A 115,343-nucleotide genomic window follows, 5' to 3' on the forward strand; every position below is an offset into this window, starting at 1 on the left:
CGGTGGTGAACTACTGGGGACACGCGCTGGGCGTCGGGATTGAAACCGATATGCGCCAGCAGGCGTTCCAGCATTTGCAGAAGCTGTCGCTGGGCTATTACGACAACGTGAAAACCGGCCACATTATTACCCACGTCACCAAAGATTTGGAAGAAGTGGGGGAAATCGCCCACCACGGCCCGGAAGATCTGTTTATTGCGGTGATGACCTTTATTGGTGCCTTTATTCTGATGGCGACGGTGCATATGCCGCTGGCGCTGATGACCATTATTATCGTGCCGTCGATGACCTGGCTGGTCAGCCGACACGGCAGCCAGATGACCAATACCTGGCGCAAGCTGTTTGGCCAGATCGGCGATTTCAACGCCCGTATCGAAGAGAGCATCGGCGGCGTGCGCGTGGTGAAGGCGTTTGCCAACGAGCATCAGGAAGAGAAGCTGTTTGCCCGCGATAACGTCAACTACAAAACCACCAAGCTGCAGGCCTACCGGATCATGACCGCCAGCATGACGCTGAGCTATCTCAGCACCCGTCTGGTGCAGCTGGTGATTATGGTGGCAGGAACCTGGTACGTGCTGAAGGGCGAACTGAGCTACGGCGGCTTTATCGGCTTCCTGCTGCTGGTTGAGGTGTTCTTCCGTCCGGTGCAGAAGATTTCGTCGGTGATGGAGAGCTATCCGAAGGGGATTGCCGGTTTCCGCCGCTTCACCCAGCTGCTGGATACCGCGCCGGATATTACCGATAAGCCGGATGCTCGCGTGGTCAGCGCGCTGAAGGGCGATATCGAGTTTGATAACGTCACCTTTGGCTACAGCGCCGGTTCACCGGTATTAAAGGATCTGAATCTGACCATCCGCGCCGGTGAAACGGTGGCGTTTGTCGGGCCGAGCGGGGCGGGTAAAACCACGCTGTGTTCGCTGCTGCCGCGTTTTTATGACGTGCAGCAGGGGGCAATTCGGGTCGACGGTCTGGATATTCGCGATATGACCCAGCAGTCGCTGCGCGGTCAGATCGGGATTGTGCAGCAGGACGTGTTCCTGTTTGGCGGTTCGATTCGCGAGAATATTGCCTATGGTCGTCTGCACGCGACGGAAGAGGAGATCTGGCAGGCGGCGACCCGCGCGCGGCTGGCGGATCTGATCAACAGTCTGCCGGACGGTCTGGATACGATTGTGGGCGAGAGGGGCGTGAAGCTGTCCGGCGGTCAGAAGCAGCGTATTTCGATTGCCCGCGTGTTCCTGAAGAACCCACCGATTCTGATTCTGGATGAGGCAACGTCGGCGCTGGATACGGCCACCGAGCAGGCGATTCAGCAGTCGCTGTCCGAGCTGTCGGTGGGGCGCACGTCGCTGATTATTGCCCACCGTCTGACGACGATTCAGAATGCCGATCGGATTATTGTGGTGGACGATAGCGGGATTGTGGAGCAGGGCAGTCATAAGCAACTGCTGGAGCGCCGGGGACGTTATGCGCATTTGTATGATGCGCAGCTGACGCGGGCGTAGTCTTTTTGTCGGGCTGAATGGTGCTTGAGGTGATTGCGCGGGCGCGTCGCGGCTACGGCTGGCGGTCCTCGCGCCACGCGCTGCGTGGTGCCTTCACTGCGTTCGTCAGCCTGTCGGACCGGCTCAGACGTCACATCCCTGTGCCGACCGAGCCTTGCGCCCGCGTCCTGCGGGCTTATCCTGGCTTCCTCTCTCCGTTCAGCGCTGCGGATTGCCCGCCGGGGCCGCACCCCGTCCGCGCCTTGACTTTTAAGCTGTCTGTAGAGAAGAACATTTGCATAACGAAACCTGTAGTTGCCTCTGAGAAAAAACCTTGTTGTGAAAAGTGGGCTGCTGACTTTCGCTACATTCCCGCTCAATACTCATGTTGAGTGCTGTAGGCTGAACTGGTCATTAAGCAGCGATAACATTGCGATGAAGGTGCACAGCCTCTGCCGGGGATACCGGGCAATCCGCAGCGTGGAGGTGGGGCTGCTGGTTTGTGACGTCTGATGTGGTAGTGACTGCGCGGGCGGGTTGCGGCCCCGGCTGGCGGTCCTCGCGCCACGCGCTGCGTGGTGCCTTCACTGCGTTCGTCAGCCTGTCGGACCGGCTCAGACGTCACATCCCTGTGCCGACCGAGCCTTGCGCCCGCGTCCTGCGGGCACATCCTGGCTTCCTCTTTCCGCTCAGCGCTGCGGATTGCCCGCCGGGGCCGCACCCCGTCCGCGCCTTGACTTTTAAGCTGTCTGTAGAGAAGAACATTTGCATAACGAAACCTGTAGTTGCCTCTGAGAAAAAACCTTGTTGTGAAAAGTGGGCTGCTGACTTTCGCTACATTCCCGCTCAATACTCATGTTGAGTGCTGTAGGCTGAACTGGTCATTAAGCAGCGATAACATTGCGATGAAGGTGCACAGCCTCTGCCGGGGATGCAGGGCAATCCGCAGCGCTGAGGTGAAAGCAGCTGGCCAGGAGACGCCGACAGGACGTCGGTGTCAGGCGGAGTCGGGTCCGGGATGACACGTCTTCGCCGGTCCGCCCGGCCGGATGCGGTAACCGAAGGCACCACGCATCGCGTGGCGCGAGGACCGCCCGGAAGCCCCGGCAGAGGCTGGGAACCGGCACCGTTTTATCCACGACTGAATTTTCTGTTGACAGTAATGTGCTGGTTCGGACGATTTTTATATCATTCCCCTGGTTTTCTATCACGCCAGATGATTATTTAATGAAACTTCCCAATTCTGTATTTAATAAAAATGTGCTTTTTCATGTTTTCATTTTAATTGCCTGTCGCACAGGTCGTTGCGTAATAATAACAGGCTGAGTTACTAACAGGACGTTATTTATTTCCTGAATTCTGCTCTGCACTTATTTATTTTTCTCTGTGAAATATATCCAATAAAATATCGCCCTGTATTTTGTAAGGGCTATATTTTCGTGCATCTCTCTGCTTTGAAAGGTATCTTAAAAATTATGGTATTTATTTACCATGTCTATGGCTTTCACTTGCGGACCGGCACATTCGTGCCGGTCAGGGTGGTTCTGTTATTTTAATAATTAAAAAGGGATTCTTCGAATGTCATCTACAGGTGATTCAGGAGGGCGCGTGAATAAGTTTTTCCCGATACTGGTTCTGGTATTTGGATTACTTACCGCCGTCACCGGAGTTTATTTTCTGATTGGAGGATGGAAACTCGCCGCGCTGGGCGGGTCTCTGTACTATATTATCGCCGGCATTGCCTATCTGCTCCTGCTGGTTCTATTGGTGCTGAAAAAGCGTCCCGGGCTGACGCTGTCGATTGTTATATTCGTGGCGACGGCAGTCTGGGCCTTCATTGAGGTCGGCGGCGTAGCTTACTGGCCGCTGATGGCTCGTCTGGTGGTTCCGGCGATTATCCTGATGCTCAGCCTGTGGGTCTTCCCCGCGCTGGTGAAGGATATCCGTTCGCGCAAACGCGCCGCGCACCTGAGCGGCTGGGGCGTCTTTGTCTGCCTGCTCGGCGTGCTGGCCGGTGCGTTTGTTCCGCATGGCAAAATCTATCATCCCGACGCGGCGGCCAGTCAGCCCGCGGCCCTGGAAGGGGAATATAAGGCGCAGGCGGATCAGGACTGGGACCATCTTTCTCGCAACGCCAGCGGTACCCGCTTCGCGGCTGTTAATGGGATCACCCCGGAAAATGTGAACAAGCTAAAGGTGGCATGGACTTACCGCACCGGACGGATCCTGGAAGGCAAAGTGGCCGGCGTTGATGAAAACACCCCGCTGCAGATTGGTAACGTGCTTTATACCTGTACGCCGCAGAACGTGGTCGCCGCCGTGGATGCCGATACCGGCAAGCCTATCTGGCGGGTCGATCCAAAAGCCGCTGCCACGTCGCACGTCACCTGCCGCAGCGTCGGCTATTACGACCTCGATAAAGACGCATCGCTTTCCAGTGAGGAAAAAGCGCAGTCACCGGCCGAGTGCCGCCGCCGTATCATCGTGACCACCATTGACGCCCGCATGCTGGCGCTGGATGCAAAAACCGGCAGCGCCTGCTCAGACTTTGGCAACGCGGGCACGGTCGATCTGCGTGCCGGCATGGCACCGACGGAAAACGGTCAGGGTTACCATCCGAGCGGTACGCCGGTGATCATGGGCCACCTGACGGTGTTTGGCACCTGGATCCACGATCACTCGGACAACGACGCTTCGGGCGTGGTGCGCGCGTATGACGTGCGTAGCGGTGCGCTGGTCTGGTCGTGGAACGCCGAGGAAGATGCACCCGATGCGGTGAATCACACCGGCGGCACGCCGAACGTCTGGGCGCCGGCAACCTACGATCGCGACCTGAACACGGTTTACCTGCCGACCGGCATGGGGCCGCCTGACTACTGGGGCGGAAAGCGCACGCCGTCGGCCGAGAAGTTCTCTTCCGCCGTCGTCGCCGTCGATGCCACCACCGGTAAGACCAAATGGATCTTCCAGACCGTGCATCACGACGTCTGGGACTATGACGTACCTTCGCAGCCGGTGATGTATGAGATGAAGAACGAGGAGGGCGAACGCGTCCCCGTTCTGATTCAGACCACCAAGATGGGGCAGATCTTCGTGCTGGACCGTCGGACAGGTAAACCGGCCAGTAAGGTAGAAGAGCTGCCGGTGACCACCACGCCGACCGGGCAGAATGACCATATGTCGCCGACCCAGCCGTTCTCAACAAATATGCCAAGCCTGGGTCTGTCGACGCTGAAAGAGAGCGAAATGTGGGGGATCACGCCATTTGACCAGCTTGAGTGCCGCATCACCTTCAAGTCCGCGCGCTATAACGGCATCTATACCCCGTCGGGAGAATCCGACTATATCCAGTTCCCCGGCACGCTGGGCGGCATGAACTGGGGCGGTATCTCCATCGATGAACGTAACGGCATGATGTACGTTAACGACATCCGCATGGGCAAAGTGATGGCGCTGAAGACGGCAGAGCAGGCCAAAACCTACAAAGGTTCGCCGATCCGCTCGATGCTGGCCAAACCTTACGTCGGTCTGAAATCGGACTTCTTTATGTCTTCGCTGGGCGTTCCCTGCCAGAATCCGCCGTTCGGTACGCTGAGCGCGATTGACCTGAATACCAAAAAGCTGGTGTGGCAGGTTCCGGTCGGCACCGTTGAGGATACCGGCCCGCTGGGGATGAAAACCCACCTGCCGATGCCTATCGGTATGCCGACGCTGGGCGGGCCAACCGCCACGGCCGGTGGCGTGGTGTTCTTTGCCGGCACCCAGGATGACTATATGCGCGCCTTCAACAGCAAAACCGGGGAAGAGATCTGGAAATACCGTCTGCCGGTTGGCGCGACCGCCTCTCCGCTGGTGTACAAGTCTCCGCAGACCGGTAAACAGTACGTGGTTATTTCCGCGGGTGGCGCTGCGCACGCGGCGGAGCTGGGCGATTACCTGATTGCCTTCTCACTGCCTGACGGCGAAAAGTAAGCTGAACTGCATTAGTAAACCGATGCCGCACTCCCGTGCGGCATTTTTTTATCCTCCGCTCTACCCTGACGCGACGGGGCGACAAAATGTGATAGAGATCACTAAACCTCAGTTCTATCGATCGTAATATATATTTTTATATAACGATAGCTAACTCCTTAATGAAAAACATATTTTTCGGCGCGATTTTTGTCGCGCTGCCGGGTTTCGCCGCCCAGAATGCCGTACCGGCCACGTCCTCTGCCAGCACTGACAAGCCCAGCAAAGAACAGCAAATCCTCGTCACCGCCAGCGCGCCCCGCGATCTGACCGATGAAAGCAAGTCCGGCGCGGGCTTCACTACCGCCGAGACCGATCTGGGGCCGCTGGGCAGTAAAGACCGGCTGGAAACGCCGTATTCCACCACCACCGTTACCCACGAAATGATCGATAACCAGCAGGCGAAAAGCGTCAGCGAGCTGCTGAAGTATTCGCCCAGCACGCAGATGCAGGCGCGCGGCGGCATGGACGTCGGCCGCCCGCAAAGCCGCGGCATGCAGGGCAGCGTGGTGTCCAACAGTCGCCTGGATGGCCTGAATATCGTCTCTACCACCGCGTTTCCGGTGGAAATGCTGGAGCGGCTGGACGTGCTGAACAGCCTGACCGGTGCGCTTTACGGCCCGGCCAGCCCCGCCGGGCAGTTTAACTTCGTCGCCAAGCGCCCGACCGAGCAGACCCTGCGACGCGTTACCCTCGGCTATCAGAGCCGCAATGCGTACGGCGGGCATATCGACCTCGGTGGCCATTTTGACGATGAGAATAAATTTGGCTATCGCCTGAACCTGCTGGATGAAGAGGGGGAAGGCAACGTCGATGACAGCACCCTGCGGCGCAAGCTGGTATCGCTGGCGCTGGACTGGAATATCAGCCCCGGTACGCAATTACAACTGGATGCCAGCCACTATGAGTTCCTGCAAAAGGGCTACGTCAGCGGCTTCAGCTACGGCAAGGGTATCGACCTGCCAAAAGCACCAAACCCGAACAACAAAAATTACACGCTGCCGACCACCGGTAACGATCTGACCACCGACACCATCAGCAGCCATCTGATCCACTACTTTGATAACAGCTGGTCGATGACCGCCGGCGTGGGCTATCAGCAGGCCGACCGCGCGATGCGTACCGTGTCGAATACCCTGACCAGCAACAGCGGAACCATCAGCCGTTCGGTGACCGACTCCGCCGCCGCAGGCCGCTTCCGCGTGCTGAGCAATATGCTGACGCTGAACGGGCATGTAGATACCGGCAGCATCGGCCACGATCTTGCCTTTGCCACCAGCGGCTACGTCTGGTCGATTTACTCGGCGAAGGGCAGCAGCCAGCGCTACAGCCTGGGCACCAGCAACTATTACGATCCGTCGTCAATGCAGGAACCGGGCGACGGGCGGATCATCAACAGCGGCGCGCGCTATCGTACCAGCGTGACCAGCCAGCAGAGCGTGACCATCGGCGATACGGTGACCTTTAACCCGCGCTGGTCGGCGATGGCCTACCTCAGCCAGAGCTGGCTGGAAACCCGCAGCTACAATAACCAGGCGGCGAAAACCGACCAGGTAAACGAGGACGGCCTCAGCCCGAACCTGGCGCTGATGTACAAAATCACCCCGTCGGTGATGGCCTATATCAGCTATGCCGATTCGCTTGAGCAGGGCGGCACCGCGCCGACCGGCCAGGGCGTGAAAAACGAAGGCACCACCCTCGATCCGTACCGCAGCGAGCAGTATGAAATCGGCCTGAAGGCGGACGTGAACGGCATGAATCTGGGCGCGGCACTGTTCCGTCTGAAGCGCCCGTTTGCCTACGTCGACCCCGACGATATGGTTTACAAAGAGCAGGGCGACCAGCTGAATAAAGGGCTGGAGCTGACCGCCAGCGGCAATCTCTGGCAGGGGCTGAACGTTTACAGCGGCGTGACCTTCCTCGATCCGAAACTGAAAAACACCGTCTCCGAGGACACCAGCAACAAGCGGGTGGTGGGCGTGCCGAAGGTGCAGTCTAACCTGCTGGTGGAGTACAACCTGCCTTCCATGCCGGAACTGGTTTACAGCGCGAATCTGCACTACACCGGCAAGCGTGCGGCCAACAACACCAACAGTACCTGGGCCGGGAGCTATACCACGCTGGACCTGGGTACGCGCTACAGCACCCGCCTTGGCAATGTGCCGGCCACGCTGCGCCTGATGGTGAATAACGTCACCAATGAACGCTACTGGGCGTCGATCTTCCCTGGCGACACGGACGGCAGCGGCAGCTCCGCCAGCGCCTTTGCCGGTACCGCCCGCGAGGTTCGCGCGTCGGTGACGTTTGACTTCTGATAACCGAGGGGCGCGCCTGCGGGTGCGCCAGATAACGATGATTTCATTACTTCAACGGCGGGCGCTCAGGCTGCTGGCCATCATGCTGCTGCCTGCCGCCGTGGCCGCGGCGGAACCGGCGGGCCACACCGATATTCGTGTGGCAACGCCCTGGCCCGCGCAGACGGCGACGATTGCCATGCTCGGCTACAGCCAGAACCTGGTGGGCACGTCGGTGGTCGCGAAGCGTATCCCGCTGCTGCTGCAAAGCTATCCGGGGCTGGCAAAGGTGCCGGTGATTAGCGCCAGCAACGGCCACGAAATCAGCGCCGAACAGGTGATTGCGCTCAATGCCCAGCTGCTGATCGTGCCTGAAAGCATGCGGCTGGCGCAGCCGGAAGCGCTGACGGCGGCGGGCATTCACACGCTGATGCTGAAGGCGAACTCAATGGCCGCCCTGCGCGAACGCGTTACCCGTACCGCGCAGGCGCTGGGGCCGGACGCGGTGGCGGTGGATGCGCGCTACCAGCGGTATTTCGACCGTAACGTGGCGCTGATTCACGAACGCCTGAAGGGGTTACCGCAGAGCGAACGCGTCTCGCTGTATCACAGCATGGGCAGCCCGCTGACCAGCAGCGGTCGACCTTCGCTGAACCAGGACTGGATGGATCTGGCCGGGGCGCGCAACGTCGCCGAACCGTGGTTCGGGCAGCGGAAAAACAGCAACGGCGAAGTGTCGCTGGAGCAGGTGGTGGCCGCGAATCCGCAGGTGATTGTGGCGATGAACCACCGCGATGCGGAAGAGATTCTGCACTCCCCGGCCTGGCAGGGCGTGGCGGCGGTGCAGCAGCATCGGGTGTATACCAACCCGCAGGGGATGTTCTGGTGGTGCCGGGAAACCAGCGAAGCCGCGCTGCAGGTGCTGTGGCTGGCGAAAACGCTCTATCCTGCGCGCTTTAGCGATATTGATATGAATAAAGAAGTGGTGAGTTTTTATCACGACTTCTTCGGTATCTCGCTGACTCCTGACCAGGTGACGGCGATTCTCAATCCGGTCTGACTGCCGCTGCCGTAAAAACTTCACTTGCTTTTGAGCAGGTGCTCAAGTATTTTCCCGATCTTGAGCAACCGCTCAAAAATAGCAAATCCGATGATTGGGCGATGGCCATCATCGGTCAGAGAGGTTTTTCCGATGTACCCTAATAACCGCTGGCTGGTGCTGGCGATTGTCACCAGCACGCTGTTTTTAATCGTGATTGATATGACGGTGCTGTATACGGCGCTGCCGCGCATCATGCAGGATCTGGACGGCTCAGCTGCGGAAAAATTGTGGATTATCAACGCCTATCCGCTGGTGGTGGCCGGGCTGCTGCCGGGCGCGGGCATGCTCAGCGATCGTCTGGGCCATAAGCGGCTGTTTATCACCGGGCTGCCGCTGTTTGCGCTTGCCTCCTGGTGCGCGGCGTTTTCACCTACCGCCGGGCTGCTGATCGCTTCCCGCGTGTTTCTGGCCGTGGGCGCGGCGATGATGATGCCCGCCACGCTGGCGATTGTGCGCCAGGTCTTTATTGATGAACGCGAACGGGCGCTGGCCATTGGCATCTGGGCGGCGGTGGCATCCGGCGCGGCGGCGCTTGGCCCGGTGCTGGGCGGGCTGCTGCTGGAGTACTTCTGGTGGGGGTCGGTATTTTTGATCAACGTGCCGGTAGTGGCGGTGGTACTGCCTTTCGCCTGCTGGCTGATCCCGCACTGCGGCGGTAACCGCCAGCGTCCTTTCGATCTGGTGGGTTCCCTGCAGATTATGCTGGGGCTGGTCGGTGTGGTCTTTGCGCTCAAAGAGCTGAGCAATATCAACGCGTCACTGCTCCCCGCCGTGGCGTCTGCCGCCGTCGGCGCGCTGTTTCTGACGCTGTTTGTGCGTCGTCAGCAGCGCGCTGCGCAGCCGATGATTGATTTCACACTGTTCCGCAACGGCGGTTTTTCCGGCGGGGTGGTCATCGCCATCGTTTCCGGGATTGCGCTGACCGGCGTTGAGCTGGTGCTGACCCAGCGCCTGCAGTTGGTACTGGGCCTGTCGCCGCTGATGTCCGCGCTGATGCTGCTGCCGCTGCCGGTGGCATCGGTGCTGGCGTCTCCGCTGGCGGGCGTGCTGCTGCCCCGCTACGGTGAACGAACGGTGATTCTGTATAGTTTTACGGTTTGCGTGCTGGGTATTATCAGCCTGCTGGCGCTGTTTAACAGCGCGTTGGTCTGGCAGATGCTGGCGCTGTTTGCTGCCGGGAGCGGGCTGGGGGCGATGTTTACCGCGGCCTCAACGTCGATCATGCTCAATACGCCGGAAGAGAAAGCCGGCATGGTGGCGGCGATTGAAGACGTGTCCTGGGAGCTGGGTGGCGTGCTGGGCGTTACGCTGCTGGGCGGAATGATGACCGCCGTTTACAGCTATGGCCTGACTTTGCCGGATGGATTAGTCAACGGCGAGGCGGCTTATGATAGCATTGACGAAGCCCTGCGCATTGCCGCCGGTATGGGGGCAGAACGTGCCGAACGGTTAATTGGTCTGGCTCAGAACGCCTTCGACCGCGCCTACCTCGCCGTGCTGAGCAGCGCCGCAGTGCTGCTGTTGATCACTTTTCTGGTTCTCCGGAGGGTGCTGCGTCCGGCTCATTGCCCCGGACAGTAAATTCAGATGTGACACGGAATAAGAGATGAAAGAAACGGCGGAAGAACTACGAGCCAGGATCCTGAACGGCGCGATTGAGTTATTTATTGAGAAAGGCGTGGAAAAGGTCACCACGCGCGAGCTGACTGAGCATCTTGGCCTCTCCCGCAGCCATATTTATCACTATTTTCGTGACTGGCAGACGCTGTGCCTGGCGGCGCTGACCGGCTTTATGCAGGCCGATTTGGATAATCTGAAGGCGAAGATTGTCGGCCGCCCTGCGCGTGAACAGCTGCAGCTGCTGATGCGAACGTATCTGCCCGACGTGCAGGATGCGGTCTGGCAGCTGTACGGTTCGCTGTGGCAGCTGGCGATCCATAACGAAACTTGGGCGGCGCTGGCGCGGCAGATGGTGGAAAAATGGCAGCTGCTGCTGGACGGTATTATTACTGACGGCATCGCGGAGGGCGTTTTTCGCAGCGCCGATCCGCTGCGCACTGCCCGCCAGCTCGGGGCGATAATTAACGGTTACAGCGACCTGCTGATCGTCGAACCCTCCGCCAGTGCGCGCCAGCAGGCGACGGAAGATATCGACGCTTTCATCGCCCTTGCCCTGCTGGCACCGTCGGCTTCAGGTCGGTAGGCCCACTCCGCGGCCGCTGATATCCTGGCCCCATTGCGCCTGGTGAGGTAACGAGGCTGTATTTTGAAAGAAAAGGGGGGCCGGATCTTTTTTTATTCCGTCGTGCTCTCCGGCGCGGGCCGCCACAGCTGAACCCCGTTTCTGCCCGCGCGCTTCACGCTGTACAGGGCCAGGTCGGCATGGCTTAACCACTGCTGCAGGCTTTCCGCCTCGCTGGCGGCGGCAATGCCGATACTGATAGAGCAGTGGAAATCCGCCGAGGCCGGTAGCCGCAGCTGGGTAATTTTTTGCTGCAGGGTTTCGGCGAGGGTAAGGATCCCCACTTCATCCGCATCGTGGACTATCACCCCCAGCTCATCACCGCCAAACCGCGCCGGAATATCCTGCTCACCCGCCTCGTTACGCAGCAGGGCAGAAATTTCCGCCAGCAGAAAATCACCCGCCTCATGACCAAAGGTGTCATTCACGGTTTTGAAATTATCGACGTCAAGCAGCAGCAGCCAGGCGCGGCATTCACCGCGCCGGGTGCGTAAATATTCACTTTCCAGCCGGCGGTCAAACAGGCGACGGTTCGGGATACCCAGGCTGGGATCCATCAGCGAGATGCGTTCCAGTTCGCGATTTTTACGCCGCAGCGTCAGGGTGAGTTTATAAGAAACGGCGCTAAGCACGAACATGTAGCCCGCGGCCAGCGGCAGGGTTAACCAGACCGTGCGGGTACTAAAGCCGGTCTGCCACGGCATGCCGTTCAGCATCCACATCGGGATAAAGATCAGTAAAAACGCCCGCATCGCCGACTGCAGCTGCAGCCAGCCGCCGACGGCATAGCGATCCGAGGCCAGCACCGCGATGATAATCAGCGACGGCATCGGGCTGATGCCCATCATCGCCACCCAGAAGCCGCCGAGGGCCGCATCAATGGTCAGATTGCGCCGCTCGCTGGCGGTGGGGTCGGAGGAGGAGAGCGCCACACGGCAGGCAACCCAGGGCCAGACGAAGGCGTTGATAAACAGCAGGACGTAAAAGGCGTTGCCTTTTTGCAGCTCCAGCAGCACTGAGATAATCGGGTTAAAACAGAGAAATGTACCCAGCTGACGCATAGCAAACATGCGGCGGATAAAGCGCGTTGAGCGCACTTTCAGATGGCTGTGATCGGGTGAGTTATAGTGCATGAATAAGCAGTGTTTATCCGGTCCATGGTGCAGTGTATCGGGAAACCGATAAGGCGGATCGTTTTTTTGCTTATTGTGCTCACAAATGCCAGCCGCCGAAGCGGACTGGCATTAAAAGGCAGGGTTTTACCGCATCAGAAGCTGTAGTTAGCCGAGACGGAGAAGTTGCGCGGCGCACCGTAAACGGCGTAGGTGCCCAGGTAGTCGTAGTACTCTTTATCGAACAGGTTATTGATGTTGGCCTGCACGGAGAGCTGTTTGGTGACCTGGTAGCGGCTGAACAGATTGACCAGCGTGTAGCTGCTCTGTTCGACCTGCGTTGAACCCAGCGGCCCGGCGACGTTATCCTGCCAGGTGTGGTTCTGCCAGTTCACGCCGCCGCCGACGGTCAGGTCCTGCAGCATCGGCAGGCGATAGCTGGTGAACAGCTTGGCGGTGGTGCGCGGCAGTTCCGGTTTCACCGCCGTGCCGTCACGCTGCTCGGCGATATAGCGCGATGCGCCGAAGGTCATCTGCCAGTTGTCGGTCAGCGCGCCGTTCACTTCAAACTCGACGCCACGGCTAACGGAATCCACCGCCTGATAGGCGTACTCGGTGGTGCCGGTAATAAAGCCGTAGGTGTTCACGCCGAGGTTATTCTGCTCGGTGCGGAATACGGACAGGGTGGCGGTCAGGCGGCTGTTCGCCCAGTCACCCTTCAGGCCGGCCTCGTAGCTCTTGCCGGTTACCGGGTCGAGGTAGCTGGCGCTGGCGTCGCGCGAGCTTTGCGGCTGGAAGATGGTGGTGTAGCTGGCGTACGCCGAATAGGTGTCGTTAATGTCGTAAGTCAGACCGGCATAAGGCGCGATTTTTTTGCTGTCTTTATCGCCGGACGTGCCGCGTGCGCTCCACTGGGTGTAGCGTGCGCCCACCAGCAGCGACAGCGGATCGGCCAGCGAGAAGCGTGCGGCGGTGTAGGCGGATTTCTGGCGAATGGTGTCGTCATCTTCCACCGTCCAGTCGTTCCAGTCACCCTGTGGCGTGTTGCCGTCCCAGCTGTTGTAGTCACCGTTGTAGGTCATGCCGTCAAAGTACGTGTTCATAAAGTAGTTCTTCTGGCGACTGTAGCTGCCGCCAAGCATCAGTTCGTGGCTGCGGCCCAGCAGTTCAAACGGCCCGTTGGCATACACATCCACCGAGTCAACTTTACGCGTGCCTTTGTTCCAGCCGCTGTAGAGGTAGGCACCCTGACCGGTTTGCCGATCCGGGTAGCCGTACGGGTACATCAGCTTGCTGTCGAAGGTGGTTTTGCTGTGGCTGCCGTTAATCTGCGCCTGCCAGCCGTTATCGAACCTCTGCGTCAGGTTAGCGTAGACTTTGTTGCTCTGTTTGTCGGTGTAGGACCAGTCCGGGGCGGCGTTGAAGCTGCGGTCGTAATGGGTGCGCTCGCCGTTGCTGTACCAGGTCGGCAGCCCGCCCCAGCTCGGGTCGCGGGTTTCAGTCTGCTGGAAGTCCCAGCCGAGGGAAAGGGTAGTGGAATCGGTCAGATCGGCATCCACGATGGTGCTCAGGAAGCGCTTACGGTTGTGGTAGCGGTCCAGCCAGCTGTCGTTTTCCTGATAGCCGCCGATGGCGCGGCCGCGGACGGTGCCGGACTCGTTCAGCGGCACGGTGACATCGCCAACATAGCGCTGTTTGTCCCAGCTGCCGGTTTCCGCAGACAGGCTGCCGGTCAGCTCTTTGCTGTCGGCGTGTTTACGCACCATGTTAACGGAAGCCGACGGGTAGCCGGAGCCGGTGCTCAGGCTGTTGGCACCGCGAATCACTTCAATACGGTCGTAAATAGCGGTATCGGAGGCGTTATCGCCGAAGTCCCAGATATCATCCACCACGGTCGGGATACCGTCGAACAGGTAGTTATTAATCAGATAACCGCGTGACCAGTAGGAAGAGCGGTTGGAGTCGATATTAAATGCGGAGATACCGGTGGTGTTGGTCAGCACGTCGCCGACGCTTTGCAGCGCCTGATCCTGCATACGCTGCTTGCTGACGATGGTCGCAGACTGCGGAATGTCACGCAGCGCCAGCGGCATTTTGGTCCCGGCGGTAGTCACCGGAACGCTGTAGTCGGTGTCAGCGGTTGGCGATGCTGCACCGTCGTCAGCCTTCGCTTCTACGGTCAGGGTGTTTTCACTGCTCTCGGCGGCAAATACGGGCTGAAGTGCGGAGAGCACCAGCAGGGCGGCCAGGGTCGGTTTAAACAGGGAGCGTGCAGATGATTCTGCTGTACGGTGGTGCGGCAGGGTACGCGAAGAAGACAAAATCGAGCCTCATTTATCAGTTATTTATTGACGCTTTTCCCGCACCGCGCGCTGTTAAATCCCAATAAATGGAAGGTCATTCTGGCGTGTTAATTTGTCCCTGTATTAACCGGTGAGGCGCATTTACGGCCCAGTCCGCGCCGTCGTTCTCCTCTTTATTAAAAAAGAGAATGAGAACTATATGTATTAGCGTTGTGGCTGTAAATGATTATCAGGCGCGAATGACAATTAAAGTTTCGGTAAGTTCCGGAATGACGAAATCTTAACGACTTCCGTGGGGCTGAAATAAAAAAGCCACCTGCGGGAGGTGGCTGTCACAGGGGGGACGCTGACGGGCTTACTGCCGCAGCGTGCCTGGAGGCCGACGCTGACGCCGGGGTCAGAAGTCGGCTTTCAGCACCACGCGGAAATCGGCTTTACCGGCGCGAACGTGGTCCAGCGCGTCGTTGATTTTCGACATCGGGAAGAATTCCACTTTCGGCGCAATATCGCGGCGCGAGGCCAGCTTAAGCAGCGAACGCAGCTGACCCGGTGAACCGGTAGAGGAACCGGTAATCGCTTTGTCGCCCATAATCAGGTCGAACGCGCTGACCTGGAACGGCTTCATCACCGCACCCACCGTGTGGAACTTGCCCTGCGGTGCCAGCGCATTGAAGTAGGGCTGCCAGTCGAGGTCGACGGCAACGGTGCTGATAATCAGATCGAAACGACCGGCCAGCGCCTTCAGCGCTTCAGGATCGCGGCTGTTCACCACCTCGTCCGCGCCCATGTCGAGGATCGACTGCTTCTTGGCCGGTGTGGAGCTGAAAGCCACCACTTCGGCGCCCATCGCGCGCAGAATTTTAATCGCGATATGGCCCAGACCGCCGATGCCGATCACCCCGACCCGGCTGGTGGCGGTGATATTGCTCATCAGCAGCGGCTTAAAGACGGTGATGCCGCCGCACAGCAATGGACCGGCGCTGGCCGCATCCAGGCTCTCCGGCAGCGGGATCACCCACTGCCAGTCGGCACGCAGCTTCTCGGCAAAGCCGCCGTGATTCAGAATGGTTGGCGTGCTGCCCTGCTGGCAGTTAACCTGCTCGCCGTTAATGCAGGCATCGCAGTGCTGGCAGCTTTTGGCCGTCCAGCCAATGCCGACGCGCTGGCCGATCTTCAGGCCTTTGGTTTTTGCCGCTTCGCCGAGGGCCGCCACGCGGCCAATCACTTCATGCCCGGCGATGGTCGGGAACTGCGAGATACCCCACTCGTTATCGATCATCGACAGGTCAGAGTGGCAGACGCCGCAGTATTCCACCTCGACTTCCACTTCCTCTGCGCCCAGCGCACCGGCTTCGTACTCGTACAGTTCCAGAGCCTGTCCTGCTGCCAGTGCCGCATAGCTTTTAATTTTCATGTTAGTACCTCAGATTCAGTTTTCGGTCGAAGGGCAAGTGTAGCCGTTTAGTGAGTCAAAATGGTGTCTGCGCAGCACGTAAGGTTTATCTGAGTGACTGACTGCGGGGAAAATGGGCAAATGCGAGGTTATCTTACTCTACAGGACCAGAATGAATTTCGGTGTGGGCCATAGTGGAAAACTAAGCGGATTGGGAATACTACAGCCTGGCGCCATTATGCTGACACACTGTGATCGGTACAGATCAAAGGGGCCGGGTATGCCCGGCCCTCAGTGATTACTCGTTAATCCGCGGATGCTGATTGATCAAGTGGGTACGCTTCGCTTCCAGCTCGGCAATCTGATCGTTGATGTCTTCGATCTTCTGCTCGATGTTGTCGTGATGCTCCTGCAGGATCTCTTTCGCCTCGGTGATATCCGACGCCGCCGGCGTCGCACCGCGCAGCGGCATATTCGCCGTTTCCTTCATCGTCAGACCGGTTATCAGACCAATCACCGCCACCACCATCAGGTAGTAGGCCGGCATATACAGATTGCTGGTGGTCTCAACCAGCCAGGCGGCGAGCGTTGGCGTCAGGCCCGCAACCAGCACTGAAATGTTAAAGGCGCTGGCTAAGGCACTGTAACGAATATGGGTCGGGAACATGGCTGGCAGGGTGGAAGCCATCACGCCGGTGAAGCTGTTCAGGATCACCGCCAGCAGCAGCAGGCCGGCAAAAATCAGGCCCATCACGCCGCTGTTAATCAGCATAAAGCAGGGAACGGCCAGCACCAGCAGGGCGATACTGCCGAGGATCACAAACGGACGGCGGCCAAACTTATCGCTCATCAGCCCCATCACCGGCTGCACAAACAGCATCCCCAGCATGATGGCGATGATAATCATCACCCCATGATCTTCCGAGTAGTGCAGGTTATGCGACAGGTAGCTCGGCATGTAGGTCAGCAGCATGTAGTAGGTCACGTTGGTGGCAATCACCAGCCCGACGCAGGACAACAGGCTGCGCCAGTGTTTGGTGGCAATCTCTTTGAAGGAGATTTTCGGGCCATCGGCCAGGCCTTCGCGGTCGCCCTGCTCCAGTTTTTCAACGTGCTGCTGGAATGCCGGGGTCTCTTCCAGCGCGTGACGCAGATACAGGCCAATAATGCCCAGCGGCAGCGCGACGAAGAACGGGATACGCCAGCCCCAGTCGAGGAATTTCGCCTCACCGACCACGGTGGAAATCAGTACCACCAGGCCCGCACCCAGCACGAATCCGGCGATGGAGCCGAAGTCCAGCCAGCTGCCCATAAAGCCGCGTTTGCGGTCCGGGGAGTATTCAGCAACAAAGATCGATGCACCGGTATATTCGCCGCCCACCGAGAAGCCCTGCGCCATCTTACACAGCAGCAGCAGAATCGGTGCCCAGATGCCGATGGAGGCATGGGAAGGGATCAGGCCAATACAGAAGGTACTGACCGACATAATGATAATGGTGATGGAAAGGATTTTCTGGCGACCGTATTTATCGCCCAGTGCACCAAAGAACAAGCCGCCAAGCGGGCGGATTAAGAACGGTACTGAGAAGGTGGCTAACGCGGCGATCATCTGAACGCCAGGATCGGCACCGGGGAAGAATACCTGGCCGAGGGCATAGGCCACGAAGCCATAAACGCCGAAGTCGAACCATTCCATGGCGTTACCCAGTGAGGCTGCGGTAATCGCTTTGCGTAACCGACTATCATCAATGATAGTAACGTCTTTTAAACCAATTGGTTTGACACGCTTCCTACGTGAAATCATATAAAGCACCCTGTAATTTTCTGTTTTTAGTCCCAAAATTCCCACGTTACGGCGCTGGTCTGACGAACTGACGGACGGTAATGAGGGAAAAATCCTGCGGCAAAATGCGTCGGCGGCGGGCTTCAATGGCGCACTCACACGGCCCAATCACGCACTTCGCCACCGCTAAGTATATATCTTCTGCGCGATGTCGCATTTTTTCGGTAAAAAATATGAGGAATTATTGAGGCAGGACGATCGCCCTGCGCTATGGGGTATCGTGGTCGACCGAGCGCCGGTATCGGCACCCGATCGGCTAAATATCAGAAACGCGGGGGCTCACCGGCGGGGATTTCTTCCGGCTGCGGATTGTTGCGTTGGCCCAGCCAGTCGGACAACACCGCGCTCTCCATTGGGCGGGCGAAGTAGTAACCCTGGATAAGCGATACGCCGTGGTTTTCCAGGTAGCGCAGCTGCATTTCGTTCTCCACCCCTTCCGCCACCACCTTTAACGCCAGCTTGTCCGCCAGGGCGATAATGGCATCCAGCACCGGGGTTTCACCGTCGATGGATTCAATGGTGTTCACAAAGCCGCGATCGATCTTCAGGTAATCCAGCGGGAAGGTTTGCAGATAGGACAGCGCGCAGTGCCCGGTACCAAAATCATCAATGGCAATAATGATCCCTTCGCGACGAAGATCGGCCAGTCGCTGGGAGACCAGGCGATCTTCGCCGATCAGGCTGCGCTCGGTCAGTTCAAGGGTGATGGTCGGTTTTAAATGCGCCATGGCGGCGGCAAAGGCCCGAATATCTGATAAGAAGTCATCATGCTGCAGATGTTCTGCGGCCAGATTCACGCTGATATGAAAACCCGGATCCAGCTGCCACTGCGCGCTGTCCTGAACCACCCTCTGCAGCAGGTAGCGGGTCAGCGGAACGATCATGCCTTCGGATTCGGCGGCGGAAATAAACACATCCGGCCGCACCCAGTGACCATCCGCACGCTGCCAGCGCATCAGTGCCTCCACGCCGCTGAATTTTTTGGTTTGCAGGTTGTAGACCGGCTGATAGTGAACGGAGAATTCGTTGTGGGCAATGCCGCGGCGTATTTCGTCACGAAACGAGCTTTTGCGTTTCAGCCAGTTGCTGGTCAGCGCAACGAACAGCAGGGACAGGATCAGTGCCATCGGCATCAGGCTGAGCAGCACCTGTCGCCAGTTGTACAGCAGTTCGCTGCGCGATGAGGTGACGTTCAGGGTAATGGCATAGCGTTCGGAATGCGTGTTGAGCGTGTAGTTTCCCCATCGCGTATCACGCTGTCGGGTGGCCGGAACGCCGCTGAAGATGGCAAATCCATCGCCAAATTTTAGTGAGATATCGTAATCATGCCGCATGCCGGCCGCCCAGATAAAATCAATCAAATACTGGCCGTCTACCAGCGCGTAACTGGCAAATCCGTGGCCGTCTTCATGCATGAACAGCACCGCAGGGCGATTATTTACCCCGCTGGTACCGGCGACGGAAAGGCTCCACACGTTTTTGTGATCGGGCGGTAGCGGGCGGCGAATAATGTCCTCTATCGAATCCCGGCGTGCGCCAAAGGTGGACGAGCAGATAACGTTACCCTCCCGGACCAGGCCCACCGATCGAAAGTAGGGATGCATCGAGCCATACTCCTGCAGCTCATCTTTAATGTCCGCACAGCGATGATTTTTGTATTCCTGCAGGGAGGCGGTCATCACCCGCGCTCTGTCGCTGATATTCTCCGCCTGAGACATCAGCATTGAGCTGGTCACCGCCAGCTGCCTTTTCACCATTTGTCCGGCTTCCAGCAGCGTGAATATCAGGCAAAGCAGGATCGGTATTAGCCCGGCAGCAATCAGCCAGCGAAGAACCTGTCTGGGTTTTTCAGTAGAGCGCAAAGTGTTCCCCTGTTGATTCGGGCAGCGGTCAACAACAGCAGCGAAGATGAATAAGGAAAGTGAGTATTATGGCAGCAACCTTATGTTGGTGCGCAGCGGCAGCGACTGATTTAAGGAGAAAAATTCGCCTTAAACATCTTGTCAATGCCAGGTTTTCTTATCGGGCATTTTAGCGATCGCAGACGTGCCGGTTATTGTTGAAATCGACCTTTCGCGCTGAAAATCCCCTGCGATCGGATTTTTACGGCTGAAATTGATGTGAATAACTGAGAAGAACGGGTAATTTCAATGTTTAACCATGTGGGGTCTGGCAATGAAATTAAGCGATATTCCTTTCGGCATCACGGACTGGGCGACGATTGAGGCAACGGAGCATCCTGGGGAAACCGGCAGCGCATCGTGGCGCACGCAGCAGTTTGGTGACGTGCGGGTGCGTCGGGTGGACTACACCCCGGGCTATCTGGCCGATCACTGGTGCAGTAAAGGACATATTCTGCTGTGCCTGTCCGGGGAGCTGCACACCGAGCTGGACGATGGCCGGGTGTTTACCCTGCGCGCGGGGATGAGCTATCAGGTTGCTGATCAGGCGGAAGCGCACCGTTCCTGGACCGAAAGCGGCGCGCAGCTGTTTATTGTCGACTGATTATTTTGCCGGGCGGCCATTACCCAACAGTATCGCCAGCTTGCTGCCGCCCGGTGTGGTTTCCATTAAAATCTTGCAGACGCTGGTCAGCGGGACCGACAGCAGCATACCCACCGGCCCGAGCAGCCAGCCCCAGAAAATCAGTGATAAAAAGACCACCAGGCTCGACAGCCCCAGACCCCGCCCCATCAGCCGCGGCTCCAGCATATTGCCGCACAGCATATGAATGGCGATAAACAGCGCGGCCACCAGTCCGGCATCCAGCGGCGTATTCAGCAGTAGCGCCTGTAAAACCGGCGGGATACCGGCAATCACCGGTCCGATGTTGGGAATATAGTTAAGCAGGAACGCCACCGCCCCCCACAGCAGGGCAAACTTCACCCCCAGCGCCAGCAGCACCAGCCAGACGGCGAAACCGGTAATCAGGCCAATCAGCGTTTTTAGCGCCAGGTAATGCGTCACGCCCTTCAGCGCCCGGTGAAGGCCGGCAATGCGGATCTGCGGATTCACCAGCGCGTTACGCAGCTTGTAGGGCAGGTGATGGACCTCAAACAGCATAAACACCACCGTCATGACCACCAGCACCAGCTGAGTCATCGCACCGGAAATTTGCGTAAACATGCTGGTTGCCACGTTGACCATCGCGCCCGGATCGAGCCGCTGCATCAGTGATTCGCTGGAAAGCCGGATATGAAAACGCGCGGCGGCGTGCTGCACTACCGCCAGCTTCTGTTCCGCCTGAGACTGGAGCTGCGGATAGATCGCGCTGAACTCATCCGCCGAGCTGGCGATCATGCCCACCAGCATGGCGATGAAGAGCAGGATCACCACCACCACCAGGCTGATAGCCATACTGCGTCGCAGCCCCCGGCGCATCAGCGCGGTGACCAGCGGGTTCAGCACAATGGCGAGGAACAGCGACAGCAGGAAGGGCACCACGATCTCAGCCGAGAGCTTCAGCCCGGCCAGGATCACCACCAGGGTTGCCAGTTTTAGCAGGATGTTCTGCCCGATTTTCTCCTGTGGCAGTGGACTCATGGCGCCTCCGTTGTTAACCGCTCTGGAGCAAGTGTAGCGGCTGCGGCGATAAGTCCACGGCTTTTAGGAATGATCGGGTCGCTAACTGCGTTCCCGGCGCTGCATCAGCGCCAGCGCGGTGAGCATCAGTACCAGCCCGGTGGTAATCGCAATGGTCGCCATCGCCATGCCCTGGCCGACGGAGCCCTGTTCAAACTGCCGCCAGATAAAGACCGACACCGTCTGCATGCCCGCCGGGGCCAGCAGCAGGGAGGTCACCAGCTCGCGTGAGCCGATGGCAAAAACCATCAGCATCGCCGCCAGCAGGCTGGGGAAGACCAGCGGCAGCACGATGTAGCGCAGCGCCTGGAACTGGCTGGCGCCGTGTACCCGTGCGGCCGGTTCCAGATTTCCGCCCAGCTGCTTCAGCGCGCTGCCCACGTAGCGCACCGGCCACGGCAGCAGCAGGCAGCAGTAGGAGAGCAGCAGGATCGGCCAGCTGTTATACGGCGTTACCGGCCAGAACGGCTGATTCCACAGCAGGATCAGCCCGACGCCGACCACCACGCCGGGCAGCACGGCGGGCAGCAGCGACAGTCCGTCAATCCAGGCCGCACCGCGAATTTTGCGCACCACCACCAGCCAGGCGGCGAGAAAACCCAGCACCCCGGTAATCAGCGCGGCGGCAAAGGCCAGCCCCAGGCTGGTGGAGAGCGCATCCAGCGCGTCGCCGTGCTGGGCAAACAGCGCGCTGAAGTGGCGCAGGGTGAAGTTTTCCAGCCGGATGCCGCCCGAAAGCGTGGAAAGCAGGGCGCTGAGCAGCATGGATGACATCGGCATCACCACCACCACAAAGGCCACCAGGCTGAACAGCAGCAGCGCGGGCCAGCGCCAGCAGCCTAACTGCGCGCCTTTATTCAACGCCGGTTTGCCGGTAATGCTGGTGACTTCTTTATTACCTACCAGCTTTCGCTGCAGCGTCCAGGCGGCCAGCGCCACCACTACCAGCAGCATCGACAGCAGCGAGGATCCGGGCAGGTCGATCGGCCAGTCGGCCAGCCGTTCTTCAATGCCGACCGTCAGCATCACCACGCCAGCGCGGGAACCCAGCGCCGCCGGAACGCCGTACTCCTCGATAGCCAGAGTAAATGAAAGCAGCACCCCGGCCGCCAGTGCGGGCAGCATCATCGGCAGAGTGACGTGCCAGAATGCCCGCAGCGCGCTGGCCCCATGGACGCGGGCCACTATCGCCAGGTGCTGGCCGCTGGCCAGCAGGCTGCGCGACACGGCAAAATAGACCACCGGGAAGATATTCAGGGTCATCACCAGCGCAATGCCGTTCTGGCTGAACAGCAGATCGTTAAGATCGAAGCCGATCAGCTGATACAGATAGCCATTATGCTGTAGCGCCAGCATCCAGCTGAGGGCCGCAATATAAGGCGGCGTCAGGAACGGGATCAGCATCACCAGATCCCACAGGCGCGCCAGCGGCAGATTAAACATCCCGCGCAGGGTGCCGAGGGGAATGCCGACCAGAGCGCTGAGCAGCGCGACCGTCAGGCCAATTTTTAGCGTACCGCTGAGCAGGGCGGGCAGCTGCGGGTCGCGCAGCAGTGCCGGAATGGGGCTGAATGCGCCGGCCAGTGAGCCCTGGGCCAGATGCGGAAACAGCGCCTGTAACAGAATAAACAGCAGCGGCAGTGCAACCAGCACCACCAGCAGCGCCACCGTAAGCAGCGGCATCAGACGAGAGTTCATGGGCGATCCTGAAGGATGGCGCCGCGAAGGGCGCCACCGGGGAGGGATTAAGGTTGTTTAAACAGATCGGCGAAACGCTTCAACACGCTGCCGCGATCGGCACTGCCGCTGGCCTGCGCCGGAAGGATTTTCAGATCGCTCAGCAGCGGGCGTTTGGCACCCACGTCGGAGCGCGCAGGCATCAGCCAGGCATCGGCCACTTTCTGCTGGCCTTCTGCCGACAGCACGTAGTCAACAAAGGCTTTGGCATCGGCCGCATGCTGGCTGCTTTTCAGGATCATCATCGGGCGTGGAGCGACCACTGTCCCGCTGGCCGGGAAGATCACTTTGATCGCTTCGCCGTCCTGAATGCTGCCGTAGGAAACGTAGTCCACGGCGCCAAACACGGCGGCTTTCGCGCCCTGCAGCACCGGCGTCAGCGCCTGGGCGTTAGGACCGGCAATCACCATGCCGTTATCTTTCAGCTTGCTGAACAGCTGCCAGGCGCGATCGCCCATGCTGTTCTGCAGGCCAATCAGCAGGTCGAGGGAGGCACCGGAGAGGGACGGGTCGGGCGTGGTTACCTTACCCTTAAAGGCTTCTGCGGTCAGGTCCTGCCACTCTTTTGGCTCCGGGGTGCCGCTTTTGGTGTTCCAGACGATCCCCAGCGCGGAGATCCCCTGCGCCACGTAGTCGGCGGTTTTAAACTGCGCCGGGACTTTTTCCGCGTTCGGGCTTTGATACGGCAGCAGCCAGCCGCGCTGCTGAAGTTCTTCGGCGGTATCCCAGGAGGCGGAGATCAGCACGTCTGCCTGCGGGTTAGCCTGTTCGGCTTCCAGTCTTGCCATCACTTTGCCGGTGGTGGCCTGGAAAATATTCACCTTTACGCCGGTCTGCTTTTCAAAACCCGCAGCGAGTCCCTTGGCCAGCGAACCCGGCCCGGCGGTATAAACGGTCAGTGCCTGCGCGTCGGCGATCATCATGCCAGAAGTCAACAACATGGCGAAAATAGCTCCTGTCTTCATCGGTTTAAACAATGTCATGCGGGTTCCCCAGAGAGTGAAGTAACGGTTTGAATGGCAGAAACGGATCCCGCGGCCAGCCAGACGATGCGATCCGCCAGGATCTCCGCCTCGCGCCGGTCGTGGGTGACGTACACCGCGGTGGTGCCGAGCTGGCGCAGCAGCGTGGCCATCTCCAGGCACAGCGACTCACGCAGATCGGTATCCAGATTGGATAGCGGTTCATCGAACAGCAGGATTTTCGGTTCAGCGATGATGGCGCGGGCCAGCGCTACGCGCTGCTGCTGGCCGCCCGACAGATCGGACGGTTTGCGTGCGGCAAACGCCGCCAGGCCTACGCGATCTAACGCCCGCATTACCCGCTGCTGGCGTTCATGGGCGGATACCCGCCGCATCAGCAGAGGAAACGCCACGTTCTGCGCGACCGTCATATGCGGCCACAGGGCGTAATCCTGGAAAACCATGCCGATATCGCGCTGTTCGGGCGGCGTGCTTTTTGCCGAGTCGGCAATCAGCCGTTCGCCAAACTGCAGCGTGCCCTGCTGCGGCTCCAGCAGGCCGGCAAGGATTTTCAGCAGCGTGCTTTTGCCGCAGCCGGAAGGGCCAAGCAGCGCAACGATAGAGCCGGCTTCGATATCCAGATCGATGTGATTGAGTACGCGGTGTTCGCCAAAGGCATAACCAATACCTTTCAGCGTGACGGCGACAGGAGAGCGGGTCATAGCGACACTCCGTGATGACGCGGGCGTGCCTGACCAGCTGCCGGCCAGGGCCGGTAGCGTGTGCTCACCTGAAGGAAGTTCAGGGGAGTAAAGACCATATTGTTATCCTCTTTGGGACTCTGTGGGGCGGAGTATAAAGAGGCTTTGTGACGAAAATATGGCGGTTTTCGCCCCCGCTGCGGCGAATAAAAATCCGTAGGACGCTAACGGTTCAGGTATAGTTGGGCTTCGACTTTTCTGCTTTGCGAGCCGTAATTTCCATGTCAGACCCGTCAGCAGGGGACGCCGCGCAATCCGGCCTGCGCTTAAATCTGCGCATTATCTCCGTCGTTATCTTCAACTTTGCCAGCTACCTGACCATCGGGCTGCCGCTGGCGGTGCTGCCCGGCTACGTCCATGACGTGATGGGGTACAGCGCCTTCTGGGCGGGGCTGGTGATCAGCCTGCAGTACTTTGCCACGCTGCTCAGCCGCCCTCATGCCGGGCGTTTCGCCGATCTCTGGGGGCCGAAAAAAGTGGTCATTTTCGGCCTGTTCGGCGCGCTGATCTGCGGTATCTGCTATGCGCTCGCGGCGCTGTCCAGTGCGATCCCGCTGCTCAGCCTGCTGCTGCTGTGCCTTGGACGCATGGTGCTGGGCGTGGGGCAGAGCTTTGCCGGAACGGGGGCCACGCTGTGGGGCGTGGGCGTGGTCGGCTCGCTGCATATCGGCCGGGTGATCTCGTGGAACGGGATTTTCACCTACGGGGCGATGGCGATTGGTGCGCCGCTGGGCGTGGCGATCTATCTGTGGGGCGGATTGCTGCTGCTGGCGGCGATTGTGATTGCGATTGCGCTGGTGGCCATCGTGCTGGCGCTCCCCCGGCCCACGGTGAAAACCAGCAAGGGAAAACCGCTGCCGTTCCGCGCGGTGCTGGGGCGTATCTGGGGCTATGGCCTGATCCTGGCGATGGGGTCGGTCGGCTTCGGCGTCATCGCCACCTTCATCACCCTGTTTTATCAGGATAAAGGCTGGCAGGGCGCGGCCTTTGCCCTGACGCTGTTCAGCGTGGCGTTTGTCGGCACGCGCATGCTGTTCCCCAACGCCATCAACCGCTTCGGCGGGCTGAACGTGGCGCTGGTTTGTTTTGCCGTTGAAGCGATCGGGCTGCTGATGGTCTGGGGGTCGTGGGAACCCTGGATGGCGAAAGTGGGTGCGTTGCTGACTGGGGCCGGATTCTCGCTGGTGTTCCCGGCGATTGGGGTGGTGGCGGTGAAGGTGGTGCCGCCGCAGAATCAGGGCAGTGCGCTGGCGACCTATACGGCCTTTATGGACCTGGCGCTGGGAATCACCGGGCCGCTGGCCGGATTCATTATGAGCTATGCCGGTGTCCCGGTGATTTATCTGCTCAGCAGCGTGCTGGTGTGCCTGGCGATACTGGCGACCCTCAGGCTGAAACGGGTGACGAGTGCATAAAAAAAATGCGGCCCTGGAAGGCCGCGAAGTGACACAGATAAGACGTGAAATCCGGCCCCGGTGGCCGGATTTTCCGTTACAGCCGGGCAATGACCCGGCCACGGGATGTTTAGCCCTGCAGCAGCGCGATGCTCTGACGGATTTCGCGTTCGATGTCTGCCGCCGTCCAGCTGTCCATGCTGGAAGCAAACGGCTCGAAGGCGTAGATGCCTTTGTAGCCCAGCTTCTCCAGGCGCTGAACCTGCGATACGCTCTTCAGGCGGTCGCCTTCGCTCAGCATGATGCGTTCTTCGTCGGTCAGCCTGCTGACTTCACGATCGTCTTCCACGCCGGACAGGTGAACCAGCCCGATGCGATTCACATCCAGCCCGGCGGCGAAATCCTGCTCTGCGCCTTCATACAGATGGTGGTGGAAGGTATCCAGCACCAGCGTAAACGGCACGTCCGCCTGGTCGATCAGCGCCAGCGCCTGGCCTGCGGAGCGCAGTGAGCTGACCGGGAAGCCCAGCGGCTCGACCAGTCCTTTAATGCCGTAGCGCTCAAACAGCGGTGCCAGCGTGCGCAGCGCGTTGACGGTCTCTTCGGCAGAAACCGGGGTGCCGTCGTTCAGCGGGCACATCACCAGCGCTTTCGCCCCAATCCCCTGCGCATCCTTCAGCAGGCCTTCCGCGCGCGCCAGCAGATCGTCGCTAATCTGATTGAACGGATAGACGGCGTTAATCGTCACAATTTCCATGCCGTATTTTTCCGCCAGGTCTTTCACCTGCCGGTGACTGAGATTGTCAGTCACGCTGCCGCCCTTCATATCATTACGCAGCTCAACCTTGTTCAGACCCAGCTTTTGTACCAGCTGGAAAAAGGCTTCAATGCTGAGCGCCGGGGCGATTTTACGGTTAATGCAGATGCGGGTTGGATCGATAGCCATGTGATGGCTCCTGTTTCAGTAGGGTAATAAAAAAAACTCCACCACAGGGCCGGACATACCCGATCCGCATGGTGCAGTAAAAGTACGCATAAGAAAACATTTATTTCATAGTTAGTGAATAATGAAATTTAAATTTTTAGATCCGCCTCTCAAAATTTCACCGCGCGGAAAAAAACACCAGCAAAAACACAGAGAAATCCCATGCGAAAGCGCGAAGAATTCCGGGGGCGTTATCGTCACGTGGTAAAACCACTGTTCCGCATGGGGCCTGCGCTGAGGGCTTTCTGGCGGTGCCAGCGTGTGGGACTATTTACCCGACATAGCCTGACCGTGAAAAATGCGATCCATGCCGCTAAAACTGAATTTTCTAAAGTGAATTATTTGAAAAATTTATTCCAATATTATACTGTCATCCCACGCATTAGAGTTTTGCCCGGCCAGGTAGCGTTGTGATTCAGACTGCCTGCATGGGAACTATCACATCAAAGAGGCCAGAACATGACTATCGTAGGAAACTTTATTGGCGGTAAAACTTCTCTGAGCGCCAGCAGCGAAACCATCCCGGTTTACGATCCGGCGACCGGCAAAGTCATCCGTGAACTGACGCAGAGCACCAGCGACGAAGTGGCACACGCCATTGAAGTAGCCCACAACGCGTTCGATAGCTGGTCACGCACTTCTCCACTGCGCCGCGCCCGTATCCTGTTCAACTTTAAGGCCCTGATGGAACAGCATCGCGACGAGCTGGCCGAGCTGATTGTGAGCGAGCACGGTAAAGTCTGGTCAGATGCGCTGGGTGAACTGACCCGTGGCCTGGAAGTGGTTGAATTCGCCTGCGGTATTCCACACCTGATTAAAGGCGAGAACTCCGCGGACGTCGGAACCGGCGTTGACAGCTACTCGCTGATGCAGCCGCTGGGCGTGGTGGCGGGTATCACCCCGTTCAACTTCCCGGCGATGGTGCCACTGTGGATGTTCCCTATCGCGCTGGCCTGCGGTAACACCTTCGTTCTGAAGCCACCGGCTCTGGACCCGTCAGCCTCTGTCCGTATGGCTGAGCTGCTGACCGAAGCGGGCCTGCCGGACGGCGTGTTCAACGTTATCCACAGCTCTAACGAAAATGCCGAGCAGCTGTATAAAGATCCGCGCGTTCAGGCGGTCAGCTTCGTCGGTTCTTCCGGCGTTGCCGAGCACATCTACACTACCGCCAGCGCACACGGTAAGCGCGTGCAGGCGTTCGGCGCGGCGAAAAACCACGCTATCGTGATGCCGGATGCCGATCTGGATGCCACCGTGAACGCCATCATGGGCGGCGCGTTTGGTTCTGCCGGCGAGCGTTGCATGGCGCTGCCAGTGGTGGTTGCCGTGGGCGACGACACCGCTGACAAACTGATTGCCGCACTGACCCCGCTGGTGAAAGCCCTGCGCGTGGGTCCTGGCATTCACAAAGGCAAAGACGAAAACGAAATGGGGCCGGTGGTTTCCGCCGCGCACCAGAAGAAAGTGCTGGGCTACATCGACAAAGGTGAAGCGGAAGGCGCGAAACTGGTGGTTGACGGTCGCGGTATTCAGGTTGAAGGCAACCCGGAAGGCTACTACGTTGGCGGCACCCTGTTCGATAACGTCACCACCGACATGGTGATCTGGCGCGAAGAGATCTTCGGACCGGTGCTGAGCATCGTGCGTGCGCCTGACTACAAAACCGCGCTGGATCTGGTTAACAGCCACGAATTCGGTAACGGCAGCGCTATCTTCACCAGCAATGGCCACACCGGTCGTGACTTCGTGCGTGAAGTGCAGGCGGGCATGGTTGGCGTTAACGTACCGGTTCCGGTTCCGATGGCCTTCCACAGCTTCGGCGGCTGGAAGCGTTCCGTCTTTGGCGCACTGAACGTGCACGGGCCGGACGGCGTGCGTTTCTACACCCGCATGAAGACGGCCACCGTTCGCTGGCCGAGCGGTCAGAAAACCGTGTCTGAGTTCAGCATGCCAACGCTGGGCTAATCCTTTTCACCAACAATCCGCGCCGCCGTGATGTCTGCGGCGGCGCGGGCAAAGGAAAAAGCAGCATGTCATTATTAAATAAAGCAAAACAGCCCGATGCACAGGGCCGTATTCAGAACGTCACCCCGGAAAGTGCCGGCTGGCGTTATGTTGGCTTCGATGCCTATCTGCTGAAGAAAGGGCAGACCCTCACGCTTGAAAGCGGCGATAAAGAGCTGTGTCTGGTGCTGGTTGCGGGCCTGGCCTCGGTGAAAACCCGTCAGGCCGAGTTCCCGAATATCGGTAAGCGTATGTCGCCGTTTGAGCGCACGCCGCCGTATTCCGTTTACGTGCCGCACAACGAACAAATTGAAGTGGTGGCAGAATCCGATCTGGAGCTGGCGGTGTGTAATTCGCCGAGCCAGGGCAATCTGCCGGCACGACTGATCGCGCCTGAAGATGTCGGCGTGGAGCAGCGCGGTAAGGGCCACAACAAGCGTCTGGTGCACAATATTCTGCCGGACAACAAGCCTGCCGACAGCCTGCTGGTGGTGGAAGTGTACACCAACGAAGGTGATACCAGCTCCTACCCGAGCCACAAGCACGACCAGGAAGATTCAGAAGACGAAACCTATCTGGAAGAGACGTACTATCACCGTTTCGACCCTGAGCGTGGCTTCGCCCTGCAGCGCGTCTATACCGACGATCGCTCGCTGGATGAGTGCATGGCGGTGTATAACCGCGATGTCGTTACCGTGCCGCGTGGCTACCATCCGGTAGCGACCATCGCCGGTTACGATAATTACTATTTGAACGTTATGGCCGGGCCAGTACGTTTATGGAAATTTACCTGGGAGAAAGATCACGCCTGGGTGAACAGCGATGAGTATCCGCGCAAGAAGTAAGTTGGTTTAGTTGTAGTGATGTAACCCGGAAGGCTCCAGTCGCCGTCAGGCAGCCTGAAGCCGGAAGGAAAAGGTTGATGTTGAAAACAAGCTAATAAACGGGCGGCCACCTACGGGCTGCCCGTTTTTTTTATGGCTGGCGTTTGCCGCTGACCGAGGACGGAGGGCGGCCATAAAAGCGCTGAAAGGCCGCGCTGAAGCTGGACAGGTGCTGATAACCCACCTTCCACGCCACGGTGGACACGTGCAGGCCGCTTTCCAGCAATTCCCATGCATGATCCATGCGGATCGCCGTCAGCATGCGGTACGGTGTGGTATTAAACAGCGCGCGAAACCCCTGCTTTAGCGCAAATTCATTGGTCCCTACCTGCATGCAGAGCCAGCCTGCGGTCAGCGGTTGGTCGTAGTGCTGCTGGATTAATTCCCGCGCTTTAAGCAGCTTATCCTGAGCCGTTCCGCTCAGCGCCCGTGGAGTGCTGCGCTGCGATGAGAGCAGCCTGGCCTGTTCAGCCAGCAGCGTCAGCGTGGCGATCTGGAGTTCAAGGGCGCTGGCCGTTTGACCGTGTAGCGAAGCCAGCCGCTCCGCCAGCCGTTGGATCCCCGGGGTGTGCTGCCCGGAGAAGAGAGAATGTACCCGGTGGTCATCCTTACGATCGTCGAGAAGCCCGGTCAGCGCGTACTGCTCCATCAGGGGTTCATCAACGATCAGCCGCAGCTGGCGTACCTGCTGCCCCGCGGGTAAAAAACGTTCGCCCCGGGCGTGGGAAAACAGCGCCACCGTACTGTGCCCGGCGCGCAGGGGGTACTGGCTGCCGTCGCTGGCGCAGGTCACGCTGTTGCCCTCAAGCGCGATGGCGATAGTCAGGCTGCGAACGTCCCGCTCAATGATGCTGTGTTCACGTAAGTCACGCTGCGGATGATAATGGCAGTATGCCAGCGTCAGGCCGTCATCCAGCTGCAGGCGATCGACAAATCCCCCGCAGAAATCCTGTGGCATCGGCTGCCTTTGCCAGTTAAAACGCTGCGCTGAATTCATTGTGCCCCCTGCCTTTCACATCACGTCGGCTCCGCAATGCCTAAACAAAGCTCCGTTATGCCTAAGAAGCGAATGATACACAATCTCATTAAAAACTTATAGTGACCCACGGCTTCGCGCGGCCCGATTAACCGATGACTAACGCAGATGAGGTGATGGTAACGATCACCCTACGGAGTAAGACATGAACGAAGTATCCGGTAGTAATACCCGAACGGCCGCCGCCACGCAGGCCCGTTCCGGGCAGCTCTGGCCGCTGTGGCTGGGGTTTATTCTGGTTTCACTGAATATGCGGCTGATTTTTACCACGGTGGGCCCGCTGCTGGCGGAGTTCCATCTCAGCTTCAGCTCCACGCTGATGGTGACGACGCTGCCGCTGGTATTGCTCAGCGTCTTCTCGATTACCGGCGTGAAGCTGCGCCAGCGGTTTGGTGAAGAGCGCGCGCTATTTCTTGCGCTGGCGCTGCTTTGCCTGGGCTGTGCGGTACGGGGCATGGGGGAGATGATGCTGCTGGTGGGAACGGCGATAGGCAGTATCGGCATTGCGATTATGAATGTGATTATGCCCGCCCTGGCGCGTAAGCGTTTTCAGCCCCGGCAGATGGGGTCGGTAATGGGGATCTATGCCCTCATGCTGGGCGTGGGGGCGGTGATTGGCGCCAGCGGCGCTTTTCCTCTCTACCTCGCTTTGGGGGCGAATGAACCGGCGGCTTATCAGTCGCTGGCGCTGTGGGCGCTTCCGGCGCTGCTGGCAATGCTGATCTGGCTGCCGCAGCTGCGCTATGCCGCCGCCGCAGGCCTGGCCCCCGGCGCTCAGGCCGGTGAACGGGTTAATCTCTATCGGCAGCCGGTGGCCTGGTCGGTGACGCTGTTTTTCGGCCTGCAGGTACTGAATCTCTACGTCTTTCTGGCCTGGATGCCGACGATATTTATCAGCCGCGGCTCCACGCCTGAAGCGGCAGCGCTGCTGTTTTCGGCCTCGCAGTTCAGCCTGATGATCGGCGGTTTTCTGGTGCCGTTTTTTGCCGCCCGGGCGGCCGATCAGCGCGGATTTATGGTTCTCACCATTCTGCTGTGCCTGTTCGGGACGCTGGGGATCCTGTATGCCCCGGCGAATACGGCGCTTGTCTGGGTGCTGCTGCTGGGGTTCGGGCAGGGGGCCGGGCCGGGGCTGGGTACCTATCTGTTTGTGGTGCGCAGCGCCAGCGGGGAGAGCGCGGCACGGCTGTCGGCCATGGCGCAGAGCGCAGGCTATCTGATTGCCGGGCTGGGCCCGCTGCTGGTGGGCTATCTGTGGACGTTTTCCGGCAGCTGGGATCTGCCGCTGCTGCTGGTGGCCGGGCTGCTGGTGGTGGAACTGCTGGTTTGCCTGCCTGCCGGGAAGAATCAGCGGATTTGACGGGCAACCGGCGCAGCAGGGAGCGAGCGCCGGTTGTTTGCCGCTTAGTTGGCGTTATTCAGCGCCAGCGACACCGCCAGGGTCTGTGCCAGGCACAGGGAAGCTACCTGCGAGCGGAAACCGTCAACCTGCGCTTCACGCACCACGAAGCAGACGTCGCTGAAGGCGGCCAGCGGGCTGACCTGGCTGTCGGTAATGGCGATCTGATGGGCTCCGCGTTTAGCGCCCAGCTCGACCAGCTCGACCGCTTCACGCGCGTAAGGCGAGTAGCTGATGGCAATCACCACGTCTTTCGGGTTTACCATGCTCAGCTGTTCGGCGAACATGCCGCCCAGGCCGTCGATCAGAAACGCGCGGCGCTCCAGATGGCGCAGGGCATAGGTCAGGTAGGAGGCCACGCTGAACGAGCGACGCAGACCAATCACGTAGATGTTATCGGCCTCATCGAGCATTTTCACCGCTTTTTCCAGCTGCTCAGGATTAATCTGCATCGCCAGCTGCTGCAGCGCCTGCGAATTCACCATGGTGAACACATTGAGGATTTCCGCCGGGTTTTCCGGGGCGGTTGGCGTTTCATCGGTGGCGGTCTGGCGGAACAAACGTGCACGTTCGGTATAGTTGACCGTTTCTTCCATCAGGTGCTGACGAAACACCTGCTTCATTTCGTTAAACCCGCTGAAGCCAAACGCGTTTGAGAAGCGAATTAAGGTAGACGGCGGTACGTCTGCCTGCTGCGCAATGGAGGCGACGGTGTCGAAGGCGATACTGTTACTGTTATCCAGAATATAGCGAGCCACCTGCTTGAGGCGTTTGCTTAAGGTGTCATAACGGCGACGGATGTCGTCCTGTAGCAGTGAAAGCTGTGTTGGATTGTTGGTCATTAAGCGGCTCGCTAATCTTCAAATGTTGTTCTTCTGAACGCCATTCTACCAGATGAACAAAAAATTTCACTTGATGAAGAAAGCAGCGGCGTCTATTTCATCAGGGTTGGGAATTGGTTCACAAAATTGCAACTTTTAACCCACTTCTGTGGGGGGGCGGATGAGTTATGCCATTTTTATAGCAAAACGAATGATTCAGGCGTGATTGAGGTCAAAACTGGTATTGATTAGCCCCATAGTAAAACCTATGCAGTTCACTACAAGTTACCGAATCTTTCATTCATCTAAACCAGGGGCTCTGCAGGTTTTTTTCACCGAATATGCAGACGAGATCGCACTAAAATAGCGATTTATCAGATTGAAAATATATGATCTCGATGAGTGCTATAACATGCATGTCAAATTATGACCCTCAAAATTAATAGTTAAAGTATTTAGCCGGGGCGGTGATGTTGATTATTGTACTAAGATGTGTGAATTTTTTTAAAAGAAAATTTCATACAGATATAATCTCTTGAGTGTTTTGCAGTTATAAAATTAGAGTGATAATTTATTTTTCCCGTTAAGAATAGAATGAAAAATCGTGATTGCACAATCTTCGTTTTGATAAAATGAAATCTCTATTTCCTGAGGGGGAAATAGAGACTTGATGGTTACTTTAAGCAGCAGAGGTCGAAGTAACAGGGCGAGAATCGTTTGGTTTTGTTACCATGCTTTACAGAGGCGTCAGCGCATGAACCTTAGCATCATTTGAAAGATAAACATGGTAAATGGTTGATCTTATTAGTAGCGGATATTTTTTCGATATTTTTGACTACATTTTTTATGTTAACAACCATTTAATCTTTAGAAGTTATTTGCGTGCTACACTAAAAGAACAGGTTGTCGAAATTCAAGGAGGTGTGAACTAATTGTTTATACTGAAAAGTTATAATGATAATATTTAATTATCAGCATTCTATTTTGAAAAAAATAACACAAAACGGCATATTATAATTGCTACTTCGGTTGAGATTCATCAGGAGCAAGCAAAATGGTTAAATAGATAAGGTTAACCCAACATAGTTCAGGTAATCATGTCATCATAATCAACACAAAAAATGGAGAGTATATGTTCATATGGAGGATCCCTGCAGCAGTGTTGCTAATTGGTGCTTGTCTGCACTGCTATGCGATTGATAAAGGCGCGACTATGGTTCAATTTAGTGGTCAGGTTGTGGATCAGAACCCTTGTAAAATTAACAATGACGAACAAGTTTTAGTACCATTTGGTAATATTTTACAAAAAAATGCAGATGGTAAACAAATTCAAAAAAAGCTGAACATTAATGTAAAATGTACAGGCGTGAATAATGATGCATTAAAAATGCAAATCGTCGGTACAACATCTTTTTCTGATAATGTGCTTGAAACCGATATGGATGACTTAGGTATTGTATTTTATCAGAATGGAAGTCCCGTCAAATTGCATACATGGTTTGATTTACCTCAACCTGCAGAGAGTTTGCTGTTGACTGCATCTCCGATAATTCAGAATGGAAAAAGTATGGGTGGTGGTGAATTTAAGGCTACGGCTACGCTACTGGTCAATATTCAATAGAACAGGTGTTGAAATAGTCGACATGTTTTTTATAAACAGATAGCAATACGTCGATCGAAAACTGCTTATAATTAATTTAATCAGTAAATGTAAATGAGTATATTATGTTTTTAACAGTAAGATGCATTTTAATTTTTTTTGTTTTTACATTTTCGCTTGTGACGAATGCGGCCATTTCTCTGCAACAATCGCGCGTCGTTTTTAATGGTGATAAATCATCATACAGCCTGTTAGTCATTAATCAGAATAATCACGCCCCTTACCTTGCTCAGGGTTGGATAGAAGATGAAAAGGGTAATCGTGAACAGGGACCACTGCTGGTACTTCCTCCTATTCAACGTATCGAGCCTGGAGAAAGCTCGCAGGTTAAAATTCAGGCATTGCCTGCAGTAAAATTGTTGCGGCAGGACAGAGAAACGTTATTTTATCTAAACTTGCGAGAAATCCCCCCCAAAATTTCAGAGGGAAACACCCTGCAAATCGCACTGCAAAATCGCATCAAGGTCTTTTACAGGCCGGTAGCACTGAAAAACCACGAACTTGCCTCCCCCTGGCACTCTAAGCTGATGTTAACAAAGCGGGATACTCACTGGCAGATAACCAACCCCAGTGAGTATTACATCACGCTGGTTGATGCTCAGGTCAGTCAGAATGGTGCTCATATTGCGAAATTCACGCCATTTATGCTGGCTCCCGGAGCCAGCGAAATGTTGCCGGGTAATATAAATGATTACGGCAAGGCACCGGTATTTACCTACCTGAATGATTATGGTGGTCGCCCTGAAATTACTTTTAATTGTGGTTCGGAACATTGTAACGTTATCAATAATAAGATTCCGCGTGGCTGATACTGTAAAAATATTTTATTGACAACCTTTATCTTAAATTAATAAATAAACTATGGCAATCATGAATATAATTAAATCGTCTTGCAATAACAGATTTTCGGGAAAGTTATTTACTCTTCTTATGTTGGCCAGTTCAACGGTGTGCGCTGTCCCCTCCCGCCCGGCGGGAATGCCGAATGGCGGATGTTGGGCGGATCCAATGAATGATTTGTCCGTTGTGTTAACTCTTGATTCATTTTCTTCTAATAAGGAGGGTGAAAGAGCAAGTAGCTCGTTTGTCACAATGCCAGAATACTACCCGGGGTGGTGTTATAGCGAATCAGGAGCTAATAGTGCATCTTGGTTTACAGGGACGTTGAGTATAAATACACCGGGAAAGACAGCGGGATACTATAAACTTTCCGATGATGTTGATTTCCGCATATCCGTTTTTTTTCAAGGCGCCGGGGTAATATTGCCACCATTTTATGATAAGGATTTTGGGGCCAACATGGGACCTACGGGTAATGGTGTTACCGCGTTGCAGCTGGCTGCTGTTGGCAACCGCGGGTCGATTGATTTCAAACTCCGCCGAACGTTGATTGGCGGTGCATTTTTTATTCCTGGCGGAACCGAGTTGTTCAGGCTGTATCGTTACGTCATCCCGGGAAACAACCGGCCGACAATTCCTGTATATCGTCTTATTACTCAACAAGTCGTAGTCCCTGTTCCTGTAGAGTGCCGTATTAATAACGGGAAAACGATCGATGTTAACTTTAAACTGATCCAAAGCTCTGCGTTAACGACGTCGGCCCTTTCATCCTCTTATCAGGAAAAACGTCAGCTTGATTACAAATGCAATACCGGTCTGACACAGGATATTAATGTTACTCTTGTCGCTGATAGCGCACCTTTCGGTGAAGCCATTAAAACCTCAAATCCAGACATTGGAGTTGTCATGCTATATAACGATAGAGCCGTAAAACCGGATAACAGCTTCAGGACTAAGATAGTGAATGGCGCGGGCAGCGACAATGTCACCTTTGCCGTGATCGGAAGCGGTAATAAACCTGCCGCCGGAAACTTTACCGGTTCGGCTGTACTTATCATTTCAAGTTTATAGTTGACTGGTGGATGAAAATTCCACCTTTTGTCTTCCTGGCTACTTTAACGATTGAATTCCATGGTGGGCGTAATGATGGTCGGCCGACGCTGGCTGCTTTTCAGCACAGAGTGGGAGGTGGTGGGGGAAAAAACTGCCCCCGTAGGATACCAGAATGTGTTTCAGCATCCCCCGGGAACAGCTTTAGCGTTTCACTGTTGCTTATTTAGTCGGGCGCGCTTCGCGCCAGTAGCCAATCAGCGTCAGGTAGTTACTTTTCACTTTGGCAATCAGCGAGGCATCGTCCAGCTCGCCCTGCAGCCACTGGCGTGACGGCTGGCCGAAGATGGTACGGCCGACCGCGAAGCCTTTGACCCACGGGCTTTTCGCCGCGGCGGCAAAGCCCGCTTTCAGCTCGGCTTCCGGCGCGTCCAGGCCCAGCAGCAGGATCCCACGGCAGTGCGGATCGTTCTTCTCGATCAGCGCGCTGATCGCTTCCCAGGTAGCGTGGGACAGCGGTGGGAGTTTCCACCAGTCAGGCTGAATGCCCATGCTGTAGAAGTGGGTCAGGATTTCCAGATAGTACTTCTCGTCTTTATCCGGGTTGCTCTCCGGCAGAATAACTTCCAGCAGCAGCTCGTGGCCGGATTTATTACAGCCGTTCCACACGTCGAGGATCAGATCGTCCTGCTCTTTACGCATTTCCGCGCTGTCGTGCGGATGGTAGAAGGTCAGGCATTTGACCACGTGCTCCTGCGGCCAGTCCACCAGCTGAGAGCCGATGTTGCCGTGCTCGAGGCGCAGCGGGCGGGAGCTTGGCAGCTCGATAGGGCGACCAATCCACCAGCCTTTCCCGGTGATGGCGTTCAGCGCGGGCTGGCCGTAGGTGGTGTCCGCAAGGATGCCGCAGCGGCCATCGTCCAGACCGGCCTCACGTGCCGCTTCCTGCGCACCCTGCAGCAGCAGCGTTTTCAGCTCGGGAATGCGTGAATCGTCAAAGCCCGCTTCGGCAGCCATATCGGCCAGCTGTTTGCGGTGGTCGAAGGCGAAGATGTTCAGCTCGGTCCACTGCTGCTTGCGCGTGGTAACGCGGTGCAGGTGGTTCAGGCGCTTGTCGAGATCCGGGCGTTTAACCTCTTTATCACGGCTGAGGAAGTCATCCAGCTCTTCTTTGGTTGGCATGGCTGGCGCACAGCCGTGGCGGGAAACCACCAGCGCACCGCAGGCGTTGGCGTAACGGCATGCCTGTTCCCAGCTTTCATCGTTCAGCCAGCCGCGCAGCAGGCCGGACATAAAGGCATCGCCCGCGCCGAGTACGTTCAGCACTTCCACGCGCACGCCGCTTTGCAGCTTCGTCTCTTCCCAGCTGTCCGGGATATCGCCTTCAAAGACCACGCAGCCCAGCGGGCCACGTTTGCAGACCAGCGTCGCTTTCGTCGCTTTACGCACGTTTTTCAGCGCGGTCAGGCTGTCGGTGCTGCCACCGGCAATATGGAACTCTTCTTCCGTTCCCACCACCAGATCGAAATAGTGCAGAACTTCCTGCAGCTGCTGGGTGACGCGCTCGGACTCCACGAAACGCGTTTCGCCGTCGCCCAGCGAGGTCAGACCCCACAGCACCGGACGGTAGTCGATATCCAGCGCGGTACGCAGGCCGTGGCGGCGGGCGATCTCCAGCGCTTTCAGCACGGCGGCACGGGTATCCGGGTGGGAGAGGTGCGTACCGGTCACGGCAACGGCACGGGATGAGGCGATGTAGTCTTCCTGAATATCGTCCGGCACCAGGCCCATATCGGCGCAGTTGTCACGGTAGAACACCAGCGGGAAGGTTTCCTGATCTTTAATACCGAGGATAACCAGGCCGGTCAGACGTTTTTTATCGGTGATCAGGCTCTGAGTGTCGCAACCTACGCGCTGAAGCTCTTCCCGCAGGAAGCGGCCCATATGTTCATCACCCACGCGCGCCAGCATGGCGGATTTCAGCCCCTGGATCGCGGTGCCGTATGCCACGTTACCGGAAGAGCCACCCAGATACTTGGCAAAGGTGGTTTCATCTTCAAGGCGTGCACCGATCTGCTGGCCATAAAGGTCGACGGCGATGCGCCCGATACAAATCACATCAAGCCGCTTCTGTTGTGTACTCATACCTGTTGTTTCCTTCTGTGATGTACCCTGGTCATCGGCGTATTTTGCGGTTGAGTCGCCGCCGGTGGCTTCGGGTAAAGCCGACTCTGTTTGCGCTTCTCCAGCAGATCGGTGGCACGCCAGCCCGATCGAATCCGGATCTAACATGCCAACGAGTATGAGGAATAAAAATTCCAATTTCAATATGAAATGAAATTATTGCCCCAAAAGTGTGAGGTGGTTAAAACTCTTGCGCAGCGGCATTACGGCACGACAGAGGCAACGCCGTTTCAGGCGGCTCAGGAGTTGTGAGCGATATCTCAACTTTCTTAGATAACAGGTGTAAACATATTGAAGTGAAAGGGTTTTTATCATTTTATGTCTGGATGGCACCTGGCGTTTCATTTCCCCCCTTACGATCCCCCTATTCATCCCCGTTTCACCACAGAATTTGATCTCACTCGCAAAATGAAATGTTTCTTCTGTAATTCTGTTTAGTGAAAAAAATATTTGTTTATAATCGGCTCACGTTTCACTTATAGCTGTCGCCGTTTTCTCACCAGGGCGACCAAAAATGCGAATACCGGTGGACCTGAGTGGCGTCCCCGACAAATAAAGGAAGAGCAAATGGGCAAGATTAGATTAACTACAGCACAGGCTCTGGTCAGATTCCTGGACAACCAGTATCTGTCGGTAGACGGCGTTGAAACCAAATTCGTTAAGGGCATTTTCGCCATCTTCGGCCACGGTAACGTGCTGGGTCTGGGCCAGGCTCTGGAACATAATAACGGCGATCTGGTGGTGTATCAGGGCCGTAACGAGCAGGGTATGGCGCATGCGGCAATGGGCTATGCCAAACAGAAGCTGCGTCGCGAGATTATCGCCTGTACTTCTTCCGTCGGCCCGGGCGCGGCCAACATGATTACCGCAGCGGCCACCGCTACCGCTAACCGTATTCCTCTCTTACTGCTGCCGGGCGATGTGTTTGCCACCCGCCAGCCGGACCCGGTTCTGCAGCAGATTGAGCAGAGCCACGATCTGAGCATCAGCACCAACGATGCGTTCCGCGCCGTCAGCAAATACTGGGACCGCGTAAACCGCCCCGAGCAGCTGATGACCGCCTGTATTAACGCCTTCCGCGTGCTGACCGACCCGGCTGAAACCGGCGCGGTGACCATTTCTCTGCCGCAGGATGTGCAGGGTGAAGCCTATGACTTCCCGGAATATTTCTTCCAGAAGCGCGTGCACCGCATTGAGCGCCGCCTGCCAACCGAAGGCCAGCTGGCCGATGCGCTGAAGCTGATTGCCGCGAAACACAAGCCGATGATTATCTGCGGCGGCGGCGTGAAGTATTCCGGCGCAGGCGCAGCGCTGCTGGCCTTTGCCGAACGCCACGGCATTCCTTTTGCAGAAACCCAGGCGGGCAAAGGCACTATCGTTTCTGACCATCCGCTGAACGTCGGCGGCGTGGGTGAAACCGGCTGCCTGGCCGCTAACCTGCTGGCGAAAGAGGCCGATCTGGTGATTGGTATCGGTACGCGCTATACCGACTTCACCACCGCCTCAAAATGGATTTTCCAGAACCCGGACGTGAACTACATCAACATTAACGTCAGCAACTTTGACGCCTACAAGCTGGATGCGGTGCAGGTTGTGGCCGATGCCCAGGAAGCGCTGAACGCCCTGAACAGCCGCGTGGAAATGATTCACAACGGCTGGGGTGAGCAGGTGACCCAGGCACAGAGCAAGCTGCTGAAAGAAACCCAGCGCGTTTACTCGGCGGTGTACAGCGAAGAGAACTTCGTGCCGGAGATCGCTGACCATATCGACCGCGACGCGCTGTTTGCCGAGTTCAATCGTCTGACCGGCTCCTTCCTGACGCAGAGCAGCGTGCTGGGAACGCTTAATGAGCACCTCCCAAAGGATTCGGTCATTGTGGCCGCCGCGGGCAGCCTGCCGGGCGATCTGCAGCGCATGTGGCGCACCAAAGATTACAACAGCTATCACGTCGAGTATGGCTACTCCTGCATGGGCTACGAGGTCAACGCCTCTCTCGGCGTTAAGCTGGCCGAGCCGCACCGTGAGGTTTACACCATGGTGGGCGACGGTTCATTCCAGATGCTGCACTCCGAGCTGGTGACCTCGATTCAGGAAGGCGCGAAGATCAACGTAGTGCTGCTGGATAACATGACCAACGGCTGCATTAACAACCTGCAGATGGAACACGGTATGGACAGCTTCACCACCGAGTTCCGCTTCCGTAACGCGGAAACCGGCAAGCTGAACGGTGGCTTTGTACCGATTGATTTTGCCGCGATTGCGGCGGGTTACGGCTGCAAAACCTACCGTATTACCACGCTGGAAGAGCTGCAGGCCGCGCTGATCGATGCGCAGAAGCAGACCGTTTCCACGCTGTTCGATATCAAAGTTCTGCCGAAGACCATGATCCACAAGTATTTCAGCTGGTGGCGCGTGGGCGGGGCACAGGTTTCTGACTCTGAGCGAGTGGATGCCGTCGCCCGCAAGCTGAACGAGCATATCGACCAGGCTCGCGAATATTAATAACGCATTTTTTCTTTTCCTTTTTGCTGTTCTTTTTTGCCTTTAAAGCGCGGGCTGTTTAGCCCGCTTTTACCCCCTACTCAAGTAAGGATCGATCATGACGTTAAAGTTAGGTGTTATTGGTGCTGGTGCCATCGGTCAGGAACATATCCGTCGCTGCAGCAAAGTGCTGCAGGGTGCAGAGGTTGTGGCCGTCTCTGATATCAACGTGGAAGGCGCGAAAGCGGCCGTTGCCCGTCTGGGCCTGAACGCTGAAGTCTACGCGGACGGCCACGACGTGGTGAACTCTTCCAACGTGGATGCCGTGCTGGTGACCTCCTGGGACCCAACGCACGAAGAGTACACGCTGGCTGCAATCGCTGCCGGTAAGCCCGTGTTCTGTGAAAAGCCGCTGGCGATGACCGCTGAAGGCTGCCGCCGCGTGGTGGATGCAGAGATCAAATTCGGCAAGCGTCTGGTGCAGGTTGGCTTTATGCGCCCTTACGATGCCGGCTACCGCGCGCTGAAAAAAGTGATTACCGATGGTGAAATCGGCGAGCCGCTGATGCTGCACTGCGCGCACCGTAACCCGACCGTACCGGAGAACTACACCACCGATATGGCGATTACTAACACGCTGATCCACGAGCTGGATGTGCTGCGCTGGCTGACCGAAGATGACTACAAATCTGTACAGGTTGTCTTCCCACGCGTAACCTCCAAAACCCATGCCAGACTGAAAGATCCTCAGATCGTGCTGTTTGAAACCCGTAAAGGCATCCGCATTGACGTTGAAATCTTCGTTAACTGCGCCTACGGCTACGACATTCAGTGTGAAGTGGTCGGTGAAGAAGGCATTGCCAAGCTGCCAGAGCCATCTGCCGTGCAGATGCGCAAGAACGCGCAGCTTTCTACCGCCATTCTGACCGACTGGAAAGACCGCTTTATCGATGCCTATGACGTTGAGTTGCAGGCATTTATTAATGATGCCACCGCAGGCAAGCTGACCGGGCCATCCGCCTGGGACGGTTATGCCGCTTCCGTTGCCGCTGACGCCTGCCATAAGGCACAGAACAGCGGTGCGATTGAGCCGGTGGAACTGCCAGAGCGCCCGGCGTTCTACAACTAATCGCCGCGCTGCTACCGCACATTCCCCTGCCGTCGGGCAGGGGATACCGTAAAACAGCGTACTGATTTAATCACGGAGAGTCTGATGAAAATTGCCTTTGATGTGGATGTCATTCGAGATTTGGGCATCACAAAAATGGTTCACCAGGTGGCTGACTGGGGCTACAAATATATTGAGCAGTCCCCGCATCCGCAGATCAACCCGTTCTACAAGCATCCAAAAGCCAGCCGCGAAATTATCACCGAGTACAAAAACGCGCTGCGTGCTACTGGGGTTGAGATCTCCTCTTATATCGTGGTTTATCGCTGGTCCGGTCCCGACGAGGCACGCCGCCAGGCTGCCGTTCGCAACTGGAAACGTATGATTGAGATCGCGGTAGAAACCGGCGTGCAGGTGATAAATACCGAACTTTCCGGTAACCCGAACGAGCCAGAGATCTGTGAAGAGATGTTCTATCGCTCGATGGAAGAGCTGCTGCCTATCGTTGAACGCGAGGGCATCCGCATTGAAATCCAGTCACACCCGTGGGATTTCTGCGAAAACAGCAATGAAACGGCCGATATTGTGAAATCGTTCCGCAGTGAGAACGTGAAGTACCTGTACAGCGCACCGCACACCTTCTTCTACGACAAAGGCAAGGGCGATGTGAAACCCATGCTGGAGTACGCCGGTGCGGATCTGTCCCACGTGCTGATTGCCGATACCATGAACCACACCAAGCACTGCCGCTATATCGTGAACCCACCGGGCGTGGATGCCACGATCCACCAGCATGTTGCCGTGGGTAAAGGTGAGGTTGATTTCCCAACGCTGTTCCAGACTCTGCGCGATATGAAGTTTGCCGAGCAAACCTTCAAAGTGGGCGGCGATCCGATTATCGCCGCGGCGCTGTTCGGCTATCCGGAAGAAATGAACGTTGAAGCGGTTGCGACGCGCGAACTGATCGAGCGTGAACTGCTGCGGAAATAACAGCGGGCGGCCGTGGCCGCCCGGTGCACACCAGAGGTAGGATCATGAACAAAGATAACGTCAAACTGGCTATTGCCCCGATCGGCTGGACTAACGATGACATGCCGGAGCTGGGCAAAGAAAACACCTTCCAGCAGATCGTCAGTGAAATGGCGCTGGCCGGTTTTGTGGGCAGCGAAGTGGGCAGCAAATATCCGCGCGATCCGGCAGTCCTGAAGCCGATGCTGGATATCCGTGGCATTCAGATCGTTAACGCCTGGTTCAGCACCTTCTTCGCCAACGGCGACAAAGCGAAGACCATTGATGAATTCATCAACCATCGCGATTTCCTGCATGCGATGGGGGCGAAAGTCATTGGCTGCTCCGAGCAGAGCCTGAGCATCCAGGGCACCACCAAAGCGGTGCTGGAAGAGAAGCCTGTCTTTACCGACGAGCAGTGGCGTCTGACCACCGAAGGCTACAACGAGCTGGCGAAACTGGCCGCCGAGAAAGGCATGACGGTTGGCCTGCATCACCATATGGGTACCGGCATCCAGACCACGGAAGAAGTGGATCGCTTTATGGCGGAAACCAATGACGACGTTTATCTGCTGTTCGATACCGGCCATGCCTACTACTCGGAAGGCAGCCAGGAGAAAATGCTGGCGATCCTGACCAGATACCTGCCGCGCATTAACCACGTTCACCTGAAAGACGTGCGTGATGAGATCGTCGACCAGGTCAGAAGCCAGAAGCTGTCATTCCTGGACGGCGTGAAGAAAGGCACCTTTACCGTTCCGGGCGACGGCGTGATCGATTTCAAACCGGTGTTCAAAATCCTCGACGATTTCGGCTACAAAGGCTGGATGGTGGTGGAAGCTGAGCAGGATCCGGCACTGGCTAACCCGTTTGAATATGCGGTAAAAGCCCGTAAATACATTCGCGAAACGGCCGGCCTGTAAGCGCCTGACGTAAAAAAACCTCCCACTTCTGAAACGGGCCGTAAAAGCCCGATGACGAAGATGGGAGGTTTTTTTGTGGGCGCAGTATTACTTCAGCTGCAGCGTTTTCAGGATATTCGCGGCTTCAGTCTGCGCTGCCTGCTGGTCATCACCCGGCAGGGAGATTTGCAGCGTCAGCAGTTTGCCATCCACCTTGCCCATCACTAACGAAGACCAGGCGGTCTGATTGTTGGCAGAAATCACCGTGTCCAGCTGCTGTAACTGCTGGCCGTTGACGGTAATCTCTTTATTGGTCACTACCTGAAGCTGTGGTGCACGGCTGCGCTGCTGCTCGATCATGCGTTTTGCCAGATCGTCCAGCGTGTCGTTGCTGCTGTCGCCTTCGATGACGATGATCGCCTTCTGGCCTGATTCGTCAGCGTAAACGTGCATGTTATTGGCCTGAGTACCCAGTTTGCCGCTTTTGTCACTCATGCCGGAAGGCAGAGCGAAACTCAGTTTGCCATCCATCAGGGATACAGTCTGGCTGCTCTGACTTGTCTGGCTGCCGGCATTTTTATCCGCAGCGGCGGTATCGCTTTTGCCGTCGCAGGCGGCGAGGCCAACAACCAGTAAACTTACTCCGGCATATTTCAGTAGGTTACGCATCAGGGTCCCTTTTTTAGTCATCGCTCAACATATCAGTCACTTATACAATAACATTCAGCACGCAAAAGCAACTTATCTTGCATGACATTGTGTGTAACCAGCTTACCCAAAATTAACCTGTGGGCCATTGGACTTTTCTGCTAATCGTTTCAGCATGGCGTTCAGCAACAGGCCGTAGGCGGGCAGGAAGAAAATCATGCAGATCATCACTTTAAAGCTGTAATCCACCATCGCGATCTCGACCCAGTGGGTGGCCATAAACGGATCGGTACTCTGGTAGAAGGCGATAAAGAAGAAGGCCGCCGTATCGCTGATATTCCCAAGGAACATCGCCGCAGCCGGTGCCATCCACCAGGCGGCTTTCTGCCGCAGGCGGTTAAAGACATAAATATCGAGGATCTGCCCGAGTGCATAGGCCATAAAGCTGGCACAGGCGATGCGGGCCACAAAGATATTCATCTCTTTCAGCGAGGCAACACCCTGCCATTCCCCCTGAAAATAGAGCGCGGAAATCAGGTAGGAGATAAACAGTGCCGGGATCATCACCGCCAGGATAATACGACGCGCCAGCGGGGCACCGAAAATCCGCACCGTCAGATCGGTCGCAAGGAAAATAAACGGGAAGCTGAACGCACCCCAGGTGGTGTGCAGACCGAAAATGGAGACCGGTAGCTGGACCAGATAGTTGCTGGAGGTGATCACCAGCAGATGAAACAGACAGAGCCAGATCAGCGCGTGGGTACGCTGACGCGAAGTAAATGCGATCATATTGAGCCTTTTTAAGATCAATGGGGTGAGGGAACCCAGTTCAAATGTGTGACGCACCGGCCTTTTTAACCCTGGTGCATCGGTCGCTTGCGCGATTTTGCGGCATATTACCCGGTTGGGCTGCTAATGCAATGGTTAATTTTAGCGCAAACGTTATCGTCCAATAGCGCTGTTGCACCCCGGCCGTCCGGCGGTAGAATAGCGGCTGTTTGTTATTATCACTGTTGAGAATTCTATGAGCGACCTTTTCGCTAACCCCGATAAGACCCTTGATGCGCTGGGCCTGCGCTGCCCGGAGCCGGTTATGATGGTGCGGAAAACCGTGCGTCATATGCAGGAAGGCGAAACGCTGCTGATTATCGCTGACGACCCGGCCACCACGCGGGATATCCCCGGTTTCTGCCGGTTTATGGAGCATACGCTGCTGGCGCAGAACACCGATGCGCTGCCGTATCGTTATCTACTGAAGAAAGGCGTATAGGGGAGCCTCAGCGGCTCCCCGGGTTTGCTATCGCCTGCGCAGCAGCCGCAGGGCGTTAGCGGTGACTAACGCCGTTGCGCCTGAATCCGCCAGCACCGCCAGCCACAGCCCGGTGATCCCCAGCAGCGTAGTCAGCAGGAATACCACCTTCAGCCCCAGCGCAATGGTAATGTTCTGGCGAATGTTGGCGTGAGTGGCGCGCGACAGCCCGATCATGGCTGCCAGCCCGGTGAGCCGGTTATGGGTCAGCGCCGCGTCAGCCGTTTCCAGCGCCACGTCGCTGCCGCTGCCCATCGCAATACCTATCGTTGCCGCCTTCATCGCCGGCGCATCGTTGATGCCGTCGCCGACCATCGCCACCGGCTGCTGCTGATTAAGCGCACTGACCGCCGCAACCTTATCTTCCGGCAGCAGGCTGGCGCGGTAGTCAATGCCCAGCTCACCGGCAATGGCCGCCGCCGCCCGTGGATTATCGCCGGTCAGCATCACGCCCTGAATGCCCATCGCCTTCAGTTCTGCCAGCGCGGTTCTGGCATCCTCGCGCAGGGTATCGCGCAGGGCAATCAGGCCGTACAGCTGCCGGGCATCGTGCACAATCACCACCGTATTACCCGCGCTTTCCAGCACTTCAACGGCGGAGCGATGCGGAGCCAGCCATTCTGCATTCACCTTTGACGGTGCGCTGATTGAAAGTAAGCGATCGCCCACTATCGCTTCCACACCGCTCCCGGCCAGCGCCCGCTGTGCCGATGCGGCGGGCAGTGCCAGCTGGCGCTCTGCGGCGGCGGCAACAATGGCCTGTGCCAGCGGGTGCGAGGAGCCCTGCTCAATCGCCGCTGCCGTTGCCAGCAGCCACGCTTCATCCTGCTGTGCAAACGGCTGGATGGCGGTGACCCGGGGTTTGCCCTCGGTCAGCGTGCCGGTTTTATCAAAGGCTATCGTGCGAACACTGCCCAGACTTTCCAGCGCCGCGCCGCCTTTAATTAACGCACCGCGGCGGGTCGCCGCCGCCAGCCCGGAAGTGATGGCGGCAGGGGTGGAGATCACCAGCGCGCACGGGCAGCCGATCAGCAGCAGGGTTAAACCCTTATAGATCCACGGCTGCCATTCCGCGCCCATCAGCAGCGGCGGTATGACGGCAACGGCCAGTGCCAGCGCCATAATCGCCGGGGTATAGATACGGCTGAAGCGGTCGAGGAAGCGTTCAATCGGTGCACGGCGCTCTTCCGCTTCTTCAATCAGATGCAGAATGCGGTCGATGGCGCTTTCACCCGGTTCTGAGGTGACTTCCAGCTGCACCAGGCGATCCACGCTCAGGCAGCCGGCGGCAATCGACTCGCCCTGCTGGCGTTCAACCGGGATCGATTCTCCGGTGAGTGCGCTTTCATCAAAGCTGGCAAACGGGCTGATCAATCGGGCATCCGCAGGCAGGCGTGCGCCGGCGGCGACCTCGATTTGATCACCCGGGCGCAGTGCGCTGACCTGCACGCTCTCACGACGGGTTCCGTTAATGCGCACCGCCTGGTCTGGTTTGAGCGCCATCAGCGCAGTGACGCCTTTGCGCGCCCGGCTGGCGGCAAAGGATTCCAGCCTTTCACCCAGCATAAACAGCAGCAGCACCATGGCGGCTTCGGCCGTTGCGCCAATAAACAGTGCGCCAACGGCGGCCACGGTCATTAAGGTTTCAATACTGAAGGGGGAGCCGCTGCGCATCAGGCGCAGTGCGCTGAGCGCAATCGGCCAGACGCCAATCAGCGTGGTGGCAATAAAGGCAAGCTGACCGGCGGCCGGGTTGACGCTATCAAGCAGCCAGCTGGCGGCCATCAGCACGGCCAGCAGGATCAGGCTACGGTTCTCCAGCCAGAATCCGGGAGCGGGCTGGGCGGTTTTCGCGGCGTCTGTTGCATCGCTGCGCTGAAGCTGGAAACCGGCACGGGCCACGGCTTTCTCAACGTCATTGCGCACGTCACCGTTGGCATCCACCACCAGTTTTTCGCTGGAAAAGACCACGCGGGCGTTATCCACGCTGCTTAACTGCCGCACGGCCGTTTCCACTTTTCGCGCGCAGCTCGGGCAGTCCATCCCCTGAATCAGCCAGCTGTAGCGGGCGAGTCCCGTTTGCCTGTCGTCCTCGTCGTCGGCGGTGTCACCTGAACTGCAGGCGGCATCGCTGCAGCAGGGCGCTTCTACGCCGGCTGCGCCGATCGCGGTGATTTTGCGGATAACGGGACGTGTGGCTGAACTGCTGCAGCCGTGCTGATGGGGGGCGTGGTCGTGACCACAGCTGCAAGAAGAATGCGAGTGCATAGCGCCTCCTGAATGAGAGCGGCGGGCGTCAGTGCCCGCCATCACGCTATCTTACACTCTGGAGTCCACTCCAGAGTCAAGCCCTACAGCCACAGCGAGCGCACAATCATAAAGTGGCCGGCAAAATAGCAGGCGGCGATAATCGCCCGATCGGCATTAAAGCGATGGCGATAGTGGCTCACCAGCCAGACGATATTGGCCAGCAGCAGCAGGGAGGCACCCACCATCAGCGTAAAGCTGTAGTCGGTTGGGCGGAATACATACAGCTCGGCGCTCAGCCAGACCATCAGCAGCGTGATGCCAATAAAGGTACACACCGGCCAGCGCAGCTCCTCCAGCCGGCTCCAGACCGTGGCAATCAGCAGGCCGCCAATAATCAGCAGCGCCAGCGGCAGCGGCCAGAAAAAGCTCAGCGTCATCTGGCTGGCGAAGAACAGGGTGTACAGCAGATGAGAAAGGAAAAAGGCGCCAATGGCATACAGCATGCGCCGTTCGGGCAGCAGGGTCAGGGCATCGCCAAGCAGCGTTGCCAGCAGGCCAAGCAGGATCAGATAGTCGGTGGTTTTCAGTACGGGGGCCTGCCAGGCCCAGGCCAACAACAGTAATAACGTGACGGGCTTAAACACCCAGCGCTGCCACTGCGGGCCGCGATAAGAGGCATCAACATATAACCAGCCGGAAAACAGGACTGCGAGAAATGACCAAATCATAAATTTTTCCCTGTATTGACGAAAAACTCCACAACTCAGCTCAGTTTAGGTTACCTGACAGCGGTGTGACAATCATCCTGGTCCGGTTGTATGCTTATCCCGTGCTGTTCACGCTACCTCCCCGGAGAAACCCGTTCTATGAAGCCGCCGTTGATTTTTCTTATTGTGATTGCGCTGATCGCCGTGCTGGCAACGCGGCAGTTTATCAAGCAGCGGCGGGAAAATGCCGCCAACGACGCCTCGCCCGTGCGCAGCCTGATGGTGGAAGTGAAAACCAAGCGGGAGTATCTGGCCCCGGATCGGCGCTCACGCCAGCGCGACCAGATCCCGGTGGAGGACTGGCGCTATGAAGCGTGGTTTCATCCGCTGAATGGCGCAGAGGTGATTAAGCTGGCGCTGAGCGCCGGTGATTACCATCGGCTCGACAAAGGCAGCCGTGGTGAACTGCAGGTACAGGGAACGCGCTTTATCCGTTTCACTCCCTGTACGGCTTCCGACTGTTAACAGCATGGTGAAGCGCTGCCAGCAGCCTGCGGTTGCTTTTGCCGCCGGGTGACTACTGTTTCGGGAAGTTTTTCTTCTGCCAGGCGAGCAGCTCAAACACGCCGAAGAAGAAAATTTTCGCCTGAGTGAAACCGCTCAGCTTCGGTGACTCTTTCGGCTGCGTTGAGCGCATCAGCACCAGCTGTAAGCCGTGCATGATAACCATAAAGAACAGCGCAACGTTAACGAAGTGGGTCAGCGGTTTAGGGAACGGGTGCACCACATTCAGCAGTAAAAAACCCCAGACAAAGACCATCAGCAGGCGGCCTGCATTAATTAACATGTTGATTCTCCGTGCCTGTGTTGCAGGCAATAGTATTAATTACGCCTCTGCGGGCGAAAGCTCAGCAACGGCGTGTCGGATATACAGGCGGTAAGCGACCTGACCGGCAACTTTCTCGCGATGCAGCTGCCAGTTCACCGGCACCGGCGGCAGGCCATGCTCAACTTCATTCTCGACGTAGATCAGGGCTTCATCGCTCAGCCAGCCGTTGTTTTCCAGCAGGGTGACGGTGTCTTCCAGCAGCCCTTTGCGGAAAGGGGGATCGATAAACACCAGGTGATGCGCCTCGCCTTTCTGCGCGAGAAACTGCAGCGTGTTGGTGTTGACGACCCGACCGTTTTTCGCCCCCAGGGTGGCGAGGTTCTTTTCCAGCTGTTGTGCAACCGGGCGCTCCAGCTCCAGTAGCGTGGCACTGGCGGCATGGCGCGAAAGCGCCTCCAGGCCCAGCGCGCCGCTTCCGGCATAACAGTCGAGGCATCTGGCTTCCTGGATATCGGAGGCCAGCCAGTTAAACAGCGTCTCACGGACGCGATCCGTCGTGGGGCGCAGGCCCGCGCTGTCGGGAACCGGCAGCTTACGGCCTCGCCAGATGCCCCCAATAATACGTATTTGCCCGGCTGCGCCGCTGCGGGTTTTCTTCATCATCGTACTGAACTCTTAATAATTTGTTGCACAGTTTAACGGGCTAACCGGGCTGAGGAAACGTAAAAAGGGAACTGTAATGCACTCAACAGAAAGTGTTAGACTAAGGGATTGATTAGGCTGTCTCCCGCAACCGCACTGTGGCGCCCGTGTGCGGTTGCGAGAGACAGTTTTCGCTTATTTTTGGACCGGAACGGTTTTTCCCGCGAGGAGTGTGGTTGCACCATGGCAAAGAATAAAAAACGTGGCTTTTTTTCCTGGCTTGGTCTGGGGCGTGAAGACAAGGCACAGCAGGAAGAAGTAAAAGAAACGTTAGACCCGCAACCTTCAGCTGATTCTGCGGCCGAAGCGAAAGCCGCTGCCCGTGCTGAAGCCGAAGCCGCCGCCCGTGCCGAAGCGGAAGCCGCTGCCCGTGCTGAATCTGAAGCCGCCGCCCGTGCTGAAGTGGAAGCCGCTGCCCGTGCAGAAGCCGAAGCTGTCGCCCGTGCCGAAGCGGAAGCTGCCGCCCGTGCTGAAGCCGAAGCCGCCGCTCGTGCTGAAGCGGAAGCCGCCGCTCGTGCTGAAGCGGAAGCCGCCGCTCGTGCTGAAGCGGAAGCCGCTGCCCGCGCTGAAGCCGAAGCCGCTGCCCGCGCTGAAGCGGAAGCCGCTGCCCGTGCTGAATCTGAAGCCGCTGTCCGCGCTGAAGCCGAAGCTGCCGCCCGTGCAGAAGCGGAAGCCGCCGCTCGTGCTGAAGCCGAAGCCGCCGTTCGTGCTGAAGCGGAAGCCGCCGCTCGTGCTGAAGCGGAAGCCGCCGCTCGTGCTGAAGCGGAAGCCGCTGCCCGTGCTGAATCTGAAGCCGCTGCCCGCGCCGAAGCGGAAGCCGCTGTCCGCGCTGAAGCCGAAGCCGCTGCCCGTGCCGAAGCGGAAGCTGCTGCCCGTACTGAATCTGAAGCCGCAGCCCGCGCCGAAGCGGAAGCTGCTGCCCGCGCTGAAGCGGAAGCTGCCGCTCGTGCTGAATCTGAAGCTGCTGCCCGTGCGGAAGCCGAAGCTGCCGCCCGCGCTGAAGCCGAAGCTGCCGCCCGTGCCGAAGCGGAAGCTGCCGCTCGTGCTGAATCTGAAGCCGCTGCCCGCGCCGAAGCGGAAGCCGCTACCGTCGAGCAGGCTCGCCCGACGAAGGAAGGCTTCTTTGCCCGCCTGAAGCGCAGCCTGGTGAAAACCCGTCAGAACCTCGGTTCCGGCTTTATCGGCCTGTTCCGCGGCAAAAAAATTGATGACGATCTGTTTGAAGAGCTGGAAGAGCAGCTGCTGATCGCCGATGTTGGGGTGGAAACCACCCGCCGAATTATCGCTAACCTGACCGCTCAGGCCAGCCGTAAAGAACTGCGCGATGCTGAAGCGCTGTACGGTCTGCTGAAAACCGAAATGGCAGGTATTCTGTCAACCGTTGAGTCGCCGCTGGACGTCAGTGGCAAAACGCCGTTTGTGATCCTGATGGTTGGGGTTAACGGCGTGGGTAAAACCACGACGATTGGTAAACTGGCGCGCCAGTTCCAGGCCGAGGGCAAATCGGTGATGCTGGCGGCGGGCGATACCTTCCGCGCGGCGGCGGTGGAACAGCTGCAGGTGTGGGGCCAGCGCAATAATATTCCGGTCGTGGCTCAGCATACCGGTGCGGATTCCGCCTCGGTGATCTTTGACGCCATTCAGGCGGCGAAAGCGCGCGGTGTGGACGTGCTGATTGCCGATACGGCCGGTCGTCTGCAGAATAAATCGCATCTGATGGAAGAGCTGAAGAAAATCACCCGCGTGATGAAGAAGCTGGATGAAGATGCACCGCATGAGGTTATGCTGACAATTGATGCCAGCACCGGACAGAATGCGATCAGCCAGACTAAACTGTTCCATGAAGCCGTTGGCCTGACCGGCATTACGCTGACCAAGCTGGACGGCACGGCGAAGGGGGGCGTGATCTTCTCGGTGGCCGACCAGTTTAACATTCCTATTCGCTATATTGGCGTAGGTGAAAGTATTGAAGACTTGCGATCGTTTAAAGCTGACGATTTTATAGAGGCACTATTTGCCCGAGAGGATTAATTTAGGATGATTCGCTTTGAAGAAGTCAGTAAGGCTTATCTCGGCGGTCGGCAAGCGCTGCAGGGGGTTGATTTTCATCTTCGCCCCGGCGAAATGGCGTTTCTGACCGGACATTCCGGGGCAGGGAAAAGCACCTTGCTGAAGCTGATTTGTGGCATTGAGCGCCCGAGTGCCGGGCATATCTGGTTCAGCGGCCACGATATCAGCCGTCTGAAAAGCCGCGAAGTGCCGTTTCTGCGCCGTCAGATCGGCATGATATTCCAGGATCACCATCTGCTGATGGATCGGTCAGTCTATGACAACGTGGCGATCCCGCTAATTATTGCCGGAGCCAGCGGTGAGGATATTCGCCGCCGCGTCTCGGCCGCGCTGGATAAGGTCGGCCTGCTCGACAAAGCGAAGAGTTTCCCCATTCAGCTTTCCGGGGGCGAACAGCAGCGCGTGGGCATCGCCCGTGCGGTGGTGAATAAACCCGCGGTGCTGCTGGCGGATGAACCCACCGGTAACCTTGATGAAGCGCTGTCGGAAGACATCCTGCGGCTGTTTGAAGAGTTCAACCGCGTGGGCGTCACCGTGTTAATGGCCACCCATGACATGGGGCTGATTGCTCGCCGCAACTACCGCCTGATGACGCTGAACCAGGGACGTCTGCACGGAGGTTATCGTGGTGAATAAACGTAACGCCCGCCCGGCATCGGCGAAGGCCGCTAAGCCTAAAATGCCGTCAAAAAGCAAAGCGCTAAAGGGCGGCTGGCAGGAGCAGTGGCGCTATGCGATGCGCGGCTCGCTGTCTGAAATGTGGCGTCAGCCGCTGGCTACGCTGCTGACGGTGATGGTGATCGCCATCTCCCTGACCCTGCCGAGCGTGTGCTATATGGTGTGGAAAAACGTCAGCACCGCGGCAGACCAGTGGTATCCGGCTCCGCAGCTCACCGTGTATTTCAGCAAAACGCTGGATGACGATGCGGCTGAAGGGGTGGTGGCGAAGCTGAAGGCCGAGGACGGCGTGGATAAAGTGAATTATCTGTCGCGGGAAGAGGCGCTGGGCGAGTTCCGTAACTGGTCCGGCTTCGGTGGTGCGATGGATATGCTGGAGCAAAATCCGCTGCCGGCGGTGGCGATTATCACCCCGAAGCTGAACTTCCAGAGCTCCAACACTATGGACAGCCTGCGCGATCGGGTGTCGAAAGTGGAAGGCGTGGATGAAGTGAAAATGGATGACAGCTGGTTTGCGCGGCTGGCTGCGCTGACCGGGCTGGTCGGGCAGGTGGCGGCGATGATCGGCGTTCTAATGATCGTGGCGGTCTTCCTGGTGATCGGCAACAGCGTGCGCCTGAGCATCTTTGCCCGCCGCGATACGATCAACGTGCAGAAGCTGATCGGCGCGACCGATGGCTTTGTGCTGCGCCCGTTCCTGTACGGTGGCGCGCTGCTGGGGTTCTGCGGGGCGCTGCTCTCGCTGGTGCTGTCCGGCGTGCTGGTACTGCGGCTGGAGTCCGTTGTGGCGCAGGTGGCAACGGTGTTCGGGACCACCTTCGTGCTGCACGGCATGACGTGGGATGAAAGCCTGCTGCTGCTGCTGATTGCCGCAATGATCGGCTGGATTGCCGCCTGGCTGGCGACCGTACAACATTTACGCCGATTTACGCCGCAGTAACCCCTCTACACGTTTTTTTGATATAATCTTCCTCTGCTGCGTGAGCATTTGCCGCAGAGGAAGTTAAAACGCATCACTTCCCACTGCTTTCAGGCACTCGCCAACGGCTTTAAGAACGTGTATAAATTATCCCTGATTAAAATTGAACTTGTGGATAACTTCGGCGTCTTATACCTGTAGAGATTGATGTTCGCACGGATTGCTTTCGATTTATCGTTGCACTTCGCGTAGGGTATCAGTCGCGTCAGGCTCTGACGCAGTCACGATGCTAAACACTGAGAGGGTTTGAATGACCAAAGAAATGCAAACTTTAGCTATTGCTCCTTTAGGCAACCTGGATTCCTATATCCGGGCGGCTAATGCCTGGCCTATGCTGACGGCAGAAGAGGAAAAAGCGTTGGCTGAACGGCTGCATTACCAGGGCGATCTGGAAGCAGCTAAGACGCTGATCCTGTCTCACCTGCGCTTTGTTGTTCATGTTGCTCGTAACTACTCCGGTTACGGCCTGCCGCAGGCAGACCTGATTCAGGAAGGTAATATCGGCCTGATGAAAGCCGTGCGCCGTTTTAACCCGGAAGTGGGTGTGCGCCTGGTTTCCTTTGCCGTTCACTGGATTAAAGCCGAGATTCACGAGTACGTTCTGCGCAACTGGCGTATCGTGAAAGTGGCCACCACTAAAGCTCAGCGTAAGCTGTTCTTTAATCTGCGTAAAACCAAGCAGCGTCTGGGCTGGTTTAACCAGGATGAAGTGGAAATGGTCGCACGCGAGCTGGGCGTGAGCAGTAAAGACGTTCGCGAAATGGAATCGCGCATGGCCGCGCAGGACATGACCTTTGACCCAACGCCGGATGATGAAGGCGAAGGTCGTTCCATGGCCCCGATGCTCTATCTGCAGGATAAATCCTCTGACTTTGCCAACGGCATTGAGGAAGATAACTGGGAAGATCACGCTGCCGATAAGCTGTCCGACGCAATGCAGGGGCTGGACGAACGCAGCCAGCACATCATTCGCGCGCGCTGGCTGGACGACGACAATAAAACCACGCTGCAGGAACTGGCCGATCGCTACGGTGTTTCCGCAGAGCGCGTTCGTCAGCTGGAAAAGAACGCCATGAAGAAACTGCGTATGGCTATCGAAGCCTGAGCTTAGCGCTCAGACCGCCAGCGATGCCCAAACAAAAAAACCGCCTCCAGGGGCGGTTTTTTGTTGTCAGCGCGAAACCACCAGCACAGCAATTTTATTCTAAAGCGGGAGAGGGAAAATGGAGACGCTGAATACGCCGCAGGAGCGCGCCACGCTGTTCTGCGTGGAGGAATTCAACGGCATGAATATGCTGGATGCCAGCTATCGGCATCGCCGTTTTCCCCGCCACGTGCATGACACCTTCTGCGTGGGGGTGATTGAAACCGGCGCGCAGCGCTTCTGGCGTTCGGGGGGCGATCACGTGGCGCCGAGCGGCGATATCATTCTGGTTAACGCCGACGAAGTGCATACCGGCTGTTCGGAAGTGGCGGGCGGCTGGTCCTACCGCGCTATCTATCCCCATCCCGATCTTTTCGCCCGGCTGTCAGCGAGCAGTGAACCCGGCCCGGTGCCGTGGTTTCCCGATGCGGTACTGCACGATCCGCTATTGTCCGCCCAGCTGCGGCTGGTGTTCTCGCTGCTGCCAGAGCAGGGCAACAGCCTGCTGAAAGAGTCGCTGCTGCTGACCGCTTTCTCCTGGCTGGTGATGCGCTACAGCCGCACGCGCGTCATGCCGCCCGATCTGGCCGACGCCTGCCGCGCGGTGCTGCCGGTACAGGAACTGATGGCCAGCTGTCCGGAAAAGAACTGGTCGCTGCAGCAGCTTGCGGACGTCGCGCATCTCAGCCCGTGGCACTTCCTGCGTCAGTTCAAGAAAAGCATCGGGATGACGCCGCATGCCTGGCTGGTACAGGCCCGGTTGCAGAAGGCGCAGGCGCGGCTGAAACAGGGTGAAACCCTCTCTCAGGTGTCCAGCCTGTGCGGCTTCTCCGACCAGAGTCATTTCACCCGCCATTTCAAAAACTCGATGGGCGTGACGCCCGGTGAATACGTGCAGGCGCTGAAACGAGGCCGCCGGGGATAAGCAGAAGCGCAGCCTCTTCAGTTGTATTGCCTGATGATGGCAGGAATGAGCGGACCGAATCTCTGGTGACGGCGGAGTCAAAAGCGCGTGAACTCGCCCTGGCTTAGTCGAGCAATTTTATTCAATATTCTACCGGCGTCGCTTGCCACACTGCTGCTGAATTTACTCAGGAGCCGTCAGATGAATCATCCCGTTACTTCCCTCTCTTCCCCTCAGCCGCCGCCGTGGTCCGGTTTCTGGCGCGGTGCCAGCGGCATGCTGCCGCTCTGTCTGTCGGTGGTGCCGTGGGGCATCCTCGCGGGATCGATGGCCGTTCAGGCCGGGCTGAGCCTGCCGCAGAGCATCGCCATGTCGACGGTCATTTTCGCCGGTGCGGCCCAGCTGGTGACGCTCGGACTGATGCTGTCCGGTGCCAGCGTGGCGACCATCGTCATTTCGGTGTTTTTTATCACCGCCCAGCATTTTCTTTACGGCCTGACGATGCGTGAAACCGTTTCCGTGCTGAAAACGCGCTATCGCCTGCCGATCGGCTTTCTGCTGACCGATGAGCTGTTTGCCCTGAGCTGCGCGCAGCCAAAAGAGAAGCTGACGCCGGGCTATCTGATTGGCGCAGGGCTGACGTTTTATCTCAGCTGGGCGCTGTTCAGCCTGCTCGGGATCGCGATGGCGTCCTCGATCCCGGATCTGGATCGCTATCATCTTGATTTTTCGATCGTCGCCACCTTTATCACCATCGTGGTGCCGATGATTAAAAACCTCAGCGTGCTGTGCGGCGTGGTGGTTTCTCTGCTGCTGTCGATGGTGCTCAGCCTGTATCAGATTGAAGGGGCCATCGCGATTGCCGGCGTGTGTGGCATGTTCTGTTCGGTGCTGGTCGCCCGTTTACGGCAGGAGGCATGATGAGCTGGTTATTACTGTTTACGCTGGCCGGGGTGGTATTTTTTAACCGCTATCTGTTCCTGGAGCCGGCGGTGCCGGTCAGGCTGCCCGCCGCGATCCGCGAAGCGCTAAAATATTCCGCCCCCTGTCTGCTGACCGCAATCTGCGGGCCGATTATTTTGCTGAATCACGGCGACGTGCGCGCCCTGAGCGACAATCCCTATCTGTTTGGCGCACTGGTGGGCGTGCTGATTGCCGCACGGGTGCGCAGTATGGTACTCAGCGTGCTGCTGATCCTGGCAGTGTTCTATCTGCTCTGCTGGTGGATGTAGCACTTTAGTTCCGCATCAAACTGAAAACCCGCCGCCTGCATAAAGGCGGCGATCGCCTCAGCGCCGTCCGTCCCGTCGTTGGCTATCTGCCAGCGGGTAACATGCGGATTCTGCGCCAGCGTATCCTCCAGCAGATACAGGCCGACCCCGCGTCGGCGCGTCACTTCCCGCACCATCAGCTGCGACAGCCTGCCTTCATTACCGGTTATCACCAGCTGTACCGCCGCCAGCAGGCGTTCGTTGAATCGCGCTGCATACAGCCGATGCCGTTCATCCAGCTGCGATTCCAGCCTGTGGGAATCGGCCTGCGGCCAGATTTTTTGCAGATCGCTGTGGTCCTGTATTGAGAAGTGTTGCAGGCGAATGATGGTTAGCTTCATTGTAAAAACCCGTCGGTCAGAAAGGCATATTGTAGCGAAGTTGACCATACTAAAGCGTGGAAGTTTTCTGTACAAAAACGAGGCGTTCTGTTTCTGAATTAAACAATTTACCGAGTAAATCATTATTCGGTTAGCAATTGTCCAGCATAAACCGCTGGAAAATTGCCGGAAACGTAACCGTTAATGCCAGCTTATTATGCTGTTGCATCCGCGATTTAGTGAATATGTCAGTTGATTTACAGCAGAATATTCCTGTTTAATAACCTGAAATTTAACGCCTTTATACCAATAAAATGCCGCATTAATCCCTAAGCCTTTCTTTGTAAAGCGATTAGGAAAAATGACGGTAAAAAATAGCCAAATCACAACAGATGGGGAAGTTCGGATGAAAATCAGTAAAGGTAGTGCATTCCTGGCGGGCTGCGTAGCCCTGGCAATGAGCCACGCTGCGTTAGCAAAAGATATCAAAGTAGCGATCGTGGGTGCGATGTCCGGTCCGGTGGCGCAGTATGGCGACATGGAGTTCACCGGTGCCAAGCAGGCGATTGCTGACATCAACGCCAAAGGCGGCGTGAACGGCAACAAGCTGGTCGGCGTGGAATATGATGATGCCTGCGACCCGAAACAGGCCGTCGCGGTAGCCAACAAGGTGATTAACGACGGCATCCGCTACGTTATCGGCCATCTGTGCTCTTCCTCTACCCAGCCGGCTTCCGATATCTATGAAGATGAAGGCGTGCTGATGATCACCCCGGCTGCCACCGCGCCGGATCTGACCAGCCGCGGCTACAAGCTGGTGATGCGTACCACCGGTCTGGACTCCGACCAGGGTCCAACCGCCGCGAAATACATCCTGAACGACATCAAACCACAGCGTATCGCGGTGATTCACGATAAGCAGCAATACGGTGAAGGCCTGGCGCGTTCCGTGCAGGACAGCCTGAAAAAATCCGGCGGCAACGTGGTGATGTTTGAAGGTGTGACCGCTGGGGATAAAGACTTCTCTACCCTGGTTGCGCGCCTGAAGAAAGAAAACATCGATTTCGTTTACTTCGGCGGCTACTACCCGGAAATGGGCCAGATCCTGCGTCAGTCACGTGCGGCAGGCCTGAAAACCCAGTTCATGGGCCCGGAAGGCGTGGGTAACTCCTCACTGTCTAACATCGCCGGTGCAGCCTCCGAAGGCATGCTGGTGACGCTGCCTAAGCGTTACGATCAGGTTGCCGCTAACCAGCCAATCGTTGACGCGCTGAAGGGCAAAAAACTGGACCCAACCGGTCCGTTCGTCTGGACAACCTACGCCGCACTGCAGTCTCTGACCGCCGGTATGGAGCGTAGCAAAAGCGAAGAGCCGGAAGAGATCGTGAAAAACCTGAAAGGCGGCGCGGCAGTGCCAACCGTGATGGGCGATCTGAACTGGGACGAGAAGGGCGATTTGAAAGGCTTCGAGTTCGGCGTTTTCAAATGGCATGCTGATGGGTCTTCCACGGCGGTGAAGTAAACCCGTCTGCGGGCCAGGTGAACCTGGCCCCTGCGGCGAGACGATCATCCCCCGTAGGGGTCGGGCCTGCCCGGCCCTTTGTTGTATTCATCCTTCTGCCCTGCCTGTGCAGGAGGAATCGTAAGGTATTCAGGTATGTCCGAGCAGTTTCTCTATTTCCTGCAGCAAATGTTCAACGGCGTGACGTTGGGCAGCACCTATGCGCTGATCGCCATCGGTTACACCATGGTGTACGGCATCATCGGCATGATTAACTTTGCCCACGGCGAAGTCTATATGATCGGCAGCTACGTTTCGTTTATCGTCATCGCGGCATTGATGATGATGGGGATCGATGCCAGCTGGCTGCTGATCGGCTGTGGCTTTGTGGTGGCGGTGGTCATCGCCAGCTGCTACGGCTGGAGCATTGAGCGCGTGGCCTACAGGCCGGTACGTTCGTCGAAGCGTCTGATCGCGCTGATCTCCGCTATCGGGATGTCGATCTTCCTGCAGAACTACGTCAGCCTGACCCAGGGCTCGCGCGATCTTGCGCTGCCAAGCCTGGTCACCGGACAGTGGACGCTGGGGGAAAGCAACGGCTTTGCCGCCACCATTTCCACCATGCAGATGGTGATCTGGGCGGTGACCTTCCTCGCTATGCTGGCGCTGACGCTGTTTATTCGCTACTCCCGCATGGGCCGCGCCTGCCGCGCCTGTGCTGAAGATCTGAAAATGGCCAGCCTGCTGGGCATCAATACCGACCGCGTGATCTCGCTGACCTTTGTGATCGGCGCGGCGATGGCGGCGGTGGCCGGCGTGCTGCTGGGCCAGTTCTACGGCGTGATTAACCCGTACATCGGCTTCATGGCCGGGATGAAGGCCTTCACCGCTGCGGTACTGGGCGGCATCGGCAGCATCCCAGGCGCGATGCTGGGTGGACTGATCCTCGGTATTGCCGAGGCGCTGACCTCCGCCTATCTGAGCACCGAGTACAAAGACGTGGTGTCATTTGCGCTGCTGATCGTGGTGCTGCTGGTGATGCCAACCGGTATTCTGGGCCGTCCGGAGGTTGAGAAAGTATGAAAAAGCTTAACCTGCTGAATGCGCTTGTTTCCTCTCTGATGCTGCTGGTGCTGGCCGCGTTCTTTATGGGCCTGCGGTTGAACCTCGACGGCACGCACCTGGTGGTCAACAACGCCGGTGACGTGCGCTGGAACTGGATTGCCGTCGGCTGCGGCGTGGTCTTTATCTTCCAGATGCTGCGCCCGCTGGTGCAGAGCAGCCTGAAAAAAGTCTCCGGCCCTTCGCTGGTGCTGCCGGGGATTGATGGCTCTACGCCGAAGCAGAAGCTGTTCCTGCTGGCGCTGGTGGTTGCGGCGGCGGTCTGGCCGTTTATCGTTTCGCGCGGTACGGTGGATATCGCCACCCTGACGCTGATCTACGTGATGCTCGGACTGGGGCTGAACGTGGTGGTGGGGCTTTCCGGCCTGCTGGTGCTGGGCTACGGCGGCTTCTACGCCATCGGTGCCTATACCTTTGCCTTACTGAATCACTACTACGGGCTGGGCTTCTGGCAGTCGCTGCCGCTGGCGGGCATCGTCGCCGCCGGATTTGGTCTGCTGCTGGGCTTCCCGGTGCTGCGCCTGCGCGGTGACTACCTGGCGATTGTGACGCTTGGCTTCGGCGAGATCGTGCGTATTCTGCTGCTGAATAACACCGAACTGACCGGTGGCCCGAACGGCATCAGCCAGATCCCGAAACCGTCGTTCTTTGGCCTGGAGTTCAACCGCAGCGTGCGCGACGGCGGCTGGGACACCTTCCATAACTTCTTCGGCCTGAAGTACGACCCGAGCGATCGTATTATCTTCCTGTACATGGTTGCGCTGCTGCTGGTGGTCATCACCCTGTTCGTGATCAACCGCCTGCTGCGTATGCCGCTGGGCCGCGCCTGGGAAGCGCTGCGTGAAGACGAAATCGCCTGCCGCTCGCTGGGCCTCAGCCCGACGCGCATCAAGCTGACAGCCTTCACCATCAGCGCCGCGTTTGCCGGTTTCGCCGGCTGCCTGTTCGCCGCGCGCCAGGGCTTTGTCAGCCCGGAATCCTTCACCTTTGCCGAATCTGCCTTTGTACTGGCGATCGTGGTACTGGGCGGGATGGGATCGCAGTTTGCGGTGATCCTCGCGGCGGTGCTGCTGGTGGTTTCCCGTGAACTGATGCGCGACCTCAACGAGTACAGCATGCTGGTGCTCGGTGGATTAATGGTATTGATGATGATCTGGCGTCCGCAGGGGCTGTTGCCGATGAAGCGTCCGCACCTGAAGTTGAAAAATGCGGAAAAAGGAGAGCAGGCATGAGCCAGCCTTTGTTAACAGTCAATGGCCTGATGATGCGCTTTGGCGGCCTGCTGGCGGTCAACAACGTTGAACTGGAGCTGCGCCAGCAGGAAATCGTCTCGCTTATCGGCCCGAACGGGGCGGGTAAAACCACGGTATTCAACTGCCTGACCGGGTTCTACAAGCCGACCGGCGGCTCGATTATGCTGGGCGATAAACAGCTGGCCGGCCTGCCGGGGCAGCAGATCGCCCGTATGGGCGTGGTGCGAACCTTCCAGCACGTGCGCCTGTTCCGTGAAATGACGGTGATCGAGAACCTGCTGGTGGCACAGCATCAGCATCTGAAAAGCGGCGTCTTTTCCGGCCTGCTGAAGACCCCGGCCTTCCGTCGGGCGGAAAGCGATGCGCTGGATCGCGCAGCCACCTGGCTGAAGCGCGTGGGGCTGCTTGAGCTGGCCAACCGTCAGGCGGGGAACCTCGCCTACGGCCAGCAGCGCCGTCTGGAAATTGCCCGCTGCATGGTCACGCGCCCGGAAATTCTGATGCTGGATGAACCGGCGGCGGGGCTTAACCCGAAAGAAACTCACGAGCTGGATGAGCTGATCGCAGAACTGCGCGGCGAACATAAAGTCTCGGTACTGCTGATTGAACACGATATGAAACTGGTAATGGGTATTTCTGACCGTATTTATGTGGTGAACCAGGGCACGCCGCTGGCTAACGGTACGCCGGACGAGATCCGCAACAACCCGGACGTGATCCGCGCTTACCTCGGGGAGGCATAAGATGAGTCATCCCATGCTGTCTCTGAATAATATCAGTGCGCACTACGGCAAAATTCAGGCGCTGCACAACGTCAGCCTGCATATTAATCAGGGGGAAATTGTCACCCTGATTGGTGCTAACGGCGCAGGTAAAACCACCATTCTGGGCACCCTGTGCGGCGAACCGCGCGCCACCCAGGGCACCATCGTCTTCGACGGCAAGGATATTACCGACTGGCAGACCGCGCGCATTATGCGTGAGGCCATCGCCATCGTGCCGGAAGGCCGGCGGGTATTTTCCCGCATGACTGTGGAAGAAAACCTGGCGATGGGCGGTTTCTTTGCCGAGCGTCAGCAGTATCAGGATCGCATCAAGCGCGTTTACGAACTGTTCCCGCGCCTGTGGGAACGGCGTATCCAGCGTGCCGGGACCATGTCCGGCGGCGAGCAGCAGATGCTGGCGATTGGCCGTGCGCTGATGAGCCAGCCACGCCTGCTGCTGCTGGATGAACCGTCGCTGGGCCTGGCGCCGATTATCATTCAGCAGATTTTCGACACCATCGAACAGCTGCGCAAAGAGGGGATGACTATCTTCCTCGTTGAGCAGAATGCGAATCAGGCGCTGAAGCTGGCGGACCGCGGCTACGTGCTCGAAAACGGCCATGTGGTGCTCGAAGACACGGGTGATGCATTGTTAGCCAACGAGGCGGTCAGAAGCGCCTACCTCGGCGGATAAGTATTCAGGGCAGCCCACGCGGCTGCCCTTTTTTGTCCCGAACGTGCAGGCAACTGTGCATTAAATCTGTGATCGTCTTCTCTCTGTTGATTGCCAAAGTTGTTACATCCCTCTCACTTCTGCCGTCACGTTTTGAAATTCCCGTCATTCGCCCGTCACATTTCCGTCACATCACTATTATTAATCTGTCATTTAGCCGTGGCATGTTACTTGCCGACTCACACAGTGCGCGGAATCGCGCATCATTAAAACGGGCACAGGAAACCGATATGTCATCTACCGCATTCCGTCGTACCGCTCTCAGCATGGTGCTGGGACTGACCTTCAGCGGCAGCGCGCTGGCCGCTACCGAAATTCCGTTCTGGCACTCGATGGAAGGCGAGCTGGGCGTAGAGGTTGACTCACTGGCGAAGCGTTTTAACGAAACCCACCCCGATTACAAAATTGTGCCGACCTACAAAGGCAACTACGAACAGAGCCTGGCGGCGGGTATTGCTGCCGTGCGTACCGGTAAAGCACCTGCTGTTTTGCAGGTTTATGAAGTGGGCACGGCGACCATGATGGCGTCGAAAGCCATCGTTCCGGTCAACGAAGTGTTCAAAAAAGCCGGTATTGCGATGGATGCGAAGCAGTTCGTGCCTGCGGTTGCCGGTTACTACAGCGATTCGAAAGGCGAGCTGATCTCCCAGCCGTTTAACAGCTCCACGCCGGTGCTGTACTACAACAAAGACGCTTTCAAAAAAGCCGGTCTGAACCCGGACCAGCCGCCAAAAACCTGGCAGGAACTGGCGAAAGATACCGACGCGCTGCGTAAAGCGGGCATGTCCTGCGGCTACGCCAGCGGCTGGCAGGGCTGGATCCAGATTGAGAACTTCAGCGCCTGGCACGGCCTGCCGGTCGCCACCAAAAACAACGGCTTCGACGGTACCGATGCGGAGCTGGAGTTCAACAAGCCGGTGCAGGTGCGCCATATCCAGATGCTGTCCGATCTGAACAAGAAGGGTGATTTCACCTACTTCGGCCGCAAAGATGAATCCACCTCCAAGTTCTATAACGGCGACTGTGCCATCACCACCGCCTCTTCCGGCTCGCTGGCCGACATCCGCAAATACGCCAAGTTTAACTTCGGCGTGGGCATGATGCCTTACGATGAAACCGTGCCGAACGCGCCGCAGAACGCCATTATCGGCGGTGCCAGCCTGTGGGTGATGAAGGGCAAAGACGATGCGACCTACAAAGGCGTCGCCGAGTTTATGCAGTTCCTGGCCAAGCCGGAAATCGCTGCCGAATGGCACCAGAAAACCGGCTACCTGCCGATCACCACCGCGGCCTACGAGCTGACCAAACAGCAGGGCTTCTATGACAAGAACCCGGGGGCGGATATCGCGACTCGCCAGATGCTGAACAAAGACCCGCTGCCGTTCACCAAAGGCATGCGTCTGGGCAATATGCCGCAGATCCGTACCATCGTTGACGAAGAGCTGGAAGGCGTGTGGACCGGGAAGCAAACGCCGCAGGCCGCGCTGGATAAGGCCGTGAAGCGGGGTAACGAGCTGCTGCGTCGTTTCGAACAGCAGACTAAGTAACCGTTGCCGTTGCAGAGCGCCGTTCGCCTTCGGGCCGGGCGGCGCTTTGCCAGCAAAGGCACATCACCGATCTCTCCCGCGGGGGCGATCGGTGATGTGCCCGTTAACACCGACCCCGTTCCGCACGAGATAACCCACTATGGCTCAGCCCCGTCCCGTTTTCCGCAATCGCTTTTTGCCCTATCTGCTGCTGCTGCCGCAGCTGGTGATTACGGCGATTTTCTTTATCTGGCCAGCGGGCGAAGCGCTCTGGTACTCGCTGCAAAGCATCGACCCGTTCGGTATCTCCAGCACTTTTGTCGGCATGGAGAACTTCGAGCGGCTGTTCAGCGACGGTCTGTACCTGGAGTCATTCTGGACGACGATTAAATTCAGCGGGATGGTCACGTTCTTCGGCATGGGGCTGTCGCTGCTGCTGGCGGCGCTGGTGGACTATGTTATCCGCCTGAAAAAGACCTATCAGACGCTGCTGCTACTGCCCTACGCGGTAGCGCCGGTCGTTGCGGCGGTGCTGTGGATGTTTCTGTTTAACCCCGGGCTGGGGCTGTTCAGCCACCTGCTGAACCAGTGGGGCTACAACTGGAACTACGCGCAGAACAGCGGGCAGGCGATGTTCCTGATCGTGCTGGCCTCTATCTGGCAGCAGATGAGCTACAACTTCCTGTTTTTCTTCGCCGCGCTACAGTCGATTCCGAAGTCGCTGGTTGAGGCGGCGGCAATTGACGGGGCAGGCCCGGTACGGCGCTTCTTCGCGCTGTCGCTGCCGCTGATTACCCCGGTGAGCTTCTTCCTGCTGGTGGTGAACCTGGTGTATGCCTTCTTCGATACCTTCCCGGTGATCGATGCTGCCACCGGCGGTGGCCCGGTGCAGGCCACCACCACGCTGATTTATAAAATTTACCGCGAAGGCTTTGCCGGGCTGGATCTCTCTTCCTCTGCCGCCCAGTCGGTGGTGCTGATGCTGCTGGTGATTGTGCTGACGGTGATTCAGTTCCGCTTTGTTGAGCGTAAGGTGCGTTACCAATGATTGAAAATCGTCGCGGGCTGGATATTTTCAGCCATACCCTGCTGATCCTCGGCATCCTGACCATCCTGTTCCCGCTGTATGTGGCCTTTGTGGCCGCCACGCTGGATAACACCGCCGTTTATCAGGTGCCGATGACGCTGATCCCCGGCAGCCACCTGTGGGAGAACATCAGCAATATCTGGGTTCGGGGAGTGAACGGCAGCGGCCCGGCCTTCAGCCTGATGCTGATGAACAGCCTGTTTATGGCGCTGGCGATCACCATCGGCAAAATCAGCGTCTCGATCATTTCGGCGTTTGCGCTGGTGTGGTTCCGCTTTCCGCTGCGCGGTCTGTTTTTCTGGATGATCTTCATCACCCTGATGCTGCCGGTGGAAGTGCGTATTTTCCCGACGGTGCAGGTAATTGCCGATCTGAATATGCTCGACAGCTACAGCGGCCTGACGCTGCCGCTGATGGCCTCCGCGACCGCGACCTTCCTGTTCCGCCAGTTCTTTATGTCGATGCCGGACGAGCTGATGGAGGCGGCGCGCGTTGACGGTGCCAGCCCGATGCGCTTTTTCCGCGACATCGTTCTGCCGCTGTCAAAAACCAACCTGGCGGCGCTGTTTGTGATCACCTTTATCTACGGCTGGAACCAGTATTTATGGCCGCTGCTGATTGTGAACGATGCCTCGATGAGCACCGCCGTGGCGGGTATAAAAAGCATGATCTCCACCAGCGGTTCGCCAACGCAGTGGAATGAAGTGATGGCGGCAATGCTGTTAACCCTGATCCCGCCCGTGGTGATCGTTTTAGTCATGCAGCGTGCGTTCGTGCGCGGTCTGGTAGAGAGTGAGAAATAATCTATGGCTGGTGTAAGACTTCAGGCAGTAACCAAAACCTACGACGGAAAAATCCAGATCATCCAACCGCTGGACGTGACCGTGCAGGATGGCGAGTTTATGGTGATGGTCGGCCCTTCCGGCTGCGGGAAATCGACCCTGCTGCGGATGGTTGCCGGGCTGGAGCGGGTGACCAGCGGGGACATTTATATTGATTCCCGCCGCGTGACCGATGAAGAGCCGAAAGATCGCGGCATCGCGATGGTGTTCCAGAACTACGCACTGTATCCGCATATGAGCGTGGAAGAGAACATGGCCTGGGGCCTGAAAATTCGCGGCATGGGCAAAGAACAGATCCGGCAAAAGGTGCTGGAAGCGGCGCGCAGCCTGGAGCTGGAACCGCTGCTGAAGCGCCGCCCGCGTGAGCTTTCCGGCGGCCAGCGCCAGCGCGTGGCGATGGGGCGCGCTATCGTTCGCGAACCGGCGGTGTTCCTGTTTGACGAGCCGCTGTCGAACCTGGATGCCCGCCTGCGCGTGCAGATGCGTCTGGAGCTGCAGCAGCTGCATCGCCGCCTGCAAACCACCAGTCTGTACGTTACCCACGACCAGGTGGAAGCGATGACGCTGGCACAGCGGGTCATGGTGATGAACAAAGGCGTGCTGGAACAGCTGGGCACGCCAACCGAGATTTATGAACGCCCGGCGACGCGCTTCGTCGCCAGTTTTATCGGTGCACCCGCCATGAACCTGCTGGACGGGCAGTTCAGCGCCGACGGGTCACGCTTCAGCCTGGACGAGCGTTTTGCCTTGCCGATTGCTGCGCCTTCGGCGGGCAAGGCCGGTCAGGCGTTGACGCTGGGTATTCGCCCGGAGCATATTGAGCTGTCTTCTGCCGAAGCCGGCGGTATTCCGCTGGTGGTGGAGACGCTGGAAATGCTGGGAGCAGACAACCTGGCACACGGCAAATGGGGCCAGCATAAGCTGGTCGTGCGGCTGCCGCATTCGCTGCGCCCGGCCGCAGGCAGCACGCTGTGGCTGCATCTGCCGCCGTCGTCGCTGCACTTCTTTGACCACAATGGACAACGTACTGAATGATTAATCGTGCCTGGCCCTATCCGCCGATTGTCGCCCACCGCGGCGGCGGCAAACTGGCTCCGGAAAATACCCTGGCCGCTATCGATCTTGGCGCGCAGCTGGGCCATCTGATGATTGAGTTTGATGCCAAGCTGTCTCAGGACGGCGAAATTTTCCTGCTGCACGACGACACGCTCGACCGCACCAGCAACGGCTGGGGCGTGGCCGGGCAGCTGCCGTGGGATAAGCTGGTCCAGCTGGATGCCGGGAGCTGGTTTGGTAAAACCTTCGACGGCGAGCGCCTGCCGCTGCTGGCGCAGGTGGCGGACCGCTGCCGCCAGCACCGGCTGATGGCCAATATCGAAATCAAGCCAACCACCGGCCTTGAGGTGGAAACCGGTCGTGTAGTGGCGCTGGCCGCGCGCGATCTGTGGCAGGACCAGGTGGCGCCGCTGCTCTCCTCGTTCTCTTACGAGGCGCTGGAAGCGGCGCAGAAAGCCGCACCGGAGCTGCCGCGCGGCCTGCTGCTGCATGAGTGGGATGATAACTGGCGGCAGATGACCGATGCGCTGGGATGCCTCTCCATCCATCTAAACCACAAACTGCTGGATGAACGGCGCACCGCCGAGCTGAAGCAGGCCGGGCTGCGGATTCTGGTGTATACGGTTAACGAGCCGGAGCGCGCGCATCAGCTGCTGCAGTGGGGCGTGGATGCCATCTGTACCGACCGCATTGACGTTATCGGGCCGGATTTCCGCTGAGAATAAAGCGGGCGACCGCTGAGGGTCGCCCGTACTGTCGTGCTGAGGTTGCCCGCCCGTTAAGGCTGGTTCGTCGGCAGGGTGTTGTTGCTGTGGCCCGGCTGATTGTTCAGCGTGCGCTGGGAGGCGCTGTCGCGCTGCTCCTGGACTTTACGCTGTAAATCCTGCTGCTGCCGCTGCTGATCCTGCTGAAGTTTCAGCTTCTGCTGAGACTGCTGGGTCTGCATCTGCTGCTGCATGCGCTGGGTGCTGGGGTTGTAGCCCGGCTGGTTGGGGTTATTGCCGTTATTTAACATATTCGCCATACCGCTCAGCGGCAGCAGGGCGACAAGCATCACTAACACTTTCGTTTTCATTGTGATTCCTCCGTGTTACTTCCCTCATTTTACGTCAGACGCAACGCTCTGAGGCCAGGAGTGCTCCTGATTTCGCACAAAGTTCGCAAAGTAGCCATTTTTGTCCATATTTATCAATGGCAAACATAACGTAAATAAACTTAAAGGATGTAACAATGATGACACAAGCTAAGAGGCGTCGGCTGTCGTGGTCGCTGTTGGCCGGGCTGCTGGTCTGGCAGGGTGCGGGTGCTGCCCCCAGCGACACGCCGACGGCACAGCCCGCACCGGCAGCGGCACCGGTTTCCTACGGGGTAGGCGCGGATACTTTCCATCCGGTGAAAGCGGCGCACGGCATGGTGGCATCGGTAGACGCTACGGCCACGGCGGTCGGCGTGAAGATCCTCGAACAGGGCGGTAACGCGGTGGATGCGGCGGTGGCCGTTGGCTATGCGCTCGCCGTGACGCATCCGCAGGCGGGTAATCTGGGCGGCGGCGGTTTTATGCTGCTGCGAACCGCTGCCGGCAATACCACCTCGATTGATTTCCGTGAAATGGCACCGGTTCGCGCCAGCCGCGATATGTTCCTGGATGCACAGGGAAATGCCGACAGTAAAAAATCGCTGACCTCCCATCTGGCATCCGGCGTTCCCGGCACGGTCGCGGGCTTCTCTCTGGCGAATCAAAAGTACGGCACGCTGCCGCTCAGCACGCTGATCCAGCCCGCGCTGGAGCTGGCGCGCAAGGGGATTGTGGTTAACGAATCGCTGGCCGACGACCTTAGCGTCTACGGCAAAGAGGTGCTGCTCAGCCACCCGAGCAGCAAGGCCATCTTCTTTAAGGCCGACGGCACGCCGTGGCAGCAAGGTGAAAAGCTGGTGCAGCGTAATCTGGCGAACAGCCTGGAGCTGATTTCCCGCCAGGGGCCGGATGCGTTTTATAAGGGGAAAATCGCCGACCAAATCGCCGCGGAAATGGAACAGCACGGCGGGCTGATCGGCAAAACGGACCTGGCCAACTACCGCGCCATCGAGCGCAAGCCGGTCAGCGGCAGCTATCGCGGCTATGAAGTCTATTCCATGCCGCCGCCGTCCTCCGGCGGTATCCACATCGTGCAGATCCTCAATATCCTGGAAAACTTTGACCTGGCGAAGATGGGCTTCGGCAGCGCGGATGCTATCCAGGTGATGGCGGAAGCGGAAAAATACGCCTACGCCGACCGCTCGGAATACCTCGGCGATCCGGAGTTTGTTAAGGTGCCCGGTGCGGCGCTGACCAGCAAAGCGTATGCGAAAACCCTGGCGCAGCAGATCGACCTGGCGAAGGCGCGCCCGTCGTCGGAGATCAAGCCCGGCAAGCTGGCCCCGTATGAAAGCGATCAGACCACGCACTTCTCGGTGGTGGATAAAGACGGCAATGCGGTAGCGGTGACCTATACGTTGAATACCAACTTCGGCAGCGGCATCGTGGCCAGCGACAGCGGCATTCTGCTCAATAACGAGATGGATGACTTTTCCGCCAAGCCCGGCACGCCAAATGTGTATGGTCTGGTCGGCGGTGAGGCCAATGCGGTACAGCCGTACAAGCGCCCGCTCTCCTCCATGTCGCCGACCATCGTGGCGAAAGACGGCAAGACCTGGCTGGTCACCGGCAGCCCGGGCGGTAGCCGCATTATTACCACCGTGCTGCAAATGGTGGTTAACAGCATCGACTTTGGCATGAACGTGGCGGAAGCCACCAACGCACCGCGCTTCCACCATCAGTGGCTGCCGGATCAGCTGCGGGTGGAGAAGGGCTTCAGCCCGGATACGCTGAAGCTGCTGGGTGAGAAGGGCCAGCAGGTGAAGGTGATGCCGGCGATGGGCAGCACTCAGAGCATTATGCTGGGGCCGGACGGTATGCGCTATGGCGCTTCGGATCCGCGGACGATTGATGATTTAACGGCAGGATACTGACAGCAGCAGGGTCGGCGCTAACCGCCGGGCCCTGTTTCTTTACTGGGTGCTCACGCCCATTCCCATCAGCTTAAGCAGCTGCTGTGCCTGCTGTACCGCCTCCTGACGATGGACCACGCCAAGCTTCTGATACAGATTGCGGATATGGGTTTTGATGGTGGTGGCCGCCACGTCCAGCTCGCCCGCGATGCGCTCGTTGCTGTAGCCGGAATAAATCAGGCCCAGTACCTGCCACTCGCGCTGGGTCAGCGGGCTGGTGCGGATCAGCTCCGGTACCTGCGGATGGGTCAGCAGGCGGGTAACAAAGCTTTCGTCAAAGTGTGCGAACTTGTGGCGATGATGCTGATTAATATCGCGCAGGATACGCTGAGCGCGCCGCTGTTCCATTTCCGGCAGCGTGTTGAGCTGCAACAGCTGGCGGAGCTGCTGAGCCATCGGCTCGCCTTCAATCACAAAATGACTGATAAAGCCGGTACGGTTGGCCAGCGTCAGCGCTTCAATCAGCGCCTGCTGGGCTTCGGCTTTACGGCCTTCCCGCCAGTACAGCGCGTTGCTGAGCAGCAGGTTACGGTTTAAGTCGCTGGTCAGCAGCAGGCGGCGTGCATTGTCATTCAGTTCGTCCAGTACCACTTCCGCCTGGCTGAACTGACCGAGCAGGATCTGGGCGCGGGCGATATTGCGCCACTGCCCCTGTAAGAAGTGATTATCGGCATCCGCCGGTTTCAGGGTCAGACCCAACCAGCCGGTGGCCGTGGTGACGTCGTGGGTCATCTGCCAGTAAATTACCCGCGCCTCGTCGGCGTTGGTTACCCAGTCGCTGTGGTAGTGGCCGTTGCTGAGCAGATTCTCACAGCGGTTCAGATAGCGACGGGCGTTATCCAGATCGCCGCGCGCCAGCGCGCATTTCGCCAGTACCGTCAGGCACTGAAGCTGCTGCTGCGGGTGGAAATTTTCCAGCACTTTTAGCCCGGCGCGGGCGGCGTTTTCGGCGTCGTCCAGATGTGCCCACGAGAGCAACAGCTGCGCACGCAGGCGCAGCAGGAACTCATGCATTGGCAGCTGCTCCAGCCCTTCTTCCGCAATCAGACGGAATGCCTGCTCCTGCGTGTCCCAGGCCGTTTGCAGATAACCCTGCGCAATCAGGATTTCGCTCTGCTGCAGCAGCGCCCACAGCGCGTAGTGGCAGACGTTCTCCTGCCGCGCCATCTGTGCGGTTTGCTGCATCATCATCAGTGCCATAGCCAGCTCGCCCCGGCAGTGCAGCACTTCTCCGCGCACCGAGGTGGCGACGATACGGCTGAAGGCGCAGCTCAGCGGCAGGGTATCCAGCGCCAGCAGCGCCAGCCGGTCGGCTTCATCCGGTCGCCCGGCGTTGATCGCCACCTGGGCGCGCAGGGCGTTAAATTCCGCGCTGAGCAGCGCATCGACCACCACCTGCTCCCGCGCCATTTCCTGTTCGGCCCGCGCCAGCAGGCGGTCAACTTCGTTGTAGCGGTGCTGGCTCTGCGCCAGCCACGCCTGCAGCAGGATCAGCCGGGGATTTTCAACCAGCTGCTTCCAGGGCAGCGCCTGTAGGCCTTTTTCCAGCAGCGTCAGTTCGCTGTGGTTAAACAGGGTCCACGCGTGGCGCAGCAGAATATCGCGCAGCAGAGGGATATCTTCCGCTTCCAGCGCGTGATGGATCGCCTCACCGGCATAGCCCTGGGCCATCCAGCCCTCGGCGGCGGCGCGGTGAATGGCGTGCAGCTCGCTGCCGAGCTCCCACTGGCAGCGCTGGCGCAGGAAGGAGGCAAACAGCGGATGGAAGTTGAACCACTCGCCGCGCTCGTCCATGCGCTGAATAAACAGCCCCTGACGTTCGGTTTCTTCCAGCCGCCGCTGGCCGCACTCTTCGCGGGTCAGGCGGGCAATCAGCCCGTCGTTCATCGAGCGCAGCACCGAGCTGCGCAGCAGGAAGTTACGCGTGGCATCGTCCACACAGTCCAGCACCTCATCCACCAGATAATCCGCCAGATGGCTGGCGTTGATCCCGGCCAGGCGCTGGGCAGACTGATGGGTTGGCGTATTGGACTGGCGGGCGGAAAGGGCGATCAGCTGTAGCGCGGTGGCCCATCCGGCCACTTCATCACACAGCCGCTGCGATTCCTGTTCGGCGATCGGCTGCTGCAGGCGACCGGCGAAAAAGGCGCGGGTTTCTTCATGGGTGAAGGCCAGCGACTGGCTGTTGATTTCCAGCAGCTGCTCGCGCACGCGCAGATTGGCAATACCTAAAGACGGCAGATTGCGGGAGAGGATCACCAGCGTCAGGTTTTCCGGCTGATGGCGCAGGAAAAAGCGCATTGCCTGATGAATCACGTCATTGGTCAGCTGGTGGTAATCATCAATTACGATGGTCAGCGGCGACTGCCATTCGGCCAGCTCGATAAACAGCTGTGAGAACAGGGCATTCAGCGAGGCATACTGCCTTTTTGACGCCAGAGCCTCACTGCGGACGCAGTGGCCGCCGGTCGCCTGTTGAATGGCCGCCATAAAATAGTTGGCGAAGCGTTCGGGATAGTTGTCGCTTTCATCCAGCGAGTACCAGCCCAGATCGCTTTTTCCTGCTGCCCACTGGGCCATCAGTGTCGTTTTACCATAGCCTGCCGGGCTGGTGACCAGCACCAGACGGTAAAGATGGGTGTTGGCCAGCCTGGCGATCAGGCGATCGCGTACCAGCGTATTCTCTAACCTTAGCGGTCTGCTTAGTTTTGAGGGTATCAGCATGGCGAACACTTCACTGTGTGATGGCGAAAGAAGAAATAAAATGAATTATTTCGCAGCGTGTAATTAAAATACCTTCGACCAGGATGACTCGTATTGCAAGATGCAGTGCAAATGGAGATTCTGTAAGTTGCACTGCATCACATTTCCTTATGATTTTTTACATCGTGCCACACTGGCGCGATTAATGAATTGACGCATACTTAATTAAATCGCATTACTTTTAACTCACCCCGCCTACCTCTTTTTTAGCCGTGCAGTGCGCGCTGCCGATTGATTGTGCGTTTCATCCGGGCTGCCGGTCCGGCGAGCTGTACCCTCTGATTGTCATTCTTGTTTTTTATTTGCTCATCGCATTATGCGATGAGCTTTTTTTCGTATTGGCGTCTTAACTGTAAGGTGCTGGCGATCACATTTTCACCTACGCCCCACGACTCCTCCCTGGTAAAAATTGCCCGGGGATGATGCTCTGTCATCCGGCGTCGTTAGCATGTGCGCATTGGTCTGGCACAGTATTTCGGGTCATGACGGCAGTTCGTCAATTTGAAACCATTTTGTGAGGGAAGTTATGTCGCAACAGCAATTCAATAAAGCACGTTTTGACGCGGCTCTGACGCGTCAGTGGCAGCACCTGGGCTATACCTCCGCCGCTGAGATGACCCCACACCAGTGGTGGCAGGCGATTAGCGGCGCGCTGGCCGAACTGCTGGCGGCGCAGCCGGTAGCACAGGTGGAAAAAAATCAGCGGCACGTTAACTATATCTCGATGGAATTTCTGATTGGGCGACTGACCGGCAACAATCTGCTGAATCTCGGCTGGTATGACGAGGTGAAAGCCGCGCTGGCGGCGCATCAGTGCGACCTGAGTGAACTGCTGGAAGAGGAAGTCGACCCCGCGCTGGGCAACGGCGGCCTCGGACGTCTGGCGGCCTGCTATCTCGACTCAATGGCGACGGTGGGGCAGTCGGCAACCGGCTATGGCCTTAACTATCAGTATGGCCTGTTCCGTCAGTCGTTTGCCGATGGCCAGCAGAAAGAAGCCCCGGACGACTGGCACCGTGAGAGCTATCCGTGGTTTCGCCATAATGCCGCGCTGGATGTGAATGTCGGCATCGGCGGTAAGGTGGTGAAGAACGGCGCAGGCGGTTTCAGCTGGCAGCCCGCCTTCACCCTGCGCGGCGAGGCGTGGGATCTGCCGGTAACCGGCTACCGAAACGGCTTGGTGCAGCCGCTGCGCCTGTGGCAGGCGACGCACGCCCACCCGTTCGATCTGACGCTGTTTAACGACGGCAAATTCCTTAAGGCCGAGCAGCAGGGCATTGATGCCGCGAAGCTGACCAAAGTGCTTTATCCAAATGATAACCATCAGGAAGGCAAGCGCCTGCGCCTGATGCAGCAGTACTTCCAGTGCGCCTGCTCGGTGGCTGACATTCTGCGCCGCCATCACCTGGCCGGCCGCAAGCTGCACGAGCTGCCGGACTTCGAAGTCATCCAGCTCAACGATACCCATCCAACCATTGCGATCCCGGAAATGCTGCGGGTGCTGATCGATGACCACCAGCTGGGCTGGGATGATGCCTGGGCAATCGTCAGCAAAACCTTTGCCTACACCAACCACACCCTGATGCCGGAAGCGCTGGAGCGCTGGGACGAGCGATTAATCCGCAGCCTGCTGCCGCGCCACTTTACGCTGATCAAAGAGATCGATCGCCGCTTTAAAAAGCAGGTGGAGAAGCAGTGGCCGGGGGATGAAAAAGTCTGGGCGAAGCTGGCTATCGTTCATGACAAACAGGTGCGGATGGCGAACCTGTGCGTGGTCAGCGGCTTTGCCGTTAACGGCGTGGCGGCGCTGCACTCCGATCTGGTCGTCAAGGATCTGTTCCCCGAGTATCACCAGCTGTGGCCGGAGAAATTCCATAACGTTACCAACGGCATTACGCCGCGCCGCTGGCTGAAGCAGTGTAACCCGGCGCTGTCCGCGCTGATCGACGAGACGCTGAAGGAAGAGTGGGCCGACAATCTGGATGCCCTGCGCGGGCTTGAGAAGTACGCCGATGACAAGGCCTTCCGCCAGCGCTATCGCCAGATCAAGCACGATAACAAAGTACGCCTGGCGGCGTACATTAAGCAGCGCACCGGCATTGTGGTCAGTCCGGACGCGCTGTTTGACGTGCAGATCAAGCGCCTGCATGAGTACAAGCGCCAGCATCTGGGGCTGATGCATATCCTCTCCTGCTATAAGCGGCTGCGCGAGAACCCGAAGCAGGACTGGGTGCCGAGGGTCTTCCTGTTTGGTGCCAAAGCCGCACCGGGTTACTATCTGGCGAAAAATATTATCTTCGCTATCAACAAGGTGGCGGAGAAGATCAATAACGATCCGCTGATCGGCGACAGGCTGAAAGTGGTGTTTATCCCCGACTACCGCATCACGGCGGCGGAGCTGATGATCCCGGCGGCGGATCTCTCCGAGCAGATCTCCACGGCGGGCTATGAAGCCTCCGGCACCGGCAACATGAAGCTGGCGCTGAACGGGGCGCTGACCGTCGGCACCATGGACGGCGCTAACGTTGAGATTGCCGAGCAGGTCGGGGAAGAGAACATCTTTATCTTCGGCAATCGCGTGGATGACGTGAAAGCGCTGAAGGCCGGGGGCTACGATCCGCTGAAGCTGCGCAAAAAAGACAAGCATCTGGACAGCCTGTTGAAAGAGCTGGAAAACGGTTTCTTCAGCGGCGGCGATAAACACGCCTTCGATATGATGCTGCACAGCCTGACGAAGGGCGGCGACCCGTGGCTGGTACTGGCGGACTTTGCCAGCTACTGCGAGGCGCAGCTGCGGGTAGAAGCGCTGTACCGTGACCAGGAGGCCTGGAGCCGGGCGGCCGTTCTCAATACCGCGCGGACCGGGATGTTCAGCTCCGACCGCTCAATTCGTGACTATCAGCAACGCATCTGGCAGGCAAAACGCTAAGGACGGCCTATGGATAATCAGCAATTTGAACAGGCCGCCGCCGCTGCGGGTATCGCGGCGGAGTACATCAACGCCAGGGGCGAGCCGGAAGTCATTCCGCTGGCGACGCGGCAAAAACTGCTGGCGGCGATGCACGAGGTGCCAAAAGCCGAACGCGTGCCGCTGCCGCCGTGCAAAGTGCTGCTCAACAGGCGTGAGCAGCGGTTAAGCATTGGCGGCAGCGGCGAGTACCAGTGGCATCTGCACACCGAAAAGGGCAAAGAGTTTCACGGGCAGGTCTCGGCGGGGGCGACGCTGTTGCTGCCGCCCCGCCTGCCGAACGGCTACCATCAACTGCTGCTCAGCCAGGGAAAAAAGCAGTGGCTGTGCCGGGTGATTATCGCGCCGAAGCGTTGTTATGAACCTGCTGCCCTGAAGCAGGGCGAGAAGCTGTGGGGATCCTGCGTGCAGCTTTATACCCTGCGCTCTGAGCAGAACTGGGGGATGGGGGATTTCGGCGATCTGAAGCGGATGGTCGGCGAAGTGGCGCAGCGCGGCGGGGCATTTATCGGCCTGAACCCCGTTCATGCCCTGTATCCGGCCGCGCCGGAAAATGCCAGCCCGTACAGCCCGTCATCGCGCCGCTGGCTCAATGTGATGTACATCGACGTGGGCGCCGTGGAAGATTTCCAGCAGAGCGAAGAGGCGCAGCGCTGGTGGCAGCTGAGTGAGACGCAGGCCACGCTGGCCGCGGTGCGTGAGGCCGACTGGGTGGACTATGGCCCGGTGGGTGCACTAAAAATTCAGGGGCTGCGCTACGCGTGGCAGCACTTCAGCAGCCGGCTGCCCGACGACAGAATGCGGCTGGAGTTTGAGCAGTTTATTACCTGCGGCGGGGAAAGCCTGTTTAACCAGGCGGCCTACGATGCCCTTCACGCTTATATGCTGAAAGAGGATGCCAGCCGCTGGGGCTGGCCGGTGTGGCCGGAGGCCTGGCAGCACGGCGACAGCGATGCGGTGCAGCAGTTCTGCCGGCGCCACGAGGATGAGGTGCGCTTCTGGCTGTGGCTGCAGTGGCTGGCGCACCGTCAGTTTGATGAATGCTGGCAGTTCAGCCAGCAGCAGGGCATGCCCATCGGGCTTTATCGCGACCTCGCCGTTGGCGTCGCCGAAGGCGGCTCGGAAACCTGGTGCGATCGCGAGCTGTACTGCCTGAAGGCATCTGTGGGTGCACCGCCGGATATTCTCGGGCCGCTGGGGCAGAACTGGGGACTGCCGCCGATGGATCCGCACGTGATGGCGGCGCGCGGCTATCAGCCCTTTATCGATCTGCTGCGGGCCAATATGGCCAGCTGCGGGGCGCTGCGTATCGATCACGTGATGTCGCTGCTGCGCCTGTGGTGGATCCCCTATGGCGAGACGGCCAACTTCGGCGCCTACGTTTACTACCCGGTTGACGATCTGATGGCGATCCTCGCGCTGGAAAGCGAGCGCCATCAGTGCATGGTAATCGGCGAGGATCTGGGCACCGTTCCGGCGGAAATCGTCGGTAAGCTGCGCGACAGCGGGATCTACTCGTGGAAGGTGCTGTACTTCGAGCAGCAGGATAAGGATACCTGGCGGCCACCGGCCGACTGGCCGCGGCAGTCGATGGCCAGCGCCACCACGCACGATCTGCCGACCCTGCGCGGATTCTGGAACGTCGGGGATTTAACGCTGGGGGAAACGCTGGGCCTGTATCCGGATAAAGTGGTGCTGAGCGGGCTGTTTGCCGATCGCGCGAAGCAAAAACAGGCGCTGCTGGACGCGCTTCACCGGTTCGGCTGTGTGCCAAAACGTTATGCAAAACGGGCGGATAAACGTGACATGGACGCCACGCTGAATCGCGGGATGCAGCGCTATATTGCCGACAGCAACAGCGCGCTGCTGGGTTTACAGCCGGAGGACTGGCTGGATATGGCGAAGCCGGTCAACGTGCCCGGCACCACCGATCAGTACCCCAACTGGCGCAGAAAACTCAGTGCCAGCCTGGAGGCGATGTTTGCTGATGAGGGGATCAACCGGCTGATCGGCGATCTCGATCGCCGCCGCAGGGCGGGGAAAACCGCCTGAATCGCCGCCTCTGCCGCTCAGCGTGGCAGAGGCGGCCACGGATTACTCTTTAAAGGCTTTAAAAATCACCGAGGCATTCACGCCGCCGAAACCAAATCCATTCACCAGCGCGGTGTGGATCGGCATCGGGCGGGCGGTATTCTGCACCACGTTCAGTGCCTGCGCGGCGTCATCCAGCCGCTCGATATTCAGCGACGGTGGCGCTATCTGCTGGCGTATCGCCATCAGGGAGAAGATCGAGCCGACGGCCCCGGCGGCACCCAGCAGGTGCCCGGTTGCCGATTTGGTGGACGATATTGCGGTTTTCGCGCCTTTTCCCAGCACGCTCAGCAGGGCGTTAATCTCCGCCAGATCGCCGACCGGCGTGGAGGTGGAGTGGGCGTTAACATAGTCGAGATCCTCCCCCGTCAGTTTCGCCTGCGCGAGGGCCAGCTGCATCGATCTGGCCGCACCTTCACCATCCTCCGGCCCGGCGGTAATGTGATAAGCATCCGAGGTGGTGCCGTAGCCCACCACCTCGCCAAGAATGGTGGCGCCGCGCTGGCGGGCGTGTTCCAGCTCTTCCAGCACCAGCATGCCAGCGCCTTCACCCATCACGAAGCCATCCCGCCCGGAATCAAACGGTCGGGATGCCAGCTCCGGCCGATCGTTCCAGGCGGTGGAAAGCGCGCGTGCGGCCTGGAAACCGCCCAGCGAAACCGGGTTAATGCAGGATTCGCTGCCGCCGACCACGGCGATATCGGCTTCGCCGCAGCGAATGGCGCGCAGGCCATCGCCTATGCTCTGAATGCTGGCGGCACAGGCGGAAACCGGCGTACCCAGCATGCCTTTGAAGCCGTATTTTATCGCCACCTGCGACGCGGCAAGGTTGGCAATAAACGAAGGGATGGTGAAGGGCGAAAGGCGACGACTGCCTTTTTCCGCCACGGTTTTGACCGCGTTGCCGATGGCGTGGAAGCCGCCGATGCCGGTAGCGATAATGGTGGCCACCCGCAGTTTTGCGGCTTCGCTAAGGTTACGCAGGCCGGCCTGATTCACCGCCTCTTCGGCAGCGGCCAGTGCCAGATGAATGAAGCGGTCGGATTTGCGCTGCTCTTTCTGTGGGATCAGGGCATCAATGTCGAAGCCGTGTTCAGGATCCTGATTAACGTCAGGTACCTGTCCACCCACGCGGATGGTGGTGTCACCGTAGGCGTCGGCAGGGAGCGCAGAAATGCCGGACTTACCGGCAATCAGCCGCTGCCAGCTACCGCTTACACCATTTCCCAGTGGGCCTGTCAGTCCCATTCCGGTAATAACCACTCTTATATTATTCATAGACAATGCTGTCACCCGGGTTAAGAAAGGAAATTTCAGTGTACACGTGTAAGCTGAAAGATCCAGCGCTAATCCCACGTTAAGCTCTTTGTGTATAACGAAGTTTTTTTGAGCGAAAATTGATAGGGATGGAAAGCGGAACGCATAAAAAAGGCGGCCACAAGGGCCGCCCGGAAAGCGATGATGTGCGTCAGTCGATCAGTAGAACGAGTGCTCGCCGCGCTGGTGCTCGGTCAGGTCGCGCACGCCTTTCAGCTCAGGGAAGGCCTGCAGCATCTCTTTTTCAATGCCTTCTTTCAGCGTGACGTCGACCATTGAACAGCCGTTACAGCCGCCGCCAAACTGCAGGATGGCGAAGCCTTCATCGGTGATTTCCATCAGCGATACTTTACCGCCGTGGCTGGCCAGCTGCGGGTTAATCTGCGCCTGTAACAGATATTCGACGCGCTCAACCAGAGGCGCATCCTCGTTCACTTTACGCATTTTGGCGTTAGGTGCTTTCAGCGTCAGCTGTGATCCAAGATTATCGGTGACGAAGTCGATCTCGGCGTCTTCCAGGTACGGTGCGCTAAGCTCGTCAACAAATGCCGACAGTTTCTCGAACTTGAGTTCAGTGTCGGTTGCTTCTACTGCATCGGGCGGGCAGTAGGAGACGCCGCACTCGGCGGTGGGCGTACCCGGGTTAATAACGAATACGCGAATCTGGGTGCCATCTTCCTGCTTTGACAGCAGTTTTGCAAAGTGCTCTTGTGCAGAGTCAGTAATAACGATCATGGCGATTGCTCAATAGTTAACAAAATTCATTGGTTATAATACGCCCATCTCCGACCTGCTACAAGGTTCGGCACAGGCACCATATCTGTACGCTGGCGGCCCCGGCGGCCAGCAGCATACGGCTGATTTCGGCAACGGTGCTGCCGGTGGTGACCACATCATCCAGCAGGGCCACATGACGGCCACGCACATCCGCGGTTACCCGAAATGCACCGCGAAGGTTGCGGCGGCGGGCCAGCGCGTTCAGGCGGTGCTGAATTTTCCCTTTGCGGATACGAAGCAGACCGCGGCGGTCATAGCGGCAGCGCGTCCAGTGTGCGAGCTTCTGCGCCATATCCTCTAACTGATTATAGCCGCGATGCCAGGCCCTGCGGGAATGCAGCGGCACGCACAGTAACAAATCAGGTCGCGGCAGGGCGCGGCTACGATGTTCCTGTAACCACCTTAGCAAAATCAGCCGGGCCAGCATCACCGCCTGTGCGGTGGCGCGATAAAATTTCAGCCGGTTCACCAGGGTTTTTAGCGGGGGCTGCCACGGCGTGACGGAAAGCAGATGTTGCCAGAGCGGCGGACGCAGCAGGCAGCGCCCGCAGGGACGGGATGAATGACCGCTGGCCAGCCCGCAGCGCGGGCAGGCTGGATTTTGCTGCATGAGCTGGCGCAGGCAGAGGCTGCACACGCCGTGGCATGCCAGGCTGAGCGGCATCTGGCATAGCCAACAGGCGGCTGGGATTGGTAGCATGATCGCCTCAATGACGTAAAAACAGGACCATAACCTATGAAGCCGCTTTACTGGGAGACTTCTGGCCAGGGCGATCGCCATCTTGTGCTGCTGCACGGATGGGGGCTGAATGCCAGCGTGTGGCATTGCATCCGCGATCGACTCAGCGCGCATTTTTGCCTGCACCTTGTCGATCTGCCGGGCTACGGCCGCAGCCAGGGATTTCCGGCCATGTCGCTGGACGAGATGGTGGCATCGCTACTGCCACAGGCCCCCGAGAAGGCGGTCTGGCTCGGCTGGTCGCTGGGCGGGCTGATTGCCAGCAGGCTGGCGCTGCAGCATCCCGACCGGGTAGATGCGTTGATTACCGTGGCATCTTCACCGCGCTTTAGCGCAGCGGAGGCGTGGCCGGGCATTCGGCCGGAGACGCTGAGCGGCTTCCAGCAGCAGCTGAGTGAGAATTTCCAGCGCACCGTCGAGCGTTTTCTTGCGCTGCAAACGCTGGGTACGGAAAGCGCCCGCCAGGATGCCCGCACGCTAAAAAGCGTGGTGCTGGATCACCCCATGCCGTCGGTTGAGGTACTGAATGCGGGGCTGGAGATCCTCAGAGAGGTTGATTTGAGAACGGACCTGATTTCACTGAATCTGCCGATGCTGCGCCTGTACGGTGCCCTTGATGGCCTGGTGCCTCGTAAGGTTGCCGCACTGCTGGATGCGCTGTGGCCGGCCAGCGCCAGCCTGATAATGGAAAAAGCCGCGCACGCGCCGTTTATCTCGCACCCGGACGCGTTCTGTGAACATATCATTGAATTTACGAAATAATACCGTCGATTATCCGGCCGTGTTTCGTGGGGGCTGACGGGATCGCGTATCGGCAGGGATTATCGGGCTGCGAAGGGTGAAGAAGTGCCGACGGCGACAGAAAAAATGCCACTTTTTGCACCTAATATCGTTGCTTCTGCGGTTGGTTTGTCTGTCAGATCCGGTTAATAATGAAGTCGGCAGCGTGGTTCGACTTACGCTGCCGGAACAACCGGATACAGATAGCCTATGGAGAGGACAACTCATGAAAAAAATTATTTCAGTTACTGCCTTACTGTTTACCGCGACCCTGGCGTTTAACGCTTCAGCGGCCAAAGAAATCAGCCGTCAGCAGGTTCAGGATATGAATCTGGATAAGATTGGCGTGATTACCACAACCGGTACCAATGCGCCCATGGACGCCAAAGCCGATCTGTCTGCCAAGGCGGATAAACTGGGCGGCCGTTACTACGTGATTATCGCAGCAGAAGAGCGCGGCCGTACGCTGGCAGAAGCGGAAGTGTATAAATAAGCGGAACTGAGGCGGATCATTCCGCCTGCAGCCAGTAATAGTCCCACGGGGCCAGATTAAGCGGTCCCGCTTTGTTCACCGCTTCCCCGCTTATCACATCGCGATATCTCTTCTCTTCCGGTAGCGAATAGCTCACCGCCTTTTCACTCAGGTTGTAGATGCACAGCAGGGTATCGCCAGCATTTGGCGCTTCGCGCATCATCACCAGCAGGGTGTTTTCGCTTTCCAGGATCCTCAGCGCATTATCGGGATGGAAGGCGGGCTGCCGCTGACGTATCTGAATGAGTTCACGCATTGCCTTAAACACCTGAGAACGCAGCGTAGTGGGATCTGCCAGCAGCGATTCAATCGCCTCAAGGGGGTATTTCTCGCGGTTAATCGCCCGGTTATATCCCGCCCGTCTGACGCCATCGACATCGTTGCGCGAACCCAGCAGGCTTTGTACATAAACGGCTGGCACGCCGGGAAACGCCAGCAGCAGCGCATGCGCCAGCATAAAGCGCCGCAGGCGAGTGGCGTCGTCATCGTCCTTTTTATTTAACGCGTCCATATAGGTGACGTTAATTTCATAAGGGCTGGTGGTGCCATCAGGATTGTTCTTGTAGGAGATCAGTGCGCCTTCATTCGCCAGATCGCGCACCAGCGAGACGATCTCGGTTTCCGGCAGAATGCCGCGCAGCGGATTCAGGCCGATGCCGTCATGAGAAGCAAGAAAGTTAAAAAAGGTGGTGCTGCCGACGCTGGCATCGAGCGATGCGGCCCACTGCCGCAGGGCGCGGGACGATCCGTAATGGATGGCGTGCAGCACCAGCGGCGGCAGCGAGAACTGGTAAACCATCTGCGCTTCGTCGGCCCCGCTGCCGAAGTAGCTGATGTTGTCTTTGTGCGGCACGTTGGTTTCCGTCAGGATCACCGTGCCCGGTGCCACCTCATCGGCCACGGCGCGCATCAGTTTGACCAGCTGGTGGGTTTTCTCCAGATGAATGCAGGAAGTCCCCGGGGTTTTCCACATATAGCCAACCGCATCCAGCCGCACGTAGTCCGCGCCTTTTTCAAGGTAATCCAGCAGCACGGTCATCATGTCGATCAGTACCTCCGGGTTAGCGAAGTTCAGATCGATCTGATCGGCGCTGAAGGTGGTCCAGACGAAGCGCGTCTCGCCATCGGCCAGGGTAAACGGCGTCAGCAGCGGAGAGGTGCGCGGGCGGGTAACCGCGCTCAGATCGGTGGCGGGCGGCATGCTGATAAAGAAGTCATCCCAGCGCGGATCCTGGGCCAGATAGCCTTTGAACCAGCGGCTCTCCGCAGACATGTGGTTGCAGACAAAATCAAACATCAGCCGGGTATGCTGATGAAGCTGGGCAATATCCTGCCAGTCGCCGCAGTGTTCATCGATGCGGTGATAGTCAATCACGGAAAAACCATCGTCCGAAGACCAGGGGAAAAACGGCAGCAGATGCACCAGATTAAAGGTGGTTTGCAGATGCTGCTGATAGAAGCGGGTAAAGGTGGTTAACGTGGCGATACCGTCCTCATGGAACTGATCGGCATAGGTTATCAGCACCACGTCTTTCTCATCCCAGTGCGGCTTGCGCTGATAGCGGATGCGCGCTCGCGTGTCGTCAATCAGCGCGCGCAGCCGCGCCAGCGCGGTGGGGGGAAAGGAAGCGTCATAGATGCGATCGATTAAGCTACTGATGATATCCATGTGTCGTGAACGGACCACCGCAGGCGAAGAGTTCAGGCGTTATTTTTCACTGTAGACTCTGGTATCAGATTCGCAACTTCTTCGGCCCGATCGACGAGTATCAGTGGCAGTTTTTACCCTGGTCGCAGTGCTGGCAGGCGTGAGTGATATTTTTTATTGGGATCGTCACCGGTTTAAGCTTGATCCTGCGCAGCATCGTTAGCACCACGATATTGACCAACACCACGACAGCAATAATCAGGCTGCTGCTGCCCGGATGCTGGCGGAAGCTGGCCAGCTGATAAAACAGGGCGGCCAGCGACCAGGCCAGATCCAGCCCCCAGAATATTGAAAACAGCATCCAGCGATGGCTGCTTTCACGGGCGATCGCGCCCATCACCGAGACGCACGGTACATACAGCAGCACAAAAATCAGATAGCTGTAGGCCGCGGCATCACTGACAAATTTGCTGTGCATGGTGCCCATGGCGCCGCCGGCCATTTCCGCATCGCCTTTGCTGGCTTCAATCGGATTCGAGAGGACGCTGAGGCTGAATGCGCCTTTAATGCCCTGCCAGGTTTCGGCAAACGCCTCCTGCAGCGCGTCGATCAGGCTGAACTTCGCCGCATCAAACGGCTGCTGCTGGATGGCTTCGGCGGTGTACAGCGTATTCAGCGTGCCGACCACCACCTCCTTCGCCATCGCGCCGGTCAGCAGGCCGACGGTGGCCTGCCAGTTATCGTCGGTGATGCCGATGGGGGAAAGCAGCGGCGTCAGCGTGCGGCTGACGCTGGCGAGCGCCGACTGGTTCAGATCGCTGACCGGTTTACCACTTAGAGAGAAGCTGTTCAGCGCGCCAATGACCATGCTGACCAGCACGATCACTTTGCCCGCCCGCAGCAGGAAGCCACGCAGGCGCTGCCAGCTTTGCATCAGCAGGCTTTTCAGATGTGGAATATGCCAGACCGGCAGCTCCATCACGAACGGGCTGGCGGTCCCACGCATCAGCGTGTGTTTGAGCACCAGCCCGGTGAGGATGGCGACCACAATTCCGAGCACGTAGAGGCTGAAGACCACCATCGCGCCGTGCTGACCGAAAAAGGCGGCGGCGAAAACGGCAAAAATGGCCAGCCGCGCGCCGCAGGAGATAAACGGAGCCATCAGCACGGTGATCAGTCGTTCGCGCGGGGCATCCAGCGTGCGGGCGCCCATCACCGAAGGCACATTGCAGCCAAAGCCGACAATCAGCGGCACAAAGGATTTGCCCGGCAGCCCCAGCGCCTGCATCAGGCGATCCATCACAAAAGCGGCGCGCGCCATGTAGCCGGAGTCTTCCAGCAGCGACAGGAACAGAAACATCATGCCGATCTGCGGCACCAGCGGCATCACCGTGTTGATTCCGCCCCCGATCCCCTGGGCGAGGAACAGCGTCAGCCAGGCCGGAAAATGCAGGCCGGCACCCAGCCACTGGGTACCCTGAATAAAAATAGCGGCTGAACCCAGGTCAAATAGCGGCTGTAGCGCGCCGCCCAGGTTGATCGCCAGGAAAAACATCAGATACATCACCAGGAAAAATATCGGCAGTCCCAGCCAACGGTTCATCACCAGCTGGTCGAGCCGCATGGAAAAGCTGGTGCCGGTTCTGCCGTGAAACATGGCATCGCGACACAGTGCATCGATTTTTTGATAGCGGCTGCTGGCGATAGCCTGAGCGGCGGCATCACCGGTTTGCTGGTGGAGGGCGGTCAGCAGCGCGGCAGCGTCTCCGGCCTGCTGCTGGCTCCAGATATCGCCCTCCAGCATTTGCAGCGCCAGCCAGCGCTTTTTTTTCTGCGCCATGGCGTGTGGCTGTGCGGCGACCAGCTGGGCCACCGCGTTCTGCAACTCCGGCGGGTAGTCAACGCTCAGATCCGGCACGGCACGATCGTGACGGTCGATGGCCTGTTTCAGGATATCAATGCCGTGACCACGGGTTGAAACCAACGGTACTACCGGACAGCCCAGCGCCCGGGAAAGGGCCTCGCTGTTTATGCTGATCTGCTGACGCTCCGCGATGTCCAGCATATTCAGTGCCACGATGCAGGGCTGGCCCATTTCCAGCAGCTGCGTGGTGAGATAAAGATTACGGGCCAGATTGCTGGCATCCACCACGTTAATCACCAGATCCGCTTCTCCGCTCAGCAGATAGTGGCAGGCAATTTGCTCATCCAGCGACGCCTGCGCCGACAGGGTAGTGAGCGAGTAGGTACCCGGGAGATCCACCAGCCTGACCTGGTGCTGTGGGGTGGTGAACGTCCCCTCTTTACGCTCAACGGTGACGCCCGCCCAGTTTCCCACCCGCTGCCGCGACCCGGTCAGCTGATTAAAAAGGGTGGTTTTACCCACGTTCGGGTTACCGGTCAGCGCAACGGTACAGTTTTTCATACGTCAGCCCCGGGGGCGTTTTCCAGCTGCAGCAGAGCGAGATCTTTTTTACGCAGCATCAGGCTGATCCGTGGCGTTTTGATCTGCAGCGGATCGCCAAGCGGTGCCACGCGAATCAGCTCAAAGGTTGAGCCGGGAAGTAATCCCAGGGCCATCAGTTTCTGACGAAAAACCGGACTGACCTCCGGAGAAAAACGAAGGATACGATAACGCTGTTTCGGTATCAGTTGCATGGCCTGTGCCCACCGCGAAAAAAAAATGAGTGATAATCAACCAATGCGAATTTTAATGAGAGTGATTATCGCTGGTATTGATATGGCGCAATGTTGACACTGGCAGGGGGGAGAGATCGTGGCAAAGCGGGCGGATCGGCCGATCCGCCCGTGCAGAACTAGCGTTTTTTACCGAATGCCGCAGCCAGCGCGTCGCCCATGGCGCTGTTGCCGGCGGACGATGCGGCAGGGCGGTTAGCCCCTTTGGCCGGGCGGGAATTTTCCCGGTTTTTGCCGCTGCTGCCGCTGTTACCGCCGCCGCGACGGGCGCTGGTTTCACCCGGCTGTTCGTCAAGACGCATCGTCAGCGCGATGCGCTTACGCTGCAGATCCACTTCCATCACCTTCACTTTGACGATATCCCCGGCTTTCACCACTTTGTGCGGATCGTCGACAAATTTGTCCGACAGGGAGGAGATGTGTACCAGGCCATCCTGATGTACGCCGATATCGACGAAGGCACCAAAGTTGGTAACGTTTGTGACGGAGCCTTCCAGTACCATGCCCGGCAGCAGATCGTTCAGGGTATCCACGCCTTCGGCAAACTGCGCGGTTTTAAACTCAGGGCGCGGATCGCGGCCTGGTTTTTCCAGCTCTTTGATGATGTCGCTGACGGTAGGCACACCGAACCGTTCATCGGTGAAATCCACGGCCTTCAGGTTGCGCAGCTCGGCCGGGTTGCCCATCAGGTCGCTCAGCGACTGTCCGGTTGACGACAGAATACGCTCCACTACCGGATAGGCTTCCGGGTGAACGGTCGACGCGTCCAGCGGGTTATCCCCCTGGCTGATGCGCAGGAAGCCGGCGCACTGCTCAAACGCTTTCGGCCCCAGGCGACTGACCTTCAGCAGCTGCTGGCGGTTCTGGAAGCGGCCGTTTTCATCGCGCCAGTTAACAATATTCTGGGCGATCATTTTGCTCAGGCCCGCCACGCGGGTCAGCAGCGGCACCGAGGCGGTATTCAGATCCACGCCGACGCCGTTAACGCAGTCTTCCACGACCGCATCCAGCTTTTTCGCCAGCTGGCTCTGGCTGACGTCATGCTGATACTGGCCCACGCCGATGGATTTCGGGTCGATTTTCACCAGCTCGGAGAGCGGATCCTGCAGGCGACGGGCAATGGAAACCGCGCCACGGATCGATACATCCAGGTCCGGGAACTCCAGCGCGGCCAGCTCGGATGCCGAGTAGACGGATGCACCGGCTTCGCTGACGATCACTTTCTGGCCGTGTACCTGTGGGAACTGCTTCTGCAGGTCCAGGTAGAAGCGCTCGGTTTCTCGGGAGGCGGTACCGTTACCGATGGCGGTCAGCTCCACCTGGTGCCTGGCGCACAGTGCGGCAACAGCAGCGGCGGCTTTGGCGGCCTGGCCGGTATGCGGATAAATGGTATCGGTGGCAACCAGCTTGCCGGTGGCGTCAACCACCGCCACTTTCACGCCGGTGCGCAGGCCCGGGTCGAGGCCCATGGTGGCGCGCATGCCCGCCGGGGCCGCCATCAGCAGATCGTGCAGGTTGCGGGCGAAAACGTTGATGGCTTCTTCTTCCGCTCGCTCACGTACCGTACCCATCAGCTCGGTTTCCAGGTGCAGCAGCACCTTGATACGCCAGGTCCAGCTGACCACGGCTTTACGCCAGGCATCCGCAGGCGCGTTGTTCAGGCGCAGGCCAAGATGATCGGTAACGATCTGCTCGCCGTGGCTTTCTCGCGGCGGTTCATCGAACTGCGGATCGGGGTTGAGCGACAGCTGCAGGATGCCTTCGTTACGGCCGCGGAACATCGCCAGCGCGCGGTGGGAAGGCACGGTGGCCAGCGCCTCATGATGATCGAAGTAGTCGCGGAACTTGGCGCCTTCCTCCTCTTTGCCGTCGATCACGCGGGACACCAGGTGGGCATTTTTCCACAGGTAATCACGGACTTTCGCCAGCAGCGAAGCGTCTTCGGCAAAGCGCTCCATCAGAATATAACGTGCGCCGTCGAGGGCGGCTTTGACGTCGGCGACGCCTTTGTCGGCATCGACAAACTCCGCAGCGCGCTGCTCGGGATCCTGCGATGGGGTCTGCCACAGCGTATCGGCCAGCGGTTCCAGCCCGGCTTCTATGGCGATCTGCCCGCGCGTGCGGCGCTTGGGTTTGTAGGGGAGGTAAAGGTCTTCCAGCTCGGTTTTGCTCATTGTGCCGTTAATGGCGGCGGCGAGTTCAGCGCTGAGCTTGCCCTGATCGTCGATGGATTTCAGGATCGACTGGCGGCGATCTTCCAGTTCGCGCAGATAGCCGAGGCGCGTTTCCAGCGTACGCAGCTGGGTGTCATCCAGCCCCCCGGTCACTTCCTTACGATAGCGGGCAATAAATGGAACGGTATTGCCTTCATCCAGCAGGCGAACAGCGGCTTCAACCTGTTCTGCTCGTGCCTTGAGTTCATCAGCAATAATGCGGCTCAGCGAATCTTTCATCATTGGGATACTTTTTGGCTATAGAAAATAGGGGACAGTTATACGGACTGCAGCCGTAAAATGCCAACGTTGAGGCGACGGAATGCCAGTGAACCGCGCGATAGCAACATAATTAGGACTCTTCCAGATAGCTGATATCGTTGACGTACCAGAGTGCATCACCTACCGGGGTATGCACGGTGGCGGCATCACCGACTTCCTTTTTCAGCAGCGCGCGTGCCATGGGTGAATCAATGGAAATATAGTCATTTCGCCCAAAGATCTCGTCATAGCCGACGATGCGAAAACGCTTAATGTCGCCGTCGTCGTTTTCCACTTCAACCCACGCGCCGAAGAAGACTTTGCCATCCTGCTGCGGCGAATAGTCGACAATCCGTAGCTGCTCCAGACACTTGGTCAGGTAACGCACCCGGCGGTCGATCTCACGCAGGCGCTTTTTATTGTACTGGTAGTCGGCGTTTTCGCTGCGGTCGCCGAGGCTGGCCGCCCAGGTCACTTTTTTGGTGACTTCTGGCCGCTCCTCGCGCCACAGAAAATCCAGCTCCTTCTTCAGCAGGTCGTAGCCGCCGCGGGTGATCAGTTTGGTTTTCATCGTTAACCCATGCTGTTCAGTAAGGTTGAGGGGTATCCTGCCATCATGACGAATAATGTAAACCTTCAGCAGGGGCAAGAGGTCAGATTAACCCCTGCTGATTTAGCGCTTTACCCGCTGTTTGTTCTGCGGATTTTTTTATCTGCGGACGCGATCGGCCGCACGTTTAACGATGAATTTTAAGGATAACCTACTGTTTAATATGCTTTGTAACAATTTCGGCTACAATATAAACCATTATTGACTGTTACATTCAGGCTTATTTTTTAAAAATATCAGCTCGGGCAATAGCGCCTTTGGGAGTATCGAAATGCAAGAGAACTACAAAATTCTGGTAGTAGATGACGACATGCGTTTGCGTGCGCTGCTGGAGCGTTATTTGACTGAGCAAGGCTTCCAGGTGCGTAGCGTGGCGAACGCCGAGCAGATGGACCGCCTGCTGACCCGTGAATCTTTCCACCTGATGGTGCTGGACCTGATGCTGCCGGGTGAAGATGGCCTGTCTATCTGCCGCCGTCTGCGCAGCCAGAGCAACCCGATGCCGATCATTATGGTCACGGCGAAAGGGGAAGAAGTGGATCGTATCGTTGGCCTGGAAATCGGTGCCGACGACTATATTCCAAAACCTTTCAACCCGCGCGAGCTGCTGGCTCGTATCCGTGCCGTACTGCGCCGCCAGGCGAACGAACTGCCGGGTGCCCCATCGCAGGAAGAAGCGGTCATCGCCTTTGGTAAATTCAAGCTTAACCTCGGTACGCGTGAAATGTTCCGCGAAGATGAACCGATGCCGCTGACCAGCGGTGAGTTCGCGGTGCTGAAAGCCCTGGTCAGCCACCCGCGTGAGCCGCTGTCGCGCGACAAACTGATGAATCTGGCCCGTGGCCGTGAATACAGTGCGATGGAGCGTTCCATCGACGTGCAGATCTCACGCCTGCGCCGTATGGTGGAAGAAGATCCTGCGCATCCGCGCTATATCCAGACCGTCTGGGGCCTGGGCTACGTATTTGTGCCGGACGGCAGTAAAGCATGAGGCGGATCCGCTTCTCTCCCCGCAGTTCATTTGCCCGCACGCTGCTATTGATCGTTACCCTGCTGTTCGTCAGCCTGGTAACGACCTATCTGGTCGTGCTGAACTTCGCGATTTTGCCAAGCCTGCAGCAGTTCAATAAGGTGCTGGCTTATGAAGTGCGCATGCTGATGACGGACCGGTTACAGCTTGAGGATGGAACGCAGCTGGAAGTCCCGCCGGCGTTTCGTCGCGAAATCTATCGCGAGCTGGGGATTTCGCTGTATACCAACGCGGCGGCGGAAGAGAGCGGATTGCGCTGGGCGCAGCATTACGAGTTCCTCAGTCAGCAAATGGCGCAGCAGCTGGGGGGGCCGACCGATGTGCGCGTCGAGGTGAACAAGAATTCCCCGGTTGTCTGGCTGAAAACCTGGCTGTCGCCGGATATCTGGGTACGGGTGCCGCTAACGGAAATCCATCAGGGTGATTTCTCCCCGCTGTTCCGCTATACGCTGGCGATTATGCTGTTGGCGATAGGGGGGGCCTGGCTGTTTATCCGAATACAAAACCGACCCCTGGTGGAGCTGGAGCATGCGGCGCTGCAGGTCGGGAAAGGCGTCATTCCACCGCCGCTGCGTGAGTACGGTGCTTCTGAAGTGCGTTCGGTCACGCGTGCATTTAACCAGATGGCGGCGGGGGTTAAACAGCTTGCCGACGATCGCACGCTGCTCATGGCGGGTGTCAGCCACGATCTGCGTACGCCGCTGACGCGCATTCGTCTGGCAACGGAAATGATGTCGGAGCAGGACGGCTATCTGGCCGAGTCGATCAATAAAGATATCGAAGAGTGCAACGCGATTATCGAACAGTTTATCGACTATCTGCGCACCGGGCAGGAGATGCAGTTTGAATACGCCGATCTCAACGGCGTGCTGGGCGAAGTCGTGGCGGCCGAAAGCGGCTACGAAAGAGAGATTGAAAGCGCGGTGATGCCGGTGGAGCTGATGGTGGATATCAACCCGCTGGCCATTAAACGTGCGGTCGCTAATCTGGTCGTCAATGCCGCCCGCTACGGCAACGGCTGGATTAAAGTCAGTTCCGGTCGAGAACTGCAGCGCGCCTGGTTCCAGGTTGAAGATGATGGCCCGGGTATTGAACCCGACCAGCTCAAGCATCTTTTCCAGCCCTTTGTTCGCGGTGACAGCGCCCGCAGTACCAGCGGAACGGGGCTGGGGCTGGCGATTGTGCAGCGTATCATCGATGCTCATCAGGGGGCTTTGGAGATCGGCAGAAGTGAAAAAGGCGGGCTGTTGGTCCGGGCCTGGCTTCCTCTTCCTGCGTTTGCCGCTCCCGGTACGGGTGCTCTGCCGCCGCAGCGAAGCTAGTGACTGAAGTGGATGGACCTGAACCGGTCCATCCTTTGACGTCGTTACAGTTTCGGCCCGGCTTTCACCAGCGCTTCACCGGCTTTGGTGTCGGTGAATTTATCAAAGTTATCAATAAACCGCTGCGCCAGATCGCGCGCCTTCACTTCCCATTCGGCTTCGCTGCCCCAGGTACAACGGGGATCCAGCAGGTTGCCATCCACACCCGGCAGTGCCAGCGGGATTTCCAGATCGAAGATGGGCAGCGTCAGGGTATCCGCTTTATCAATTTCGCCGCTTAAAATGGCATTGATAATTGCCCGGGTGTCCTTCAGCGATATGCGTTTACCCGTGCCGTTCCAGCCGGTATTCACCAGCCACGCCTGGGCGCCGGCGGCCTTCATCCTTTTTACCAGCACTTCGGCATACTGCGTTGGGTGCAGGGTCAGGAAGGCGGCTCCGAAGCAGGCAGAGAAGGTCGGTGTCGGCTCGGTGATCCCGCGTTCGGTGCCGGCCAGCTTCGCGGTAAAGCCGGAAAGGAAGTGGTACTGGGTTTGGTCGGCCGTCAGGCGGGATACCGGGGGCAGCACGCCAAACGCATCGGCGGTGAGGAAAATCACCTTTTTCGCGTGGCCCGCTTTTGATACCGGCTTGGCGATATTGTCGATGTGGTAAATCGGGTAAGAAACGCGGGTATTTTCCGTTTTGCTGCCGTCGTCATAGTCTACCGAACCGTCTGCCCGCACCACGACGTTCTCCAGCAGCGCATCGCGGCGGATTGCGTGGTAAATTTCGGGTTCGGCCTGCTCGGACAGCTTGATGGTTTTTGCGTAGCAGCCCCCTTCGAAGTTAAACACGCCGTCATCATCCCAGCCGTGCTCATCATCGCCAATCAGCCTGCGCCGTGGGTCGGTTGAGAGCGTGGTTTTTCCGGTGCCGGACAGGCCAAAGAATATGGCCACGTCACCCTGTTCACCCACGTTTGCCGAGCAGTGCATCGAGGCAATGCCCTTCAGCGGCAGCAGGTAGTTCATGATGGAGAACAGGCCTTTCTTCATTTCACCGCCGTACCAGGTGCCGCCAATCAGCTGCATCTTTTCGGTCAGGTTGAAGGCAACAAAATTTTCCGAATTCAGCCCCTGCTTCAGCCAGTCAGGGTTGGTGCACCTGGCGCCGTTCATCACCACAAAATCAGGTACAAAGTGAGCCAGACCCTCGGCGTCCGGGCGAATGAACATGTTTTTGACGAAGTGAGCCTGCCAGGCAACTTCAGTAATAAAGCGCACGCTCAGGCGGGTGTCGGGGTTAGCACCGCACCAGGTATCCACAACGAACAGGCGCTTTCCGGAAAGCTGACGAGAGACAAGGGATTTCAGCGATTGCCAGGTTTCCGGTGAAAGCGGGTGGTTATCATTTTTCCCTTTTCCTTCATCGCTCCACCACAGCGTGTTGCACGTGGTTTCATCGCGAACCAGATACTTATCTTTGGGCGAACGGCCGGTAAAAATTCCGGTATCCACGGCGACGGCACCAGACTGAGTGACGGTGCCGCGTTCGAAACCGGTTAAACCGGGTAGGGTTTCTTCCTTAAACAGCGTGTCATAATCGGGATTATGAACCACTTCTACCGTATCAGTGATGCCATAAGCGACGAGGTCCAGCGTGGGCAGGTCGTTGCGCATGTTACTGCTCCTTTCTCGGTTTTATACCACTTCAGAGTGTAAGTGTATTTCTGTTCCATCACCGTGATATGCCGCAAGTTACCTTTTGCAGGTCCGGGATCATCACGATCGGGCGCAGTTTACTCTCACCAGCGGAGAGAGAAAGAGGCAGAAGACAGAATTGAGAGACGAAGCATAAATCACTGAAAACAACCCGTTAGATTGTATTAAACGGGTGTAATATGCGTATCAAAAGGTGATTAGTAGTAATAAAAGAATGCTTTCTGGATGAAGATTTTATCATTTCATTAAGGCCTGGTATGACTGGATTTCGCGTAAATACAGCCATCACCCCCTGCTTTGATTGGGAAAACCAATTGATTTTAAAAATTTTTATTAATTATAAGCCAGCTCCATTGTTGCCGTTGCGGCGAAATTACCGGCGGCAAGCCTTCCCGAATTGCTTTTTAGTGTTAGATCTTTACCGGCAGGCGTTAGCTAACTAACGTGCTTAATTAAAAAAAGGGAGCAGTTAACACTGCTCCTTCAGATGACCGTTGAAACGGAATAACAACGTCAGAGATCTCTGCTAATCAATGAACCTGTTCCGCTTCGCCAGCCGAACCCTTGCGAATGGCGGCGATATCTACGGCATCATAAACATAATGCGTACCGCAGTAGTCACAATGCATATCGATCTGACCATCTTCTTCCAGGATCTGATTCACTTCCGCCTCAGCCAGCGTGGTCAGCACTTCGCCACAACGCTCACGAGAACAGGAGCATTTAAAAATCACGTTTTGCGGATCGTAAACGGTGACTTCTTCCTCGTGATACAGACGCCATAGCACCTCGTTGGCCGGCAGGCCGAGCAGCTCTTCGGTTTTAATTGTTTCGGTCAGGGTGGCGAGGTGATTGAACTCATCCAGGCCAGCATCCTGGGCTGGCAGCACCTGCAGCAGGATCCCTGCCGCGCCGGATAAACCATCGTGCTCACCGGTACGAATAAACAGACGCGTTGGCAGCTGCTCAGAACGCATAAAGTAGTCTTCCAGGCAGGCGGCAAGGGTATCGCCCTCCAGGCCAACCACGCCCTGATAGCGCTCACCCTCTTTCGGTGAAATGGTGATCACCAGGTAGCCGTTGCCGACCATCTCTTTCAGGCTGCTGCCTTCTGCGATCTCGCCCTGAGTTCGTGCCACGCCGCGCATTTCCTGCAGATGATTGCCGTTGATCACGACCAGATTCAGCGGACCGTCGCCCTGCAGCTGAACGGTGATATCGCCATCAAACTTCAGCGTGGCGGTCAGCAGGCTGGTTGCCACCAGCAGCTCACCCAGGATCTGCTGAACCGGCTGCGGGTAATCGTGCCCGCTGATGATATCGCGCCAGGTCTGGGATACGGTGACCAGCTCGCCACGCACGGCGTGGTTTTCAAACAGGTAACGGTGCATTTGGTCTTGCTGGGACATATCTTTTCTCTCGTTATGGCGGGTCATGCGTCGCCAGAATTTTTAAATTTCATCAGATCACGGCGCTCTTTTTTATCCGGTCGCCGGTCAGGATGCGGCATGCTGAGCGCGTTCATTTTTCGCGCCAGCGCCACTTTTTCCCGTTTTTCGATACTCTGTTCCGTTTCGCGGTACAGCAGCTGTGCTTCCGCTGCCGGCCCACGCTTATCGCTGACGGCCTGAATAACAACCGTGCGTTCATCGTTACCCTGGCGCAGAGTCAGTTCAGCGGCGACCTCAACCAGCTTGCTCGGTTTGCTGCGCTGACCGTTGTAATGGACTTTACCACCCTCGATCATTTCGCGTGCTGCGGCGCGGGTTTTATAAAAACGCGCGGCCCAGAGCCACTTATCAAGCCTGATCCCTTCTGTGGATTTTTCTTTCATCGCTGCTCCTGTCGGGAGCCCTTTATGTATGGGCCATTCCCGTTTCTTTCAAGTTGCAGGTGGGTATACGTAAAATATGGGGATAATCAGCCTTAAAAATAGCACAGATGCAGGGGTCAGAACATTGGCCGAATGGAGTGGATCTTACCCAGAGAGTGATTGAGGCAGGTGTCGTAATAGCGATGGATTTCCTGCAGGCGAATGCGATTGCGGTTCATCCGGCGCAGGGCCAGCAGCAGATTTATCGTCAGGGTTGCAGCCAGAATCAGCAGCAGCAGGCTGGTACCGAGATAGCGCCAGAGGGTAATGGAATTCGGTTCGCTGTGCAGGGCAATATGCCGGGTGCCGTTCGCATCGGTAGAAATATTGGTGACGATACCGTTCGCGGTAAACGGCGTTTGTAGCAGCATTCCCGCCAGGCGCTGCAGCTCCGGCCACTGATCGGGCGCATTGTAATCAAACAGGGAAACGGACGGTGCCGGGTGGCTGACCAGGGTACGGCCTTCATCGCTGTAGATCAAAAATCCTCCCGGAGGCGGGCTGTTAAGCATTTCCGCCGCGCGCCGCGTTTCGCGATAGAAGAATGTCGAGGTGGCCGTATTCACCAGATTTTCCAGCGCCTCAGCGCTCACCGGGCGCAGCAGTACGTTCATGCCGCTCAGCGCCCCTGAATTGGCGCGACGCACCAGCGTGGTCCAGTCTTTGGCGTTCCCCAGGTTGACCAGGGCGTTTTTTAAACGTACGCAGTCCAGCTTCTGGCTGCATAAATCCTGTGTTTTTATAACGATATCCGAAAAATCATCCAGCAGGATCATGCCGGATTTCTGAATCGCCGTGGCCAGCTGTGGATTCAGTTTCGGGTCGGTATTGGTTTGTGGATGGAGCTGCTGGCGAGTGGTGTCCAGCAGTGCCGTCGCTTTATCAATAATATCTGACTGCGGCAGAGGCAGGGGAGGGGCGTTATTCCAGTACAGCGCCGAGCAGTCAAATGGCATAAAGGCGTAGCTGCGATTACCCTGATAGGCCGCCGGAATGGAGCACATGCCGGTCCCCTTTACCTTGAGGCTGTCACCGACGTGCAGCGTCGTTTTTTCCAGGTCGGCAACCTGGGTCACCTGCAGACTGTCGGTGCCTTTAATCCAGGCCATGCTGAGCTTGAGCGGCATGCTGAGGGGGATGAGCGCAATCAGCAGCGTCATTACCACCAGCGCGCAGCCGGCCAGCACCACGTTCTTTCGCCAGCGCTGGAGAGGGAAATTACGCACTTCATCCTGCAGCGAGAGGAATCGGCCCTGACGAACAACGTGTCGGTTGAGGTAGATATCGATTTCAGTGGGTTGCCCGAGATCGTGCGCCAGATAATCCTGCCAGTGTGCGGGATAAATCAGATCGATACTGCCCAGCGAGATATTACTTGCCTGCCCCTGATTCGATTCGCCAAACAGACCCCAGCGCTTTGGTGCGCCTCTCAGGCAGTGTATTTCGCGCAGATCGCTGTCCGTCGGGCGGCGGTACAGGAACCAGCCGCTCACCAGCGTCATGGTGATACCGGCCAGAACCAGCCACGGCGTCAGCATAACGGGGCTGATCAGGCTAAAGAAGAACAGCAGCAGAGCCGTGCCAATCACCAGCGCTTCCCGTGTGCCTTCCGGGCGGCTTAATGCGTACTCTTCCGGGCTTTCTTTGCGGACGCTGAGTAACTCAATCTGCTCGCTTTCCGCTTTACGGATCGAGGCATTCTGCGCAGTGCTTCGCGGTACCGGGGCTAAGACGGGGGCATCCCAGTTGTACTCCGTCATCACATGGCCGTTCAGTGAGATGACCAGCGGGACAGTCTGCGTTTTGATTAACTCAACGTAGTTCTCGTCGGTGATGTACTGCTCCCACTGCGGGGGCAGGTGAACCTCGACCGCATCCAGGTAATAGCGCCATTTATGCGGTTCATCCGTAGACAGGCCGTAGCGCGTGATAGCGCGGGTCACGGGATAGACATTATTGCTTTGTGAAGTCAGCACCAGCTCTTCCTGAGTGCTGCTGGCACCGGTAGGCAAAATTGCGGCACGGCTGCGGGCCAGGGATGACAGGTAGCGTTCAACGGCCGCGCGCTCTTCGTCGCTCAGCTTACGTTGAGGGGGGCTCAAAAATGGCACGGGCTTAGCCAGCGGTGAACGGCGGCGTAGTGCATACCACAATACACCACCCGCTACGACTGAGCAGGCCAGCGTTGCAAGCAAGATGCTAACGAGTGTGCTCATGCTCCCCTTATTCCTGCCACAGTGCTCCTGTTACGGTTCTGGTGTAAGGCTTCGGTCATATCTAACCCAATAAGGGCGGGTTAAGATCGTGCTGACAGTCAGCGTTTAAAACACAAAAATTAATAAAAATCATAATATTAAAATTACAGCATGCCTTTCCTTGCTTAAATCTTACCAGGCATTTGCATGATTAAGAATCGGTATAATCCTATTTGCCACAGCTAAGATTGACTTTCATTAAAAGATTTTCCTCATATTAACAATGATTTGTTATAAATAAGCAAAATGATCCGTGCGATGATTGGCTTCCTGATGCGGCTACCGCACAATAGTGTTAATACGGTCAGCGTTCATTCCTGAACGAACGATGGCGCTTATCTTCGGCTTATTCCTGGGGCCCTTATGACCAGACAATTACAGAAACCTGAAATTCTTAACGTTGAGGCCGTTGCCCGCTCGCGGTTGTTTACCGTGGAAGCCGTTGATCTGGCCTTCAGCAACGGTGCCCGGCGTGTCTACGAGCGGATGCGTCCCACTGACCGTGAAGCCGTGATGATTGTGCCCATTATCGACAATCACCTGATCCTGATTCAGGAGTATGCGGTGGGCCTGGAAAGCTATGAACTTGGTTTCCCCAAGGGGCTGATCGATCCGGGTGAAACGCCGTTTGAAGCGGCGAATCGCGAGCTGAAAGAAGAGGCAGGCTTTGGGGCGCATCAGCTGGAACAGCTGGGCAAGCTCACCATGGCCCCTTCCTATTTTTCCAGCCAGATGAATATTGTGGTGGCCGAAGGCCTCTATCCGGAAAAACTGGAAGGGGATGAACCCGAACCGCTGCCGCAGCTGCGCTGGCCGCTGGACAATATGCTGGCACTGCTGGAAGAGCCCGACTTCCGCGAAGCGCGTAACGTCAGCGCCTTGTTCCTGGTGCGGGAATGGTTGGTGAAGCAGGGGCGTCTCAGCTACTGATCCGGATGGGAGTGTCGTCATATCACTGCGTTCTGACCAAAAAAAAAGAAGCCGGATTTCTCCGGCTTCTTCGTTGTTAAGGCGCAAAAAACAATCAGAACAGTTCGTGGGTTTCGCCATTATCCATCAGCGTGGTACCCACATCATGTACCGAGTATTCGGTCGGCTGCGTACCATTGATAAAGTACTCCTGACGCGTGTTACCGCCGCCGTTGGCCAGTTTGCCGGTGCTGCGATCGATGGTCACTGATACGATGCCTTCCGGCGGCGTCAGCGGCTGGACCGGTACGCCATCCAGCGCGGCCTGCATGTACTCATCCCAGGCCGGCTGGGCGCTCTTCGCACCGCCTTCATAGCCGGAAATCTGATCTTTAATCGCGCCGGAAGCCGTGCTGCGGCCAAGATCGCGGCGATGATCGTCAAAGCCAATCCACACTGACGTCACCACGCCAGGGCCGTAGCCGGAGAACCATGCATCTTTCGAGCTGTTGGTTGTTCCTGTCTTACCGCCAATGTCGTTGCGCTTCAGGTCGCGCCCGGCACGCCAGCCGGTACCCATCCAGCCCGGTTCACCGAAAATGTTCGAGTTCAACGCGCTTTTGATCAGGAACGACAGCGGCGTGTTGATCACGTGCGGTGCGTACTGCTGGTCGCCGTCCTGCTGGACCTGCTGCTGGGTCACCTGTTCAAGCTGAGGCTGCGGTACGGCATCGGTTTTACCTTCCTGCGAAACCGCAACGTTTTCCACGCTGTCTTCGCTCAGCGCCACCGCTTTTTGCGTTTCGCCGTAGATGACCGGCAGATTGCATTCCGGACAGGCCACTTTCGGCTTCGCTTCAAACACGTGGTTGCCCGCTTCGTCATCAATACGGGTGATGAAGTAAGGGTCGACCAGGAAACCGCCGTTGGCCATCACCGAATAGCCGCGCACCATCTGCAGCGGCGTGAAGGATGCTGAACCCAGCGCCAGAGATTCAGTATGGACAATGTTTTGCGCCGGGAAGCCAAAGCGCTGCAGGTATTCCGCAGCATAGTCGACGCCCATGGCGCGCATGGCGCGGACCATCACCACGTTCTTCGACTCACCCAGCCCCTGACGCAGGCGAATCGGGCCCGCGTAGGTGTTTGGTGAGTTTTTAGGACGCCAGTCGGCACCGGCACCGGCATCCCAGCGGGAAATCGGCAGGTCGTTCAGGATCGATGCCAGCGTCAGGCCACGATCCATCGCCGCCGTATAGAGGAATGGTTTGATGTTCGAACCGACCTGGCGCAGTGCCTGGGTGGCGCGGTTGAACTTGCTCAGCGTGAAATCAAATCCACCGACCAGTGCACGTACTGAACCATCGTGAGGATCGAGCGACACCAGCGAGGAGTTAACGTCAGGCACCTGCGACAGCATCCAGCCGTTATCCATCTGACGTACCCAGATCTGCTGGCCCGGCTGTAATACCTGGTTCACGGCGCGCGGGGTGGCACCCTGCAGCGTATCGGACTTGAACGGGCGCGCCCAGCGCACGGCATCCAGATTCAGATCCGTGGTGCTGCCGTCGCGCATTTGCACCGTGGCGGAATCGCTACTGCTCTGCGTGACGACCGCCGGGAACAAAGGACCGTACACCGGCAGAGACTTCAGCGTTTTCAGAATTTCAGCCTGGCCCCAGGCCGGTTCACCCGCTTTCCACAGCTCGCTGGCCGGGCCGCGATAGCCGTGGCGCATATCGTATGCCAGCACGTTGTCCTGCACCGACTTTTGCGCCGCCAGCTGGAGCTTACGGGTAACGGTGGTGTACACCTTGTAGCCGTCGTTGTAGGCATCCTCACCGTAACGTTTCACCATTTCCTGGCGCACCATCTCGGTCAGATACGGGGCCGAGAAGGCAATTTCCGGTGCGTGATAGTTGGCCACCAGCGGCGTGTTACGGGCCTCGTCATACTGCGACTGCGTAATGTAATGCTGGTCCAGCATACGTGCCAGCACGGTGTTACGGCGCTGTACGGCGCGTTCGTGGGAGTAAAGCGGGTTGAAGGTTGACGGTGCTTTAGGCAGGCCGGCAATCATCGCCATCTCACTCAGCGACAGCTGCTCAACGTTTTTACCAAAGTAAACCTGAGCCGCAGCACCGACGCCATAGGCGCGATAGCCGAGGTAGATTTTGTTCAGGTACAGCTCAAGGATCTCATCTTTGCTCATCATCTGCTCGATGCGAACGGCAAGAAAGACCTCTTTGATTTTACGCAGCAGGGTTTTTTCCGGGCTGAGGAAGAAGTTACGCGCCAGCTGCTGGGTAATGGTACTGGCCCCCTGCGAGGCATGACCGGACACCAGCGCGATACTGGCAGCACGGAAAATACCAATCGGGTCGACACCGTGATGCTCATAGAAACGGCTGTCTTCGGTGGCGATAAACGCCTTCACCATGGTCGGGGGGATTTGTTGCAGGGTCAGCGGGATACGGCGTTTTTCTCCGTACTGCGCGATAAGCTCATTATCGGCACTGTAGACCTGCATTGGCGTCTGCAGACGCACGTCTTTCAGCGTGGCGACGTCAGGGAGCTGAGGCTCTATGTATTTGTATAAACCATAGATCGAGCCGGCTCCCAGCAAGATGCAACACACTGCAAGGATCAATAAATACTTTACGAACTTCACCTGATATTTCCCATTAAGAGTCGATTGGGCAGTTTATAAACAATCGCGCGGTAGTATAAAGGCAAGCCAGTACCTTGGATACGTCCTTTTGTAACTGACGATAAGGAGATTCCGTCAATGGCTTTTCAGACATGGCAAGTCGGGTTGGATATACAAAACGGGCAGCTTTGTGCCATCGGTATCCAGCGCCGCCGCAACGGCTGGCAGCTGCGCCACTGGTGGCAGCATACGTTGCCGCAAGATACGTTAAGAAATGGCCTGGTGCAACGGCCAGAGATCCTCATCTCTATTCTGCAGCGCTGGCGAACCCTCCTGCCGTCGCGGATTGCACTGCGCGTGGGATTTCCGCCGCAGCTGGTGATGCAACGCCAGTTGAGCCTGCCCGCAACGCACCTGCGTGAAGCCGCACGTAGCGACTATATCCTCGCGGCGGCGAAGCGCTTTTTCCCGATTGAACCACACGCGCTGGCGCTGGATTTTCGCCTGAGCGACGGCAGTGAAAATCAGCTGACGCTGACCGCAACCCGGCGGGAAGCGCTGCAAGGCTGGCTGGACTGTTTGCAGCGGGTTGGGCTGGCTCCGGAGGTCATGGACCTGACCCCATCGGCACTTTCCGTACTGGCGAAGGCGCTGGCGCTGGGGCCGGACGTTACGCTGGTTCATCGCCTGAGCGATCACTGGCTGTGGTATTCCCCTCAGCACGGTGAGCGGCCCTGGGGATGGTGTCCGCTGGATGACGTTCCGGATTTTTCTGTACTTCAGCAGCGATACCTTCCGCCACAGGGAGCGGTCTGGTACAGCTCTGCACAGGATGATGTCCTGCCGGAGGGAACAACGGCGCTATCCCCCTTTGACGCTCTGCAATTCCTTCAGCCGCCGCTGCCGGTTCGCGGCGGGGCTTATGCCATTGCCGCCGGGCTGGCAATGCGGCCCGGGGATCGCTGATGGTCAGCATTAATCTGATGCCCTGGCGGGCCAGACGACAGCGGCAACAGTGGCAGAAATGGCGGCTGGTGGGCGCGCTGATGCTGGTGGTGCTCATCATGGCTATTCAGAGTGGATACGGGCAGCAGCGGCTGAATCATCAGCGGCTGGCACTGCTGAACTTCTGGCCGGGCGCACAGAAAAATGCCGCTGCGCTGCACGAACGCACTCTGGCTTTACAAAAGCAGCTTGCAGAGCAGCAGGAGGCGCAAAGGCTGCAAGTTTTGCAACGGCAGGATCTCACCCGATGGAGGGATTTTGTCGCGCGGCTGAGTGCGGAAATACCGCCGGATATCTGGCTGAGCGCGCTGGTGAAAAACCAGCACAGCGTCTCGCTGAAGGGATTTAGTCGCAGTGTTGCTGAACTTCACCAACTGCGCGACAGGCTGCACCAGCAGCGGGATATACCGTCGGTAAAACTGGGGGCGCTTCGCCGCGATCCGTCTGCCGGGGTCACTTTCAGCATGCAGCTCAGTCTGGCAAATCAGGAGCCGAATCATGAGTAGCCGCTGGCTGACGGGCTGGCTGGACGCGGATATCAAACTCCGCCTGCTCAGCGCCATTGGGGCCGGAACGCTGGTGAGCCTGCTGGTATGGCAATTCTGGCTGCGCCCGGTGCAGCAAGCGTCACAGCGGCTGGACCGGCAGATGCAGGAACAGTCATTTCGCTACCAGCAGCACCTTGAATCGCTGCGCCGCCTGCCGCCGCGTTATCAGCTGGAACAGCAGATAAAAGCGCTGGGTGAGCAGACCGTTGCGAGACAGGGTGCGCGCTTTTCATTGCCTCTCCTGCTGGCGGCCAGCGGCGGGGAGCTTGAGCACTGGCAGCCGGGTGACAGCGGTGGTGAGCTGGCGATCCGTTTGCAATGGCAGCAGTTTACCGCTCTTCTCGGCTACCTGATGACCCTGAGTCCGGCAGTGACGATCCCGTCCATGACGCTACAGGGGCAATCGCCGCGGCTGCATCTGCTGATTCAACTGCACTATGAAATTTAGCGCGCCGATCGTTTTACTGTTGGCGCTGAATGCCCAGGCGCGGGATCCGTTTTTACCTGCCGGTGCCGGGCAATGCACGGCAGAAAAGATGTCGCCGGCTGTCTGGCAGCTGCAGGGCGTTATCGGGCAGCCGGGCCATTTTGAGGCATGGCTGTTATCCCCTGCAGAACAGCGGCTGCACGTCAGGGTTAACGATCGGCCCGGTGGCACGGCATGGCGGGTGACAAATATCGATCTGATGAGCATCACGCTGGTGGACGAACGGGGCTGCCAGGGGCCGCTCCGGCTGACGTTAAAAGGAGAACGGCATGATAAGGATAATCGCACTCACCCTGCTTCTGGCTAGCGCACTGTGCAGAGGCGCCGCGCCGATTTCTCTGGCGTTTGAAGATGCGCCAGTCGGCCAGGTTTTGCAGGCGTTAGCAGAGTACCAGCAGCTTAATCTGATGGTGTCACCCGAAGTGAATGGCTCACTGACGCTGCGTCTGCACGATGTCCCGTGGCAGCAGGCGCTGGATCTGGTGATGAAAATGGGCAGGCTCAGCATGGAGCGAGAAGGCAATGTGATGCTGGTGTTTCCCGAGGAGCATGAAAAGGAGCAGCAGCGGCGGGCCGAAGCGCAAAGGCAGGCGGCGGAGCTGAACAGTCCGCTGCATACCCGAACGGTTATCTTCAAGTACGCAGACGCCGCGACGCTCAATGCCAGCCTGCAAAATGAGCGCAGCCGGCTGATGACCGAGCGCGGCAGCGTTACGCTGGATACCCGCACCAATGCGCTGTTATTGCGCGATACGCACCGCGCGCTGGAACAAACCATCCGCTGGCTGCAGCAGCTGGATGTGCCGCTGGAACAGGTTGAGATTGCAGCCCAGATCGTCACCATCAGCGAAGAGAGGCTGCGCGAGCTGGGAGTAAACTGGGGATTAAGCGGCGAAGAACAGGTGACGGAGGCTTTGCGGGCCAGCCAGCTGCGCGTGGACCTCGGCGTGGCCCGGCCTGCGGGTATGATTGGACTGACCCTGGCGAAGCTGGACGGCCGGCTGTTAGATCTGGAGCTGAGCGCCCTGGAACGCGAGCATCAGGCGGATATTATCGCCAGCCCGCGGCTGTTCACCTCCCACCAGCAGACGGCGAGTATCAAGCAGGGAACTGAAATTCCCTATGAGGTGGCGACCGGCAACAGCGGCTCGACGACCATGGAATTTAAGGAAGCGGTGCTCGGGATGGAAGTGACGCCGGTGGTGCAGGGTAATGGCCGGATTTTACTGAAACTCCATATCAGCCAGAACGTACCGGGCCGCACTATGCGCAGCGGCGACAACGAAGTCCTGACGATTGATAAACAGGAGATAGACACGCAGGTTGCGCTAAAGGACGGACAGACGCTGGCGCTGGGCGGCATTTTCCAGCAGCAAAGTGCCACAGGGCAGACGCGGGTTCCGCTGCTGGGGGAACTCCCTCTGTTGGGTGGGTTGTTTCGCCACAGCGTGCGTGAGCAAAAAAGGCGAGAATTAGTGATCTTCATCACGCCACGGCTTATTCACAGTGATTAAAGATTCTTGCCAGAAAAAACATGACCTGTATGTTTTTTCCTGAATTGGTTACGGTTGCGTTTGACGCAAGGGCTGAATTAGCTTACAAGGTTTAGCGATTTTGAATATCAGGCCAGTGGCCTTAAGTAGCGAATGCATTTTAACCGTTTTTTATCGCGCGCAACCGGCGTAGCCGATGCAACCATATCCGGCTGATAAATGAAGCGGACTGAAACGTGCCAGATTACTGCGTGCAATGAGCAAGGTAAATTTAATCGGTTGCCAAAACCCCTTCAGTGTTGAGATAATTTTTCGTCTGACTCTCGCACTTTAGCTCATGAGGTTTCAGTTCATGTCCTGTCTGGTTTAGGCGGGGTATCATCCACGAATTGTCTTAGTAATACCGAAAAAATGGCAGAGAAACGCAATATCTTTCTGGTTGGGCCTATGGGTGCCGGCAAAAGCACTATTGGGCGTCAGTTGGCTCAGCAACTCAATATGGAATTTTTCGATTCCGATCAAGAAATTGAGCGACGTACCGGAGCGGATGTGGGCTGGGTTTTCGACGTCGAAGGCGAAGAAGGCTTCCGCGATCGCGAAGAAAAAATTATTAATGAACTCACTGAAAAGCAGGGCATTGTGCTGGCGACAGGTGGCGGTTCCGTCAAGTCTCGCGAAACGCGCAATCGTCTCTCCGCTCGAGGTGTAGTCGTTTATCTTGAAACCACTATTGAGAAACAGCTGGCACGTACACAGCGCGATAAAAAGCGCCCGTTACTGCAGGTTGATTCTCCACCACGTGAAGTGCTTGAAGCATTAGCCGGTGAACGCAATCCTATGTATGAAGAGATTGCCGACGTCACGATTCGCACTGACGATCAGAGCGCGAAAGTGGTGGCTAATCAAATTATCAACATGTTGGAAAAGAGCTGATTGATGCTCTGATTGTTCGCCTGCGGGCAAAGCAGAAAAGGTGATACAGCGTCATGGAGAGGATTACCGTAACTCTTGGGGAGCGTAGCTACCCCATCACTATCGCCGCCGGATTGTTTGCAGATCCGGCTTCTTTTTGGCCGCTTAAGGCTGGCGATATGGCCATGCTGGTGACAAACCAGACGCTGGCCCCTCTTTACCTTGATGCAATGCGTGAACGCCTGGAGCAGGCGGGTGTGGTCGTCGATCAGGTGATCCTGCCTGACGGCGAACAGTTTAAAAGCCTTGCCGTCATGGATCAGGTTTTCACCGCCCTGCTGGAAAAACCGCACGGCCGTGACACGACTCTGATTGCACTGGGCGGTGGCGTTATTGGCGATCTGACCGGATTTGCCGCTGCCAGCTATCAGCGCGGCGTGCGTTTTATCCAGGTTCCTACCACCCTGCTGGCGCAGGTAGACTCTTCCGTTGGCGGGAAAACCGCTGTAAACCATCCGCTGGGCAAGAATATGATCGGGGCGTTTTATCAGCCTGCATCCGTCGTCGTTGATCTGGACTGCCTGAAGACGCTGCCTGCTCGCGAGCTCTCTTCCGGACTGGCGGAAGTGATCAAATACGGCATTATTCTTGATGGTGAATTTTTCAGCTGGCTGGAAGCGAATCTGGATGCCTTACTGGCGCTGGACGGCAGTGCCATGGCGTACTGTATTCGCCGCTGCTGCGAGCTGAAGGCTGAAGTTGTGGCCGCCGACGAGCATGAACATGGACAGCGGGCGCTGCTGAACCTCGGGCACACCTATGGTCATGCGATTGAAGCGCATATGGGCTACGGCAACTGGCTGCACGGTGAGGCGGTTGCCGCCGGCATGGTGATGGCCGCGCGTAATGCAGAACGTCTTGGGCAGTTCAGTCCGGCGGATACCGACCGCATTATCGCGCTGCTGCAGCGTGCCGGGCTGCCGGTTAACGGCCCCGAAAGTATGGCTGCCGCCGACTATTTGCCGCATATGATGCGCGACAAAAAAGTCCTGGCGGGCAAGCTGCGTCTGGTGTTACCGCTGGCTATCGGCAAAGCCGAAGTGCGCAGCGGAGTGCCGCATGATATGGTGTTGGCATCGATTCAGGATTGCCAAAAGCCTTGACTCATAATGTTATTATCAGGTCAGCCCGATGGCTGCTATTCTGAAGTTATCGCTTTTCATACGGAAGTGAACGGCGTAACCGCTCTGTGGGAGGAGGCTAAATGGACGAGTTTAAACCGGAAGACGAGTTAAAACCTGACACCAGTGACCGCCGACCACCGCGGTCGCGCAAAACGTCGTCACTACCAAAAGTACCGGTGTCACGCCAGCATATGATGATGGGCGTGGGTATTCTGGTGCTGTTGCTCCTGGTGCTGGGTATCGGTTCTGCACTGAAATCCCCGGACAGCCCGAGTGGACAGACTGCGCAGCAGCCTCCTGCCGGTGGAACCAGTGGTTCCGGTGGGGAAAAGAATATCGACCTTTCCGGCGCCTCGTCGATGAGTGGGCAGACCGCTGGCCAGCCTGCGGCTGGCGGACAAGCGTCGTCTCCGCAGGAGCTCAGCGCTTCGCAAATCTCGCCGACACCTACCGAAGCCGCACCGGTCCAGACCCCGCAGAATCAGCAGCGTGTTGAGTTGCCCGGTGACCTGAATAACGCCTTAAACAATCAGCAGGGACAAGTTGATGCGGCCTCTCAGGCCGGTATCGGTTCATCCTCGCTGCCGACAGGGCAGGCTACCGTTGGCGGCTCCGGCAGCAAACCGGCTACGACGAAAACGGCGAGTGCTCCGCATCAGAGCGCCGTACCGCAGAATAAGCCGGCAGCGGCGCATAAGCCTGTAGCCAGTAAGCCGGTGATGAGGGAGACTAAACCTTCTGCCACCGCCAGCCACAGCGCTGCCCCGCGTGCCCAAACGCCGTCCACCGCGTCCGGCACGGCGAGCCCCGCGGGTAATTATACGCTGCAGCTGAGCAGCGCCTCGCGTTCTGACACATTGAATGCGTGGGCAAGAAAGCAGAACCTGAGTGGTTATCACGTCTATCAGACAACGCGTAATGGGCAGCCCTGGTATGTTCTGGTCAGCGGTTCTTACACGACGTCCGCTGAAGCCAAGCGTGCGGTGGCAACACTGCCTGCTGAGGTGCGTGCTCAGAATCCCTGGGTGAAACCGGTGAGCCAGGTAAAAAAAGAAGCAGGAAAATAATCCCGTGCCGGGGCAACCCGGCTTTTCATGAAGTGTGAGTGTGTGACGACACGCAGACCTTTCAAAGCGCAGATATGCTGTCGGTGTAGCCACAGCCTGATGAGTAAAAAATTAACGACGGCATGAAAAAGAATCGCGCTTTTCTTAAGTGGGCAGGCGGCAAGTATCCATTGCTTGACGATATTAGACGCCATCTGCCAGAGGGTGATTGCCTGATCGAGCCGTTTGTCGGTGCCGGATCGGTATTCCTTAACACCCAGTATCCAAGCTATATCCTTGCTGATATCAATAGCGACCTGATTAACCTGTATAACATCGTCAAGGAACGCCCTCAGGCTTTCGTTGAGGACGTGCGCAAGCTGTTCACTATTGAGTCGAATGACTCCGTCGTCTACTACGCCAGGCGACAGGAGTTTAATCTCAGTCAGGATCCGTATCGCCGCGCGATGCTGTTCCTGTACCTCAATCGCCATTGTTACAACGGTCTGTGTCGGTATAACCTGCGCGGCGAGTTTAACGTCCCGTTTGGCAGCTACCGCAAACCTTATTTCCCCGAAGCCGAACTGTACTGGTTCGCCGAACGTGCGCAGAATGCGACCTTTGTTTGTGAATCTTATGATGTTACCCTGGCTAAAGCGTCAACGGGTGCCGTCGTGTATTGCGATCCTCCCTATGCGCCTCTTTCGGCTACCGCCAAGTTTACGGCCTATCACACCAACAGCTTCAGCATGCGTGAACAGCAGCATCTTGCTGAACTGGCTTCTGCCCTGTCGCAGGACAGCAATATTACGGTGCTGATTTCCAATCATGATACGCCGCTAACGCGGAACTGGTATCAGGGGGCGGTACTGCATGAGATCGAGGTACGGCGCTCGATTAGCCGCAGTGGCAACACGCGGAGTAAAGTGAGTGAATTACTGGCGCTGTATTCTGGCCGGTGAACAACAATGATCTGACCCTCAGGCCTGCGTCGCAGCCGCACTGGCTGCTTTCACGGTCGTCGGGGGTTTAGCCTGGGAGAAACGGATGAAACAGTTTTTAATCGCCCCTTCAATCCTTGCAGCAGATTTTGCCCGACTGGGTGAAGATACGGCGAAAGCGCTGGCTGCCGGCGGTGATGTGATACATTTCGATGTGATGGATAATCATTACGTTCCCAACCTGACGATGGGGCCGATGGTGTTAAAAGCCCTGCGCGATTACGGCATTACGGCGCCGATTGATGTGCATCTGATGGCTAAACCGGTCGATCGTCTGATCCCTGATTTTGCTAAAGCGGGTGCCAGCTATATCACCTTCCACCCTGAAGCCTCTGAACACGTCGATCGCACGCTGCAGCTGATTAAAGAAAACGGCTGTAAAGCGGGCCTGGTGTTGAATCCCGCTACGCCGCTCAGCATTCTTGAGTACGTGATGGACAAGCTCGATATTATTCTGCTGATGTCGGTGAATCCGGGCTTCGGCGGCCAGTCGTTTATTCCCGGCACGCTGAACAAACTGCGTGAGGTGCGTAAGCTGATTGATCAAAGCGGTTACGACATCCGTCTGGAAGTTGATGGCGGTGTGAAGGTCGATAATATCGGCGAAATCGCGGCGGCCGGTGCTGATATGTTCGTGGCCGGGTCGGCGATTTTTGGTCATCCCGATTACAAAAAAGTGATCGATGATATGCGCACTGAACTGGAAAAATCCCGCCATGGCTCATTTCACTGATATTCGCGCACTGGCCTTCGATCTGGATGGCACCCTTGTAGACAGCGCCCCGGGCCTGGCGAGTGCGGTTGACGCAGCATTAATCGAGCTTCAGCTGCCAGCGGCTGGGATAGAGCGTGTTTCCACCTGGATTGGCAACGGTGCCGACATTCTTATTGAACGTGCTCTGACATGGGCGCAGGGCCATCCGCCGCGTGAAGAAGCGCTGCGTGAAGCGCGTATTTTGTTTGATCAACATTATGCCGACACGGTCGAAGGCGGCAGCCTGCTGTATCCCGAAGTGAAGGAGACGCTGGCAAAGCTGGCGGCGCACAATTTGCCGATGGCGATTGTCACCAATAAACCCACGCCGTTTGTTGCCCCGCTGCTGCAGTCCTTAGGCATCGCAGAGTATTTCTCGCTGGCGATCGGCGGTGATGATGTGGCCGCGAAGAAACCGCATCCCGCGCCGCTGTTTATGGTACTGGGAAAATTTGGCCTGCTGCCTGGAGAGTTACTGTTTGTGGGCGACTCCCGCAATGATATTCTGGCGGCACAGGCGGCAGGATGTCCCTGTATCGGCATGACATACGGCTACAACTATGGCGAGCCCGTGGCCACCAGTCAGCCTGACATCACGCTCGATCACTTTAACGATCTAATGCCCGCGTTAGGGCTGTAATTATCAGGACGGAAACATGAAACCCATTGTATTTAGCGGCGCACAGCCTTCAGGTGAACTGACCATCGGTAACTATATGGGAGCGCTGCGTCAGTGGGTACAGATGCAGGATGACTTTCACTGTGTTTACTGCATCGTTGACCTGCACGCGATTACCGTGCGCCAGGATCCGGTTGCGCTGCGTAAGGCAACGCTGGATACGCTGGCACTCTATCTGGCCTGCGGTATCGACCCGCAGAAAAGTACCATTTTCGTGCAGTCACACGTGTCGGAACACACTCAGCTTGGCTGGATCCTGAACTGCTACACCTACTTCGGTGAACTGAGCCGTATGACCCAGTTCAAGGATAAATCCGCACGCTATGAAGAGAACATCAACGCCGGGCTGTTCGATTACCCGGTGCTGATGGCGGCAGATATTCTGCTGTATCAAACCAACCAGGTGCCGGTCGGTGAAGATCAAAAGCAGCATCTGGAGCTGAGCCGTGACGTTGCCGCGCGCTTTAACGCGATTTATGGCGATATCTTCAAGATTCCTGAGCCGTTCATTCCAAAATCCGGTGCCCGCGTGATGTCGCTGCTGGAACCGACCAGGAAAATGTCTAAGTCCGATGACAACCGCAATAACGTTATCGGTCTGCTGGAAGATCCGAAATCGGTGGTGAAGAAAATTAAGCGTGCGATGACCGACGGCGATGAGCCACCAGTCATTCGCTACGATGTGAAAAACAAACCGGGTGTGTCTAACCTGCTGGATATTCTGGCGGGCGTCACCGGGAAGTCGGTATCGGATCTGGAAAAAGAGTTCGACGGCCAGATGTATGGTCACCTGAAGGGTGCCGTGGCTGATGCGGTATCCGGCATGCTGAGCGAGCTGCAGGAGCGCTATCACCGTTATCGCAACGATGAAGCTTTCCTGGATCAGATTATGCGTGACGGTGCGGCGAAAGCCCGCGCACGTGCCCAGGAAACTCTGAAAAAGGTTTACGCTGCCGTCGGTTTCGTCGCTCAGCCGTAATCCTGAATGCAAAGTGGGTGGCCTGCGGGCACCCACTTTGCTTATCAGAACCAGCTTAGCTGCTCGCGCAGCGCCACCACCTCACCGACGATAATCAACGCCGGGCTTTCCACTTCCTCCGCCAGCTCCGCCAGTTCTGCCAGTGAACCCGTGACCACACGCTGACGCGTAGACGTGCCGTTTTCTACCAGTGCGACCGGCATTTCCGCTGACATGCCGTGTTTCATCAGCTGTAGACGAATTTCGGCCGCCTGGGCCAGCCCCATGTAGAACACCAGCGTTTGCCGTTCCGCGGCCAGATGCTGCCACTCCAGTTCGCCGTTTTGCTGCAGGTGGCCGGTAACCAGCCGCACGCTCTGTGCGTAGTCGCGGTGGGTCAGCGGGATCCCACTGTAGGCGGAACAGCCTGAGGCGGCGGTGATGCCGGGCACCACCGAGAAGGGGATATCCGCCCCCTGCAGTGCCTCCAGCTCTTCCGCACCACGGCCAAAGATAAACGGATCGCCGCCTTTCAGGCGCACCACCCGTTTGCCGCTCTGCGCCTGTTGCAGCAGGATCTGATTGATTTCGTGCTGGGGAACACAGTGATGGCCCGCACGCTTACCGACAAAAATGCGTTCGGCATCCCGGCGCGCCAGGGCCAGCACCTCATCGGATACCAGCCGATCGTAGACCACCACATCGGCCTGCTGAATCTGCTGAAGCCCCTTGAGGGTTAGCAACCCGGCATCGCCCGGCCCGGCACCCACCAGCACCACTTCGCCTCGCTGCTCCAGCGGTTCATTAAACAGCTGTTCGCTCAGCTGTTCTACCTGTCGGCTGTCACCGTTGGCCAGCGACTGCGCCAGCCGCTGGTGGTTAAACAATTTTTCCCAGAAACGGCGGCGCTGCCCCTGGCTGAACTGCTGTTTTACCCGCTGTCGCTGGGCTCCGCCCCAGGCCGCCAGTCGGCCAAGATGCAGAGGCAGTAACGCCTCCAGCTTTTCGCGCAGCATCCGGGCCATGACCGGCGCATTGCCGCCCGAGGAGACGGCAATCATCAACGGAGAACGATCGATAATTGACGGCATAATGCAGCTGGCGCTCTGCGGCGCATCCACCACGTTACAGAACATCCGGCGTGCGTCTGCGCTCTGGCTGACATGCTGGTTCAGCGCTTCGTCATCGGTAGCGGCAATGACCAGCCAGCAGTCGTCAAGCAGCTCCGGGCTGAACGGGGTGGTAATCAGGGTTGCTTTACCTTCCTGCTGCCAGAGTTGGAACTGCGCTGAAAACTCGCGGGCGCACACGCGCAGGGCGGCACCGCTTGCCAACAGCAGATGGGCTTTGCGTTCGGCAACGTCACCCCCCCCAACCAGCAGACAGGGTTTATCTCGTAGCTGACAAAACAGAGGAAGAAAATCCATAACGACTCACAAAAGAAAACGGCAGGAAGGGCTGTACGCGATAGTGCGTACAGCCAGGGAGGTGTCAGGCGGCTGAGGGCTCCGCAGCGAGGTTTATCTCGATCATTCCGTGGCAGATCCGTGCCGGATAGCTCGGGATTGAGTGACTTTCATCTTCCATACACAGGCCGTCACGCAGGCGAAAACGCTGTTTTTTCAGTGGGCTGGCGACCCACAGCTCCTGTTGATGTTCGGCGATAATGCCGCGCGACAGCACGCTGGCATGGGCAAAGGGGTCGATGTTGCTCAATGCAAATATCTGCTCATCTTCACCCGGGCGGAAAATAGCAATTTGCTGTCCTTCAACCAGAGCGCAGACGCCGGTAGCGGGCAGAATACGGGTCAACGGGCAAATCTCCTGCCACTGGCTCATACATTTTCCTCCAGTTGGATAATCTCAATTCTTTCCTGCACCTTCGCCGGGCGATGCTGTTCGCGCTCCGGAACCATCTGTACCAGCGGATCGCGCACGCTGCTGTTAACGAAGTGGGCAAAGCGGGCGCGCTGCTGCGCATCGTTGACCGTTTCACTCCACTCGCAGACCACCTGCGCACGCAGACGGGTAATATCGTCTTCCAGCTGCTGGTTGATGCCCAGTTTGTCGTTAATCACCACCTGTCGCAGGTAGTCGATACCCCCTTCCAGATTGTCCAGCCAGACCGAGGTGCGCTGCAGCTTATCGGCGGTGCGGATATAGAACATCATAAAGCGGTCCAGATAGCGCATCAGCGTATCGCGGTCGAGGTCGGCGGCCAGCAGGTCGGCATGGCGAGGCTTCATGCCGCCGTTGCCGCAGACGTAAAGGTTCCAGCCTTTTTCAGTGGCAATAATACCCACGTCTTTGCCCTGTGCTTCGGCACACTCGCGGGTGCAGCCCGACACGCCGAATTTCATCTTGTGCGGCGTGCGTATGCCCTTGTAGTGGTTTTCCAGTGCGACGCCGAAGCCGACGCTGTCACCGACACCAAAACGACACCAGGTGCTGCCCACGCAGGTTTTCGCCATGCGCAGCGCCTTCGCGTAGGCGTGGCCGGTTTCAAAACCGGCGGCGATCAGCTGTTCCCAGATGGCCGGCAGATCGTCCTGCTGCGCACCGAACAGGCCAATACGCTGCGAGCCGGTGATTTTGGTGTACAGATTATACTGACGGGCAACATTACCGATGGCCATCAGCCCCTCGGGCGTGATCTCTCCGCCCGCCGAGCGCGGGATCACGGAGTAGGTGCCGTCTTTCTGAATATTGCCGAGGAACAGGTCGTTGCTGTCCTGCAGCGGCGTGTGTTCCGGCTTCAGCACATAGTCATTCCAGCACGAGGCCAGCAGCGATCCCACCGTTGGCTTACACAC

95 protein-coding genes (2 of these 95 only partly in view) are annotated in these 115,343 nt (G+C 57.7%); 57 read left to right on the plus strand and 38 right to left on the minus strand.

All coding sequences use genetic code 11. The features are described from left to right. The 6 genes from PGH32_RS20545 to PGH32_RS20570 form a co-directional block, all read left to right on the plus strand. Nucleotides 1–1,505: the 3' portion of an ABC transporter ATP-binding protein gene (locus tag PGH32_RS20545; protein WP_337894972.1), read on the plus strand. 214 nt of this gene lie to the left of the window's left edge; 1,505 of the gene's 1,719 nt are visible here — the last part of the coding sequence; its start codon lies beyond the left edge, outside the window; its stop codon occupies nt 1,503–1,505. A gap of 1,557 nt (nt 1,506–3,062) precedes the next feature. Further along, nucleotides 3,063–5,456: a membrane-bound PQQ-dependent dehydrogenase, glucose/quinate/shikimate family gene (locus PGH32_RS20550; RefSeq protein WP_337894973.1), complete on the plus strand. Its 2,394-nt coding sequence runs from the start codon at nt 3,063–3,065 to the stop codon at nt 5,454–5,456. A 161-nt stretch (nt 5,457–5,617) separates the two neighbouring features. After that, entirely contained in the window at nt 5,618–7,810 is a 2,193-nt protein-coding gene (locus PGH32_RS20555) for a TonB-dependent siderophore receptor (RefSeq protein ID WP_337894974.1), read from the plus strand. 37 nt (nt 7,811–7,847) lie between these two features. After that, nucleotides 7,848–8,849 (plus strand): ABC transporter substrate-binding protein, encoded by a 1,002-nt coding sequence (locus PGH32_RS20560; RefSeq protein WP_314425043.1) that lies wholly within the window; start codon nt 7,848–7,850, stop codon nt 8,847–8,849. Nucleotides 8,850–8,981: 132 nt separating this feature from the next. After that, on the plus strand, nt 8,982–10,472 hold the full coding sequence (locus PGH32_RS20565; protein WP_337894975.1) for an MFS transporter: 1,491 nt from the start codon (nt 8,982–8,984) through the stop codon (nt 10,470–10,472). A gap of 25 nt (nt 10,473–10,497) precedes the next feature. Beyond that, nucleotides 10,498–11,094 carry a TetR/AcrR family transcriptional regulator gene (locus PGH32_RS20570; RefSeq protein WP_337894976.1) on the plus strand — a complete coding sequence of 199 codons (597 nt, stop codon included), beginning with the start codon at nt 10,498–10,500 and terminating at the stop codon, nt 11,092–11,094. A gap of 92 nt (nt 11,095–11,186) precedes the next feature. Here PGH32_RS20570 and PGH32_RS20575 read toward each other — a convergent pair whose 3' ends face one another. From PGH32_RS20575 to PGH32_RS20595, 5 genes are all read right to left on the minus strand, one after another. Further along, nucleotides 11,187–12,266: a sensor domain-containing diguanylate cyclase gene (locus PGH32_RS20575; RefSeq protein ID WP_314425049.1), complete on the minus strand. Its 1,080-nt coding sequence runs from the start codon at nt 12,264–12,266 to the stop codon at nt 11,187–11,189. Between the two features lie 134 nt (nt 12,267–12,400). Beyond that, a complete protein-coding gene (gene fhuE, locus PGH32_RS20580; protein ID WP_314425051.1) occupies nt 12,401–14,566 on the minus strand; it encodes a ferric-rhodotorulic acid/ferric-coprogen receptor FhuE in 2,166 nt (721 codons plus the stop codon). Nucleotides 14,567–14,945: 379 nt separating this feature from the next. Continuing rightward, nucleotides 14,946–15,962, minus strand: a complete 1,017-nt coding sequence (gene ahr, locus PGH32_RS20585; protein ID WP_314425053.1) for an NADPH-dependent aldehyde reductase Ahr — start codon at nt 15,960–15,962, stop codon at nt 14,946–14,948. 277 nt (nt 15,963–16,239) lie between these two features. After that, a complete protein-coding gene (proP, locus tag PGH32_RS20590; RefSeq protein WP_314425321.1) occupies nt 16,240–17,742 on the minus strand; it encodes a glycine betaine/L-proline transporter ProP in 1,503 nt (500 codons plus the stop codon). A 305-nt stretch (nt 17,743–18,047) separates the two neighbouring features. After that, nucleotides 18,048–19,646, minus strand: a complete 1,599-nt coding sequence (locus PGH32_RS20595) for an EAL domain-containing protein (RefSeq protein WP_314425055.1) — start codon at nt 19,644–19,646, stop codon at nt 18,048–18,050. Between the two features lie 313 nt (nt 19,647–19,959). Here PGH32_RS20595 and PGH32_RS20600 point away from each other — a divergent pair, with 313 nt between their 5' ends. Beyond that, a complete protein-coding gene (locus PGH32_RS20600; RefSeq protein ID WP_337894977.1) occupies nt 19,960–20,289 on the plus strand; it encodes a DHCW motif cupin fold protein in 330 nt (109 codons plus the stop codon). On the opposite strand, the gene PGH32_RS20605 is transcribed toward PGH32_RS20600, so the two are convergent. From PGH32_RS20605 to PGH32_RS20620, 4 genes are all read right to left on the minus strand, one after another. Further along, nucleotides 20,290–21,327: an AI-2E family transporter gene (locus PGH32_RS20605; RefSeq protein ID WP_314425059.1), complete on the minus strand. Its 1,038-nt coding sequence runs from the start codon at nt 21,325–21,327 to the stop codon at nt 20,290–20,292. It abuts the gene before it with no gap. Between the two features lie 81 nt (nt 21,328–21,408). Then, nucleotides 21,409–23,064, minus strand: coding sequence for an ABC transporter permease (locus PGH32_RS20610; RefSeq protein WP_337894978.1), 1,656 nt, complete (start codon nt 23,062–23,064; stop codon nt 21,409–21,411). A gap of 47 nt (nt 23,065–23,111) precedes the next feature. Next, a complete protein-coding gene (locus tag PGH32_RS20615; RefSeq protein WP_443112814.1) occupies nt 23,112–24,086 on the minus strand; it encodes an ABC transporter substrate-binding protein in 975 nt (324 codons plus the stop codon). Then, the gene (locus PGH32_RS20620; RefSeq protein ID WP_314425063.1) at nt 24,083–24,787 is read right to left on the minus strand and encodes an ABC transporter ATP-binding protein; all 705 of its coding nucleotides are present in this window, start codon (nt 24,785–24,787) and stop codon (nt 24,083–24,085) included. Before PGH32_RS20620 ends, PGH32_RS20615 begins: the two co-directional genes overlap by 4 nt. Before the next feature lie 260 nt (nt 24,788–25,047). On the opposite strand from PGH32_RS20620, the gene PGH32_RS20625 reads away from it, so the two are divergent. Next, a complete protein-coding gene (locus tag PGH32_RS20625) occupies nt 25,048–26,241 on the plus strand; it encodes an MFS transporter (protein ID WP_314425065.1) in 1,194 nt (397 codons plus the stop codon). A 109-nt stretch (nt 26,242–26,350) separates the two neighbouring features. On the opposite strand, the gene PGH32_RS20630 is transcribed toward PGH32_RS20625, so the two are convergent. Beyond that, the gene (locus tag PGH32_RS20630) at nt 26,351–27,166 is read right to left on the minus strand and encodes a TIM barrel protein (protein WP_337894979.1); all 816 of its coding nucleotides are present in this window, start codon (nt 27,164–27,166) and stop codon (nt 26,351–26,353) included. A gap of 498 nt (nt 27,167–27,664) precedes the next feature. On the opposite strand from PGH32_RS20630, the gene PGH32_RS20635 reads away from it, so the two are divergent. Further along, nucleotides 27,665–29,170, plus strand: coding sequence for a CoA-acylating methylmalonate-semialdehyde dehydrogenase (locus PGH32_RS20635; RefSeq protein ID WP_314425069.1), 1,506 nt, complete (start codon nt 27,665–27,667; stop codon nt 29,168–29,170). Nucleotides 29,171–29,235: 65 nt separating this feature from the next. After that, on the plus strand, nt 29,236–30,054 hold the full coding sequence (gene iolB / locus PGH32_RS20640) for a 5-deoxy-glucuronate isomerase (protein WP_200560945.1): 819 nt from the start codon (nt 29,236–29,238) through the stop codon (nt 30,052–30,054). 130 nt (nt 30,055–30,184) lie between these two features. Here the strand turns inward: iolB and PGH32_RS20645 are convergent, their stop codons facing one another. Continuing rightward, nucleotides 30,185–31,090: a helix-turn-helix transcriptional regulator gene (locus PGH32_RS20645; RefSeq protein WP_337894980.1), complete on the minus strand. Its 906-nt coding sequence runs from the start codon at nt 31,088–31,090 to the stop codon at nt 30,185–30,187. Between the two features lie 184 nt (nt 31,091–31,274). Between PGH32_RS20645 and PGH32_RS20650 the strand changes: the two genes are divergently transcribed. Next, nucleotides 31,275–32,489 carry an MFS transporter gene (locus PGH32_RS20650; protein ID WP_337894981.1) on the plus strand — a complete coding sequence of 405 codons (1,215 nt, stop codon included), beginning with the start codon at nt 31,275–31,277 and terminating at the stop codon, nt 32,487–32,489. Nucleotides 32,490–32,533: 44 nt separating this feature from the next. Here PGH32_RS20650 and PGH32_RS20655 read toward each other — a convergent pair whose 3' ends face one another. Next, entirely contained in the window at nt 32,534–33,370 is an 837-nt protein-coding gene (locus PGH32_RS20655) for a MurR/RpiR family transcriptional regulator (protein WP_105594105.1), read from the minus strand. A gap of 1,138 nt (nt 33,371–34,508) precedes the next feature. On the opposite strand from PGH32_RS20655, the gene PGH32_RS20660 reads away from it, so the two are divergent. The 3 genes from PGH32_RS20660 to PGH32_RS20670 all read left to right on the plus strand — a co-directional run bounded on the left by PGH32_RS20660 (nt 34,509) and on the right by PGH32_RS20670 (nt 36,920). Then, nucleotides 34,509–34,970 (plus strand): fimbrial protein, encoded by a 462-nt coding sequence (locus PGH32_RS20660; protein ID WP_337894982.1) that lies wholly within the window; start codon nt 34,509–34,511, stop codon nt 34,968–34,970. A gap of 104 nt (nt 34,971–35,074) precedes the next feature. Beyond that, nucleotides 35,075–35,818: a fimbria/pilus periplasmic chaperone gene (locus tag PGH32_RS20665; RefSeq protein WP_337894983.1), complete on the plus strand. Its 744-nt coding sequence runs from the start codon at nt 35,075–35,077 to the stop codon at nt 35,816–35,818. A gap of 199 nt (nt 35,819–36,017) precedes the next feature. Beyond that, the gene (locus tag PGH32_RS20670) at nt 36,018–36,920 is read left to right on the plus strand and encodes a fimbrial protein (RefSeq protein WP_337894984.1); all 903 of its coding nucleotides are present in this window, start codon (nt 36,018–36,020) and stop codon (nt 36,918–36,920) included. A gap of 201 nt (nt 36,921–37,121) precedes the next feature. Here PGH32_RS20670 and PGH32_RS20675 read toward each other — a convergent pair whose 3' ends face one another. Beyond that, entirely contained in the window at nt 37,122–39,044 is a 1,923-nt protein-coding gene (locus tag PGH32_RS20675) for a bifunctional 5-dehydro-2-deoxygluconokinase/5-dehydro-2-deoxyphosphogluconate aldolase (RefSeq protein WP_314425083.1), read from the minus strand. Between the two features lie 606 nt (nt 39,045–39,650). Here PGH32_RS20675 and iolD point away from each other — a divergent pair. The 4 genes from iolD to iolE all read left to right on the plus strand — a co-directional run bounded on the left by iolD (nt 39,651) and on the right by iolE (nt 44,603). Continuing rightward, entirely contained in the window at nt 39,651–41,585 is a 1,935-nt protein-coding gene (gene iolD, locus PGH32_RS20680) for a 3D-(3,5/4)-trihydroxycyclohexane-1,2-dione acylhydrolase (decyclizing) (protein WP_314425085.1), read from the plus strand. Nucleotides 41,586–41,682: 97 nt separating this feature from the next. Beyond that, a complete protein-coding gene (locus PGH32_RS20685; RefSeq protein ID WP_314425087.1) occupies nt 41,683–42,693 on the plus strand; it encodes a Gfo/Idh/MocA family protein in 1,011 nt (336 codons plus the stop codon). A gap of 84 nt (nt 42,694–42,777) precedes the next feature. Next, a complete protein-coding gene (locus PGH32_RS20690; RefSeq protein WP_314425089.1) occupies nt 42,778–43,662 on the plus strand; it encodes a sugar phosphate isomerase/epimerase family protein in 885 nt (294 codons plus the stop codon). 44 nt (nt 43,663–43,706) lie between these two features. Next, the gene (iolE, locus tag PGH32_RS20695) at nt 43,707–44,603 is read left to right on the plus strand and encodes a myo-inosose-2 dehydratase (RefSeq protein WP_337894985.1); all 897 of its coding nucleotides are present in this window, start codon (nt 43,707–43,709) and stop codon (nt 44,601–44,603) included. Nucleotides 44,604–44,690: 87 nt separating this feature from the next. Here the strand turns inward: iolE and PGH32_RS20700 are convergent, their stop codons facing one another. Then, the gene (locus PGH32_RS20700) at nt 44,691–45,251 is read right to left on the minus strand and encodes a DcrB family lipoprotein (protein ID WP_337894986.1); all 561 of its coding nucleotides are present in this window, start codon (nt 45,249–45,251) and stop codon (nt 44,691–44,693) included. 102 nt (nt 45,252–45,353) lie between these two features. Further along, complete coding sequence (locus PGH32_RS20705; protein ID WP_314425093.1) at nt 45,354–46,019, minus strand: 7-cyano-7-deazaguanine/7-aminomethyl-7-deazaguanine transporter; 666 nt, start codon at nt 46,017–46,019, stop codon at nt 45,354–45,356. Nucleotides 46,020–46,254: 235 nt separating this feature from the next. Here PGH32_RS20705 and tusA point away from each other — a divergent pair, with 235 nt between their 5' ends. Beyond that, the gene (gene tusA / locus PGH32_RS20710; protein ID WP_105594092.1) at nt 46,255–46,500 is read left to right on the plus strand and encodes a sulfurtransferase TusA; all 246 of its coding nucleotides are present in this window, start codon (nt 46,255–46,257) and stop codon (nt 46,498–46,500) included. 27 nt (nt 46,501–46,527) lie between these two features. Here the strand turns inward: tusA and PGH32_RS20715 are convergent, their stop codons facing one another. Both PGH32_RS20715 and PGH32_RS20720 read right to left on the minus strand, forming a co-directional pair. Continuing rightward, nucleotides 46,528–48,807: a zinc/cadmium/mercury/lead-transporting ATPase gene (locus tag PGH32_RS20715; RefSeq protein ID WP_337894987.1), complete on the minus strand. Its 2,280-nt coding sequence runs from the start codon at nt 48,805–48,807 to the stop codon at nt 46,528–46,530. Between the two features lie 83 nt (nt 48,808–48,890). After that, entirely contained in the window at nt 48,891–49,517 is a 627-nt protein-coding gene (locus PGH32_RS20720) for a lysoplasmalogenase (protein ID WP_314425097.1), read from the minus strand. Nucleotides 49,518–49,655: 138 nt separating this feature from the next. Between PGH32_RS20720 and PGH32_RS20725 the strand changes: the two genes are divergently transcribed. After that, on the plus strand, nt 49,656–50,021 hold the full coding sequence (locus PGH32_RS20725) for a DUF2500 domain-containing protein (RefSeq protein ID WP_337894988.1): 366 nt from the start codon (nt 49,656–49,658) through the stop codon (nt 50,019–50,021). Between the two features lie 52 nt (nt 50,022–50,073). Here the strand turns inward: PGH32_RS20725 and PGH32_RS20730 are convergent, their stop codons facing one another. Together PGH32_RS20730 and rsmD are read right to left on the minus strand one after the other, a co-directional pair. Further along, a complete protein-coding gene (locus PGH32_RS20730; RefSeq protein WP_200546767.1) occupies nt 50,074–50,343 on the minus strand; it encodes a DUF1145 family protein in 270 nt (89 codons plus the stop codon). A 39-nt stretch (nt 50,344–50,382) separates the two neighbouring features. Next, nucleotides 50,383–50,988: a 16S rRNA (guanine(966)-N(2))-methyltransferase gene (gene rsmD / locus PGH32_RS20735; RefSeq protein WP_314425103.1), complete on the minus strand. Its 606-nt coding sequence runs from the start codon at nt 50,986–50,988 to the stop codon at nt 50,383–50,385. Nucleotides 50,989–51,210: 222 nt separating this feature from the next. On the opposite strand from rsmD, the gene ftsY reads away from it, so the two are divergent. From ftsY to PGH32_RS20770, 7 genes are all read left to right on the plus strand, one after another. Next, nucleotides 51,211–53,058: a signal recognition particle-docking protein FtsY gene (gene ftsY, locus PGH32_RS20740; protein ID WP_337894989.1), complete on the plus strand. Its 1,848-nt coding sequence runs from the start codon at nt 51,211–51,213 to the stop codon at nt 53,056–53,058. A 6-nt stretch (nt 53,059–53,064) separates the two neighbouring features. After that, nucleotides 53,065–53,733 (plus strand): cell division ATP-binding protein FtsE, encoded by a 669-nt coding sequence (gene ftsE / locus PGH32_RS20745; protein ID WP_105594085.1) that lies wholly within the window; start codon nt 53,065–53,067, stop codon nt 53,731–53,733. After that, on the plus strand, nt 53,723–54,715 hold the full coding sequence (ftsX, locus tag PGH32_RS20750) for a permease-like cell division protein FtsX (RefSeq protein ID WP_314425107.1): 993 nt from the start codon (nt 53,723–53,725) through the stop codon (nt 54,713–54,715). The genes ftsE and ftsX overlap by 11 nt, the downstream gene beginning before the upstream one ends. Before the next feature lie 289 nt (nt 54,716–55,004). Continuing rightward, complete coding sequence (rpoH, locus tag PGH32_RS20755; protein ID WP_123334137.1) at nt 55,005–55,859, plus strand: RNA polymerase sigma factor RpoH; 855 nt, start codon at nt 55,005–55,007, stop codon at nt 55,857–55,859. A 118-nt stretch (nt 55,860–55,977) separates the two neighbouring features. After that, a complete protein-coding gene (locus tag PGH32_RS20760; protein WP_314425109.1) occupies nt 55,978–56,823 on the plus strand; it encodes a helix-turn-helix transcriptional regulator in 846 nt (281 codons plus the stop codon). A gap of 180 nt (nt 56,824–57,003) precedes the next feature. Then, nucleotides 57,004–57,723 (plus strand): AzlC family ABC transporter permease, encoded by a 720-nt coding sequence (locus PGH32_RS20765; RefSeq protein WP_443112815.1) that lies wholly within the window; start codon nt 57,004–57,006, stop codon nt 57,721–57,723. Beyond that, on the plus strand, nt 57,723–58,034 hold the full coding sequence (locus PGH32_RS20770) for an AzlD domain-containing protein (RefSeq protein WP_337894990.1): 312 nt from the start codon (nt 57,723–57,725) through the stop codon (nt 58,032–58,034). The genes PGH32_RS20765 and PGH32_RS20770 overlap by 1 nt, the downstream gene beginning before the upstream one ends. Here the strand turns inward: PGH32_RS20770 and panM are convergent. After that, on the minus strand, nt 58,010–58,414 hold the full coding sequence (gene panM / locus PGH32_RS20775; protein ID WP_337894991.1) for an aspartate 1-decarboxylase autocleavage activator PanM: 405 nt from the start codon (nt 58,412–58,414) through the stop codon (nt 58,010–58,012). The genes PGH32_RS20770 and panM overlap by 25 nt on opposite strands. A gap of 385 nt (nt 58,415–58,799) precedes the next feature. On the opposite strand from panM, the gene PGH32_RS20780 reads away from it, so the two are divergent. The 10 genes from PGH32_RS20780 (at nt 58,800) to ugpQ (ending at nt 68,996) form a co-directional block, all read left to right on the plus strand. Beyond that, a complete protein-coding gene (locus PGH32_RS20780; RefSeq protein ID WP_337894992.1) occupies nt 58,800–59,915 on the plus strand; it encodes a branched-chain amino acid ABC transporter substrate-binding protein in 1,116 nt (371 codons plus the stop codon). A 135-nt stretch (nt 59,916–60,050) separates the two neighbouring features. Beyond that, nucleotides 60,051–60,977 (plus strand): high-affinity branched-chain amino acid ABC transporter permease LivH, encoded by a 927-nt coding sequence (gene livH / locus PGH32_RS20785; protein WP_314425117.1) that lies wholly within the window; start codon nt 60,051–60,053, stop codon nt 60,975–60,977. Then, nucleotides 60,974–62,248 carry a high-affinity branched-chain amino acid ABC transporter permease LivM gene (locus PGH32_RS20790; protein ID WP_314425119.1) on the plus strand — a complete coding sequence of 425 codons (1,275 nt, stop codon included), beginning with the start codon at nt 60,974–60,976 and terminating at the stop codon, nt 62,246–62,248. Before livH ends, PGH32_RS20790 begins: the two co-directional genes overlap by 4 nt. After that, nucleotides 62,245–63,012 (plus strand): high-affinity branched-chain amino acid ABC transporter ATP-binding protein LivG, encoded by a 768-nt coding sequence (livG, locus tag PGH32_RS20795; protein ID WP_314425121.1) that lies wholly within the window; start codon nt 62,245–62,247, stop codon nt 63,010–63,012. Before PGH32_RS20790 ends, livG begins: the two co-directional genes overlap by 4 nt. Nucleotide 63,013: 1 nt before the next feature. Beyond that, a complete protein-coding gene (gene livF / locus PGH32_RS20800; protein ID WP_314425123.1) occupies nt 63,014–63,727 on the plus strand; it encodes a high-affinity branched-chain amino acid ABC transporter ATP-binding protein LivF in 714 nt (237 codons plus the stop codon). Between the two features lie 269 nt (nt 63,728–63,996). After that, entirely contained in the window at nt 63,997–65,313 is a 1,317-nt protein-coding gene (gene ugpB / locus PGH32_RS20805; RefSeq protein WP_337894993.1) for a sn-glycerol-3-phosphate ABC transporter substrate-binding protein UgpB, read from the plus strand. A gap of 139 nt (nt 65,314–65,452) precedes the next feature. Beyond that, nucleotides 65,453–66,340, plus strand: a complete 888-nt coding sequence (ugpA, locus tag PGH32_RS20810) for a sn-glycerol-3-phosphate ABC transporter permease UgpA (protein WP_314425128.1) — start codon at nt 65,453–65,455, stop codon at nt 66,338–66,340. Continuing rightward, nucleotides 66,337–67,182, plus strand: coding sequence for a sn-glycerol-3-phosphate ABC transporter permease UgpE (ugpE, locus tag PGH32_RS20815; RefSeq protein ID WP_123334112.1), 846 nt, complete (start codon nt 66,337–66,339; stop codon nt 67,180–67,182). Before ugpA ends, ugpE begins: the two co-directional genes overlap by 4 nt. Before the next feature lie 3 nt (nt 67,183–67,185). Further along, complete coding sequence (locus tag PGH32_RS20820) at nt 67,186–68,256, plus strand: sn-glycerol-3-phosphate import ATP-binding protein UgpC (RefSeq protein WP_314425131.1); 1,071 nt, start codon at nt 67,186–67,188, stop codon at nt 68,254–68,256. Continuing rightward, complete coding sequence (gene ugpQ, locus PGH32_RS20825; RefSeq protein WP_200560984.1) at nt 68,256–68,996, plus strand: glycerophosphodiester phosphodiesterase; 741 nt, start codon at nt 68,256–68,258, stop codon at nt 68,994–68,996. The genes PGH32_RS20820 and ugpQ overlap by 1 nt, the downstream gene beginning before the upstream one ends. A gap of 59 nt (nt 68,997–69,055) precedes the next feature. On the opposite strand, the gene PGH32_RS20830 is transcribed toward ugpQ, so the two are convergent. Next, complete coding sequence (locus tag PGH32_RS20830; RefSeq protein ID WP_314425133.1) at nt 69,056–69,352, minus strand: DUF2756 domain-containing protein; 297 nt, start codon at nt 69,350–69,352, stop codon at nt 69,056–69,058. 155 nt (nt 69,353–69,507) lie between these two features. Between PGH32_RS20830 and ggt the strand changes: the two genes are divergently transcribed. Beyond that, nucleotides 69,508–71,286, plus strand: coding sequence for a gamma-glutamyltransferase (gene ggt / locus PGH32_RS20835; protein ID WP_337894994.1), 1,779 nt, complete (start codon nt 69,508–69,510; stop codon nt 71,284–71,286). A gap of 39 nt (nt 71,287–71,325) precedes the next feature. Here the strand turns inward: ggt and malT are convergent, their stop codons facing one another. Beyond that, the gene (gene malT, locus PGH32_RS20840; protein WP_314425137.1) at nt 71,326–74,049 is read right to left on the minus strand and encodes an HTH-type transcriptional regulator MalT; all 2,724 of its coding nucleotides are present in this window, start codon (nt 74,047–74,049) and stop codon (nt 71,326–71,328) included. Between the two features lie 565 nt (nt 74,050–74,614). Between malT and malP the strand changes: the two genes are divergently transcribed. Both malP and malQ read left to right on the plus strand, forming a co-directional pair. Then, nucleotides 74,615–77,017, plus strand: coding sequence for a maltodextrin phosphorylase (malP, locus tag PGH32_RS20845; RefSeq protein ID WP_337894995.1), 2,403 nt, complete (start codon nt 74,615–74,617; stop codon nt 77,015–77,017). Nucleotides 77,018–77,026: 9 nt separating this feature from the next. Continuing rightward, a complete protein-coding gene (malQ, locus tag PGH32_RS20850; protein WP_337894996.1) occupies nt 77,027–79,108 on the plus strand; it encodes a 4-alpha-glucanotransferase in 2,082 nt (693 codons plus the stop codon). A gap of 42 nt (nt 79,109–79,150) precedes the next feature. Here malQ and fabF read toward each other — a convergent pair whose 3' ends face one another. The 3 genes from fabF to gntX all read right to left on the minus strand — a co-directional run bounded on the left by fabF (nt 79,151) and on the right by gntX (nt 81,941). Next, nucleotides 79,151–80,425 (minus strand): beta-ketoacyl-ACP synthase II, encoded by a 1,275-nt coding sequence (gene fabF, locus PGH32_RS20855; RefSeq protein ID WP_337894997.1) that lies wholly within the window; start codon nt 80,423–80,425, stop codon nt 79,151–79,153. 198 nt (nt 80,426–80,623) lie between these two features. Continuing rightward, entirely contained in the window at nt 80,624–81,199 is a 576-nt protein-coding gene (gene nfuA / locus PGH32_RS20860) for a Fe-S biogenesis protein NfuA (RefSeq protein ID WP_314425145.1), read from the minus strand. Nucleotides 81,200–81,257: 58 nt separating this feature from the next. Beyond that, nucleotides 81,258–81,941: a DNA utilization protein GntX gene (gene gntX, locus PGH32_RS20865; protein WP_337894998.1), complete on the minus strand. Its 684-nt coding sequence runs from the start codon at nt 81,939–81,941 to the stop codon at nt 81,258–81,260. Nucleotides 81,942–81,977: 36 nt separating this feature from the next. Between gntX and bioH the strand changes: the two genes are divergently transcribed. Continuing rightward, the gene (bioH, locus tag PGH32_RS20870; RefSeq protein WP_337894999.1) at nt 81,978–82,742 is read left to right on the plus strand and encodes a pimeloyl-ACP methyl ester esterase BioH; all 765 of its coding nucleotides are present in this window, start codon (nt 81,978–81,980) and stop codon (nt 82,740–82,742) included. A gap of 244 nt (nt 82,743–82,986) precedes the next feature. Next, complete coding sequence (locus PGH32_RS20875; RefSeq protein ID WP_314425151.1) at nt 82,987–83,253, plus strand: DUF1471 domain-containing protein; 267 nt, start codon at nt 82,987–82,989, stop codon at nt 83,251–83,253. A 16-nt stretch (nt 83,254–83,269) separates the two neighbouring features. Here the strand turns inward: PGH32_RS20875 and PGH32_RS20880 are convergent, their stop codons facing one another. The 5 genes from PGH32_RS20880 to greB all read right to left on the minus strand — a co-directional run bounded on the left by PGH32_RS20880 (nt 83,270) and on the right by greB (nt 90,682). Beyond that, nucleotides 83,270–84,961: an alpha-amylase family glycosyl hydrolase gene (locus tag PGH32_RS20880; protein WP_337895000.1), complete on the minus strand. Its 1,692-nt coding sequence runs from the start codon at nt 84,959–84,961 to the stop codon at nt 83,270–83,272. Nucleotides 84,962–85,061: 100 nt separating this feature from the next. Beyond that, nucleotides 85,062–87,365, minus strand: a complete 2,304-nt coding sequence (gene feoB, locus PGH32_RS20885) for a Fe(2+) transporter permease subunit FeoB (protein WP_337895001.1) — start codon at nt 87,363–87,365, stop codon at nt 85,062–85,064. Continuing rightward, nucleotides 87,362–87,598, minus strand: a complete 237-nt coding sequence (feoA, locus tag PGH32_RS20890; RefSeq protein WP_337895002.1) for a ferrous iron transporter A — start codon at nt 87,596–87,598, stop codon at nt 87,362–87,364. The genes feoB and feoA overlap by 4 nt, the downstream gene beginning before the upstream one ends. A gap of 158 nt (nt 87,599–87,756) precedes the next feature. Beyond that, entirely contained in the window at nt 87,757–90,093 is a 2,337-nt protein-coding gene (locus PGH32_RS20895; RefSeq protein ID WP_337895003.1) for a Tex family protein, read from the minus strand. 109 nt (nt 90,094–90,202) lie between these two features. Beyond that, the gene (greB, locus tag PGH32_RS20900; RefSeq protein ID WP_314425160.1) at nt 90,203–90,682 is read right to left on the minus strand and encodes a transcription elongation factor GreB; all 480 of its coding nucleotides are present in this window, start codon (nt 90,680–90,682) and stop codon (nt 90,203–90,205) included. A gap of 310 nt (nt 90,683–90,992) precedes the next feature. Here greB and ompR point away from each other — a divergent pair, with 310 nt between their 5' ends. Both ompR and envZ read left to right on the plus strand, forming a co-directional pair. Beyond that, nucleotides 90,993–91,712 (plus strand): osmolarity response regulator transcription factor OmpR, encoded by a 720-nt coding sequence (gene ompR / locus PGH32_RS20905; protein ID WP_001157751.1) that lies wholly within the window; start codon nt 90,993–90,995, stop codon nt 91,710–91,712. After that, nucleotides 91,709–93,073, plus strand: coding sequence for a two-component system sensor histidine kinase EnvZ (envZ, locus tag PGH32_RS20910; RefSeq protein ID WP_314425171.1), 1,365 nt, complete (start codon nt 91,709–91,711; stop codon nt 93,071–93,073). The genes ompR and envZ overlap by 4 nt, the downstream gene beginning before the upstream one ends. Before the next feature lie 44 nt (nt 93,074–93,117). Here the strand turns inward: envZ and pckA are convergent, their stop codons facing one another. The 4 genes from pckA to PGH32_RS20930 form a co-directional block, all read right to left on the minus strand. After that, nucleotides 93,118–94,734: a phosphoenolpyruvate carboxykinase (ATP) gene (gene pckA, locus PGH32_RS20915; protein ID WP_337895004.1), complete on the minus strand. Its 1,617-nt coding sequence runs from the start codon at nt 94,732–94,734 to the stop codon at nt 93,118–93,120. A gap of 572 nt (nt 94,735–95,306) precedes the next feature. Further along, nucleotides 95,307–96,185, minus strand: a complete 879-nt coding sequence (gene hslO / locus PGH32_RS20920; protein WP_314425176.1) for an Hsp33 family molecular chaperone HslO — start codon at nt 96,183–96,185, stop codon at nt 95,307–95,309. A 23-nt stretch (nt 96,186–96,208) separates the two neighbouring features. Next, nucleotides 96,209–96,610, minus strand: a complete 402-nt coding sequence (hslR, locus tag PGH32_RS20925; protein ID WP_337895005.1) for a ribosome-associated heat shock protein Hsp15 — start codon at nt 96,608–96,610, stop codon at nt 96,209–96,211. 116 nt (nt 96,611–96,726) lie between these two features. Continuing rightward, nucleotides 96,727–98,865 carry an intracellular growth attenuator family protein gene (locus tag PGH32_RS20930; protein WP_314425180.1) on the minus strand — a complete coding sequence of 713 codons (2,139 nt, stop codon included), beginning with the start codon at nt 98,863–98,865 and terminating at the stop codon, nt 96,727–96,729. Nucleotides 98,866–99,267: 402 nt separating this feature from the next. Here PGH32_RS20930 and nudE point away from each other — a divergent pair, with 402 nt between their 5' ends. Continuing rightward, nucleotides 99,268–99,834, plus strand: a complete 567-nt coding sequence (gene nudE, locus PGH32_RS20935; RefSeq protein WP_314425181.1) for an ADP compounds hydrolase NudE — start codon at nt 99,268–99,270, stop codon at nt 99,832–99,834. Between the two features lie 94 nt (nt 99,835–99,928). Here the strand turns inward: nudE and mrcA are convergent, their stop codons facing one another. Then, nucleotides 99,929–102,484, minus strand: a complete 2,556-nt coding sequence (gene mrcA, locus PGH32_RS20940) for a peptidoglycan glycosyltransferase/peptidoglycan DD-transpeptidase MrcA (protein WP_337895006.1) — start codon at nt 102,482–102,484, stop codon at nt 99,929–99,931. Between the two features lie 117 nt (nt 102,485–102,601). Here mrcA and pilM point away from each other — a divergent pair, with 117 nt between their 5' ends. From pilM to trpS, 12 genes are all read left to right on the plus strand, one after another. Beyond that, the gene (gene pilM / locus PGH32_RS20945; protein WP_337895007.1) at nt 102,602–103,429 is read left to right on the plus strand and encodes a pilus assembly protein PilM; all 828 of its coding nucleotides are present in this window, start codon (nt 102,602–102,604) and stop codon (nt 103,427–103,429) included. Next, nucleotides 103,429–103,974, plus strand: coding sequence for a PilN domain-containing protein (locus PGH32_RS20950; protein ID WP_337895008.1), 546 nt, complete (start codon nt 103,429–103,431; stop codon nt 103,972–103,974). The genes pilM and PGH32_RS20950 overlap by 1 nt, the downstream gene beginning before the upstream one ends. After that, nucleotides 103,967–104,464, plus strand: coding sequence for a HofO family protein (locus tag PGH32_RS20955; protein WP_337895009.1), 498 nt, complete (start codon nt 103,967–103,969; stop codon nt 104,462–104,464). The genes PGH32_RS20950 and PGH32_RS20955 overlap by 8 nt, the downstream gene beginning before the upstream one ends. After that, on the plus strand, nt 104,454–104,810 hold the full coding sequence (locus PGH32_RS20960; RefSeq protein ID WP_337895010.1) for a hypothetical protein: 357 nt from the start codon (nt 104,454–104,456) through the stop codon (nt 104,808–104,810). Before PGH32_RS20955 ends, PGH32_RS20960 begins: the two co-directional genes overlap by 11 nt. Continuing rightward, nucleotides 104,773–106,017, plus strand: coding sequence for a DNA uptake porin HofQ (gene hofQ, locus PGH32_RS20965; protein ID WP_314425194.1), 1,245 nt, complete (start codon nt 104,773–104,775; stop codon nt 106,015–106,017). The genes PGH32_RS20960 and hofQ overlap by 38 nt, the downstream gene beginning before the upstream one ends. 390 nt (nt 106,018–106,407) lie before the next feature. Continuing rightward, entirely contained in the window at nt 106,408–106,929 is a 522-nt protein-coding gene (aroK, locus tag PGH32_RS20970; RefSeq protein WP_105594039.1) for a shikimate kinase AroK, read from the plus strand. 53 nt (nt 106,930–106,982) lie between these two features. After that, nucleotides 106,983–108,071 carry a 3-dehydroquinate synthase gene (gene aroB / locus PGH32_RS20975; protein WP_314425197.1) on the plus strand — a complete coding sequence of 363 codons (1,089 nt, stop codon included), beginning with the start codon at nt 106,983–106,985 and terminating at the stop codon, nt 108,069–108,071. Nucleotides 108,072–108,172: 101 nt separating this feature from the next. Continuing rightward, complete coding sequence (locus PGH32_RS20980; RefSeq protein WP_337895011.1) at nt 108,173–109,159, plus strand: SPOR domain-containing protein; 987 nt, start codon at nt 108,173–108,175, stop codon at nt 109,157–109,159. A 122-nt stretch (nt 109,160–109,281) separates the two neighbouring features. Then, a complete protein-coding gene (gene dam / locus PGH32_RS20985) occupies nt 109,282–110,100 on the plus strand; it encodes an adenine-specific DNA-methyltransferase (RefSeq protein WP_314425201.1) in 819 nt (272 codons plus the stop codon). 85 nt (nt 110,101–110,185) lie between these two features. After that, on the plus strand, nt 110,186–110,872 hold the full coding sequence (gene rpe, locus PGH32_RS20990) for a ribulose-phosphate 3-epimerase (protein ID WP_314425204.1): 687 nt from the start codon (nt 110,186–110,188) through the stop codon (nt 110,870–110,872). Then, the gene (locus PGH32_RS20995; RefSeq protein ID WP_314425206.1) at nt 110,856–111,533 is read left to right on the plus strand and encodes a phosphoglycolate phosphatase; all 678 of its coding nucleotides are present in this window, start codon (nt 110,856–110,858) and stop codon (nt 111,531–111,533) included. Before rpe ends, PGH32_RS20995 begins: the two co-directional genes overlap by 17 nt. A 16-nt stretch (nt 111,534–111,549) precedes the next feature. Further along, nucleotides 111,550–112,551: a tryptophan--tRNA ligase gene (gene trpS, locus PGH32_RS21000; protein WP_337895012.1), complete on the plus strand. Its 1,002-nt coding sequence runs from the start codon at nt 111,550–111,552 to the stop codon at nt 112,549–112,551. Nucleotides 112,552–112,595: 44 nt separating this feature from the next. Here trpS and cysG read toward each other — a convergent pair whose 3' ends face one another. From cysG to nirB, 3 genes are all read right to left on the minus strand, one after another. Next, the gene (cysG, locus tag PGH32_RS21005; RefSeq protein WP_337895013.1) at nt 112,596–113,957 is read right to left on the minus strand and encodes a siroheme synthase CysG; all 1,362 of its coding nucleotides are present in this window, start codon (nt 113,955–113,957) and stop codon (nt 112,596–112,598) included. Between the two features lie 64 nt (nt 113,958–114,021). After that, a complete protein-coding gene (gene nirD / locus PGH32_RS21010) occupies nt 114,022–114,369 on the minus strand; it encodes a nitrite reductase small subunit NirD (protein ID WP_314425212.1) in 348 nt (115 codons plus the stop codon). Beyond that, on the minus strand, nt 114,366–115,343 hold the final stretch of the coding sequence (nirB, locus tag PGH32_RS21015) for a nitrite reductase large subunit NirB (protein ID WP_314425214.1). The gene runs 1,557 nt beyond the window's last position; the window shows 978 of its 2,535 coding nt (coding positions 1,558–2,535); its start codon lies off the right edge, out of view; the stop codon is at nt 114,366–114,368. The genes nirD and nirB overlap by 4 nt, the downstream gene beginning before the upstream one ends.

Origin of the sequence: Erwinia sp. SLM-02 (assembly GCF_037450285.1) — a bacterium.
Classification (GTDB): Bacteria; Pseudomonadota; Gammaproteobacteria; order Enterobacterales; family Enterobacteriaceae; genus Erwinia.

Excerpts from the sequence above, each read along its gene's own strand:
- nudE (WP_314425181.1), top strand. The coding sequence starts at position 99,268 with ATGACCAGACAATTACAGAAACCTGAAATTCTTAACGTTGAGGCCGTT.
- livF (WP_314425123.1), top strand. The coding sequence starts at position 63,014 with ATGAGTCATCCCATGCTGTCTCTGAATAATATCAGTGCGCACTACGGC.
- PGH32_RS20685 (WP_314425087.1), top strand. The coding sequence starts at position 41,683 with ATGACGTTAAAGTTAGGTGTTATTGGTGCTGGTGCCATCGGTCAGGAA.
- PGH32_RS20610 (WP_337894978.1), bottom strand. The coding sequence starts at position 23,064 with ATGAACTCTCGTCTGATGCCGCTGCTTACGGTGGCGCTGCTGGTGGTG.
- livG (WP_314425121.1), top strand. The coding sequence starts at position 62,245 with ATGAGCCAGCCTTTGTTAACAGTCAATGGCCTGATGATGCGCTTTGGC.
- PGH32_RS20650 (WP_337894981.1), top strand. The coding sequence starts at position 31,275 with ATGAACGAAGTATCCGGTAGTAATACCCGAACGGCCGCCGCCACGCAG.
- PGH32_RS20765 (WP_443112815.1), top strand. The coding sequence starts at position 57,004 with ATGAATCATCCCGTTACTTCCCTCTCTTCCCCTCAGCCGCCGCCGTGG.
- nirD (WP_314425212.1), bottom strand. The coding sequence starts at position 114,369 with ATGAGCCAGTGGCAGGAGATTTGCCCGTTGACCCGTATTCTGCCCGCT.
- PGH32_RS20995 (WP_314425206.1), top strand. The coding sequence starts at position 110,856 with ATGGCTCATTTCACTGATATTCGCGCACTGGCCTTCGATCTGGATGGC.
- PGH32_RS20625 (WP_314425065.1), top strand. The coding sequence starts at position 25,048 with ATGTCAGACCCGTCAGCAGGGGACGCCGCGCAATCCGGCCTGCGCTTA.
- PGH32_RS20930 (WP_314425180.1), bottom strand. The coding sequence starts at position 98,865 with ATGAGCACACTCGTTAGCATCTTGCTTGCAACGCTGGCCTGCTCAGTC.
- rpe (WP_314425204.1), top strand. The coding sequence starts at position 110,186 with ATGAAACAGTTTTTAATCGCCCCTTCAATCCTTGCAGCAGATTTTGCC.
- cysG (WP_337895013.1), bottom strand. The coding sequence starts at position 113,957 with ATGGATTTTCTTCCTCTGTTTTGTCAGCTACGAGATAAACCCTGTCTG.
- trpS (WP_337895012.1), top strand. The coding sequence starts at position 111,550 with ATGAAACCCATTGTATTTAGCGGCGCACAGCCTTCAGGTGAACTGACC.
- greB (WP_314425160.1), bottom strand. The coding sequence starts at position 90,682 with ATGAAAACCAAACTGATCACCCGCGGCGGCTACGACCTGCTGAAGAAG.
- PGH32_RS20690 (WP_314425089.1), top strand. The coding sequence starts at position 42,778 with ATGAAAATTGCCTTTGATGTGGATGTCATTCGAGATTTGGGCATCACA.
- PGH32_RS20655 (WP_105594105.1), bottom strand. The coding sequence starts at position 33,370 with ATGACCAACAATCCAACACAGCTTTCACTGCTACAGGACGACATCCGT.
- tusA (WP_105594092.1), top strand. The coding sequence starts at position 46,255 with ATGAGCGACCTTTTCGCTAACCCCGATAAGACCCTTGATGCGCTGGGC.
- feoB (WP_337895001.1), bottom strand. The coding sequence starts at position 87,365 with ATGAAAAACTGTACCGTTGCGCTGACCGGTAACCCGAACGTGGGTAAA.
- envZ (WP_314425171.1), top strand. The coding sequence starts at position 91,709 with ATGAGGCGGATCCGCTTCTCTCCCCGCAGTTCATTTGCCCGCACGCTG.
- ugpB (WP_337894993.1), top strand. The coding sequence starts at position 63,997 with ATGTCATCTACCGCATTCCGTCGTACCGCTCTCAGCATGGTGCTGGGA.
- iolE (WP_337894985.1), top strand. The coding sequence starts at position 43,707 with ATGAACAAAGATAACGTCAAACTGGCTATTGCCCCGATCGGCTGGACT.
- PGH32_RS20820 (WP_314425131.1), top strand. The coding sequence starts at position 67,186 with ATGGCTGGTGTAAGACTTCAGGCAGTAACCAAAACCTACGACGGAAAA.
- PGH32_RS20600 (WP_337894977.1), top strand. The coding sequence starts at position 19,960 with ATGAAATTAAGCGATATTCCTTTCGGCATCACGGACTGGGCGACGATT.
- bioH (WP_337894999.1), top strand. The coding sequence starts at position 81,978 with ATGAAGCCGCTTTACTGGGAGACTTCTGGCCAGGGCGATCGCCATCTT.
- pckA (WP_337895004.1), bottom strand. The coding sequence starts at position 94,734 with ATGCGCAACGACCTGCCCACGCTGGACCTCGTCGCTTATGGCATCACT.
- PGH32_RS20565 (WP_337894975.1), top strand. The coding sequence starts at position 8,982 with ATGTACCCTAATAACCGCTGGCTGGTGCTGGCGATTGTCACCAGCACG.
- PGH32_RS20955 (WP_337895009.1), top strand. The coding sequence starts at position 103,967 with ATGAGTAGCCGCTGGCTGACGGGCTGGCTGGACGCGGATATCAAACTC.
- PGH32_RS20760 (WP_314425109.1), top strand. The coding sequence starts at position 55,978 with ATGGAGACGCTGAATACGCCGCAGGAGCGCGCCACGCTGTTCTGCGTG.
- hofQ (WP_314425194.1), top strand. The coding sequence starts at position 104,773 with ATGATAAGGATAATCGCACTCACCCTGCTTCTGGCTAGCGCACTGTGC.
- PGH32_RS20830 (WP_314425133.1), bottom strand. The coding sequence starts at position 69,352 with ATGAAAACGAAAGTGTTAGTGATGCTTGTCGCCCTGCTGCCGCTGAGC.
- pilM (WP_337895007.1), top strand. The coding sequence starts at position 102,602 with ATGGCTTTTCAGACATGGCAAGTCGGGTTGGATATACAAAACGGGCAG.
- PGH32_RS20875 (WP_314425151.1), top strand. The coding sequence starts at position 82,987 with ATGAAAAAAATTATTTCAGTTACTGCCTTACTGTTTACCGCGACCCTG.
- PGH32_RS20720 (WP_314425097.1), bottom strand. The coding sequence starts at position 49,517 with ATGATTTGGTCATTTCTCGCAGTCCTGTTTTCCGGCTGGTTATATGTT.
- PGH32_RS20560 (WP_314425043.1), top strand. The coding sequence starts at position 7,848 with ATGATTTCATTACTTCAACGGCGGGCGCTCAGGCTGCTGGCCATCATG.
- PGH32_RS20700 (WP_337894986.1), bottom strand. The coding sequence starts at position 45,251 with ATGCGTAACCTACTGAAATATGCCGGAGTAAGTTTACTGGTTGTTGGC.
- PGH32_RS20715 (WP_337894987.1), bottom strand. The coding sequence starts at position 48,807 with ATGCACTCGCATTCTTCTTGCAGCTGTGGTCACGACCACGCCCCCCAT.
- PGH32_RS20645 (WP_337894980.1), bottom strand. The coding sequence starts at position 31,090 with ATGAATTCAGCGCAGCGTTTTAACTGGCAAAGGCAGCCGATGCCACAG.
- PGH32_RS20895 (WP_337895003.1), bottom strand. The coding sequence starts at position 90,093 with ATGATGAAAGATTCGCTGAGCCGCATTATTGCTGATGAACTCAAGGCA.
- rpoH (WP_123334137.1), top strand. The coding sequence starts at position 55,005 with ATGACCAAAGAAATGCAAACTTTAGCTATTGCTCCTTTAGGCAACCTG.
- iolB (WP_200560945.1), top strand. The coding sequence starts at position 29,236 with ATGTCATTATTAAATAAAGCAAAACAGCCCGATGCACAGGGCCGTATT.
- PGH32_RS20980 (WP_337895011.1), top strand. The coding sequence starts at position 108,173 with ATGGACGAGTTTAAACCGGAAGACGAGTTAAAACCTGACACCAGTGAC.
- PGH32_RS20950 (WP_337895008.1), top strand. The coding sequence starts at position 103,429 with ATGGTCAGCATTAATCTGATGCCCTGGCGGGCCAGACGACAGCGGCAA.
- PGH32_RS20555 (WP_337894974.1), top strand. The coding sequence starts at position 5,618 with ATGAAAAACATATTTTTCGGCGCGATTTTTGTCGCGCTGCCGGGTTTC.
- PGH32_RS20550 (WP_337894973.1), top strand. The coding sequence starts at position 3,063 with ATGTCATCTACAGGTGATTCAGGAGGGCGCGTGAATAAGTTTTTCCCG.
- malQ (WP_337894996.1), top strand. The coding sequence starts at position 77,027 with ATGGATAATCAGCAATTTGAACAGGCCGCCGCCGCTGCGGGTATCGCG.
- nfuA (WP_314425145.1), bottom strand. The coding sequence starts at position 81,199 with ATGATCGTTATTACTGACTCTGCACAAGAGCACTTTGCAAAACTGCTG.
- PGH32_RS20960 (WP_337895010.1), top strand. The coding sequence starts at position 104,454 with ATGAAATTTAGCGCGCCGATCGTTTTACTGTTGGCGCTGAATGCCCAG.
- PGH32_RS20630 (WP_337894979.1), bottom strand. The coding sequence starts at position 27,166 with ATGGCTATCGATCCAACCCGCATCTGCATTAACCGTAAAATCGCCCCG.
- PGH32_RS20780 (WP_337894992.1), top strand. The coding sequence starts at position 58,800 with ATGAAAATCAGTAAAGGTAGTGCATTCCTGGCGGGCTGCGTAGCCCTG.
- PGH32_RS20665 (WP_337894983.1), top strand. The coding sequence starts at position 35,075 with ATGTTTTTAACAGTAAGATGCATTTTAATTTTTTTTGTTTTTACATTT.
- livH (WP_314425117.1), top strand. The coding sequence starts at position 60,051 with ATGTCCGAGCAGTTTCTCTATTTCCTGCAGCAAATGTTCAACGGCGTG.
- PGH32_RS20790 (WP_314425119.1), top strand. The coding sequence starts at position 60,974 with ATGAAAAAGCTTAACCTGCTGAATGCGCTTGTTTCCTCTCTGATGCTG.
- hslO (WP_314425176.1), bottom strand. The coding sequence starts at position 96,185 with ATGTCCCAGCAAGACCAAATGCACCGTTACCTGTTTGAAAACCACGCC.
- PGH32_RS20705 (WP_314425093.1), bottom strand. The coding sequence starts at position 46,019 with ATGATCGCATTTACTTCGCGTCAGCGTACCCACGCGCTGATCTGGCTC.
- PGH32_RS20675 (WP_314425083.1), bottom strand. The coding sequence starts at position 39,044 with ATGAGTACACAACAGAAGCGGCTTGATGTGATTTGTATCGGGCGCATC.
- ugpA (WP_314425128.1), top strand. The coding sequence starts at position 65,453 with ATGGCTCAGCCCCGTCCCGTTTTCCGCAATCGCTTTTTGCCCTATCTG.
- fabF (WP_337894997.1), bottom strand. The coding sequence starts at position 80,425 with ATGAATAATATAAGAGTGGTTATTACCGGAATGGGACTGACAGGCCCA.
- aroK (WP_105594039.1), top strand. The coding sequence starts at position 106,408 with ATGGCAGAGAAACGCAATATCTTTCTGGTTGGGCCTATGGGTGCCGGC.
- ugpE (WP_123334112.1), top strand. The coding sequence starts at position 66,337 with ATGATTGAAAATCGTCGCGGGCTGGATATTTTCAGCCATACCCTGCTG.
- rsmD (WP_314425103.1), bottom strand. The coding sequence starts at position 50,988 with ATGATGAAGAAAACCCGCAGCGGCGCAGCCGGGCAAATACGTATTATT.
- aroB (WP_314425197.1), top strand. The coding sequence starts at position 106,983 with ATGGAGAGGATTACCGTAACTCTTGGGGAGCGTAGCTACCCCATCACT.
- PGH32_RS20605 (WP_314425059.1), bottom strand. The coding sequence starts at position 21,327 with ATGAGTCCACTGCCACAGGAGAAAATCGGGCAGAACATCCTGCTAAAA.
- gntX (WP_337894998.1), bottom strand. The coding sequence starts at position 81,941 with ATGCTACCAATCCCAGCCGCCTGTTGGCTATGCCAGATGCCGCTCAGC.
- ggt (WP_337894994.1), top strand. The coding sequence starts at position 69,508 with ATGATGACACAAGCTAAGAGGCGTCGGCTGTCGTGGTCGCTGTTGGCC.
- PGH32_RS20570 (WP_337894976.1), top strand. The coding sequence starts at position 10,498 with ATGAAAGAAACGGCGGAAGAACTACGAGCCAGGATCCTGAACGGCGCG.
- feoA (WP_337895002.1), bottom strand. The coding sequence starts at position 87,598 with ATGCAACTGATACCGAAACAGCGTTATCGTATCCTTCGTTTTTCTCCG.
- ahr (WP_314425053.1), bottom strand. The coding sequence starts at position 15,962 with ATGAAAATTAAAAGCTATGCGGCACTGGCAGCAGGACAGGCTCTGGAA.
- PGH32_RS20880 (WP_337895000.1), bottom strand. The coding sequence starts at position 84,961 with ATGGATATCATCAGTAGCTTAATCGATCGCATCTATGACGCTTCCTTT.
- PGH32_RS20635 (WP_314425069.1), top strand. The coding sequence starts at position 27,665 with ATGACTATCGTAGGAAACTTTATTGGCGGTAAAACTTCTCTGAGCGCC.
- ompR (WP_001157751.1), top strand. The coding sequence starts at position 90,993 with ATGCAAGAGAACTACAAAATTCTGGTAGTAGATGACGACATGCGTTTG.
- PGH32_RS20575 (WP_314425049.1), bottom strand. The coding sequence starts at position 12,266 with ATGCACTATAACTCACCCGATCACAGCCATCTGAAAGTGCGCTCAACG.
- ftsE (WP_105594085.1), top strand. The coding sequence starts at position 53,065 with ATGATTCGCTTTGAAGAAGTCAGTAAGGCTTATCTCGGCGGTCGGCAA.
- PGH32_RS20725 (WP_337894988.1), top strand. The coding sequence starts at position 49,656 with ATGAAGCCGCCGTTGATTTTTCTTATTGTGATTGCGCTGATCGCCGTG.
- PGH32_RS20770 (WP_337894990.1), top strand. The coding sequence starts at position 57,723 with ATGAGCTGGTTATTACTGTTTACGCTGGCCGGGGTGGTATTTTTTAAC.
- PGH32_RS20670 (WP_337894984.1), top strand. The coding sequence starts at position 36,018 with ATGAATGATTTGTCCGTTGTGTTAACTCTTGATTCATTTTCTTCTAAT.
- dam (WP_314425201.1), top strand. The coding sequence starts at position 109,282 with ATGAAAAAGAATCGCGCTTTTCTTAAGTGGGCAGGCGGCAAGTATCCA.
- PGH32_RS20615 (WP_443112814.1), bottom strand. The coding sequence starts at position 24,086 with ATGACATTGTTTAAACCGATGAAGACAGGAGCTATTTTCGCCATGTTG.
- PGH32_RS20730 (WP_200546767.1), bottom strand. The coding sequence starts at position 50,343 with ATGTTAATTAATGCAGGCCGCCTGCTGATGGTCTTTGTCTGGGGTTTT.
- iolD (WP_314425085.1), top strand. The coding sequence starts at position 39,651 with ATGGGCAAGATTAGATTAACTACAGCACAGGCTCTGGTCAGATTCCTG.
- PGH32_RS20620 (WP_314425063.1), bottom strand. The coding sequence starts at position 24,787 with ATGACCCGCTCTCCTGTCGCCGTCACGCTGAAAGGTATTGGTTATGCC.
- malP (WP_337894995.1), top strand. The coding sequence starts at position 74,615 with ATGTCGCAACAGCAATTCAATAAAGCACGTTTTGACGCGGCTCTGACG.
- hslR (WP_337895005.1), bottom strand. The coding sequence starts at position 96,610 with ATGAAAGAAAAATCCACAGAAGGGATCAGGCTTGATAAGTGGCTCTGG.
- ftsY (WP_337894989.1), top strand. The coding sequence starts at position 51,211 with ATGGCAAAGAATAAAAAACGTGGCTTTTTTTCCTGGCTTGGTCTGGGG.
- malT (WP_314425137.1), bottom strand. The coding sequence starts at position 74,049 with ATGCTGATACCCTCAAAACTAAGCAGACCGCTAAGGTTAGAGAATACG.
- panM (WP_337894991.1), bottom strand. The coding sequence starts at position 58,414 with ATGAAGCTAACCATCATTCGCCTGCAACACTTCTCAATACAGGACCAC.